Raw genomic sequence first — 111587 nt, 5'->3', positions numbered from 1 at the left:
GGACGCCGGCCAGGACCCCGAGACCCAGGCGCACCTCTACCGCACCACCGGGTACTTCCTGGAACGGCTGGGCCTGCGCGACCTGGAGGAGCTGCCCGAGCTGGCCCCCTTCCTGCCCGACGACCTGCCAGAAGAGATCATCGAGGAAAAGTGACTGAAAACGAGGGCGTACGCCTGCAGAAGGTCCTGGCCGAGGCCGGGATCGGCAGCCGGCGCCACTGCGAGGAACTGATCGGCGAGGGCCGGGTCAAGGTCAACGGCAACAAGATCTTCCGGTTCGGCGAGCGGGTCGACCCGAGCCGGGACGTGATCCATGTCGACGGCCGGCGGGTCGAGACCCGTGCCGAGATGCGCTACTACATGATCAACAAGCCGCGCGGGGTGGTGAGCACGATGTCGGACGAGCGGGGCCGCAAGTCGCTGGCCGACTACGTGGAGGTGCCCGAGCGGCTGTTCCACGTGGGCCGGCTCGACACCGACACCGAGGGCCTGATCCTGCTCACCAACGACGGCGAGCTGTCGCACCGGCTCACCCACCCCAGCTGGGGCGTGCAGAAGACGTACCTGGCCGAGATCCACGGCCCGATCCCGCGCGATCTGGGCAAGCGGCTGCGGGCCGGGGTGACGCTGGAGGACGGGCCGGCCAAGGCCGACAAGTTCCGGATCTTCGACCAGGTCGGCAAGCGGGTGCTGGTGGAGATCACCCTGCACGAGGGCCGCAAGCACATCGTCCGCCGCCTGCTGAAGGAGGTCGGGTTCCCGGTCCAGCAGCTGGCCCGAATAGAGTTCGGGCCGATCAAGCTGGGCCAGCTGAAGCCCGGCGGGCTGCGCGCGCTGACCGTGAAAGAGGTTGGCGAGCTGTACAAGGCCGTGGATCTGTAGGACGGAAAGAGCGGGGAGGACGACGAAGTGGCGGTACGCGCGGTCCGCGGGGCGACGCAGGTCGACACCGACGATCGGGACCAGATCCTGGCGGCGACCACCGAGCTGGTCAGCGAGGTGATGAGCCGCAACGCGCTCACCACCGACGACGTGATCAGCGTGCTGTTCACCGCGACACCGGACCTGGTGTCGGAGTTCCCGGCGCTGGCCGCGCGCAAGCTCGGCTTCCACGAGGTGCCGCTGCTGTGCGCGTCGGAGATCGCGGTGCCGCACGCGCTGCCGCGGGTGATCCGGCTCATGGCGCACATCGAGACCGACCGGCCGCGGGCGGACATCCAGCACGTCTACCTGCGCGGGGCCACCGCGCTGCGGCTCGACATCGCGCAGTGAGCGCGCGGCGGCGGGACGGGGCCGTACGCCCGGGCCGCTACGCTGGTGGGGTGGCTGAAGAGGGCATTCCAGCGCGCATCACCGTGATCGGGACGGGGCTGATCGGCACGTCGATCGCCCTGGCGATGCGCGAGCGCGGCACCGAGGTGCTGCTGACCGACCGGGACGCCGCGTCGCTGGCGATGGCGGTGGAGCTGGGCGCGGGCGAGGCGCTGCCGGACGGCGCCGCCGCCGAGCCCGCCGACCTCGCCGTGCTGGCGGTGCCGCCGGCGGCCGTCGCGGTGACGCTGCTGGACGCGCAGAAGCGCGGCCTGGCCACCGCCTACACCGACGTCGCCAGCGTCAAGGCGCTGCCGCTGCGGCAGGCCGCCGAGCTGGGCTGCGACCTGAGCACGTTCGTGGCGGGCCATCCGCTGGCCGGCCGCGAGCGGTCCGGGCCGGCGGCGGCCCGCGGCGACCTGTTCCTGGGCCGGCCGTGGGCGCTGTGCCCGACCGAGGCCGCGGCGCCCGAGACGCTCGCGGCCGTCACCGCGCTGGCCCGCGCCTGCGGCGCCGAGCCCGTCGTGGTGGACGCCGGGCACCACGACCAGGCCGTCGCGATGGTCTCGCACGGCCCGCACGTGGTGTCGGCGGCCGTCGCGGCCCGGCTGACCGGTGCCGACGACGTGACCCTGGGACTGGCCGGGCAGGGCGTGCGGGACGTCACCCGCATCGCGGCCAGCGACCCCCGGCTGTGGATCGGGATCCTGTCGGCCAACTCCGCGCCGATCGCCGACGTGCTGGAGGCCGTGGCCACCGACCTGGCGGTCGCGGCGTCGCTGCTGCGCGACGGCAGCGAGGAGGCCGCCACGCACGTGGCCGACCTGCTGCTGCGCGGCAACGCCGGCCGGGCCCGGATCCCGGGCAAGCACGGCGGTGAGGCGTCCGCCTACAGCGTCGTCCAGGTCGTGATCCCCGACCGTCCCGGCGAGCTGGCGATGATCTTCCAGGCGGCGGGGATCGCCGGGGTCAACATCGAGGACGTGACGATCGAGCACTCGCCCGGCCGCCCCCTCGGCGTGCTGGAGCTGTCGGTCAAGCCCGAGGCGGCCGAGACGCTGGCCGCGGAGCTGCGCGCCCGCGGCTGGTCCGTACCGGCGTGAGGCCCGCCGCGCGCGGGCCCCGGCGGTGCCGCGGCGGCGGTAGCCTGGCACGTCGGGTGCCGTTCGGCGCCCGCGTGATCTCCGGGCCGCCTGCAGCCCGCCCCCGCCGCTGAGAAAGGGAGCATCGTGCCGCTCGTCATCGCCATGGACGGCCCCTCCGGGTCGGGCAAGTCCAGCGCCTCCAAGGGAGTGGCCCGCGCGCTCGGCCTGCGCTACCTCGACACCGGCGCGATGTACCGCGCCATGACGTGGTGGATGCTGAACGAGGGCGTCCCGGTGGAGGACGCGGCGGCCGTCGCGGCCCGGGCGGCCGAGCCGGTGATCGAGTCCGGCACCGACCCGGACGGCCCGACGATCACCGTCGGTGGCGCGGACGTGTCCGCCCCGATCCGCACCCGCGGGGTGACCAACGCGGTCAGCGCGGTCAGCTCGGTCCCGGAGGTCCGGGCGCGGCTGGTGGAGCTCCAGCGCGAGATCATCGGCGCGGGGGGCATCGTGGTGGAGGGCCGCGACATCGGCACGGTCGTGGCGCCGGACGCGGCGGTCAAGGTCTACCTCACCGCGAGCGAGGAGGCGCGGGCCGCGCGGCGGGCCAGGGAGCTGGCCGCGGACCCGGGCGCGTCGGTCACGGTGACGCAGGCCGAGCAGGCCCGCCGGGACCGGCTCGACTCCACCCGGAAGGCGTCCCCGCTGGCCAGGGCCGGCGACGCCGTGGAGATCGATTCGACCGAGCTGAGCCTCGACGAGGTGATCGAGGCGGTGGTCCGCCTCGCCAAGGAGCGTGATTGAGCGGGCCGCGGAGGGAGCGGCGCCGTGCGGATCAGGAACCGGCGGAAGCCGGCGACCAGAGCGATGAGGGAAGGCGGCGCCGTGCGGCGCCCTCTCCCGTTCGCTGACGACACAGAGCGCGACTAGTACGCGGGAGGGCGCCGGCGGCGCCTGAACGCGGTCCCGCAGGACGCGGGAGTTGATCGTGCTGCGGGGTCTCCCCGCGGGTACACGGAGATGACGAGGACAGTGAGCGAGTACGAGATCGAGACGGCCACGGCGCCGGGGGCCGAGGAGGCGCCCGCGCCGGTGGTGGCCGTGGTCGGGCGCCCCAACGTCGGCAAGTCGACGCTGGTCAACCGGATCATCGGGCGGCGCGAGGCGGTCGTGGAGGACGTGCCGGGGGTGACCCGGGACCGGGTGGCCTACGACGCGACGTGGAGCGGGCGCCGCTTCACGGTGGTGGACACCGGCGGATGGCTGCCGGACGCCTCCGGGCTGGCCGCCGCGATCGCCGAGCAGGCGCGGCTGGCCGTGGACCTGGCCGACGTGGTGATGTTCGTGGTCGACGCGACCGTGGGCGCCACCGACGTCGACGAGGCCGTGGTGGAGATCCTGCGCCGGTCCGGCAAGCCGGTGGTGCTGGTGGCCAACAAGGTCGACGACGTGGCCGCCGAGGCCGACGCGGCGATGCTGTGGGGGCTGGGCATCGGCGAGCCGCACCCGGTCAGCGCGCTGCACGGGCGCGGCAGCGGCGACCTGCTGGACGCGGTGCTGGAGGCGCTGCCCGAGGAGGCGCCCGCCGAGTCGTTCGAGGAGTATGCCGGGCCGCGCCGGGTGGCGCTGCTGGGCCGTCCCAACGTCGGCAAGTCCAGCCTGCTCAACCAGCTGGCGGGGGAGAACCGCGCGGTGGTGGACGCGGTCGCGGGCACCACCCGGGACCCGGTGGACGAGATGATCGAGCTGGGCGGCAAGACCTGGCGGTTCATCGACACCGCGGGGATCCGGCGGCGGCACCGGGAGAACCAGGGCGCCGACTTCTACGCCACGCTGCGGACGCAGTCGGCGCTGGAGCGGGCCGAGGTCGCGGTGGTGCTGATCGACACCACCGAGCCGCTGGCCGAGCAGGACCTGCGGATCATCTCGATGGTGATCGACTCCGGCCGCGCGCTGGTGATCGCGTACAACAAGTGGGACCTGCTGGACGAGGAGCGCCGGCACTACCTGGAGCGCGAGATCGACCGGCAGCTGCACAACGCGCGCTGGGCGCCCCGGGTGAACATCTCCGCCCGTACCGGGCGGCACATGGAGAAGCTGGTGCCGGGCATCGAGACGGCGCTGGACGGCTGGGGCCACCGGGTGCCGACGTCCAAGCTCAACCAGTTCTTCGCCGACCTGGTGAACTCGCACCCGCACCCGATCCGGGGCGGCAAGCAGCCGCGGATCCTGTTCGCCACCCAGGCGGGGGTGCGGCCGCCGCGGTTCGTGCTGTTCACCTCCGGGTTCCTGGAGGAGGGCTACCGCCGGTACATCGAGCGGCGGCTGCGCGAGGAGTTCGGCTTCGAGGGGACCCCGCTCGACATCACGATGAAGATCCGCGAGAAGCGCGGCAAGCGCAAGTAGCGGTGATCGTTCGGCCCGCCCGGTCTTCCCCGGGCGGGCCGTCTCATGTCACCATGCAGTAATCGTCCGTGTTGTAACCTACCGCTTACTTGGTTCGGTGTGCGGGTCGCGCTGTCGAGGGGTGCCATGAAGCTGCTGCTGCTGATGACGGTCGCATTGGGGTGCCTGGCCCTCGCCTTCGTGTGGAAGGAGCCGTGGATCGGCGGCGTCGGCCTGCTCGTGGCGTTCGTCGCCATGTTCACCGACCGCGACGACGTGCGGCTGGACGACGAGCGCGGCAGCTACGAGACGCACAAGTCCGTCCGCAACATGCGCTCCAGGAACCGCTAGCGCGGCTCCCTGCGCTCCCCGGCGACGCGCTGGTCGTACGGGTCCGGCTCCTTCGGCTCGAACGGCCCCCGCTCCTCCCGGGCGTGCCGCGCGTAGCGGCCCTGGGCCGGGATCGGCTGCGTGGTGCCGCTCGTGTCCGCCGGGGCCCGTTCGCCGAACGGCTCGTGCGCGCCGCGCGTCCCGGCCTCGCGCGTCCCCGTCTCGCGCATTCCGGCCTCGCGCACGCCGACCACGGCCATCCGGCCCAGCGCGAGCGCGGCGAGGAACACCACGACCACCCCGAGCCCGGTGAAGCCGGCCAGCTGCTCGGCCAGCCGCCTGCCCTCCCCGGTGCCCATCGGGGCGCCGACGCCCTGGACGTCCCAGAGTGCGGCGACCGGGCCGCCGACCGCGAACCAGGCGCCGCCGAGCGCGGCCAGCCATGCGCCCGCCATCGCGACGGCGCGGTTGGCGACGGCCAGCACGATCAGGCCGCCCAGCACGGTGGCCGCGGCCGGGGCGACGCTGAGCTGGAGCCGGTCGATGGTGTAGACCCACGGTTCGTCGGGGGAGAAGCCGAAGTCCAGGTACGGGCCGGCGAAGGGGAGCAGCCCGCCCCATAGGCCCAGCAGCACGAGCAGAGTCCCGCTGAGGGCGCCACGGCTGCGCGGTACCCGCATGGTCCCAGTCATGACCCTTTCCTCCTGACCGGGTGGTGTATTTGGATTTGGCGGCCCTTTACCCGCCTCGTTCCGCCTCAAGCGCGCCGCCCGCCGACGCGCCCACCCCGGCGGTGGCGTCCGGCGGTATCGCTGCTGCCATATCCAGCGGGTGAATCACCCAGTAGATACGAGCCTTGTCCCGGCCTATGACTGGCGAATGCGGCAGGTTAGGGTGGCCCGGTGACGACCTTCAGGATCGGTGAGGCGGCCGCGCTGCTCGGGGTGAGCCCGGACACCGTCCGCCGCTGGGTGGACGGCGGCCGGCTGCCGGCCGCCCGCGACGCGCACGGGCACCGGATCGTCCCGGCCGCCGAGCTGGCCGCCTTCGTCCGCGCCGAGGCGGGGCAGGCGGAGCTGCGCGCGTCCTCGGCGCGCAACCGGATGCGCGGCATCGTCACCGAGGTCGTCCGGGACGGCGTCATGGCCCAGGTCGAGATGCAGGCGGGACCGTTCCGGGTGGTCTCGCTGATGAGCCGGGAGGCTGCCGACGAGCTCGGGCTGGCGCCCGGGGTGGTCGCCGAGGCCGTCGTGAAGTCCACCAATGTCGTCGTCGAGGTGGCCGAGTGAGTGGCCGAGTGGGTGGCCGAGTGGGTGGCAGAGTGAGAAGGCTTCCGTTGCGGACGGGAGTGGCCGCCGCCCTGGCCGCGGTGCTGCCACTGGCCCTGGCCGGGTGCGGGGACATCGAGGGGTCGCGCGGCGGGGGAGGGGGGACGCTGACCGTGTTCGCCGCCGCGTCGCTGACCGAGACGTTCACCTCGCTGGGCAAGGCGTTCGAGGCCGCGCACCCCGGGGTGAGGGTCCGGTTCAACTTCGGCGGCAGCTCCACGCTCGCCCGGCAGATCGCCGAGGGCGCGCCCGCCGACGTGTTCGCCGCCGCCGACACCGCGACGATGGCGAAGGTCGCCGGCGGCGGCGCGGTCGAGGCCGGGCAGGCGCGGGTCTTCGCCCGGAACCGGCTGGTGATCGCGCTGCCCCGGGACGGGTCGGCCGCCGTCCGCGGCCTGCGCGACCTGGCCAGGCCGGGGCTGAAGGTCGTGGTCTGCGCCGCTCAGGTGCCGTGCGGCGCGGCGGCGGGGAAGGCGCTCGCCGCCGCCGGGGTGCGGCTGCGTCCCGCGTCCGAGGAGCAGGACGTCAAGGCGGTCCTCACCAAGGTCCGGCTGGGGGAGGCCGACGCGGGACTGGTCTACCGGACGGACGCGCGGTCGGCCGCGGGCGAGGTCCGCGGCGTCGAGTTCCCCGAGTCCGCCCGGGCGGTGAACGACTACCCGATCGCCGCGCTGGACAAGGCGCCGCGCCGCGACCTCGCCGCCGGGTTCGTCCGGCTCGTACGGTCGGAGCAGGGCCGGAGCGCGCTCGTCCAGGCGGGGTTCGAGGCCCCGTGAGGCCATGCGCCGCCCGCTGAGGGAGGGCCCGTCCGGGCGCCCGCCGCTGATCCTGATGGTCCCGGCGCTGATCGGGCTGGCGTTCCTCGTGCTGCCGCTCGCCGGGCTGCTGTTCCGCGCGCCGTGGTCGACGCTGGGGACGCGGCTGGCCGAGCCGCACGTCCTGGAGGCGCTGCGGCTGTCGCTGGTCAGCGCGACCCTGGCCACCGCGCTGTGCCTGCTGTTCGGCGTCCCGCTGGCCTGGGTGCTGGCGCGGGTGCCGTTCCGGGGGGCCCGGCTGGTGCGGGCCCTGGTGACCGTGCCGCTGGTGCTGCCGCCGGTGGTCGGCGGCGTGGCGCTGCTGATGGTGCTCGGGCGCCGCGGGCTCGCCGGGCAGTGGCTGGACGCCGCGTTCGGGATCACGCTGCCGTTCACGACCGCCGGGGTGGTGCTGGCCGAGACGTTCGTCGCGATGCCGTTCCTGGTGATCAGCGTGGAGGGCGCGCTGCGCGCCGCCGACCCGCGGTACGAGGAGGCGGCCGCGACGCTCGGCGCCGGCCGCTGGACCACGTTCCGCCGGGTCACGCTGCCGCTGGTCGCGCCGGGCGTGGCGGCCGGGGCGGTGCTGTGCTGGGCGCGGGCGCTGGGGGAGTTCGGGGCGACGATCACGTTCGCGGGCAACTTCCCCGGCCGGACGCAGACGATGCCGCTGGCGGTCTACCTCGCGCTGGAGTCCGACCCGCAGGCCGCCATCGTGCTGAGCCTGGTGCTGCTGGCGGTCTCGGTGCTGGTCCTGGTCGCGCTGCGGGACCGGTGGACCGGCGCGGGAGGCTCGGCGTGAGCGCCGGGCCCGCGCGGGACGAGTGGCCGGGCGAGGGGCCGGGCGAGGGGCCGAACGTGGGGCGCGACGAGGGGCTGGACGCGCGGCTGGTCGTCCGGCGGGGGGCGTTCGACCTGGACATGGAGCTGGCCGCGGCGCCCGGCGAGGTCGTGGCGCTGCTCGGCCCCAACGGCGCCGGCAAGAGCACCGCGCTGCGCGCCCTCGCCGGCCTGACGCCGATGGCGGACGGGACCGGGCGCGTCCGGGTGGACGGCGCCGCGATCCACGCGCTGCCGCCCGAGAAACGGCGGATCGGCATGGTCTTCCAGGACTACCTGCTCTTCCCCCACCTGAGCGCGCTGGAGAACGTCGCGTTCGGGCTCCGCGCCCAGGGGACTGGCCGCCGCGAGGCGCGCCGGGAGGCCGCCGGATGGCTGGAGCGGGTCGGCCTCGGCGAGTACGCGGCCGCCCGCCCCCGCGCGCTGTCGGGCGGGCAGGCGCAGCGGGTGGCGCTGGCGAGGGCGCTGGCCGTGCGGCCGCGCCTGCTGCTCCTGGACGAGCCGCTGTCCGCTCTGGACGCGCACACCCGGCTGGAGATCCGCGCGGCGCTGCGCCGCCATCTGGCCGGTTTCGGCGGCGCCGCCGTCGTGGTCACGCACGATCCGCTGGACGCCATGGTGCTCGCCGACCGGCTGGTGGTGCTGGAGGGCGGCCGCGTCGTCCAGGAGGGGGAGCCCGCCGAGGTGGCCCGCCGTCCCCGCACCGGCTACGTGGCGCGCCTGGTCGGCCTGAATCTTTACCGAGGCCATGCCTCCGGAGGAACGGTCACCCTGCGTGATGGTGGTGGCCGCCTGGACACCGTGGACCGCCTGGAGGGTGAGGTTTTCCTGGCCTTCGCGCCATCGGCCGTGGCGCTCTACCGCTCCCGGCCGGACGGCAGTCCACGCAACCTGTGGCGGGCCCGGGTCGGCGCCGTGGAGCGCCAGGGCGACCGCGTACGGGTCCGTCTCGACGGCCCGCCGCTCGCCGCGGCGGCGGACGTGACGCCCGGCGCGGTCGCCGAACTCGAATTGACCGAAGGAAGCCGGGTATGGGCGGCGGTCAAGGCAACCGAAACGCATGTTTACCCCGCGTGAACTTCGTCATACCCCGGTCATGGGCAGGTCACCGCTCCAAGACCGAGCCTGGTGATATCAGTCACATAAGGCGGGTGCAAGCCCCGAAAACGGTCCCGATTGGTCCAGACCAAATGGCAAAGACGTCGCCTTTTGTTCATGATGCAAAGATCCTGCGAAGAGCTGAAGGAGTTGCCCGTGTCCAACCAGGTCACTGCGTCGTCGGCCCCCGGTCGCGACCAGGCCCCCACCAGTCACGCCGCGCTGCTTGACTGGGTGCGCGGGATCGCCGAGCTGACCCAGCCCGATCGGATCGAATGGTGCGACGGGTCCGAGGCCGAATGGGAGCGCCTGACCGGCCTCCTCGTGGAGCAGGGCACGCTCAAACGCCTCAACCCCGAGAAACGGCCCAACAGCTTCTACGCCGCGTCCGACCCGAGTGACGTCGCGCGAGTAGAGGACCGCACCTACATCTGCTCCGAAAAGGAAGCGGACGCCGGTCCCACCAACAACTGGATCGCGCCCGCCGAGATGCGCGAGACGTTCGGCGAGCTGTTCAAGGGCTGCATGAAGGGCCGCACCATGTACGTGGTGCCGTTCTGCATGGGCCCGCTGGGCGGCAAGATCTCCCAGCTCGGCGTCGAGATCACCGACTCCGCCTACGTGGCGGTCTCGATGAAGATCATGACGCGGATGGGCGCCGAGGCGCTGCGCCTCATCGAGGAGCGCGGCCAGTTCGTCAAGGCCGTCCACTCGGTCGGCGCGCCGCTGGAGCCGGGCCAGGCCGACGTGCCGTGGCCGTGCAGCTCCACCAAGTACATCTCGCACTTCCCCGAGACCCGCGAGATCTGGTCGTACGGGTCCGGCTACGGCGGCAACGCGCTGCTGGGCAAGAAGTGCTACGCGCTGCGCATCGCCTCGACCATGGCGCGGGACGAGGGCTGGATGGCCGAGCACATGCTCATCCTCAAGCTCACCCCGCCGGAGGGCGAGACCCGCTACGTCGCGGCCGCGTTCCCCTCGGCCTGCGGCAAGACCAACCTCGCCATGCTGGAGCCGACCATCCCGGGCTGGAAGGTCGAGACGATCGGCGACGACATCGCGTGGATGCGGTTCGGCGAGGACGGCCGGCTGTACGCGATCAACCCCGAGGCCGGGTTCTTCGGCGTCGCGCCGGGCACCGGCGACTCCACCAACGCCAACGCGGTCAAGACGCTGTGGGGCAACAGCATCTTCACCAACGTCGCGCTCACCGACGACGGCGACGTGTGGTGGGAGGGCCTGACCGACGAGCCCCCGGCGCACCTCACCGACTGGAAGGGCAACGACTGGACGCCGGAGTCCGGCGTCCCCGCCGCCCACCCGAACGCGCGCTTCACCACCCCGGCCGGGCAGTGCCCGATCATCGCCGACGAGTGGGAGGACCCCAAGGGCGTCCCGATCTCGGCGATCCTGTTCGGCGGCCGCCGGGCCACCGCGGTGCCGCTGGTCACCGAGTCGTTCGACTGGCAGCAGGGCGTGTTCCTGGGCGCCAACGTGGCGTCCGAGAAGACCGCCGCCGCCGAGGGCAAGGTCGGCGAGCTGCGCCGCGACCCGTTCGCGATGCTGCCGTTCTGCGGCTACAACATGGGCGACTACTTCGGCCACTGGCTGAAGATCGGCAAGTCCACCGACGCCGAGAAGCTGCCCCGCATCTACTACGTGAACTGGTTCCGCAAGGACGCCGACGGCAGGTTCATCTGGCCCGGCTTCGGCGAGAACAGCCGCGTGCTCAAGTGGATCGTGGAGCGCCTCAACGGCCAGGCCGACGCCGTCAAGACCCCGATCGGCCACCTGCCGACCAAGGCGGCGCTGGACACCGACGGCCTGGACCTCGCCGACGCCGACCTGGAGACGCTGCTCTCGGTCGACACCGAGGTCTGGAAGGAGGAGGCCGCCCTGGTCCCCGCGCACTTCGAGACCTTCGGCGACCACCTGCCCAAGGAGCTGTGGGACGAGTACAACGCCCTGGTGAACCGCCTGGGCCACTGAGTCCTTCGCAGGGGGAGCGGGCCGTGCCGGGGGCGACCGGCACGGCCCGCTCCGCGTCTTACCGTACGTAGGCCACGTTGCGGCCCGTACGGCGGAACCCCACCGACGCGTACGCCGCCCGCGCCGACGGGTACGCGTCGTCGCCCCGGGCAGCGACCCGGGCCGTCTCCATCCCCAGGCCGCGCGCCGCGCGCAGGGCCGCCAGGATCGCCGCGCTCGCCAGGCCGCGCCGCCGGTGGCCGGGATCGGTCCCGACCGGCTCGAGCACGGCCTCCCGGTTGTGCTCGTCCGCCCAGACCAGGCAGAACGCGGCGGGCGTGCCGTCGGGCGCCTCGACCAGCCAGTCCAGATCGTTCCGGTACGGCCAGACGCCCATCAGCCGCTCGTACGCGGCACCGGTGACCTTCGACGGCGCGTCCGGCCGCGAGAACGCCGCCCGGTGCACCGCCGCCCGGACCTCGGCGTCCCGCGCGTCCCGCACGTGGCGCAGCGTGTAGCCGGCGGGTACCTCCGGCTCGGGCAGCCCGGCCAGGTCGCGGCGCAGATGGACGAAGAACGGGCCCGGCGCGGTGTCCTCCCGGTAGCCGTGCCGCCGCAGCCCTTCGATGAGGCCGGTCTCGGCGTCCAGGACCGTGACGGTACGCGGCCCGCCGTCCGGGGCGATCCCGTCGAACCACGCCAGGATCTCGTCCAGCAGGTCGGGGTGGGCGGGGTCGAGGTGCAGGTCAAGCTCAGTGGGCCCGGCGGTCCAGGCCCACGCGACGACCTCCGCGTCCCGCTCCCACAGGGCCGTCGGCGGCCCCTCGCCGTGGCCGAGGTGCTGGTAGCGGTACCAGACCAGCTCGCCGATGTGCCAGCGGCCGTCCCGCGGGCCGAGGCGCTGGGTGAGGGCCTGCATCGCGCGCAGGTCGGAGGGGCCTGAATAGGGGCGCATGGCGCGGACGGTAGTAGATCATCCTGGCGACCTCAACCATAATTGAGGATGGGCTAGGCTGCCCCGCATGACGCGTCTGGAGTTCAGGGTGCACGAGCTGACCGTCGGCCAGCTCGCCGAACGCAGCGGGGTGGCGGTGTCCGCGCTGCACTTCTACGAGTCCAAGGGGCTGATCAGCAGCCGCCGCACCGCCGGCAACCAGCGCCGCTTCACCCGCGACACGCTGCGCCGGGTCTCGTTCATCAAGATCTCGCAGCGGGTCGGGATCCCGCTGGCCGACATCAAGGAGGCCCTCGCCACGCTGCCCGAGGAGCGCACCCCCACGGTGGACGACTGGGCGCGCCTCTCGGAGACCTGGCGGGCCGACCTCGACGACCGGATCGCCCAGCTGGAGCGGCTGCGCGACGACCTCACCGACTGCATCGGCTGCGGCTGCCTGTCGATCAAGAAGTGCGCGCTGGCCAACCCCTACGACCAGCTGGGCGACGAGGGCCCCGGCCCGCGCCGCCTGATGGTGGAACGCTCCCGCCCCGGCGGCGGCGCGTGCGCCGGTCCCGCCGCCGAAGACGGTGCGAAGGACGCGAACGGCCAGGGTGGCGCGGGTGGCACGGACGGCGGCCCCTGCGTGCCCGCCGACCGCTGACGGCCCGGCGGCGTCAGGCCACGGAGCCGCGCCCCGGCTCGTCCTGGGCGTCGCGCATGTGCGGGTCCGACCGGCGCGGGATCGGCTGGCGGCCGGGCGGCTGGGCGGGGCGCGGCGCCGCCGGCAGCTGCTTGATCGGCCGCTCCGCCGGCTCCCCGGCCGCCAGCGTGAACTCCTCGCCGTGGTGCCGCAGCCGCAGCCCCGGGCCCTCGCGCAGCTCGTACAGCGCGCTCTCCGGCCGGACGGTCACCCGCAGCCGGTTGCCGCGGTAGCGCATCCGGAACACCAGCCGGCTGATGCCCTCGGGCAGCCGCGGCGCGAACGACAGGCACCCGTCGGCGGCCCGCATCCCGCCGAACCCGGCCACCAGCCCGCTCCACGCCCCGGCCATCGAGGCGATGTGCAGCCCGTCGCGGGTGTTGCGGTTCAGGTCGTGCAGGTCCATCAGCGCGGTCTCGCCCAGGTAGTCGTGCGCCAGGTCCAGCTGCCCGACCTCGGCCGCCAGCACGGCCTGCGACTGCGCCGACAGCGAGGAGTCCCGCACGGTCAGCGCCTCGTAGTACTCGAAGTTGCGGCGCTTCTGCTCCGGCGTGAACGCCTCCCCGCACAGGTGCATCGCCAGCACCAGGTCCGACTGCTTGACGACCTGCTTCCGGTAGAGGTCGAAGTACGGGAAGTGCAGCAGCAGGGGGTAGTGGTCGGGGCTGGTCCCCTCGAAGTCCCATTTCGCGTGGTTGGTGAAGCCCTCGCTCTGCGGATGCACGCCGAGCCGGTCGTCGTACGGGATGAACATCGCCGCCGCCGCGTTCCGCCACGACGCCGCCTCCTCGGTGGTCACCCCGAGCCGTTCGGCCAGATCGGGGTGGCGCATCGCCATCCGCGCGGCCTCCTGGAGGTTCCGGCGTGCCATCAGGTTCGTGTACACGTTGTTGTCGACGACGGCGGTGTACTCGTCCGGGCCGGTCACGCCGTCGATCCGGAAGACGCCCTCCACGTCGTGGTGGCCGAGGCCGCGCCACAGCCGGGCCGTCTCCACCATCAGCCGCAGCCCGATCTCGCGCTCGAACCGGTCGTCCTCCGTGGCGTCCACGTACCGCACCACCGCGTCCGCGATGTCGGCGTTGATATGGAACGCGGCCGTCCCGGCGGGCCAGTAGCCGGAGCACTCCTGGCCCCGGATCGTCCGCCAGGGGAACGTCGAGCCCCGCAGGCCGAGCTGCCGGGCGCGCTCGCACGCCATCGGCAGCGTCATGTGCCGCCAGGCCAGCACGTCCGCCGCGGCCGCCGGATGGGTGTACGTCAGCACCGGCAGCACGAACGTCTCGGTGTCCCAGAACGTGTGCCCGTCGTACCCGGGGCCGGTCAGCCCCTTCGCGGGGATCATCCGCCGCTCCGCCCGGGCGCCCGCCTGAAGGACGTGGAACAGCCCGAACCGGACCGCCTGCTGGATCTCGGCGTCGCCGTCCACCTCGACGTCGGCCCCGCGCCAGAAGTCGTGCAGGTACTCGCTCTGCTGCTCCAGCAGCCCGTCCCAGCCGGTGTGCCGCGCCGCCGCCAGCGCCCCCACGACCTGGTCGTGCAGCGCGGGCCGGGACCGCCGCGAGGACCAGCCGTACGCGATGTACTTGACGATCCGCAGCTTCTGCCCGGGCTCCAGCTCCGTCGCCACCGTCACCCGGCCGACGTCCGGCGAGCTCTCGGCGTCGACCGCCATGTTCTCCGGCCCGTCGATCTGGTGGCTCATCGCGGCGGCCATCCGCAGGCCGCTTCCCCGGGTGGCGTGCACGAGGACGACCTTGGTCCCGTTGTGCACGTGCTCCTCGCCGACCAGGGGGCTTTCCAGCGCGGCCGCCACCCGCGGGTCGTCGCCGAGGTCGGGCAGCGTCTCGTTGGCCACCAGCTCCGACTGCACCACGATCCGGACGGCCTCGTTCACCGGCTCGACCTCGTAGCAGATCGCCGCGACCGCCCGCTGGGCGAGCGACACGATCCGGGTCGAGGTGATCTTGACGCGGTCGTCGGCCGGCGAGCTCCACTCCACCTCGCGGGTCAGCGTCCCCGCCCGCATGTCGAGCACCCGCTCGTGCCGGTGCAGGCGCCCGTACCGGACGTCGAACGGCTCGTCGTCCACCAGCAGCCGGATCAGCTTGCCGTTGGTGACGTTGATGACCGTCTGGCCCTCCTCCGGGTAGCCGTACCCGGCCTCGGCGTACGGCAGCGGCCGGTTCTCGAAGAACGAGTTGAGGTAGGTGCCGGGCAGCCCGTGCGGCTCGCCCTCGTCGAGGTTGCCGCGCAGCCCCAGGTGCCCGTTCGACAGGGCGAACACCGACTCGCTCTGCGGCAGCCGGTCCAGCCGCAGCTCCGGTTCCCGCACGCACCACGGGTCCACCGCGTACACGGGGCGCTCGGCGGCGGCCCGCGCCTCCGGCTCGGTCATCGGGCCTCCCTCTCCAGCAGCTCCGAAAGATCGTCCACGACCACGTCCGCGCCGCGCTCGGCCAGCGCCGCCGCGTGCCTGCCGTCCACCCGGTTGACGCCCACCACGTACCCGAAGGCGCCGGCCCGGCCGGCCTCCACGCCGGCCAGCGCGTCCTCGAACACCGCCGCCCGCGCCGGGGCCGTCCCGACCGCCTCGGCGCCCGCGACGAACATGTCCGGGGCCGGCTTGCCCGGCAGATCGCGCTCGGCGGCGATCACCCCGTCGATCCGCGCGTCGAACAGGCCGGTGATCCCCACCGCCCGCAGCACCTGGACGGTGTTGGCGCTGGACGACACCACGGCCGTCCTCAGCCCGGCCTTCCGCGCCGCGCGCACGTAGTCGATCGAGCCGTCGAACGTCTCCACGCCCTGCTCGTCGATCAACTTCAGCACCAGCGCGTTCTTGCGGCTCCCCAGCCCCCGGATCGTCTCGCGTTCCGGCGGGTCGTCGGGGTCCCCCTCCGGCAGCGTGATCCCGCGCGACTCCAGGAAGGACCGCGTCCCGTCCTCGCGCCGCTTGCCGTCCACGTACGTCGCGTAGTCGGTCACCGGGTCGAACGGCACGAAACCGGCGCCGTCCCGTTCCCTCAGGTAGCCGTCGAACATCTCCTTCCACGCCGCCGCGTGCACCGCGGCGGTGCGGGTCAGCACCCCGTCGAGGTCGAACAGGCAGGCCTCGGTGTCATCCGGCAATCCCAGCATCGCTCCCCTTTGTTCGCGATACATGTGAGGTATCCACGATCCGTGCACTTCCCTGACGGAACAAGGGCATGCACGGGCCGAACGGAGCGGTGTTGCCCCTCGTACAACCGGGGTAGGGCCCGTCCAAAGGAGGAAGCCACATGGAGAAGGCGCGCATCGGTGTCACCGGGCTGGCGGTCATGGGCCGCAACCTCGCCCGCAACCTCGCCCGGCACGGCCACCCGGTCGCGGTGCACAACCGCACCCCGGCCCGGACCAAGGCCCTGGTGGAGGAGTTCGGCGGCGAGGGCACGTTCGTCCCGGCCGAACGGCCCGAGGACTTCGTCGCGGCCCTGGAACGGCCCCGCCGGCTGGTGGTCATGGTGAAGGCGGGCGGCCCGACCGACGCGGTGATCGATGAGTTCGCGCCGCTCCTGGAACCCGGAGACATGATCGTCGACGGCGGCAACGCCCACTACCTCGACACCCGCCGCCGCGAGGCGGCCCTGCGCGAGCGCGGCCTGCACTTCGTGGGCACCGGCGTCTCCGGCGGCGAGGAGGGCGCCCTGAACGGCCCCAGCATCATGCCCGGCGGCTCGCCCGAGTCGTACGAGGCGCTCGGCCCCCTCCTGGAGGACATCTCCGCCCACGTCGACGGGACGCCGTGCTGCACCCACGTCGGCCCCGACGGCGCCGGCCACTTCGTGAAGATGGTGCACAACGGCATCGAGTACGCCGACATGCAGCTGATCGCCGAGTCGTACGACCTGCTGCGGCACGCCGCCGGGCTGTCCCCGGCCGAGATCGCCGAGGTCTTCCGCACCTGGAACACCGGCCGGCTGGAGTCGTACCTCATCGAGATCACCGCCGAGGTCCTGGCGCACACCGACGCCGCCACCGGCAAGCCGTTCGTGGACGTCGTCCTCGACCAGGCCGAGCAGAAGGGAACCGGCCGCTGGACCGTCCAGTCGGCCCTCGACCTCGGCGTCCCCGTGGGCGGCATCGCCGAGGCCGTCTTCGCCCGCTCGGTCTCCGGCCACGCCGGCCTGCGCGAGGCGTCCCGGAACCTGCCCGGCCCGTCCCGCTCGGGCGCCGCCGACACCACCGGCCTCCCGGAGGCGATCGAGCAGGCCCTCTACGCCTCCAAGATCGTCGCGTACGCGCAGGGCTTCCACCAGATCCAGGCCGGCAGCGCCGAGTACGGCTGGAACATCGACGCCGGCGCCATGGCCACCATCTGGCGCGGCGGCTGCATCATCCGCGCCCGCTTCCTCGACCGCATCCGCGCCGCCTACGAGCGCGACCCGCGGACGCCGACCCTGCTGACCGACGACGACTTCGCCGAGGCCCTCGGCGCCGCCCAGGACTCCTGGCGGAACGTCGTCGCCACCGCCGCCCGCCTCGGCGTCCCCGCCCCGGGCTTCGCCACGGCCCTGGCGTACTACGACTCGCTGCGGGCCGACCGCCTGCCCGCCGCCCTCACCCAGGGCCAGCGCGACTTCTTCGGCGCCCACACGTACCGGCGGACCGACCGCGACGGGTCGTTCCACACTTTGTGGGGAGGAGACCGGACGGAGAACCCGGCCTGAGCCATACTGATCGGGATGATCATCAGTCCGGCACCGCTGGGGCGCGCATGAGCAGGATCCTCAAGATCGCCTACCTCACCGCCCACGTCGCCGCCTCCGCGTTCACGCTCGCCCTGATCTACGTGGGGTTCGAGATGGTCCACATGCGCGACGGAAGCAACAACAACCCGGGCGCCACCATCGCCGGCTTCCTGACCCTCCTCATCAGCGCCCTGACGGCCATCCCGCTGATCGCCGCCGTGGCCACGAAATGGGTCAACCGCTGGTGGCTGGCCGCCCACTGGCTCCTCGGCGCCGCCGCCGTCGCCCTCACCGTCTACGCCCTCATCTTCGAACAACCCGGCTCCGCCGACCGCGGCTGATCCCGGCCGTTCCGGGCGAACGCCGACCTTCCCGGAGGCGGCCGGTGTAGACACGATGCCAACTGAACTGCCAACTGAACTGCCAACTGAACAGGGAGGGTGAACGTGGGGCGCGGAGAACCGATCAATCGCAAGGATTGGCCGGAGTCCGGCCCCCACCTCGCCCTCCTGCGGTTCCTGGACCGCGTCCACGCCGACAACGGGACCAAGAGCCGCCGCGAGATCGCGGCCGAGATGAATCTCGGGTCGGCGACCCGCGTGAACGAGATGCTGATGGGCACGAGCCTGCCCGCCGACGAGGAGCAACTCGTGGCGCTGGTCAGGGCCCTGGGTGGCGGACTCGACGACCAGCGCACCGCCCGCCGGCTCTTCGAGCGCGCCAGGGCCGAACCGCGGCCGCGTCCCGCCGCCCACCCGTGGGAGTCGGCGGTCCGGGACCACAGCGCCTGGACGCTGGTCGATCAGAGCCGGGACGCCTCCGCCTTCCGGGACGGCTCGGCCGCCGTGGCCGCGCACCTGGCGTCCCTGGCGGAGGACGCCCAGCGCGCCCTCGCCGACGACCCCTGGCTGGACGCGACGCTGGCGCCCCGCTTCACCAAACGCACCGACTGGCTGCTGCGCACCACGCTCAAGGACGTGCTGGAGGACCTCTCGCCCGCCGAGGCGGCCCTGCTGACACTGATCCCGCTGCTCCACTGCACGCACACGCTCCGGACCCTGGCGGCGATGCGCGCCATCGACCCGCTGGACCTGGCGGTCAGGGAGGACGCGGTGGCGGAGCGCGCCGATTACGAGCTGTTCCTGCTCAGCGAGCGCGAGCTGGTGAACCGCGCCCGCGCGCCGCGCCTGCCCGACCGGAACGCCGCCGGGACCGAGATCGGATGGTGGCTGCTCCACCGCTGGCTCGCCCGCTACCCGGAGGCGCACGGGAACGCCGCGATCCGCGCGCTGCTGGACGATCTGGTCGTCGAGGACCCCCGCCTGCGCCGCGAGGTGCTGGAGCCGCGGGCGGTCCGGCGGCTGCTGGCCGGGTTCCGGCTCAATCCGGCCGAACTGAGCGACACCGACCGGCAGAACGCGCCGCGTCCCGAGCATGTCCTCTTCGTCGGGGAACCGCACGAGCAGCGGGTGCGGGAGCTGCTGCTCGGCCACCTGCTGGCGGTCTCGCACGCGATGACGATCGACACCACCCGCCTGCCCGACATCGTCGTCCGCCACCTGGGCATCCCCGAGCCGGTGCACCTCGCTCGCCTGCACGGCACGGCCGCGCGGGCGCAGTGGGTCCCGCAGGACGACTGCCTCGTCCTGCGCGCGGACTGCCACCATCCGGCAGAGATGGAGGGGCTGCGCATGTACGCGCGCCGCGTCGACACCCTCCTGCACACCGTCCGCCGGTCGTGCAAGGCGCACGCGAGCCTGGAATGCCTGGACCGGCTGCCGCCGCGCGCCTCGTCCGACGACGTGCGCCCGGGGACCGACGAGGACGACCAGCCGCTCTTCCAGGGCGCGAGCCGCTTCCGCCTCGACGAGCGCCGTGTCCAGGACCTGCTCATGGGGGAGCAGCTCTACCAGGACCGCGGCCTGGCCATCCGCGAGCTGTACCAGAACGCCCTCGACGCCTGCCGCTACCGCCGGGCCCGCCTGGACTACCTGACCCGGCAGGGCGACTGGGCGGACGACTGGACCGGCCGCATCCACTTCAGGCAGGGCGTCGAGCGCGGCCGGGCCTTCCTGGAATGCCGGGACAACGGGGTGGGGATGACCGAGGCGGTCCTCACCGACGTGTTCTCGCAGGCGGGCGCGCGCTTCACCGACCTCAGCGACTTCCTGGCCGAGGAGTCGGAATGGCGGAAGGCCGACCCGCCTGTGCATCTGTACGCCAACAGCCGGTTCGGCATCGGCGTCCTGAGCTATTTCATGATCGCCGACGAGATCGAGGTCATCACCCGCCCGATGGGGCGCGGCCAGGTGCCGCAACCCACGCTGAAGGTCTCCATCTTCGGCCCGGGCCACCTGTTCCGGATCCAGGAACTCCACACCGACCGTTCCCCGGGGACCACCGTCAGGCTCTTCCTCCGCGAGCCGGACAAGGCGCCCTCATGCGTGGACGAACTGCGCGCGATCCTGGGGATCGCGGAATTCGCCACGCTCGCCGAGCACGACTCGCAGCGGGAGGAGTGGATTCCCGGCGTCCTGAAGCCCCGCGCCCGCCCCTCATGGGAGGACGACGCGTTCGACGCCCACGGCACGCTGGTGCCGTGGCGGGAGGACGGCGGCGGCCAGGTCATCTGGTGCCGGCACGGCGGCGGCCTCCTCGTCGACGGGCTGCACGTACGGCCCGGCGTACGGCGCGGCGTCCTCGCCGGCTTGGAGGAGACCGCTCTGCGCGGTGCGGTCGTCAACCTCACCGGGGCGCGCTCGCCCGCGCACCTGTCGGTGGACCGCCGCCAGATCCTGAGCGACGTCTCCGCGGACGTCGAGGCCCTCCTCGGCGCGGCCCTCGGAGAGCTGCTGGCCAACGGGCGGGAACTGCTCAACGTCCGCTGGATCAGTGCCGTGACGCAGGCCGCCCCGCGCCTGGGGGACATGGTCGCCGAGGCCGCCGGGGAGGCGGGACTCTCGTTCGAGACCCGGAGCGGCGCGGTCCTCCCACGGGAAGCGGGGTGCTTCCTCCAGGATTCGTTCCTCGTCCTGCGCGGGGACGAGCCGACCGAATGGGACGGAGGACCGCTGGAGCCGCACACCCTCTGGGGACAGGACTTCGCGCTCTTCGGGCCGCTTCATCAGGTCCCCGACCACGTACTGGTGTGGAGGCTGCTGGCCCACCGCGCGACGACCGAGCTCGACGCCCTGGGGGCGAAGGCCACGGGGCCGGTCGTCGCCGGGTTGCCCTCCGACGCTCTCGTGCTGGGTGATTTCGGCCGCATACCGGAAAGCCACAGCAGGTCCTTCGAGAACGGCTGGGAATGGCCCGAGGAGGATCGCTGGCGGCGCTCCGGACACATCCTGTGGGTGGCCATGCTGAGCGGCGTGCCACCCCGCGAGGTCGCCCGCAGGGCCGTGCGGCTGGGTTGGCACGAGTTCGTCCCGGAGGCCTTCTCGTCCCGTACGGAGGCCGACCACATCGATTTGGCCCTGCTCAGTGAGAAACGCACTGGGCGGCCTAGGTGGCTGGACATGGAGAAAGCCGTTCCGCCCGGGCACCTCGTCGCGGTGGCACTCCAGTTCGGGGTCACGCTGGCCTATGTCGGCGCGCGCATGCGCAATTACGGATTCCGGCTCTCGGCGGAGACCATGCCCGAGGGCCGCCCGTCGCCTGCGGATCTGCGCCTGTTGTCCTGGATGGCCGGTGACGGGAACTGGCTGGATCCGGCGTCGCCCGTACCCGCCTCCCATCTCGTGCGAGCGGCCTCCGTGCTCGGCCGCACCGTCGGCGAAGTCTGCGAGCGCCTCCGGGCCTACGGGTTCTCAGCGGACCCTGCGGGGCTGCCCGCCAGGCCGGACGGCACCGATCTCACCTTGTTCGCCTGGGACCTGTCCTTCAGGGAACGAGAGAAGTTCGACCCCGGGCGACCGCTTCCGCCCGCGCATACCGTCAAGGCCGCGCTTGCGCTGGGGTGTTCCAACCACGCCGTCGTGGACCGCCTGGAGTCGTACGGTATCCCGGTGGTTCACCAGGTGCCCCGGGATCCGGCCGGCGACGACCTGAGACTGCTCAGTGCCGACGCGGACGGCCAGCCGCCGTGGCATCCCGCGGGTAAGGCCCCGCCTCTGTGGCGGGTCCTGATTGCGAGCGACCGCGCCGAACGCTCCCCGGCGGACGTGGCGGATCGGCTCGGCGAGTACGGGCTGGGTGCCGTGCGAACCGGCCTCCCTCCGCAGCCCGTACCTCTCGCCAAGGAACTGTGCTCCCAGGACCTGGACGGGGTCTTCCCATGGCTCGACGAGACGGTTCCGGTGAAGCGCGGGCACATCCTCCGTGCCTCCGCGCAGTTCGGAATGCATGTCGCCCAGGTGGCTGACTCCTTGGCGGCCTGCGGATTCGTCCTACCTGACGATCTGCCTGAGACGCTCGACCCCAGGGACATCCGTCTCTTGGCGGCCTCTCCCAAGCTCACTTCCATTTGGCTCCGCCGGGACAGGCCGGTCCCCCTGCGGCACCTTCTCCGTAACGCTCGCGACCTGGGCATGTCGGTGGAGGAGGCCGCCGGGCGGTTGCGGTGGCTGGGGATGGACGTGCCGGACGTCGCCGAGTCCGTCGAGAAGGCGATGGCGCGGGTGCCCTGGAGCCGGTAGGCCGTGCCGCGGAGTGTGCTCCGCCGCTCGTACGGTCCGGACGTCATCGCAGGTAGCGGCCGTGCCGCGTGACGGCGGCAGCGTGCCGTCACGCCGGCGCACGCCGGAAGGCGGTGCGAGCCGCGCACGATCTCTCTTGTCCGAACAGGGCGCCGGCCGGGCCCGAACGTGCAAGCGCGACGGGAGATCGTCATGGTGGATCAGATCGTTGTCCTCGCGCCCCTCGCCGGGGGCGTGCTCAACCTTCTCGCGGCCGGGGTCGGGGTGGCCACGGCGGTGCTGTCGCGGCGCGGGCGGCGGTGCCCGTACTGCGAGTGAGAAGGAGCGGGGTCCGCCGGCCCCCGGCGGCGGACCCCGCGGCAGGTCGGGAACGGGTCAGTGGAGGGTCCAGAGGAGGGGGCGGAGGGTGCCCGTGGGGGAGGTGGCTCGGCCGATCGCCTGGCCGCGGTCGTTGATCTCGGAGGGGACGGCGTCGCGGAAGCCGGGGACGTGGAGGTCGTGCATGCGGCCCCGGTGCCAGGCGTACGGGTGGAGTTCGCCGGCGGCGGTCATGCTCTGGCCGATCACCTGGCCCCGGTTGTTGATGTCCGTGGCGGTGGCCTGGTAGAGCGCGGTGGCCTCGCCGCCGAGGGTGCCGAGGTCGGTCATCTTGCCGCGGTGCCAGATGAACGGGTGCATCGTGCCGCCGGCCGTCGCGCTGGCGCCGGCGACCTGGCCGCGGTCGTTGATGGCGCCGCTGCCGAAGGGGTGGAGGTACGTGCCGGGGCCGCCGAGCGTTCCGATGTCCTGGGAGACGCCGCGGTGGTTGACGAAGGCGCGGGTTCCGCCGTGGGTGATGCCGAGGGCCTGGCCGCGGTCATTGAAGTCGATCATCCAGTAGACGGATTCGCCGTCCGGGCCGCGGAAGAGGGTCGTGGTGCGCCCGTCCCAGCGGAAGCCGGAGCCGGTGCCCGTGGCGGTGCCCATGGCCTCGCCGCGGTCGTTGAGGTCGCCGGGGTCGACGGTGGCGCTGCCGTCCGGGCGGGTGAGTTCGGCTTGGCCGCCAGGGCTCCACAGGACGGCCGCGGCGGGGAGGCCGCTCATGTCGCCCATTCCCTTGCCGTACAGGACCTGGCGCCGGTCGTTGAAGCCGGGCGGGAGGAATCCGGAGTAGCCGCTGAGGTCTCGCAGGGACGCGACGGTCGCGACCTTGCGGCCCCGCGCGTCCCAGATCACCAGGTCGAGGGCCTCGGGTGCGAGGACGTCGCCGCGGTCGTTGATGCGGGCCAGGAGGGAGGACACGTGCGGGCCTTCGGTCAGCACCGTGGTGTCGTACCCGCCGCCGGGTTCGGGGTCCCAGCGGACGATCCGGCTCCGGCGGGTCTCGTCGGACACCGCGGCGGCGGCGATCTGGCCGCGGGCGTTGATGTCCGGCGGGCCCTGCAGCGTGTATCCCTCGGGCAGCGGCAGTTCGGTCACCTGGACGGCAGGGGCGGCGGACGCCGGCGGGGCCAGGGCCAGGGTGGTGATGAACGCGGCCGTGACGGCCAGGGGCCATGGTGCCTTCATGGCGGACTCTCCCTCGGGTGCGGTCGGCGGACCCCCGATGAATCGAGCCACTGAATACTGGCACAGTCGGGCGGGGAGGGCCAGCGGCGGTACGGGCAGTGCGCGATGGGGGGCAGGATGGAGGGGTGAACCTACTCGATCTGCTTCCCTCCGGTGCCGACGCCGATCCCGACTCGCTGTACGAGGCGTTCGAGCGATGGGTGTCCGGGCGCGGGATCACGCTGTACCCGGCCCAGGAGGAGGCGCTGATCGAGGCGGTCTCCGGCGCGAACGTGATCCTGGCGACGCCGACCGGGTCGGGCAAGAGCCTGGTGGCGGCCGGGGCGCTGTTCGCGGGGCTGGGGCGCGACGAGGTCGGGTTCTACACGGCGCCGATCAAGGCGCTGGTGTCGGAGAAGTTCTTCGACCTGTGCGAGATGTTCGGCCGCGAGAACGTCGGGATGATGACCGGCGACGCCAGCGTCAACGCGGACGCGCCGATCATCTGCTGCACCGCCGAGGTGCTGGCCAACATCGCGCTGCGGGACGGCGCCCAGGCCGACATCGGCCTGGTGGTCATGGACGAGTTCCACTTCTACGCCGAGCCCGAGCGCGGCTGGGCCTGGCAGATCCCGATCCTGGAGCTGCCGCAGGCGCGGTTCCTGCTGATGTCGGCGACGCTGGGCGACGTCACGTTCTTCCAGAAGGACCTGACGCGGCGGACCGGCCGGCCGACGGCGCTGGTGACCTCGGCGGAACGGCCCGTACCGCTGATCTACGACTACCGGGTCACGCCGCTGCACGAGACGATCGAGGAGCTGCTGCAGGAGCGGAAGGCGCCGATCTACCTGGTGCACTTCACCCAGGCGGCGGCGATCGAGCGGGCGCAGGCGCTGATGAGCATCAACGTCTGCACCAAGGAGGAGAAGGCCCGGATCGCCGAGCTGATCGGCGGCTTCCGGTTCACCACGAAGTTCGGCCGCAACCTGTCGCGGTTCGTCCGGCACGGGATCGGCGTGCACCACGCCGGGATGCTGCCCAAGTACCGGCGGCTGGTCGAGCGGCTCGCGCAGGCCGGCCTCCTCAAGGTCATCTGCGGGACGGACACGCTGGGCGTCGGGGTGAACGTCCCGATCCGCACCGTGGTGTTCACGGCGCTGAGCAAGTACGACGGGCACCGCGTGCGGCGGCTGCGGGCGCGCGAGTTCCACCAGATCGCGGGACGGGCCGGCCGGGCCGGGTTCGACACCGTCGGGTACGTGGTGGCGCAGGCCCCCGAGCACGTCGTGGAGAACGAGAAGGCCCTCGCCAAGGCGGGCGACGACCCCAAGAAGCGGCGCAAGGTGCAGCGCAAGAAGCCGCCGGAGGGCTTCGTCGGCTGGGACGAGGACACGTACACCAAGCTCCAGGCGGCCGAGCCGGAGCTGCTGAAGTCCCGGTTCCAGGTCAGCCACGCGATGCTGCTGTCGGTGATCGCCCGGCCGGGGAACGCCTACCAGGCGATGAAGCGGCTGCTCACCGACAGCCACGAGGACCGCGCGGCGCAGCGCCGGCACATCTCCCGCGCCATCGCGATCTACCGGTCGCTGCTGGCCGGGGGAGTGGTCGAGGTCCTGGACGAGCCCGACGAGCAGGGCCGGTACGCGCGGATCACCGTCGACCTCCAGGAGGACTTCGCGCTCAACCAGCCGCTGTCGACGTTCGCCCTGGCCGCGTTCGAGGTGCTGGACCCGGCGTCGCCGAGCTACGCGCTGGACGTCCTGTCGGTGATCGAGGCGACCCTGGACGACCCGCGCCAGATCGTCGCCGCGCAGCTCAACAAGGCGCGCGGCGAGGCCGTCCAGGAGATGAAGGCCGAGGGGATCGAGTACGAGGAGCGGATGGAGCTGCTCCAGGACGTCGACTACCCGAAGCCCCTCGAAGAGGAGCTGGAGGCCGCGTACGAGATCTACCGCGCGGGCCACCCGTGGGTCGGCGACCATCCGCTGCGGCCCAAGTCCGTCGTGCGGGACATGTACGAGCGGGCGATGACGTTCACCGAGTACATCGCCTACTACGAGCTGGCGCGCGGCGAGGGCCTGGTGCTGCGCTACCTGTCGGGCGCGTACAAGGCGCTGCAGCAGACCGTCCCCGAGTCGATCAAGACCGACGATCTGATCGACCTGATCGAGTGGCTGGGCGAGCTGGTCCGCCAGGTCGACTCCAGCCTGCTGGACGAGTGGGAGCAGCTCGCCAACCCGGCCGACGAGCCGGACGAGGCGATCGAGGAGCGGGTCACCAAGGTCACCGCGAACGCCCGCGCGTTCCGCGTCCTGGTCCGCAACGCGCTGTTCCGCCGCGTGGAGCTGGCCGCGATGGAGCGGTACGGCGACCTCGGCGAGCTGGACCCCGAGTTCGGCGCCGAGGGCTGGCGGGACGCGATGGAGGCCTACTGGGAGGAGCACGACGAGCTCCGGACCGGCCCGGACGCGCGCGGCCCGAAGCTGCTGCAGATCGAGGAGGTCCCCGAGGACGCGCTGTGGCGCGTCCGCCAGGTCTTCGACGACCCGGAGGGGCACCGCGACTGGGGCATCAGCGCCGAGGTCGACCTGGCGGGGTCGGACGAGGCGGGCGAGGCGGTCATCAAGGTCGTGTCGGTCGACCGCCTCTGAGCACCGGGACGGGAACGAGGAGAACGAGGGGAACGAGGGGAACATGGTGCAGATCGCCGTGGCGCAGCTCGCGCCCGGGCAGGACAAGGAACGCAACCTCGCCGACGCCGCCCGGCTGGTGGCCGGCGCCGCCGGCCGCGGCGCGCGGCTGGTGGTCCTGCCCGAGTACGCGATGTTCACCGCGCCCAAGATGGACGAGCGCTTCGCCGAGACGGCCGAGCCGCTGGACGGCCCGTTCGTGAGCGGCCTCCTGCGCCTGGCCCGCGAGCACGGCGCGTACGTGGTGGCCGGTGTCAACGAGACCGTGGACGTGCCGGGCCGCGCGTCGAACACCCTCGTCGCCGCGGCGCCGTCCGGGGAGATCGCGGCGACGTACCGGAAGCTGCACCTGTTCGACGCCTTCGGCTTCACCGAGTCGGACTTCGTCCATCCCGGCGACACCGCGGCGGCGCCGGAGACGTTCGAGGTCGACGGCGTCGTGTTCGGGTTGCAGACCTGCTACGACGTGCGCTTCCCCGAGATCACCCGGCGGCTGGTCGACGCGGGGGCCGATGTCCTCGCGCTGCCGGCCGCCTGGGTGCCCGGCCCCCTCAAGGAGGACCACTGGCGCACCCTCGTCCGCGCCCGCGCCATCGAGAACACGATCTACGTCGCCGCCGCCGGCCAGTGCGCGCCCGCCGGCGCCGGCAACAGCATGATCGTCGATCCGATGGGCGTCACCGTGGCCGCCCTCGGCGAGGGCACCGGCATCGCCTCCGGCGAGGTCTCTCCCGCCCGCATCGCCGAGGTGCGCGGGAAGAACCCGGCGCTGGCCCTGCGCCGCTTCGGGGTGTCCCCGCTCTAGGCCGTCAGATCGGGTAGCGGGTGGCCTCGTCCAGCGGGGTGATCCCCGGTTCGGCCACGGCCTGGGGCTTGGGGGGTACCTCGTGCCCGGCCACCAGGTCCTCCACGGGGGTGCGCGGCGGCAGGGCCCGCCACCGGTCCGCCGCCCGCTCCGGGCGCTGATCGTCGCTCATGCGTCCATCATGCACGGATATGTACGGCGTTGACAGGCTCAGACCATGTACTGGTCGTGGCGCCGCCAGAACTCGGTCCACTCCTCGTCCGACAGCTCCCGGCCGGACGCGGCGATCTCGGCCAGCCCCTCGAAGTACTCCTCGCGCGGGGCGCCGGGCGCGAACATCAGCAGCATCGACGCCGGCTCGCCGGACTCGTTCCGGAACGCGTGGATCCCGCCCTCGGGTATGTGGAGGAAGTCGCCGGGCGCGGCGTCCACCCAGGCCTCGCCGTCGTACAGCCGTACCGTCCCCGACAGGACGAAGAACGACTCGGTGATCGTCCGGTGGAAGTGCGGCGCCGGCCCGGACGGCCGCGGCCCCATGTCCCATCGGTAGAGCCCGAACTTCCCGTCCGTCGAGGCGCCGGTCCTGAGGTAGTGCACCTCCGTGGTCGACGTCGTCAGGTCGGGAGCGGCGTCAGCGCGCCGCAGCACCCCGCTGGTCTCACCCTTGTCGCCGAAATAGCGAGCCTCCGGATATGACATGGTCCCACCCTAGAGATCCCTTGGACCGCGGGAGAGCCGATGGTGGAGACCGAGACGACCGGCGAGCCGGGAGGGCGCGACCGGATCGGCGCGATCGAGCGGCGGTGGCCCTCCGCGCTGGCCGTCCTGCTGGCGGCGGCGATCGTGTTCGGAGGCGAGCGGAGCGCGGCGGACACCGTCGGCGGGTTCGGGGAGGCGCTGCTGCTCCTGCCCCTGGGGTACCTGGCCGTCGCCAAGCTGGAGAACCGGCGGCTCACCTGGCCGGTCATGGCCGGCGTGCTGGTGGCCATGACCCTTCTGATGACCGTTCTGGGGGTGGCGACCCCGATCCCGCCGGCCGCCGCCTTCGCCGCCGTGGCCCTGGCCGTGCTGCTCTGGGGCGCGCTCGGCGAGCGGCCGGAGGACAAGCGGATGTTCGCGGTCCAGGCGGTCGGCCTGGCCGGGTTCGCGGCGCTGGCGCTGACCGGTCTGGCCCTCGACCCGGAGTTGGGCCGCTACGTGGTGGCGGCCGGCTGGTTCCTCCACGGCGTCTGGGACTTCGTCCACTTCAGGCTCGACAAGGTGGTGGCGCGCTCCTACGCCGAATGCTGCGGGATCTTCGACATCCTGGTGGCGGCCGTCCTCGTCCTCCAGCCGCTGTGAGGACGGCCGGGAAGGCGTCTCAGAACCATCCGTCTCATAACTAGGTTTTGAGAATCCGGTAGACGGTCGCGCGGGAGACGGCGAAGCGGGCGGCGAGCTCGGCGGGGGTGCGGCCTGCGGCGTGGAGGGCGCGGGCCTCCTCTGCCTGGGCCTCGGTCAGGGCCGGCGGGCGGCCGCCGCCGGTGGTGCGGGGCGGTTCGGGCGGGGCGTTCAGGAGCGTCCACGCGCCGTCCAGGATCAGGCGCCTGAGCCTGTGCGCCGGCACGTCGTGGAACGCGACGATGGGATCGCCCAGGCCCGCCACCACCTGGGCGGCGCGCACCCGCCGCTCCAGGCGCCGGTCGGGGCCGCAGACCAGGTCGTTCGCCAGGAGCAGGACGGCCTTGAAGCGCTCGGCGACCGGGGCCTGGACGAGCAGCGTCATGTCGCGGACCAGCATGACGAGGGTCTGGCGGTGGCGGAGGCTGACATCGACGTAGCCCTCGATGGCGCGGCGCCGCACGGTCTCGGGGTCGTCGTGCCGCTCGGCCTCGCCGAGGACGGCCTCCAGCTCGTCCAGCAGCGGGAGCGTGAGGTCGCGCAGGAGCTCGTCCTTGGACCCGAAGTGGTAGTAGAGGGCGGCCTTGGTGATGCCGACCTCGTCGGCGATGGCCTGCATCGAGGTCGCGCGGTAGCCGCGCTGCGCGAACAGCGCGCTCGCCGCGTCCAGGATCCGCTGTGGCGTATCGGTCACTCACCCTCCACTTACCGGCGGTCTAGAGGAAATGCTAATGTCCTGACCGACGGTAAGTAGTGAGGAGGTCCGGTATGGCCGAGCCCATCACCTTCCACGGTCGCGCGGGGCGGCTCTTCCTCCCGGAGGGCCGTGCCACGCGGGTCCCGTGCGTGGTGCTGTGCCACGGGTTCAGCGGAACGATGGACCGGCTGTTCCCGCACGCGGAGGGGTGCGCGGCCGCCGGGATGGCGGCCCTGGTGTTCGACTACCGCAACTTCGGGGAGAGCGAGGGCGAGCCCCGGCAGCTGGCCGACATCGACGGCCAGCTGGAGGACCTGCGGGCGGCGGTCGCGTACGCGCGCGGGCGCGAGGAGATCGACCCGGACCGCATCCTGCTCTGGGGCAACTCCCTCGGCGGAGCCCACGCCATCAACGCGGGAGCGGACGACCCGCGCGTCGTCGCCGTGGTCGCGCAGATCCCGTTCAACGGGTTCCCGCGCAAGGTCGAGGGCCGGACGGCGCGGCAGACGCTGCGCCTCCAGGCCGCCATCCTCTGGGACGCCCTCCGCGGGCGGCTGGGGCTGAGCCCGTACTACATCCCGATGGTGGGTGCGCCCGGCACGCTCGCGGTGGTCGCGACCCGCGAGGCCGAGCAGCACATCAGGACGCTGTCCGGGGACGGCGGGCTGTGGCGCAACAGCGTCGCGCCGCGCGCGTTCCTGCGGATGGCGCGCTACCGGCCGGCCCCGGAGCGGCTCCGCGTCCCGCTGCTGGTCTGCGTCGCCGCCGACGACCGCGAGACGCCGGAGGAGACGACCCGCGCGCTCGCCGAGCGCGCCCCGGAAGGCGAGTTGAAGCGCTACCCCGGGACGCATTTCGGCTTCTACGACGACCCCGCGACGAGGGAGCGGGTCATGGCGGACCAGATCGCGTTCCTCACCGCCCGCCTGGACGGAGCGCGCTGAGGGCGACCACTTGCCTCGCCTATCGTTTCTCGATAGATTTCGATCGTGACTCGATCGTAGGAGAGATGATGGGAAAGCTGACCGTCCTCGCGCTGCGCGCCGTGCTCGTGATGCTGCTCGCCGGTTCGGTGTTCGTCCAGGCGGTGATGGTGCCGCTGCTGGGCCGGGACCTGGAGGGGATCGGCGAGGAGCTCGCGTACCCGCCCGCCGCGTTCCTCGTCCTCGTGATCCTCGGCGTCGGGACGGCCCAGGTCGTCCTCGTCTGCGTGTGGCGGCTGGTGACGATGGTGCGGTGCGGGACCGTGTTCTCCCACGCCGCCTTCCGGTACGTGCACATCGTGATCGGCGCGATCGTGGCGGCGGCCGTCCTGCTGTTCGTGCTCGGGGTCTTCCTGGCGCCGGGCGAGGCCGTCGCCCCCGGTATCGTCCTCTTGATCGGCGGAGGTGTCGTCGCGGTGCTGGGGGTCGCGCTCGTGGTGCTCGTACTGCGGATGCTGCTCGCCCAGGCCGCGCGGATGCGGGCCGAGCTGGACGAGGTGATCTGATGCCGATCGTCGTCGACATCGACGTCATGCTGGCCAGGCGGAAGATGTCCGTGGGAGAGCTCGCCGACCGCGTCGGGATCACGCCCGCCAACCTGGCCGTACTGAAGAACGGCCGCGCCAAGGCCGTCCGCTTCGCGACGCTCGCCGCCCTCTGCGAGGCGCTCGACTGCCAGCCGGGAGACCTGCTGCGCTGGGAGAACGGCACCGCCGCGGACGAGTGACTCCGGCGACGGGTACGGCCGTACGTGACGGGAAGGAGCCACCAGTGATGCGGTGGACTCTGCGCAACGGCTACGACAGCACCCTGGGCGAAGTCCGGTGGGACCGCCTCGGCGATCCCGGCGCCGATCCCCTCGTGCTGCTGCACGGGACGCCGTTCTCCTCGTTCATCTGGCGCGACATCGCCCCCGCCCTGGCCGCGACCCGTTCGGTGTACGTCTTCGACCTTCCCGGCTACGGCGCCTCGGCCAAGCACGAAGGCCAGGAGCTCTCCCTGGACGCGCTGGCCGGCGTCTTCACCGAGCTGATCGGGCACTGGGGGCTCTCCTCCCCGGACGTCGTCGCGCACGACTCCGGCGGCGCCGTCGCGCTCGGCGCCCACGTGGACCGCGGCGTCCCGTACCGGCGCCTGGCCCTGGTCGACGCCGTGTCACTGGCCCCCTGGGGCAGCGAGTTCTTCGCCCTGGTGGGGGAGCACCCCGACGTGTTCAGCCGCCTTCCGGAACGGCTTCACCGCCTCATGCTCCGCGAGTACGTGGCCACGGCCAGCTCGCCCGGCCTGCGCCCCGACGTCCTGGACGCCCTCACCGCTCCCTGGCTCGGCCCGGACGGCCAGGCGGCCTTCTACCGCCAGCTCGCCCAGCGCCGCGCCGACCAGTCGTACACCGACCGCATCCGGCACGGCTACGCCGCCATCGCGGTGCCCGTCCTGGTGTGCTGGGGCGCCGACGACACCTGGGTCCCGCCCGACCGCGGCCGCGAACTGGCCGCGCTCGTCCCCGGCGCCGAACTCCGCGTCCTGGACACCGCCGGCCACCTGCTCTCCGAAGACCGCCCCGCCGAACTCACGGCGGCCCTGCTCACCTTCTTCCAGGGCGCTGCCTGACTCCGCACAGCGCATGGCCAGGAGGAGACTCCCGTCATTGCCCGCGTCGTGCGGTCGCACGCTGGGCCGGATCGACGCCTAGTCAGACGGGCGGCATCAGGTCGCTCTCGCTGATGGTGTACGTCAGCGGGGGATAGATGAAGTCCGTTTCATTGTTCTCGCGGCGCCGTAGCCGGTAGAACTCCTGCCTCTGCTCATCGTCGGCCAGCGTGAGGCGCGCTCCGTGCGGGAGGTACGCATGCCCGTCGCGGAACTGAACGAAGGTCTTCGACGTTCGGAAGGTCACGCCCAGCCATCGGTTGTCCGGCGTCCGGGCGGGCGCGTCTAGGACGATCTTGTGCTTGAGGCGCCGGTTCGAGTCGACGGAAAACGCGACGATGCCGTTGTGGGAGAGGGGGATCTCGAATCTCTCGCCACCGGGCTCCTTCGGCTCGAAGATCAGCTTCCTTGGCGGGCTCGCTTCGGGATGCCGGTAGCAGGAGAACACGGCGATGAACGACCCGTCGGCCAGATCGAGGGCCTGGTCGGAATGGCCGCCCATCTTTCTGTAGGCGTTCGTGTAGGTCTCGATGAGAGCGTTGTTGAAGCCGACCGGAAGCTCCGCGCGTTCTCGGATCTGCTGCGCCAGCCGTTCGTGCACCGGCCGGAAGCGCTGCGTCGGGCTGCCGTATCGCGTGGTCGTGCGTACGAGAGGTACGCCGTCCGTCTCGTCGGCCCTGGTGAGGGTGGCGCCTCGGCGGCCTTTTCCTACGTCTTCCAGGTGAGCCGACGCGGACAGCTCCGCGAAGAGATCCTCCTCGGCCGGAAGAGTGTACGCCCGGATCTCCTCCGGGATTCTAGACTCGGGGGGCAATGTAGTCTCCCGCGTTCATGCTGAAGAGGAACTCGTCGCCGTAGTCGATGAAGGACGAGGTTCTGTTCTCCTCGGCGTACAGCCTGCGCAGCTCGTTCATGCCCGCCTGCGTGGGCGGCTCCAGCTCCACCAGATCCTCGTCCATTTTGAGGAACGTTCGACCGTCCTTGTGAACGGCCTCGGCGCTCGAACAGCGCACCACGTATCCCAAGCGGATCGGGAGCGACTCGGCGTCCAGTGCCGAGGGCCTGATCTCGTGCGTGTACAGGCGGTTGGTGGACAGCGGCATGAAGAACACGGAGCCGGGATAGAGAGTCAGGGTGAACTGCTGCGGGAACGTGCCCCCGCCGCGTTCTCCGTTCGGCTCCTTGAGACGGAAGCGGAGCCTGGTGAGCCCGCTGGTGCCCTTCACGCCGTAGTCGAAGGCGTCCTCGGCCAGGGGCCGCAGCCTGTCGAGCCGGTCGTAGAAGGTGCAGAAGGCCATGATGCCGTTGGCGGGCATGTCCTTGGTCTTGTCGGCATGGGACGAGATCTTGGCCTTGGACTGCTTGCGCTCGGCCGTGGCGGCGGTGTTGTGGTAGATCTGCGCGAGGACGTGGTTCAGCGGCGCATGGTTCCGGAAGACGGCGGCGGCCTCGCGGTTCAGCGCCTCGACGATGCGCGTGTCGGTCGGGCGGAAGGTCTCGGTCGGCCCCGAGAAGTTCGTGGAGCAGCGGAGCAGGCGGAAATGCAGTTCGTCGCCGTTTCGTGTGACGGGCGTCAGGTAGATTCCGCTGCGGTGTGCTGTTCCGGGCTTGGTGGATTCCGTCAGCGACTGGAACGCGTGCTCCGTGCGGATCCGTCCGAAGTGATCGGCGTCGAGGTCGAAAAAACGGCGGTAGTACACGCCGGCGCCGTGCACACGGATGGGGACCTGGCCGACGCCGACAAGGGGCCAGGATTTGCCGGCGTCCTCGCGGTGACCGTGCGACAACTCCCGGATGACGAAAACCCGGGCCGCCGCATGCAGGCGGCCGTCGCTGATCCCGGATACATCGCCGCACAGGTAGACGGTCTTCTGCGTGAGATCGGGAGAACCGGAAGCAAGGTCCTCCGGCGTGACCACGGACCCGAAGAAGTCTCTGATCGATTCATTGTCGTGCAATGTCGAGGGCGCGACCAGGATGTTGCCCGAATCGTCGATACAGGCTTCCATGGGATTTATTGTGTTCATCAAACTGTACCTGCCGTTCGCATCCTGAGGCGCGACCGCCCGGCCATTCAATGGAGTTCCGGACGGTTGCGGTGCAAGATTAGCATCCTGCGGGCGACCGTACCCTGGCCGTACGGTGCTCGTGGGCCTTCGGTGACGGAGTTCGAGTCGTCGGATAAAGCCTTTGCGGGCGGACGCGAAGGTCCGCGATCACCTTGATAGCGTAGGCGCCGTACCGCTCGACGATCTCGGAGAGGTGACCAGGCTGCACGGCGAGGCCCATGAGATGTGCTTCATCGCCAACTCGGTCGACTTCCCCGTCCGCAACGAGCCCGCGGTCGAAGCGGCCTGATCAGTACTCGGCGGCGACGGCCTGGTCGGTCGGGGAAACCTCCCGGGGGGTTGGCGCGTCTTCTTCTCGCAGGCCCGATCGCAATGTCCCTTTGGTGGCTCTCGGGCGGGCTGAAGGAGGCGGTGTGGAACCGTTCAGGATCCGCCGCCGGGACGTGTGGGCCGTGGGGCGGCGCGGCTGGCGCGGCCGGCTGCGGAGCTCCGGCGTGCTGGTGCCGCTGGCGATCGGGCTCGCGATGCTGACCGGCGGGGCGTTGTGGTACTGGGAGGCGCAGGCGTTCGCCCGCCGCTCGGTCGTGACCGAGGCCGTGGTCGTCAAGGTGGAGCCGCCCTACCGGCTGGAACAGGAGGACGGCCCGCCGATCGTGGTCCACAGCGGCATGGTGCGTTACCGGGTGGCGGGACGGGCGGTCACCGCCAGGCTCACGCTGGCGTCCTGCCGGCCGGGCCCATGTGCGAGCCGCGCCGCGCTCGGCGACCGGCTGACCGTCGCGTACGACCCCGGGGCCGTGGGGCGGGCGAGGCGCGCGCCACCGGGCGGGCTCTCGGGCGCGCCCGAGCCCGCGATGCTGCTGCTGGCCGGGATCGGGGTGCTGTTCGTCGCGGCGGCGGCGTACTCGCTGCTGTCGTTCACCGAAGCCTGAACGGGAGCCGGGAAAACGGGGCGGGGTCCGCGGCACGAATTCGCGGGTCGGCGTGTGCCCGAATGTGCCGTGCCGCCGGTCTCAGTGTTCGCGGCCGGCCGCGGCCTCTTCGCCCGATTTCGGGAAGACCGCGGGAACCTCGTTGTCCAGGACGACGCGGCCGAGCAGGGCCGCGAGGGTCTCCCGTTCGGCGGGGGTGAGGCCGGCGGGGAGTTCGTCGACGCGGCGGGAGGTCTCGGCGTAGAACTCCTCCGCCAGCCTGCTGCCCCGCGGGGTGAGGGCGACGCGGACGGCGCGGGTGTCGTGCGGGTCCGGCTCGCGGCGGACCAGGCCGTTGCGTTCGGTACGGTCCACCAGGCCGGTGAGGCTCGACTTGGCCAGCCTCAGGATCGCCCCCAGTTCGCTCATCCCGTAGGGCTGTGCCATCAGGACGCACAGCAATTGGCCCTGCTGTGCGGTCACGCCGTGTTCCCGGGCGGACTCGGTGTACACGGCGTTCACCATGAATGCGGAGCGGACGAGCGCGGAAACGACCCCCAGCGGTCCATCGATCTGCTTACCCACCAGGTCAGGGTAGCACCGGAAGGGCGGGCAGTTCGTGGAGCGAACTGTAGGGTTTCAGCTTTCGGTGGCGAGGGTCACGCCGAGGCCGATGAAGACGCCTCCCGTCGCGACGTCCACGCGGCGGCGGAACGTGCGGCGCTCGCGGAGCCGGCCGCCGATGCGGCCCGCCAGGACGCCGACCGTGCCGTCGGCGAGGGCCTCCAGGGCGATCATGACGGTGCCGAGGATCGCGAACTGGATCCAGACCGGGCCCAGCGCCGGGTCGACGAACTGCGGCAGGAACGCCACCGTGAACGTGATCGTCTGCGGGTTGGCCATGGTGGAGACCAGGCCGTTGGCGTAGGCGCGGCGCCCCGACATGCCGCCCGCGGGGGTCTCGTCGCCGGCGTTGCGGCGGCGGATCATTTGGACGCCCAGGTAGACCAGGTAGGCGGCGCCGGCGATCCGTACCACGGTGAACGCCACCGGCGCCGCCGTCAGGAGTGCCGACAGGCCCGCGGCGGCGACCGCGACGAAGAGCGCGTCCCCGGTGATCACTCCCGCGGTGGCCAGCAGGCCGGCGCGCGGGCCGCCCCGGACGCCGCAGCCGAGGACGAACAGCATGTCCGGCCCGGGGGTGACCATGGCGACGATCGTGGCCAGGGTGAACGCGGCGAGCAGCTGCGGGTCGATCGGCATGCGGTGATCATCGCACGGGTCAGGACCAGCCGCCGTACGGGACGGTCAGCACCTCCATCGCGTGGCCGCTGGGGTCGTCGAAGTAGACGCCGCGGCCGCCGTCGCGGGTGTTGATCTCGCCCTCGCCGCTGCCGTCCGGGTTGGCGTAGTAGCGGGTGCCCGACTCCCTGATCCGGGCGAAGATCGCGTCCCACTCCTCGGGCGGCACCAGGAACGCGCAGTGGTGCTGCCGGAAGTCGTCGGAGTCCATGAAGTCGAGCGTCACGCCGTTCCCGGTCTCGACCGGGATGAACGGGCCGAACTGCGGCTTCGGCTCCAGGCCCAGGACGCGGGCGAGGAACTCGGCCGAGACCTTCTTGTCCTTGGCCGGGACGATGATGTGGTCGAGGCGGATGGACATGCGCTCCCCCTAGGGTGGCGGGGCCCGGCCGTTCCGGGCCGCTACCTCAGAGCGTGCGCCCTCGACCGCGGTTGAGGTCAAGCGGGCGGTTCAGTCCAGGGTCGCCAGGGCCTCTTTCCAGCGGTCCTGATCGCGGGCTTCGCCGGGGGCGCGGACTTCGGTGAAACGCACCGTTCCACTCTTGTCGATCAGGAACGTGCCTCGCAGCGCCATTCCGCGGTCGCGGTCGAGGACGCCGTAGCGGGCGGCCACCTCGCCGTGGGGCCAGTAGTCCGACAGGAGCGGGAACGAGTAGCCCTCCTCCAGGGACCAGGCCTTCAGCGCGAACACGTGGTCGGCCGAGATGCCGAGTATTTGCGCGTTCCCGTTCTGGAAGGCGCCGATGTCGTCCCGTACGGCGCACAGTTCGCCGGTGCAGATTCCGGAGAAGGCGCAGGGGTAGAAGACGACGAGCACGTTCCGCCGGCCGCGGAAGGCCGAGAGCGTGACCTCCCGGTGGTCCTGGTCCGCCAGTGTGAAGTCCGGGGCCTCGGTGCCGACCTCGGGTACGGTGCGCATGCCCGGCACCCTAGCGCCCCGCGGAACGGGCACGTCCGGCAACGGGGCACGTCCGGCAACGGGGCACGTCCGGCTAGGGGCGGCGGCCGACGCCGGTGAGGAGTTCGCGGAGGCGGAACGGGCCGCTCGTCTCGGGCGCCAGCGGCGGCGTGTCCATGCCCGCGCCCTTGCGGAGGCCGTCGAGGAACTCGCGCATCGCGTCCAGGCCGGTGTGCTCGGGCGCCCAGCCGAGCTCGGCGCGGGCCCGCGAGGTGTCCATGACGGGGATGTGCAGGGCCAGGTCGAGCAGGTCGGGCGAGGCGGGGACCATGCCCAGCGTCCAGGCCGCGCGCAGGGCGGCGCGGGCGCCGCGGGCGGGCAGCGACAGCTTGCGCGCCTTGAGCAGCCCGGCCAGCTCGTCGACGCCGATCACCGGCTCGGCGGCGATGTTGTACGCGCCGCGCGCGTCCTCGTCGGTCACCGCGAGCCGGAACGCCTGGCCCGCGTCGGCGGAGTGCAGGGCCTGGAAGCGCAGGCCGGGGATGTCGGGCACGACCGGGATCACTCCGGGCCGGACGAGCTGCCCGGGGACGAACGGGCCGGCGAACAGGCGGCGCTGCTCGGCGGCGGCCTCGCGCTTGAAGATGAAGCCGGGCCGCAGGCGGGCGACGCGGCACTCGGGGTGCTCGGCCTGGAAGATGTCCAGCAGCCGCTCGACGTACGCCTTCTCGCGGCCGTACGAGGCGGCGGGCCAGCCGTGGGTGGGCCACGTCTCGGCGACCGCGCGGTCCTTGGGGCCGGGGGAGTACGCGCCGACCGACGACGCGTACACCAGCGCCGGCACGCCCGCCTCGCCGGCGGCGGCGAAGACCCGCGAGCTGCCGATCGCGTTGGCGCGCCACGTGGTCATGGGCGCGTGCGTGGGCTGGAACAGCCACGCCAGGTGGACGACCGCGTCCGCGCCGCGGAAGTGCGGCACCAGGTCGGTGTCGCGCACGTCCGCCACGGCCCACTCGGTCTTGTCGACCGAGAGTTCCGGGCGGCGGCGGGCCAGCCCCTTGATCGAGGTGACCGCGGGGTCGGCGGCCAGCGCCTGGACGGTGCTGGTGCCGACGTTGCCGGTCGCGCCGACGACCACGACGCGCATGGTGTGCCTCCCCTGGTAGGTCTGCGCGTCGCCCTACCCGGCAGGCCGCGTGCCATGCAGGGTCAGGCGGCGGGGTCGCCGAAGACCTTCCCCGGGTTGAAGATGCCGGCCGGGTCGACCGCGTTCTTGATCGCGTGGTGCAGGGCGACGGCGGCCGGGTCCAGCTCGGCGTGCAGGCCGCGCCGCTTGAGCAGGCCGACGCCGTGCTCGCCGGTGACGGTGCCGCCCAGCGCGATCGCGTCGTCCACGATCCGGTCGAACGCCTTCTGCGCGCGGAGCCGGGCGGCGTCGTCGCCCGCCGGGGTGATGATCAGCGGGTGCAGGTTGCCGTCGCCGGCGTGCGCGACGTTGGCGATGTGGACGTCGTGCTCGCGGGCGGTGGCCTCGATGCGCAGCAGCATCTCCGGGACGAGGCGGCGCGGCACGCAGACGTCCTCGGTGAGCAGGGGCCCGAGCCGTTCCAGCGCCGGGTACGCCAGCCGCCGGGCCGCGAAGAGGGCGTCGGCCTCCGCCGCGTCGGTGGAGCGGGCGCTCCAGGTCGCCCCGGCGTCCCTGAAGCACTCGGCCATCGCGTCGGCCTCGGTGTCGTCGAGCGTGTCGCTGCGGCCGAGGAGCAGCACGTTCGCGTCGGCGGACAGGCCCATGTTCTTCCACCGGTCGACGGCCTCCAGGCAGTGCCGGTCGACCAGTTCCAGGGCGCTCGGCACGATCCCGGCCGCGCTGACCGCGCTGACGGCCTCGCCGGCGGCGTGCAGGTCGTCGAAGTAGCCGACGACGGTGCGCTCGGGCGGCCGGGCGCCGCGCAGCCGCACGGTGATCTCGGTGATGACGCCGAGCGTGCCCTCCGACCCGACGAGGAGGCCGCACAGGTCGTACCCGACCACGCCCTTGGCGGTGCGGCGGCCGAGCCGGACGACGTCGCCGCACCCCATGACGGCCTCGACGGCGAGGACGTAGTCGCGGGTGACGCCGTACTTGACGCAGCAGACGCCGCCCGCGTTGGTGGACACGTTCCCGCCGATCGTCGACCAGGGCGAGCTGGCCGGGTCCGGCGGGTACCAGAGGCCCTGCCCGGCGCAGGCGGCGCGCAGGTCGTCGTTCACCACGCCGGGCTGGACGACCGCGAGCCGCTCGTGCGGGTCGATCTCCAGGATCCGGTCCATCCGCTCCAGGGACAGCAGCACGCACCCGTCGATCGCGTTGGCGCCGCCGGACAGGCCGGTCCCGGCCCCGCGCGGGACGACCGGGACGCCGCGCTCGGCGCAGACCGCCACGAGCGCCCGCACGTCCTCGGTGGAGCCGGCCCGGACGAGCGCCGCGGGCGTGCCGTAGGGGGCCCACTCGGCCTCGTCCCGGGAGTACGCGGCGATCACGTCGGGGTCGGTGACGACCCGGTCGGGGGGAATCAGGCGCCGGAGCGCGTCCACCAGTGCGGTCATACCCCTCAAGTAATCATGGAACGGTCCGTTCCGCTAAACCGGCCCCTGGGCGGCGAGCGGACGCCGACCAGGGGCCGGCCGCCGCGCGGAGGGCCGCCCGGTCCGGTTCAGGCGGCGTCGGCGTCGAGCACGCGGGTGATGTCGCCGCGCAGGCCGTCGACGTTCACGCCCATGTCCGTGAGGATCTGCGCGGGGGCGGACTCCCCGTCGTGCAGGAGGCCCAGCAGGATGTGCCCGCAGGCGATGCGCGTGTGCTTGAGTCGGACGGCGTGCCGCAGGGACAGCTCCAGCGCCTTCTTGGCCTCCTTGGTGAACGGGATGTGCCCCTTGCGGAAGCGGCCGGCGGGCGCGTCGAGGGCCCCCTCGCCGAAGGTCTCCTCGGCGGCCTCGCGGACGGCGTCCAGGTCGATGCCGAGGGTGCGGAGCGCCTCGGCGTCGAGCGGGCCGGTGCCGGAGCGGCGCGCGACGGCGGTGCGCAGCGCGACCGGCCAGACGCCGTGGTCGCGCAGGACGTGCGCCGCGGGGCCGTCGCCGTCGAGGAGGCCGAGCAGGACGTGCTCGGGCCCGATGTTCCGGTGCGCCAGGGCGCGCGCCTCGGCCTGCGCCTGGACGACCGAGTTCCTGGCCTCCTTGGTGAAACGCTCGAACATCCCCGTCACCGCTCCTTCTTCAGAATCCCACGGCCGCCGCCGTGCTTCTTGTGCACGGCCTGCCGGCTCACGCCGAGGCACACCGCGATCTCCTGCCAGGACCAGCCCTTCTCGCGCGCGCTGGCGACCTGGAGCGCCTCCAGGCGCTCGGCCAGCTCGCGGAGCGCGCGGACGGCCCGCAGCCCGATGGCGGGGTCCCGGCTGCCCGCCTCTTCGGCGAGCTTCACTCCATCAGCCATGCTGTCAATGTAGGTTGACAGGGCGGTGGTGTCAATCTGGGTTGACGATGAGGGTGCTGAGCAGGTCGTCCAGGTTGATCAGCCCGGCGATCCGGCCGCCGTCGTCGCGGACCAGCCCCAGATGGCTGTGGTGGGCGCGCAGCATCGCCACCGCATCGGCGACCGGGGTGCGGGTGGACAGCTCCGGCACCGGGTGCGCCAGCCCGCGGGCCGTGGTGGCCAGGCCCCGGGCCCGCGCCAGGTACGCGTCCCGGACGTGCACCATCAGCGGCGGCTCGCCCGCCGCGGCGCCGCGCAGCATCAGCCGCAGCCGCCCGGTACGGGCCGACGCGTCCACGATCTCCTGCGGGGTCGCCGACGGCGGCAGCGACACCACGTCGGACACCGGGACGACCAGGCCCGCCAGCGGCGCGCGCGGCGCGTCCAGTGCGGCCGTGAGCAGGTGCAGGTCGGTCTCCTCGATCAGGCCGAGCCGCCGCGACTCCACCGCCAGGTTGCGCAGCTGGTCGGGCGTGCGCGAGACGCTCAACGAGTCCCGCGGCGGCACGCCGATCATCCGCAGCAGCAGGTTCGTGGTCGCGTTCAGCGCCGCCAGCACCGGCCGCACCACCGTGGTGAACGCCCGGAACGGCGGCGCCAGGATCATCGCCGACCGCTCCGGCCGGATGATCGCCCACGACTTGGGCGCCATCTCGCCCACCACCATGTGCAGGAACGTCACCAGGCCCAGCGCCAGCACGAACGCCACCGCGTGCGCCGCCGACTCCGGCAGCCCCAGCGCGTGGAACGGCGGCGTCAGCGTCTCGGCGATCAGCGGCTCGGACACCAGGCCCAGGCCGAGCGAGCACATCGTGATGCCCAGCTGCGCCCCGGCCAGCGTCAGCGACAGCTCCGAGATCGCCCCCAACGCCGACGCCGCCGTGCGGCTGCCGCGCGCGGCGGCGCGCTCCAGCCGCGGCCGCCTGGCCGCCACCATCGCGAACTCGGCCGCGACGAAGAAGCCGTTGGCGGCCAGCAGGGCGGCGGTGAGCGGGATCCCGGTGGAGAGGTTCACGCGCCGCCCTCCTCGGGGCCGGCCGCCGGGGCGCGCCGCAGCCGGATCGTCTCCGGAACGTGGCGGTGCACCGACAGAACCTCGACCACGGCCCGGCGCGGCGGGTCGCCGGCCCGTACCGGGGCCAGGTCGACGGTCACCGTGTCACCGGGCTCGGCGACCCGGCCGAGCAGCTTCAGCAGCAGCCCCGCGACGGTCTCGTAGTCGCCCTCGGGCAGCGCGATCCCCGTCTCGTGCGCGACCTCGTCCACCCGCAGCCCGGCGTCGGTCGTCCACCAGTCGCCGTTGAGGATGGCGAGGTCCTCGTCCGGGTCGCTCTCGTCGGCGATCTCCCCGACCAGCTCCTCCGCCACGTCCTCCCAGGCGATCAGGCCGGCGAACCCGCCGTACTCGTCCACCACGCAGGCCACCGCGCTCTCCGGGCCGGGCCCGCCGCCGCCGTCCTCGCCGCGCAGCCGGGCGACCACCTCGGGCAGCGGCAGCGTCCACGGCACCAGCGGCGCGGGCCGGGCGATGTCGCGCACCCGCGTCCGGCCCGCGTCCTCGGGGCGCACCCGGACCAGCTCCTCCAGCCCCACCACGCCGATCAGGTCGTCGACGCTGGCGCCGACGACCGGGTAGCGGCTGTGCCCGTGCGCCGTGATGATCTCGCTCAGCTCGGCGGCGAGCGCCGTGTCCGGAACGGTCACCACGTCCACCCGGGGCACCATGACCTCCTCGGCGGTGCGGTCGGAGAACGCCAGCGCCCGCTCCAGCAGGTCGGCCTGGCCCTCCTGCAGCTCCTCCTCCGACTCGCCGATGATGTGGCCCAGCTCCTCCAGCGTCGCGCCGTGGTGCAGCTCCTCGACCGGCTCGATCCCGGCCGCGCGCAGCAGCCGGTCGGCGGCCGCGTCGAACAGCCGGATCACCGGCGCCGCGACGGTGAGGTAGACCAGCGCCGAACGGGCCAGCGCCCGCGCCATCGGCTCGGCCTTCGCCAGCGCCAGGTTCTTCGGGAACAGCTCGCCGAGCACCATCTGGACGATCGTCGCCAGCGCGAACCCGGCCGCGACCGCGATCCCGCCGACCGCCGCGGCCGGCACGCCCGCCGCCCGCAGCCCCGGCGCGAACAGGTCGGCGAGCGCGGGCTTGGCGATGAACCCGACGACCAGCGCGGTCACCGTGATGCCCAGCTGCGCGCCCGACAGCATGAACGACAGCCGCTCCATCACCCGCACGGCGCGGGCCGCCTTCGCGTCGCCCTCCCGCGCCCGCTGCTCCAGCTCGACGCGGTCCGCGGTGACGTAGGCGAACTCGATCGCGACGAACCAGCCGGTCGCAGCGGTCAGCACGAGGACGGCCAGCAACCCCAGCGCGACGTCCACCGGCCTCCGACGCTCCCTTCCGTGCTCGGGCGGGCCCCTCCATCCTTTCCCCAGACAAGATCCTTCTCACCCGCCCGGTGAGCCCGGAACCGGCCCGTGACCGCCCGTTCCCGGGGATTACCGGGCACGCCGGGGTGGAATGAACCCTGCGCGTGATCCGCCGTCCACGACCGCGAAAGGGGCAACGATGCCCGGACCGCCCAAGCCGTTCGCGTCGTCCGCCGATCTGGGGCGCAAGGAGCAGACGCTGGAGGTGCTCGCCGACGGCGTGTACGCCCTGACGGCCGAGGGCGACCCGAACGCCGGGGCGATCGAGGGCGAGGACTTCCTGGTCTGCTTCGAGGCGCTGGCCACGCCCGCCGCCGCCCGCGACTGGCTGGCGCTGCTGCGCGAGCACACCGACAAGCCGATCCGCTACCTGGTGCTCTCGCACTACCACGCCGTCCGCACGCTGGGCGCGAGCGCGTACGGCGACGCGGTGATCATCACGCACGACCGCACCCGGTCGCTGATCCGCGAGCGCGGGCGGCAGGACTGGGAGTCGGAGTACGGCCGGATGCCCCGGCTGTTCAAGGAGCCGGAGGGCATCCCCGGGCTCACCTGGCCGGCGGTCACGTTCTCGCAGACCCTCACGATCGACCTGGGCGGCGACCGCGGCGACCTCGACCTGGCGTACTGCGGGCGCGGCCACACCGAGGGCGACATCGTGGCGTGGCTGCCCCGCCAGCACATCCTGTTCGCCGGCGACCTCGTCGAGACGCAGGCCGCGCTCTACACCGGCGACGCGTTCCACCTCGAGTGGGCGACCGGCACGCTCGACCACGTCGACTCGTTCGGCGCCCGCACGCTGGTCGGCGGGCGCGGCGCGGTCGCGCACGGCCGGGAGGCGGTGCGCGCCGCCGTCGCGCAGACCCGCGACTTCCTCGAAGTGATGATCGCCGAGACCGCGCGGGTGCGCGACCGGGGCGGCGCGCTCAAGGACGCCTTCGCCGCCGTGCACGCCGCGCTCGCGCCCGCCTACGGCGGCTGGCCGATCTTCGAGCACTGCCTGCCGTTCGACGTCAGCCGGCTCTGGGACGAGCTGGAGGGCATCGAGCGGCCCCGGATCTGGACCGCCGAACGCGACCGCGAGGTCTGGGCCGAGCTGCAGGGCTGAGAGCGCCCATGGAGACCGTCGAGACCATGGAGACCGCGGAGACCGTCGAGACCGCGGACCCCGTCGTGGTGATCGGGGCCGGGCCGGTGGGGCTGACCGCCGCGCTGCTGCTGGCCCGCTGGGGGCTGCCGGTGACCGTCCTGGAACGGCACCCCGCCCGCGTGCCGGTCGGGTCGCGGTCGATCTGCCAGCAGCGCGACGTCCTGGACATCTGGTGCCATGCCGGCGCCGGCCGCATCGCCGAGGAGGGGCTGGCCTGGACGACGGCGCGCACGTACTACCGCGACCGCGAGCTGTTCTCCTGGCGGTTCGACGACTCCGGGACGCTGCCGCCGTGCGTCAACATCTCCCAGGCGCGCACCGAGGAGATCCTGGACGAGTGCGCCGCCGCCCGGCGCGACCTGGTCGACGTCCGGTGGGGCTGCGAGGTCGCGGGCCTGGAGCAGGACGACGACGGCGTGACGGTGCGGTGCGCGTCCGGCGATCCGATCCGCGCCTCGTACGTGGTCGCGTGCTCGGGCGGCGGCCGGGCCGGCGCCGCCGTCCGGGACGGCCTGGGCATCGGCTTCCCCGGCGAGAGCTTCGACGACGAGTTCCTGATCGTCGACCTGGAGGCCGACCTGCCCGGCTGGGAGCGCGAGCGCCGCTTCTACTTCGACCCGCCGTGGAACCCCGGCCGCCAGGTCCTCATCCACCCGTGCCCCGGCTCCCGCTACCGGATCGACTGGCAGGTGCCGCCCGGGTTCGCCCTCGAAGGGGAGGGGACCGGGGCGCTCGACGGGCGCGTGCGGCAGATCATCGGCGACCGCCCGTACGAGATCGTCTGGCATTCGGTGTACCGGTTCCAGTCCCGCGTAGCGGACCGGATGCGGGCCGGGCGGGTGCTGCTGGCCGGGGACGCCGCGCACCTGTACGCCCCGTTCGGCGCCCGCGGGCTCAACTCCGGGGTGCCCGACGCCGAGAACGCCGCCTGGAAGATCGCGTTCGTGGCGCGCGGCTGGGCGCCGCCGGAGCTGCTGGAGACCTACCACGTCGAACGGCACGCCGCCGCGCTGGAGAACCTCGACGTCACCGCCGCCACGATGCGCTTCCTCGTCCCGCAGGGGGAGGCGGCGCGGGCCCGCCGCGCGGCCGCCCTCGAACGCGCCGCCGCCGACCCGCGCGAGCTCGGCGGCATCGACTCCGGGCGGTTCGCCGAGCCGTTCTGGTACGGCGACTCGCCGCTCACCACGCCCGAGCCGTCCCGGCCGCTCACCGGCCGCCCGCCCAAGGGCGCCGTGCACCCGCCCGCGCCCGGCGTGATCGTCCCGGACGCGCCCGTCGCGCTCCCGGACCGGCCCGGCGTCACCCGCCTGCGGCAGCTGCTCCGCGACGGCCTCACGCTGCTGCTCCCGCCGGGGAACGACGGCTGCGCCGAGGCCGCCCGCGCCGCGACCGCCGCGCCCGTCCAGGTGCTGGACCCGACCGGAAACCTGGCCGGGGCGCTCGACATGCGTCCCGGCGAGGTGTGGCTGGTCCGGCCCGACGCGCACTTGGCCGCGACCCTGCCGCGTCCCGATCCTGGACCGGTGGCCGCGGCCGTCCGTACCGCGCTGGCGGGGGGTCCGGGCGGGCCGGGCGGGCCGGGCGGCGGCCGATCCGGATAGCCGTATGGAGCGCGCCCGGCCCGCGTGATAGCACGGAAGGGCGATGCCCGCGACCCCCCGAGGAGCGCGCATGAACGACGACAGCCGCCCCCGCCCCGTCTTCGACCCCGCACTCCCCGGCGCGGACCGCGCGCTGCTGGCCGCCGCGCCCGAACGGCTCGTCGCCGCGACGCTGCCCGCGCCCCCGGCGGCCCGGCCGGGCGCCGCCACGATCGCCGTCCGGGCGATCTGGATCCCGCTGTTCGCGTTCTTCTACGGCGTGCTGCCCGGCGGCTGGATCCGGGTGTTCTTCCTGGCCTCGCTCGACGAGGACGACATGCTCGACAGCGTCTTCCGGTGGGGCCGCGGCGCGGTGGTCGCCATGATGGCGACGCCGTTCCTGCAGATCGCGCTGATCCTGCTCGGCCAGGGCGAGGCCGCGGTGCTGCTGGCCGCCGCGAGCTTCACCGGCTGGGTGATCGGCGCGCTGCGGCACGTGCGCGAGCCCGCCGCCACGCGCGCCGCCCGCGAGCACCACGGCCGCTACCTGCTGCCCGCCGACCTCGACCGGCCCGCGGCCGGGCTGCTGCGCCGCGCCCAGCGGGCCGTGGACGCCGTGCTGGCCTCGGAGTCGCACGCCGCCGGGCTGCTCGACGAGGCCGGCAACGCGGTCGCGCTGCCCGAGCAGGAGTGGGCGATCGCGTGCGCGCTGGCCGAGCACACCCGGCTGCGCCGCGAGCGCGCCGCCCAGCGGCCCGAGCGGCTCTCCCCGCGGGTGCGGGCGATGCTGGAGCCGCAGGAGCGCGCCCTCGGCCTGTCGGTACGGTCGGTCACCGAGCGCGTCGAGGCCCTGGAGGCCTACGCCCGGCAGGCCCGCGAGACCGACGACGCGTACCACGAGTGGCGGGTCGTGCGGCGCATCCCCGAGCAGAACGCGCGCTACCGCGACCTGCTCGCCGCGACCGTCCGCGACGACCTGGCCCGGGAGGAGATCGACCGGCTCGCCGGCGACGCCCGCCGCGCCCGCGCCGCCCTCGGCCGCCCGCCGGAGGAGTAGCGGCGGGTTGTCACCCGCATGACAAAACCCGCCCCGAAGTGATCACACGGGTCCATGGCGCCGCGCGGGCGGCGGGTCGATAGTCGGTCGTCCAGCACTCGTCGGGGGAGACGGGAGGCGACCTGCCATGGCGGGAACGGGCGGCCGGCACGGCGGCGACCACGACCACGACTGCGACCACGACTACGACGTGATCGTGGTCGGCTCCGGGTTCGGCGGCAGCGTGGCGGCGCTGCGGCTGGCGGAGAAGGGGTACCGGGTCGCGGTCCTGGAGGCGGGCCGCCGGTTCGACGAGGACTCGCTGCCGAAGACGAACTGGCGGCTGCGCAAGTACGTGTGGATGCCGCGGCTCGGCATGCGCGGCATCCAGCGGTTCCATCTCGTCCGCGGCGAGGCGAAGGTGCTCGTGCTGGCCGGGGCGGGCGTCGGCGGCGGCTCGCTCGTGTACGCCAACACGCTGTACGTGCCGCCGCGCCCGTTCTTCACCGACCGCCAGTGGGGGCACATCACCGACTGGCAGGCGGAGCTGGAGCCGTTCTACGACCAGGCGCGGCGGATGCTCGGCGTGACGCCCAACCCGATCATCACCCCGGCCGACGAGGCGATGCGCCGCGTCGCCGAGCGGATGGGAGCCGGCGACACCTGGCACGTGACGCCGGTCGGGGTGTTCTTCGGCGGCGAGGGCACCGCTCCGGGGGAGGAGGCGGACGACCCGTACTTCGGCGGCGCCGGCCCGCGCCGCAACGCCTGCGTCGCCTGCGGCTCCTGCATGGTCGGCTGCCGCTCGAACGCCAAGAACACGCTCACCAAGAACTACCTCTACCTGGCCGAGCGCAAGGGCGTGACCGTCCTGCCCGACAGCACCGTCACGGCGGTCGCGCCGAGAGGCGGCGACAGCGGGACCAGAGGGGACGGCGGGGACGGCGGATACGAGGTGGAGGTCGTGCGGACGGGCGCGCTCCCGTTCCGGCGGCGGCGCCGGCTCACCGCCGGGCAGGTCGTCCTGGCGGCCGGCACGTACGGGACGCAGGCGCTCCTCCACGAGATGCGCCGCACGGGGCGCCTGCCGAACGTCTCCGACCGGCTCGGCGAGCTGACCCGCACCAACTCCGAGGCCCTCCTCGGCGTGGAGCGCATGACCGTGTGGCACCGCGAGAAGGACCTGGACCACAGCACCGGCCTGGCGATCACGTCCTCGTTCCACCCGGACGAGAACACCCACATCGAGCCGACCCGGTACGGCGTCAACGGCAACGCGATGGGCGCCATCCGCACGCTGCTCATCGACGGCGGCGGCCGCGCCCCGCGCTGGGTGAAATTCCTCGGGCAGAGCGCGCGGCACCCGACCGTCATCCTGCGCGGGCTGTCGCTGAAGGACTGGGCCAAGCGGACGATCATCGCGCTGGTCATGCAGACGCACGACAACTCGCTCACCGTCGGCACGAAGCGGAGCCTGCTCGGACGGCGGCTGCTGACGGCCCGGCAGGGCACCGGGGAGCCCAACCCCACCTGGATCCCGGTCGGGCACGAGGCCACCCGCAAGCTGGCCGAGGAGCTCGGCGCCACCCCGGGCGGCACCTGGTTCGACCTGTTCGACATCCCGACGACCGCGCACTTCATCGGCGGCTGCGTCATCGGCGACTCGCCGGAGAACGGCGTCATCGACCCGTACCACCGGGTGTTCGGGCACCCCGGCCTGCACATCGTGGACGGCTCCGCGGTGACCGCCAACCTCGGCGTCAACCCGTCGCTCACCATCACCGCGCAGGCCGAGCGCGCGATGGCGTTCTGGCCCAACCGCGGGGAGGACGACCCCCGGCCGGAGCCGGGGGCCGCGTACCGGCGGCTGGAATGGACCGCGCCGAAGGACCCGGCCGTGCCGGCGGGCGCGCCCGCCGCGCTGCGCCTGTCAGAAGGCGGCCTGTCAGAAGGCGCCGGCCGGCCGCAGGAGGGCCTCCTGCGCGATTGACGCGACCAGCACCCCGTCCCGGGTGTGCAGCGTCCCGCGCGCCAGGCCGCGGGCGCCGTAGTTGGCCGCGGAATCGACCGAGAACAGCAGCCACTCGTCCACCCGCGCGGGCCGGTTGAACCACAGCGCGTGGTCGAGGCTGACCGCCGCCGCCAGGTCGCGCGGCGCGCCCGGCGCACGCGCGCTGCTGACCACGGCCATGTCCGACAGGTACGTGATCAGGCACGCGTGCAGCGACAGGTCGTCGCCGACGGGCTCGCGGGACCGGATCCAGAACGGGTGCCGCATCGGGAACTCGCCCGGCCGGGCCGGGGTCACGATCCGGACGTCGAAGCCGGGCGGATGCCGGAAGAACTTCGGCATGTCCGGCGGCTTCAGCTCCTCCGGCTGCCGCACGCCCGCGGTCGGCGGGGCCGGCTGCCAGTCGTACCCGGGCTCCTCCGCGTGGAACGAGGCGATCATCTCGAAGATCGGCCGGCCGCCCTGGCTGGCCGTCACGTGCCGGGTGGTGAACGTGCGGCCGTCCCGGGTCCGCGCCACGTCGAACCGCAGCTCCTCGCCGGGCCGGCCCGGCCGGATGAAGTACGCGTGCAGCGAGTGCGGGAGCCGTTCCGGCCCCACGGTGAGGCACGCGGCGCGCAGGCTCTGCGCCGCCACCTGCCCGCCGAAGAGCCGTTCCCGGCCGATCGTCGAGGCGGCCGTGACGACGAAGGCGTCCCCCTCCCGCTCCTCCAGGTCGAACAGGCTCAGGATCCCGGGCGGCACGGCGTCGCTCATGGGGGCCTCCAGTAAGTGATCACCCGAAAGTGCGACCAACCGTACAGGTGCCGCCAGCCTGCCCAGCAGAGCGCAAGTAAGTTGAGTCGAGCAGACTCAGTTATTTGACGACCCGATCCGGCTCGTGCGATGTTGCGCGTGGTCCACTCAACAAGCCTGCGCAACGGCGGGGAGGAAGACGATGGCACGTGCGGTCGGTATCGACCTGGGGACGACCAACTCGGTCGTCGCGATTCTGGAGGGCGGCGAGCCCACCGTGATCGCCAACGCGGAGGGGTCGCGGACCACGCCGTCGGTGGTGGCGTTCGCCAAGAACGGTGAGGTGCTGGTCGGTGAGGTCGCCAAGCGGCAGGCGGTGACCAATGTCGATCGCACGATCCGGTCGGTCAAGCGGGAGATGGGCACCGACTGGAAGACCTCGATCGACGGTAAGGACTTCACGCCGCAGCAGATCAGCGCGTTCGTGCTGCAGAAGCTCAAGCGCGACGCGGAGGCCTACCTGGGGGAGAAGGTGACCGATGCGGTGATCACCGTGCCGGCGTACTTCTCCGATCATCAGCGGCAGGCGACCAAGGAGGCCGGGCAGATCGCCGGGCTGAACGTGCTGCGGATCATCAACGAGCCGACCTCGGCCGCGCTGGCCTATCACCTGGAGAAGGAGAACGAGGCCACGATCCTGGTGTTCGACCTGGGCGGCGGCACGTTCGACGTGTCGCTGCTGGAGGTCGGGGACGGGGTGGTGGAGGTCAAGTCGACCTCGGGTGACAACCACCTGGGTGGTGACGACTGGGACTCCAAGGTCGTGGACTGGCTGGTGGAGCGGTTCAAGAACGCCAACGGGGTGGATCTGGCCAAGGACAAGATGGCGCTGCAGCGGCTGCGGGAGGCGGCGGAGAAGGCCAAGATCGAGCTGTCGTCGTCGTCGGAGACGCAGATCAATCTGCCGTACATCACCGCGTCGGCGGAGGGTCCGCTGCATCTGGACGAGAAGTTGACGCGGGCGGAGTTCCAGCGGATGACGGCCGATCTGCTGGAGCGGACCAAGGCGCCGTTCCAGCAGGTGCTCAAGGACGCCAACATCAAGCTGTCGGACATCAACCAGGTGGTGCTGGTGGGCGGCTCGACCCGGATGCCCGCGGTGTCGGAGATGGTCAAGGAGCTGACCGGGGGCAAGGAGCCCAACAAGGGCGTCAACCCCGACGAGGTCGTCGCGATCGGCGCCAGCCTGCAGGCCGGTGTGCTCAAGGGCGAGGTCAAGGACGTCCTGCTGCTGGACGTCACCCCGCTCAGCCTCGGCATCGAGACCAAGGGCGGCATCTTCGCGAAAATCATCGAGCGCAACACGACCATCCCCACCAAGCGCTCGGAGTCGTTCTCGACCGCGAGCGACAACCAGCCGTCCGTCGAGGTCCAGGTCTTCCAGGGGGAACGGGAGATCGCCGCCTACAACCGGAGGCTGGGCACGTTCGTCCTGGACGGGATCGCGCCCGCGCCGCGCGGCGTCCCGCGCATCGAGGTGACGTTCGACATCGACGCCGACGGGATCGTGCACGTGTCGGCCGTCGACGAGGGGACGGGACGCCGGCAGTCGGTGACCGTCACCGGCGGCTCGGCGCTGCCGAAGGACGACATCGACAAGATGATGCGCGAGGCCGAGGAGTACGCCGAGGAGGACCGCCGGCGCAAGGAGGAGGCCGAGGTCCGCAACCAGGCCGACACCCTCGCCTACTCCACCGAGAAGTTCCTGCGCGAGAACGACGAGAAGGTCCCCGCCGAGCTCAAGACCGAGGTCGAGGAGGCCGTCGCCGAGGTCGAGAAGAACCTCGAAGGCACCGATCTCGACGCGCTGCGCGCGAGCACCGAGCGGCTCGCGCAGACCAGCCAGAAGGTGGGGAGCGCGCTCTACGCGCAGGGTCCCGCTGCCGGCGGGAAGGGCGCAGAGGGCGGGGACACGGAGGGCGGGGACACGGCGGACGAGGGCGTCGTGGACGCGGAGGTCGTCGACGAGGAGAGGTGACGGTCAGGCGCGGACGACCTCGGGCCCGGCGGCGGCGAGCTCGGCGGCCGCCTCGGTGTCCAGGCCGGTGTCGGTGATCAGCACGTCGATCTCCGGCAGCGCGGCGAACCGCACCAGGTTGTCGTTGCCGATCTTGGTGCGGTCGGCCAGCAGCACCCGCCGCCGGGACGAGGCGATCATCGCCCGCTTGACCGCCGCCTCCGCCTGGTCCGAGGTCGTCAGCCCGTGCGCCGCCGAGCAGCCGTTGGTGGCCATGAACGCCACGTCCGCCCACAGGTCGGCCAGCGGCCGCAGCACCCAGTCGTCCACCGTGGCCAGGGTGCGGGGGCGGACCCGCCCGCCCAGCATGATCACGTTCAGGTTGGGCCGGGCGGCCAGCGCCGCCGCGTGCGGCGGCGAGTTCACGATCACGGTCAGCTCGCGGTCGGCGGGCATCAGCTGCACCAGCCGGGCGGTGGTCGTCCCGGCGTCGATGATGACCGAGCCCTCGGCCGGCAGCTCGGCCAGCGCGGCCTTGGCGATCCGCTCCTTCTCCTCGGTCAGCACCGCGTCCCGGGCGGCCAGCGCCGGCTCGAAGCCCAGCCGCTCGACCGGGATCGCGCCGCCGTGCACCCGGCGGAGCGTGCCCGCCCGCTCCAGCACCGTGAGGTCGCGCCGGATCGTCTCGGTCGTCACCGAGAACTCCTCCGCCAGCGCGACCACGTCCACCCGGCCGGCGGCGCGGGCCCGGTCCAGGATCGCCTGCTGCCGTTCCTCGGCGTACATGGTCGTGGTCCCACCCGTCCTGGACGTCGTCCTGCCGCGACCATTGTCGTACACCGTCACGCGGGGTCGGGCTCGGCGTCCAGATCGCGGGCGAGCAGCCCGGCCAGCTCGTCCAGCACCCGCTCCGCCTGCTCGCCCTCGGCGCTCAGCGTCACCTCCGCGCCCTGCTTCGCGCCCAGCGCCAGCACGCCGAGGATGCTCGCGGCCGGAACGGGCGCCTTGCCGCCCGCGCTGATGAGCACCCGGACGGGCTGCCGCGCCGCCTCCTGCACGAAGATCTTCGCGGGCCGGGCGTGCAGGCCCTGCGCGGAACCGATGACGACGGTGCGTTCTGGCATGTCCACTCCTTGCGGCTCTAGGGCTCCACGGTCACCTTGATGGCCTCGCCGCGGGCGACGAGGTCGATCGCGTCGCCGATGGCGTCCAGGGCGATGTGGTGGGTGATGAGGTCGCGCACGGGCACCTCGTCCGAGGCGATCAGGTCCAGCGCGCGGGCGTTGTGCGCGGGGCTGGAGCCGTTGGCGCCGACGATCGTCAGCTCGCGGTAGTGCACGAGGTTGGAATCGCATGAGATGACCGGGTCGTCCTTGGGCAGGCCGCCGAAGAAGCTGATCCGGGCGCCCGGCGCCGCCATCCGCAGCGCCTGCTCCTGCGGGGCGTGCGCGGCGGTCGCGGTGATGACCACGTCCGGGCCCCGCCCCTCGGTCAGCTCCCGCACCGCCTCGACCACGTCGGTCTCACCGGCCAGGATCGCCGCGTCCGGCTTGACGACCTCGGCGGAACGGGCCAGCCGCTCGGGGTTCAGCTCGACCAGGAACACCCGGCCCGCGCCGCGCGCCCGCGCGACCCGCACGTGCAGGCAGCCGATCGGGCCCGAGCCGAACACCACCACGTCGTCGCCGTCCCCGACGCGGGCCAGCTCCTGCCCGTTCAGCACGCACGCCAGCGGCTCGGCCACCGACGCCTCCGCGAACGGCACGCCCTTGGGGATCCGGTTCACCCCGTCCACCGCGAGCACCTTCGCCGGGACGATCATGTACTCGGCGAAGCCGCCGTCGTAGTGGTACCCCATCGACTCCTGCGCCGAGCACACCGTCATCCGGCCGCGCCGGCACTCCGCGCACCGCCCGCACGGGATCGCCGCGATCACCTGCACCCGGTCGCCGGGCGCCCAGCCGGACACGCCCGCCCCGGCCGCGACCACCTCGCCGGCGATCTCGTGGCCCATCACCCGCGGCGGCACGATGTGGTGGTGGCCGAAGCGGGAGATCTTGACGTCCGTACCGCAGGCCGAGCAGTTGCGGACGCGGATCTTCAGCTCGCCGGGGCCGGGCTCGGGCTCCGGGGCGTCCTCCAGGCGGATGTCCCCGGGAGCGTGGAAACGGGCGACCTTCATAGGGCGGTCTCTCCTTCCTCGGCCGGCCTGAGCAGCCGGGCGATGTCCTCGGCGGTGGCGGCCTCGCGCAGCCGCCGCGCCCGCTCGGGATCGAGCAGGATCTGCGCGAGCTCGGTCAGGATCGCGATGTGCCCGTCGCCGCGGGCCGCGATCGCGATGGCGAGCGTGACCGTCTCACCGTTCCAGTCCGTCCCCTCCGGGAAGCGGACCACGGCGAGCGCGTCTCGCAGCACGGCGTCCTTGCCGGCCGCGGTGCCGTGCGGGATGGCCACGCCCTCGGCCAGGTAGGTCGAGATCGACCGCTCGCGGTCCAGCATGCTGTCCACGTACGCCTCGCGGACGGCACCGATCTCGACCAGGAGCCGGCCGCACTGCCGGACGGCGTCGTCCCGCCCGGCGGCCCGCCCGTCCAGCCGTACCGCGCCCGGGGCGAGGAGTCCGGCGGCGTCAGGCACCGACGGCACCGCCGTCCTTGATGGCCGCGACCACCCGGCCCACCGCCGGGTCGCCGATGTAGACCTCGAACGGGACGACCACGGCGCCGGGCGCGCCGCGCCGCGCCCGCTCGGCCAGCCCGGAGTGGCAGACGACCACGTCGGCGTCCGGCGGGATCGAGTCGACCGGGGTGTGCGCCACCTCGACCGGCTGCTTCTTCAGCGACTTGCGCAGCTGCCCGGCCAGCATGACACTGCTGCCCATGCCGGCGTCGCACGCGATGACGAGCTTGCGGATGTCCTTGCCGTCGATGCTGGTTCCCATCACGGGTCCTCCGTTTCTAGCGGGCGGCGGTCTGCTGTGCCGCGCCGGCGTCGTCCGTGCCGTCCGTGCCGTTCTCGCCGTCCGTACCGTCGGTGCCGTCCGTGCCGCTCCCGGTCTCCTCGGTACGGGCGTCGGCGAGCCGGCCGAAGCCGAGGAGCGCGGCGCCCACCCCGAACGAGACCGCGGCCGAGGCGAGCATGCCGGTGTAGACGCCGATCCAGTTGCCCGCGCCGCGCGGCGTCTGCGCGAGGTAGGCGAAGATGCTGCCTGGCGAGGGGGTGGCGACCAGCCCCGTACCGGCGGCCATGAAGATGGCCACGCCGGTGGCGCCGCCCGCGATCGCGGCCAGGATCATCCGGGGCTTCATGAGGATGTACGGGAAGTAGATCTCGTGGATGCCGCCGAAGAAGTGGATGATCGCGGCGGCCGGGGTGCTGGCCCGGAGCCTGCGCGGGCCGAAGAACATGTAGGCGAGCAGCACGCCGAGCCCCGGTCCGGGGTTGGACTCCAGCATGAACAGGATGGACTTGCCGGTCTCGGCGGCCTGCTGGACGCCCAGCGGCCCGAGCACGCCGTGGTTGATGGCGTTGTTGAGGAACAGCACCTTGGCGGGCTCGACCAGGACCGAGGTCAGCGGCAGCACGTCGTGCTCGATCAGCCAGTTGACCGCGTCCCCGGCGGCGTCGCTGAACGTGCTGACGACCGGCCCGATCGCGAGCTTGCCGAGCACGGCCATGACCGCGCCGAGGATGCCGGCCGAGAAGTTGTCCACCAGCATCTCGAAGCCGGGCCGCACCCGGCCCTCGATCAGGCCGTCGAACAGCTTCATCAGGTACGCGGCCAGCGGCCCGATGATCATGGCGCCGAGGAACATCGGGACGTCGGCGCCGACCACCACGCCCACGGTCGCCACGGCGCCGACCACCGCGCCGCGCTGCCCGTGCACCATCCGGCCGCCGGTGTAGCCGATCAGCAGCGGCAGCAGCACCTTGATCATCGGATCGACCAGCTCGGCCAGGCTCTCGTTCGGCAGCCAGCCGGTGGGGATGAACAGCGCGGTGATCAGGCCCCAGGCGATGAACGCGCCGATGTTGGGCATCACCATGCCGGCCAGATGCCCGCCGAGGCGCTGGACGCGCGCCCGGATCCTCCCGTCGCCGGCCGAGGGGGTGGGGGTGTACGCAGTGGCCATCGCGGCCTCCTGGGGTTCGGGTCCTGCGGGTGGGTGGCTCAGGTGACGAGGGGCCGGTCGGGGGTCAGGGGGCGGTCCAGGTCGGGGTGCGGCTGGACCCGTACGGTGTCGCGGCGGATGTCGGATCGGCGGGGCATGCGGCTGGCGGGCAGCCGCACGGCGGCGGCGGCCCAGGCGAGGGCCTCGGCGAGGGCGGCCGGGCCGCGGGCGCCGGCGGCCAGGAAGCCGGCGAGCAGTGCGTCGCCGGCGCCGACCGCGCTCCGCGGGGCGTCGACGGGGGCCTGGCCGGCGATGACGCCGTCGCCGTCGACGAGCACCGCGCCGTCGGCGCCGAGGCTGACCAGGACGCCGCGGGCGCCGCGCTCGCGCAGCTCGCGGGCGGCGCCGACGGCGTCGGCCAGCCGGTCGACGGGGCGGCCGACGGCCTCGGCCAGCTCCTCGCGGTTCGGCTTGACCAGGTCGGGGCGGGCGGGCAGCGCGGCGAGCAGCGCCGGGCCGCTGGAGTCGACCGCGACGCGGATCCCGGCGGGGGCGAGCCGCCGGCACAGGTCGGCGTAGATGCCGGCGGGCACGTCCGGCGGCAGGCTGCCGCAGGCGGCGACCCAGCCGGCGACGGCGGTGTCCGCCGTCGCGGCGGCCATCACGGCGTCCGCGACCTGGGCGAGTTCGGCGCCGGTGAGCGCGGCGCCGGGCTCGTTCAGCTTGGTGACCACCCCGCCGGGCTCGGCGATCGTGACGTTGGACCGGGTCCGGCCCGCGACCGGCACGGCCCGTACCGCGAGGCCCTCGGCGCGCAGCAGGCCGTGCAGCTGGTCGCCGTCGGGGCCGCCGACGGTGACGACGGCGGTGGACGGGACGTGCCCGGCGAGCAGCGCCCGCGAGACGTTCACGCCCTTGCCGCCCGGGTCCAGCCGGGCCGAGCGCGCGCGGATCATCTCGCCCCGGGCCAGGACGTCCACCTCGATCGTCCGGTCCAGGCTCGGGTTGAGGGTCACCGTGACGATCATGCACGCACCCGCCGCATGTTGTTTCCCTCCCGTTTGAGTGGGTTCTCCTTTGTTTACGTCCGGACGGGTGGGCGGGTCAAGGGGTGGCGGCAAAGAAAAAGCGCCCCGCCTGGTCGGCGGGGCGCTCGTGCGCGCGGATCGGCGGCCTCAGCGGGCCTTCGCGGCCTTCTTGCCGGCGGCGGCCTTCTTCTTCCCGCCGGCCTTCTTCCCGCCGTTCTTCTTGGCGGCGGCCTCCTTCTTGCCCTTCTTCGGCTTCTCGGGCCTCACGGCCTTCTCGGCCTTCGCACCCTTCTCAGCCTTCGCACCCTTCTCGGGCTTCCCGGCCTTCTTGGTCACCGGCTCGGGCGCGGCGGGCTCGGGGACCTCGGCCGCGGCCCCGTTCCCCTCGGCGGTGCCGCCCTGGGCGACGCGGTTCTTGAACGTCTGGCCGACGCGGAAGCGCGGCACCTCGGCCGCCGCCACCTCGATCGCCTGGCCGGTACGGGGGTTGCGCGCCGTACGGGCGGGCCGGGCGAACCGGTCGAAGGTCCCGAACCCGGTCACCAGCACCCGGTCGCCGGCGGCGACCGTGTCGACGATGGCCTCGAACACCGCGTCCACATGGCGGCGGGCCACCGCGCGGTCGGTGCCCGCCCGTTCCGCCACGGCGTCGACGAGCTCGCTCTTGTTCATCCGGGGTCCCTTCCGTGGCGCGGCGCCGTCAGTGCTGGTCAGGCTAGACCAGCGGAAACGCGTTGACCACGGAAGCGGGCTAATCGGCGGCCGGTTCGAGGAGCCGCTGCCAGCTGTGCAGCAGCAGGAGGAGCTCCAGATGCCGCTCCGGATCGGTCAGCTCGCCGGAGAAGAGGTCCTCCAGGCTGGACAGCCGGTAGCGGACGGTCTGGGTGTGGACGTTGAGCCGCTGCGCCGCGGCGGCGGCGTTGCGGCCGTTCTCCAGGTACGTGAGCAGCGTGGACACCAGGCGGCGGCGCTGGTTCGGGTTGAGGTCCATCAGCGGCGCCAGCCGCTGCGGGATCGCCGCCTCGATCAGGTCCAGGCCCATCGAGGCGACCAGCGTCGGCAGGTGGTCCACGCAGCGGATCACGCCGCCCACCGGGATCTTGCCGGTCTCGGCCAGCTCCAGCGCGCGCCGCGCCCACATCAGCGAGACGTTGCCGCGCGAGAGGTCGACGGTCGGCCCGACGGCGGCGGGCAGGTCGCCCAGCCCCGCGAGCAGGTGCCGGTGCCCGGGACTGTCGGGGTCGGGCAGCACCAGCGAGGGGACCTGGCTCTGCCAGTCGGCCAGCACGGGCGGCGGCAGCAGCGGCGGCGCCTGCCCGGCCAGCCCGCGCACCGCCACCACGGCGATCGAGGACGGGGTGCCCCAGCCGGTGGAGCGTGCCAGCTGGGTGATCGCCACCCGGTCGGCCAGCCCGTCGCCGGTCAGCATCGCGTGCAGCCGGGCGCGCAGGTGCTCGCGCTGGCTGCCGGGCCGGTCGTGCACCCGCGCGTACCCGTCGGCGGCCGCCTCGGAGATCGCGTCCAGGTAGGCGAACAGCGACTCGATCAGCCGGCCGAGCGTCTCGTGCGGCCAGTCCAGCCGGGCCGCGGTCTGGGTGAACAGCCGCGCGGCGACCTGGCCGCACAGCCGCATCGCGGTCTGCAGGCTCTCCAGGCTGCGCCCCTTGCGGGCCTCGTACGCGCCGATGCCCGCGTAGATCTCGCGCACCGGCTCCCAGGACGCGTCCGGGCTGGACACCACGACCAGGAAGTCGGAGACCGCGCGCCGGACCGAGCCGTACATCTTCTGCCCGTAGCTGCTGCCGAACGGCCGGGCGTACTCGGGGATGCGCTCGCGGATCCACTCGATCATCTCGTGGGCGACGTCGTCCACGTACGGGTGGAGCGGCTCGACCACCTCCACCGGGAGCGTTCCCCAGAAGGGCTCCGGCGGTTTCCTGACCCCGGTTCCCGATCGCTCGCTCAAGATCGCCTCCTGGGTGGACGGGCCTTACTGGCAAGTAACCCAATAGTGATATTAGCCGCATCAGATAACCAGGGGCTCAGGACCCAACAAAAGCAGTCAGCTCGGGGAGAGCGGGGCATCGCGGTGGCCCAGCGTCCGGGACAGGGCTCTCGCGGCGGTGTGCACGGCGGGCGAGACCTGGTCGAGCCGCATCCGGTTGCTCCAGCCCGAGATCGACAGGGCGCCCAGCACCTCGCCGTCGAAGCCGAGCACGGGGCCGGCCGCGCAGACCACGCCCAGGCCGGACTCCTCGTGGTCGTACGCGACCCCCGCCCGGCGGATCCCGGCCAGCTCGCGCGCCAGCAGGCCGGGCGCGACCGTGCTGCGCTCGCTGAGCCGCGGCAGGTCGCCCTCCAGCACGGCCCGAACCGTCTCCTGCGGGGAGAACGCCAGGATCGCCTTGCCCACCCCGGTCGCGTGCGCGGGCAGCCGGCCGCCCACCCGGGACGGCAGCGGCGGGCCGCCGGCGGAGGCGAGGATGTCCACGTACACGACCTCGCTGCCCTCCAGCACCGCCAGGTGGATCGTCTGCCGGGTCGCCTCGCGGAGGTCGTACATGTACGGGCGGGCGGCGTCGCGGAGCGCGCGCTGGCGCGGCACCCGCTGCCCGATCTCGAACAGCCGCAGCCCCAGCCGCACCTCCGAGCCGTGCCGTTCGAGCAGCCCCTCCTCGACCAGCGACAGCACGATGCGGTGCACGGTCGACTTGGGCAGCCCGGTACGGCGGGCCAGCTCGGCCGCGCCGACCGCGTTCTCCTCGCCCTTGAACGCGCCCAGCACGGCCACCACCCGGTGCAGGTAGGTCTCGTCCGTCGCCGCCGCCATGCGAACCAGCCTATGCAGGCGTTTCCGGTGCCCGTCCCATGACGTGGGACGCGTTCCTTGGCCGCCGCCGCCCGCCGGACGCAGGATCGTCCAGCGGAAACGAAACGAAAGGACGGCCATGGACCCTGCATCCGTGGAGAAGGCGGCCGGCGCGCTGCTGGGGGCGTACGCCACGGGCATCCCGGTGCGGCCGCTCACCGAGGAGGCGCCGGGCCTCTCGCTGGAGGGCGCGTACGCGATCCAGCGCGCGCAGGTCGAGCGGTGGCTCGCGGACGGCGCGCGGATCAAGGGCCACAAGGTGGGGCTCACCTCGGCGGCGATGCAGCGGCAGCTCGGCGTGGACCAGCCGGACTACGGGCACCTGCTGGACACGATGTTCCACGCGGACAGCGCCCCGATCGACACCGGCGCGTTCCTGCAGCCGCGGATCGAGCCGGAGATCGCGTTCGTGCTGGGCCGGCCGCTGGCCGGGCCGGGCGTGACGGCGGCCGACGCCGCCGCGGCGGTGGACTTCGTGCTGCCCGCGCTGGAGATCATCGACTCCCGGATCGCGGACTGGAGGATCACGCTGCCCGACACGGTCGCCGACAACGCCTCCAGCGGCGGCGTCGTGCTCGGCACCACCCCGGTGAGCCCGGCCGGGCTGGACCTGGCGCTGGCCGGCTGCCTGCTGTACCGCGACGGCGACCTGGTCGACACGGGGGCGGGCGGGGCCGTGCTCGGCTCCCCGCTCAACGCGCTGGTCTGGCTGGCGAACGTGCTCGGCCCGATGGGCGTCACGCTGGAGGCCGGGCACGTCGTGCTGCCCGGCTCGATCACCGCCGCCGTGCCGGTCGCGCCCGGCGACACCTACACCGCCGCGTTCGCCGGGATCGGGAACGTGACGGCGCGCTTCCGAGGGGAGAGCTCATGAGCAAGGCGACGGCCGCGATCGTCGGCCCCGGCAACATCGGCACCGACCTGCTGGTCAAGCTGCTGCGCAGCGACGCGATCGACGTCCACTCGATGGTGGGCGTCGACCCGGCGTCCGACGGGCTCGCCCGCGCCCGCGAGATGGGCGTCGAGGCGTCGGCGGGCGGCGTGGACTGGCTGCTGGCCCAGGACGAGCTGCCCGACCTGGTCTTCGAGGCCACCTCCGCCAAGGCGCACCTGGCCAACGCGCCCCGGTACGCGGCGGCGGGCATCCAGGCGATCGACCTGACCCCGGCCGCGGCGGGCCCGTTCGTCTGCCCGCCGGTCAACCTGGACTCCCTCGCGGACGCGCCCAACCTCAACATGATCACCTGCGGCGGCCAGGCCACCATCCCGATCGTGCACGCGGTCTCCTCGGTGGTCCCGGTCGCGTACGCCGAGATCGTCGCGTCCATCGCGTCGCGCTCGGCGGGGCCGGGCACCCGGGCGAACATCGACGAGTTCACCCAGACCACGGCCCGCGCGATCGAGCGGGTCGGCAACGCGGACCGGGGCAAGGCGATCATCATCCTGAACCCGGTGGACCCGCCGATGATCATGCGGGACACGGTGTTCTGCGCGATCCCGGCCGACGCCGACACCGCCGCCATCGCCGAGTCCGTGCACGCGATGGTGGAGAAGGTGGCCGCGTACGTCCCCGGCTACACGCTGCGCGCCGAGCCGCAGTTCGACGGCCCGCGCGACATCTGGAACGACAGCGCCCGCGTCGCGGTGTTCCTGGAGGTCAGGGGCAACGGCGACTACCTGCCGCCGTGGGCCGGCAACCTCGACATCATGACCGCGGCCGCCGCCTCCGTGGGCGAGCGGCTGGCCGCCGGAAAGAAGGTGACCGCGTGAGCGAGAAGATCAGGATCACCGACTCCACGCTGCGCGACGGCAGCCACGCCATGGCGCACCGCTTCACCGAGGGCGAGGTGCGCGGTGTCGTGCACGCCCTCGACAGCGCGGGCGTGGAGGTCATCGAGGTCGCGCACGGCGACGGCCTCGGCGGGTCCTCGTTCAACTACGGGTTCTCGCTGGAAGACGAGATCAAGCTGATCGGCGCCGCCGTCGACGAGGCGACCCGGGCGAAGATCGCGGTGCTGCTGCTGCCCGGCCTCGGCACGGTCGAGGACCTGAAGCGGGCGCGCGGCGCGGGCGCGTCCGTCGCCCGGATCGCCACCCACTGCACCGAGGCCGACGTGTCGGCGCAGCACTTCGCCGCCGCCCGCGACCTCGGCATGGAGACCGTCGGCTTCCTGATGCTGTCGCACCGCGTCGGCGCCGCCGAGCTGGCCGCGCAGGCGCGGATCATGGTGGACGCGGGCGCGCAGTGCGTGTACGTCGTCGACTCGGCCGGCGCCATGGTGCTCGGCGACGCGCAGGCCCGGGTCGCCGCCCTGGTCGAGGAGATCGGCGCGGAGGCGGAGGTCGGCTTCCACGGCCACCAGAACCTCTCCCTCGGCGTCGCCAACTCCGTCCTGGCCGTGCAGAACGGCGCCCGCCAGATCGACGGCGCGCTGTGCGCCCTCGGCGCCGGCGCCGGCAACGCCCCGACCGAGATCGTCGCCGCGACGTTCGAGCGGATGGGGATCGGCACCGGCGTGGACGTGCAGGGCGTGATGGCCGCTGCGCAGGACGTCGTCCGGCCGTTCCTGCCGCGGCTGCCGTTCGCCGACCGGTCGGCGATCACGCAGGGGTACGCGGGGGTCTACTCCAGCTTCCTGCTGCACGCCGAGCGCGCAGCCGAACGCTACGGCGTCCCGGCGCACGCGATCCTGCAGAAGGTCGGCGAGGCCGGCTACGTCGGCGGCCAGGAGGACATGATCATCGACGTGGCGCTCCAGCTGGCCGCCGAGCGGGACGGCGCCCCGGCCGGCCTGTGACCGTCACGCGGTGACCGTCACCCGGTGACCGTCGCCGCGTGGTCGGGCACGTAGTGCTGGGTGTCCCGGGACGGCCGCTCGTACCCCGTGGACGGCGGCCGTTCCGGCAGCTCCAGCGCCGGTTCGGTGACGTCCTGGTACGGCACCGTCGACAGCAGGTGCGCGATCATGTTGATCCGCGCCGTCCGCTTGTCGTCGCTGTCGACGACGTACCAGGGCGCCTCCGGGATGTCGGTGTGCACGAACATGTCGTCCTTGGCGCGGGAGTAGTCCTCCCACCGCGTGATCGACTCCAGGTCCATCGGGGACAGCTTCCAGCGCCGCATCGGGTCGTCGGCCCGGCGCTGGAACCGCCGCGCCTGCTCCTCGTCGCTGACCGAGAACCAGTACTTGCGCAGCAGGATCCCGTCCTCGACCAGCAGCCGCTCGAACACCGGGCACTGGTGCAGGAACCGCCGGTACTCGTCGTCGGTGCAGAACCCCATCACCCGCTCGACCCCGGCGCGGTTGTACCAGGACCGGTCGAACAGCACCATCTCCCCGGCCGCCGGCAGGTGCTGGACGTACCGCTGGAAGTACCACTGCGACGCCTCGCGGCCGGTCGGCGCGGGCAGTGCCGCGATCCGCGCGACCCGCGGGTTGAGGTACTGCGACACGCGGCGGATGGCGCCGCCCTTGCCCGCCGCGTCCCGCCCCTCGAACACCACCACCAGCCGGGCGCCCTCGGCGCGCACCCATTCCTGGAGCTTCACCAGCTCGCCCTGCAACCGGAACAGCTCGCGCTCGTAGACCTTCCGGGGCATCCTGCCGTCTCTGCTCATGAACGAGTTGTACCGTCCCCGGGCGCCCGGAACGCCTCCCCCGGGTAGTCCAGAACGCGCTCGCCCAGCAGCCCCTCGATCACGTCGAGGAGCGCCGGCACGGCGGCGGCGATCGTGCCGGGGTCCTCGCCGGCGGCGGTGCGGCGGCCGATCTCGCCGAGGACCTGCTCGTGGCACCAGCCGATCTGGGCCGCGACCAGGCGGGGGAGCGGGTCGTCCGGGGCGGCGCCGGCCTCCTCGGCCAGGACGCCCGCGAGCTCGGCGGTCATCCGCTCGCCGAGGTCCTCCAGCCGCGCCAGGAGCGTGGGCGCGGCCCGCATCATCCCGAAGACGCGCCCGAATCCCTCCGTCAGGCCCAGGGCGCGGTCCCGGGCCCGGATCTCGGCGCGGAGCCGCGCGAGCACGGCCCGCGCGGGGGACGTGCCGGCCGGCCGCTCGCGCACGATGTCCGCCAGCCGCCCGGCCGAGGCCCGGTCCGGCGGCAGGACCAGGTCCTCCTTGGACTCGAAGTAGTTGTAGACGGTGTTGACCGACACCTCGGCGGCCTCGGCGACCTCCGCGATCGTCACCTCGGCGAAGCCGCGCGCCACGAACAGCTCCGTGGCGGCCTCGGCGATCCGCTGCCGGGTCGCCCGCTTCTTGCGCTCGCGCAGCCCCTCCGTCATGGCCGTAGTCTAACCGCACTCCAAACTTTAAGTCGATTGCAAGTTTGGAGCGGATTATGGTTTTCTCTGCGCATGTCCACTCCAGCCATCCGGACCCGGGCGCTCGCCCGGACGTTCACCCTCAAGAGCGGCCCCGTCCACGCCGTGCGCGGCATCGACCTGACCGTGCCGCCGGGCGAGATCCTCGGCTTCCTCGGCCCGAACGGCGCCGGCAAGACCACCACCCTGCGGATGCTCACCACGCTGCTGCCGCCGACCGGCGGCACGGCCGAGGTCGCCGGGCACGACCTGCTCCGCGAGCCCGCGCGGGTGCGCGAGCGGATCGGGTACGTGGCCCAGTCCGGCGGCCTCGACCCCGCGTGCGCCGCCCGCGAGGAGCTGGTCACCCAGGCCCGGCTGCACCGGCTGCCCAAGGCCGCCGCGCGGGAGCGCGCTGCGGAGGTCGCGGCCGGCCTGGACCTCACCGGGCTGCTCGACCGCCCCACCGCCGCGCTGTCCGGCGGCCAGCGCCGCCGCCTGGAGATCGCGCTCGGCCTGGTCAACCGGCCCGCGGTCCTGTTCCTGGACGAGCCCACCACCGGACTCGACCCCGGCGCCCGCGCCGGCCTGTGGGACCTGATCCGGCGGATCCGCGCCGAGCACGGCACCACGATCTTCCTGACCACGCACTACCTGGACGAGGCCGACGCGCTCGCCGACCGGGTGGTGGTCGTGGACGCCGGCTCCGTCGTGGCCGAGGGCTCGCCCGCCGACCTCAAACGCCGGTACGCGGGCGGCCCGACCGCGAGCCTCCAGGACGCGTTCCTCGCCATCACCGGGCGCGCCGCCCCCGCCGACCCGGCGCCCGTCGCGATCTGACCCGCAACGAGAAAGCAGGACCGATGCCCCGCCTCCTCCCCGACGCCCGCCTCCTCACCGACACCGGCGTCGTCTTCGGCCGCTACATGCGCGCCACGCTCCGCTCGAAGACGAACATGTTCTTCGGCATGCTCCAGCCGCTGCTGTTCCTCGCCCTGTTCGGCCCGCTGCTGACCGGGTTCGGGCTCGGCGACGGCTCGTCCTGGCAGGTCCTGGTGCCCGGCCTGCTCGTGCAGCTCGCGCTGCTGGGCGGCTCGTTCGTGGGCCTCGGGATCATGATGGACCGGACGCTCGGCGTCATCGACCGCATGCGGGTCACCCCGGTCAGCCCCCTGGCGCTGCTGCTGGGCCGCACGCTGCGCGACGCCGTGCAGCTGCTCGTCCAGTCCGTGCTGCTGGTGCTGCTCGGGCTGGCGCTCGGCCTGCGCGCCCCGCTGCCCGGCGTCCTGCTCGGCCTCGCGTTCGTGGCCGTGCTCGCGACGGCGCTTTCGGCGCTGTCGTACGGGCTGGCGATGCACGTCCGCTCCACACCGGAGTTCGCGGCCATCACCAACACCGCGATGCTGCCGCTCATGCTGCTGTCCGGCGTGCTGCTGCCGATGAGCCTGGGGCCGGGCTGGCTGGACGCGGTGTCGCGCGCCGTCCCGTTCCGGTACACCGTCGACGCCGTCCGCGAGGCGTTCCTCGGGCACTACACGTCCGGGACGGTCGCGCTCGGCACCGCCGTCACGCTGGCGACCGCCGCCGCCTGCCTCGTCGCGGGGGCCCGCATGTTCCGGTCCGCGCGGTGACGGGCGGTGATAACTGACGGATTCGTGTCAGGAACGGCCGCCCGCACTGGCCCGCGGCGCGGCGCGGACCGTAACGTCGCGATCATCCGGCAGAAGGGGGCGAACGTGACGGCCGTCGTCGTCGAACTGGTGACCTACCCGGTCAAGGGCTGCGCGGGCGTGGCGGTGGCCGCGTCCCCGCTGGGCGCGGCCGGGCTCGCCCACGACCGCACGTTCATGGCCGTCACCGAGGAGGGGACGTTCCGCAGCCAGCGCCGCGACCCGCGGCTCGCCCTCGTCCGCCCCGAGATCACCGCGGACGGCGGGCGGCTCACGCTGCGCGCCCCCGGGATGGAGCCGCTGGACCTGGCGGTCGACCTCGGCGCCGAGCGCCGCGGCGTGGAGCTGTTCGGCGCCGCGTACCAGGGCATCGACCAGGGGCCGGACGCGGCGGGCTGGCTGTCGGAGTTCCTCGGCGCGCCGAGCCGGCTCGTCCGGGTGCCGCCCGAGCACGACCGGGTGACCGGCGGGCTGACGCGCGGCACCTCCGGGTACGCCGACGGCAGCCCGGTCCACCTCGTCTCCCGCGCGAGCCTGGACGGGCTGAACGCGCGGCTCGCCGAGGCCGGCCGCCCGCCGCTGCCGATGGACCGGTTCCGGCCCAACATCGTCGTCGACGGCCGGGACGGGCCGCACGCGGAGGACGCGGTCCGCTCGGCCCGCGCCGGGACGGCGGAGCTCGCGTTCGCCAAGCTCGCCATCCGCTGCGCCGTCACGATGGTGGACCAGCGGCGCGGCGCGAAGGACGGCCCGGAACCGCTGCGGACGCTCGCCGCGTACCGCCGGGCGGACGGCGGCGGCGTCGCGTTCGGCACCAAGTTCTCCGTCGTGCGGCCGGGCGCGCTGGCCGTGGGCGACGCGTTCCTGGTGACCGAGTGGAGCCGGGAGGCCGCTCAGGCCCGCTCGGGCGCCTGAGCGATCGCCGCGGCGACTGCGTCCCATTCGGCGGCGTTCGCGAGGAAGCGGTTCACCGGCAGCTTCTTGCGCCCGCCGTCCGCCCGGACGAGCACGATCTTCTTGCCCTCGACGGCGAAGGAGTCGCCGCCCGCCGCCTGGAACGTCCGGCGCGTCCCGATGGGGGCGATCACCTCGACCGTCCGGGTGTGGGTGGTGTACGTGAAGTACCGCCGGCTGAAGTAGAGCGAGCCGAGCACGATGAACAGCACGCCGAGCAGCAGGTTGATGATCGGCCCGCTGCCTCTCGCCAGGATCAGCAGCCCGCCGATCAGGTTGAAGATCCCGACGGCGAGGAACGTCCATGCGACGGGCCGGCTGTAGCCGACCGGCAGGGTCTTGCGGGGAGGAGTCGCCACGCGCCGATCATTCCACCGGCGGCGTCCCCCGCCCAGGTCCGGATCCGGCCGGGCGGGGGCGCGCCGGGACGTCAGCGCTTGACGCCCTGGATGAACGCGAAGCGGTCGGTGTAGGTGATCTCGTGTTCGGGGTGCAGCAGCCGGATCGTGTCCGCGCCCTCGTCGATCTCCTCGGCGGAGAACGTCGACAGCACCGACATCCACCGGTTGCGGACCAGGTCGATCCACTGCTCCCGGTCGATCGTGACGGCGTACTCCTCGGACCGGTGCTCGGTGTCCAGCCCGGCCGCCGCCATCGCCGCCGCGATGAGGCCGGGCTCGGGCTGGTTGGCGGCGAAGCGGTCCAGCGCCTCGGGGAACAGCGGATACTCGAGCCGCCGCGGGAGCGTGACGACCAGGATCCGCCCGCCGGGCGCGAGCCGCCCGGCCAGGCCGCTCAGCGTGGCGGGGATGTCCTTGACATGGTGGATCGCCTCCTTGAAGACGAACACGTCCACCTTCTCGTACGGCATCGCGACCTCGCCCGCCGCGATCTGCTCGGCGGTCGCGCGGACGGGGGAGAGGCGGGGGTCGGCGGGGAGCAGGTCGAGCATGTGCTGGGACGGGTCGACGCACAGGATGGGCGTGCCCGCCGAGGCCGTCTCCAGCAGCCTCCTCAGGAAGAGCCCGGTGCCCGAGCCGATGTCGGCGACCCGGTCACCGGGCCTGGGGTCGAGCCAGGACATGATGCGGTCGGCCATCCAGGCGACGTACTCCGGACGGTCCGCCCAGTTCCGTTCATAGGTCTTGGCGAGTCGCTGGTAGTGCTCGTCGTTGGTGAGGTCGATGACGCGATCCCTTCTGGCGCCCCGATCCGCGCATCCGGCCACGCTGCCGGGGCCGCTCGGCCGGGGGATCCGGGCGGCCGGGCCGTGATCTCTCGGCCACCTCCCTTCCCAGGGACCCGAACCGGACAAACCTTCCCCTGTTCCGGCGCCCGTCATCGCCGCCGGAGGACCCGCGGGCCGATGTCGGTGTTGGCGGCGACCCAGATCCCGCCGGTGCCGGGTACGGCGGCCAGCCCGGTGACGCTCATCGAGTTCGCCCCCCACGGCAGGGCGATCGCGATCCGCCGCCATTCGCTCCCGTCGCGGTACAGGAGGACCGGCCGGTAGCGCGTGTAGCCGTCCACCATGACGGCCTCCCGGCCGCCCGCCCAGACGGTGCCCGCGCCGTCCACGGCCAGGTGCCGCAGCTCGGTGCCGGCCGGCGCGGCGACGCGCGACCACGCCGACCCGTCCCAGCGCCAGGCGGTCTCCAGGTCGTCGTCGTCCGGGACGGCCCACACCTCGGTGGCCGACACGGGCAGCACGTCGGCGATGTGCTCCCCGGGTTCGGGGGACGCGACCCGCTGCCAGGACCGCCCGTCCCAGCGGGCGAGGGCGCTGCGCACCCCGTTGCCGACCGGTTCCGTCCCAGTGGCCCAGACGTCGGTGGGGGTACGCGCCCGCACGTTCCGCACGATGGTGAGGGACGCGGGGACGGTCCGCGCCCAGGCGTTCCCCTCGCGCCGGTAGAGCGCCTGCCCGCCCGACCGGGGGCCCGCGGCCAGCCAGGTGCCGCCCGCCCCGGAGAACACGTCGAGGTAGACGCTGTCCGGGGGAGGCTCCACCTCGGTGAACGCGGTGCCGTCGAACCGGGCGAGGTACCGCGAGGCGCCGTCCTGCCAGGCGACGGCCCAGACGTCGTCGGGCGCGGTGCCCTGGACCGTGGCGAGGGTGCCGTTGCCGGAGTAGCCGGGCAGCGCGTACTCCTGCCACCGCGCGCCCGTCCAGCGGCGTGCCACGGGGTTGCCCGCGCTGCTGACGTAGCAGCCCCAGCTGGCGATCTGCGGGATGCAGAACGCGCCCTGCCCGCCGCCGATCCAGACGTCGTCCGGGCCGAAGGCCGTGACGTCGGCGATGCCGGCGCTCGGCCACAGGAAGGGCAGGCCCACCCCCTGGAAGGCGGGCTCCTCGGCGTGCGCGGGGAGCGCGGGGAGCGCGGTGGCGGCGCCGAGCGAGCAGAGCAGCGCCGTTCCGGCGAACATGCGTCGCATGGGTCTCATGGCGCGACTTTCCCAGTGGACACTGGCGAAGTCTTGTCACTCCCCGCGCGATTTTCGGGGCGGCCTTCAGGGCAGCGTCAGCACCCGCGGCCCGTCCTCGGTGACGGCGATCGTGTGCTCGATGTGGGCGGCGCGGCTGCCGTCGTCGGTGTAGAGCGTCCAGCCGTCGCTCCCGGCGTGGTAGCCGTCGCGCCCGCCGGCGATGAACATCGGCTCGATGGCCAGCGTCAGGCCGGGCCGGAGCGGGAAGCCGCGGTTCGGGCGGCCCCGGTTGGGGACGTGCGGGTCCTCGTGCATGGTGCGGCCGATCCCGTGCCCGCCGAAGTCGGCCGGCATGCCGTACCCGCCCGCCTTCGCGGCCGAGCCGATGGCGTGCGAGATGTCGCCGAGCCGGCCGCCCGCGACGGCCGCCGCGATGCCCGCCTCCAGCGCGTTCCGGGTCGCGGCGACCAGTTCCAGGTCGCCGGGACGGGGCGTGCCCACGGTGAACGTGGTCGCGGCGTCGCCGGTCCAGCCGTCCAGCGTGGCGCCGCAGTCGATGCCCACCAGGTCCCCGTCGCGCAGCCGGTAGTCGCTCGGCACGCCGTGCACGATGGCGTCGTTCACCGACGCGCAGATCACCCCGGGGAACGGGGTGGGCGCGAACGACGGCCGGTAGCCCAGGAACGGCGAGTCCGCGCCCGCCTCCCGCAGGACGTCGCGGGCCACCCCGTCCAGCTCGCGCAGCGTCACGCCGATGGCGGCGGCCTTCTCCACGGCGGCCAGGGCGTTCGCCACCACGCGCCCGGCCTCGCGCATCCCGTCGATCGCCGCCCGGTCCTTGATCTCCACCATGCCGTGCTCCTCTCTCGCAATACTTATACCGGTATAAGTATCACGGTATTAGTATCGAGGCATGGTGAGGACTCCGTTGACCCCGTCCGAGCGCGCCCGCGGCGAGCGGCTGGGCGCGCTGCTGCGGCAGGCCCGCGGCCCCCGCAGCATGGTGGAGGTGGCCGCGGCGGCCGGGCTGTCGGCCGAGACGCTGCGCAAGATCGAGACCGGCCGCGCGCCGACCCCGGCGTTCTTTACCGTCGCGGCGCTGGCCGCGGCGCTGGACCTCTCGCTGACCGACCTGGCGGCCGCGTGCGCCGAACCGGACGGCGACCGGGCCCTGACGGCCTGACCGCCGCCGGTCCCCGCCCCGCCCGGCCGGCCCCGCCGGCCCGGCTAGGTAGATGCTCATGCCACCCTCCAGGAGATCGTCGTGCTCCCCGACACCGTCCTGGAATCCCGCCGCGATTTCCACCCTCTTGGCTCTGTGCCAATAAGCGTTCACGGGACGTGACCGGCGGCGCGTCCTCAGCCGCCGAACGCGGGGGCGGGCAGCCCCTCGCCGGCGTCCGGGACGACGAACAGCGAGCCCGCGTGCGCGGCGCCGTCCGTTCCCACCGCGGCGCTGGTGACGTACAGGTCGCGCAGGCCGGGACCGCCGAACGCGCACGCCGTCGTCTGCGCCGCCGGGAACTCCACGGCCCCCTCCGCCCGTCCGGCCGGATCGAAGCGCACCACCCGGCCGCCGCCCCACAGCGCCACCCAGACGCGGCCGGCGGCGTCCACGGTCAGCCCGTCCGGGCTTCCCGGCCCGGTCACCTCGGCGAACGGGCGCCGGCCGGACGCCAGCCCCTCATCGGGGTCGAAGTCGAAAACGTCGATCCGCCCCGTCGGCGTGTCCACGTAGTACATGAGCCGTCCGTCCGGGCTCCACGCCACGCCGTTGCTGATCGTCACGCCGTCCAGGACCGTCGAGACCCGCCCGTCCGGCCGCACCCGGCGCAGGACGCCCGCGCCCGACCGCTCGTCGTAGGCCATCGTCCCCGCCCACAGCGCGCCGTCCGGGCCCACCGCCGCGTCGTTGCCCCGGCACCCGTCCGCGGGCAGCTCCGCCAGCCAGCGGAACGACCCGTCCGGGTCGTACAGGCCCACGCCGTCGCGCAGGTTGGCCACCAGCCCGCCGCCGGCCCGCGGCTTGGCCGCCCCGACGTGCTGACCTGTCCGGCGCACGAGCGTGTCGGTGCCCGCGGCCGGGTCGTACGCGCGCACCTCGCACGCCAGGATGTCCACCCACAGCAGCCGGCCCGCCACCGGATCCCAGGTCGGGCCCTCGCCCAGCGTCGCGCCCGCGGCCGCGGCGATCTCGTACGTCAACGTCATGCTCCCAACGGGGGCCGGGGGCGGCTGGTCGCCCGGCCGCCCCCGGAAGGCGTGGTCAGCGCGCGGAGAACGCGTAGACCGTGGTCGTGTCGTACACCTGACCCGGCCGCAGCGTCGTGGACGGGAACCGCGGCTGGTTGGGGGAGTCGGGGAAGTGCTGCGTCTCCAGGCAGAACCCGTCGCCCTGCCGGTAGACCTTCCCGCTCGTCCCCTTCAGCGTGCCGGTCAGGAAGTTACCGGAATAGAACTGCAGGCCGGGCTCGGTGGTGAGCACCTCCATCGTCCGCCCGCTGGACGGCTCGGTGACCCGCGCGGCCCGCGCCAGGCCGGAGCCCGCGCGGTCCAGGACGTAGTTGTGGTCGTAGCCCTGGCCGATGAGGATCTGCGGGTGCCCGTCGCGGATCCGCTCGCCGATGGCGTGCGGGCGCGTGAAGTCGAACGGCGTGCCCCGCACGGGCGCGAGCCCGCCCGTGGGGATGAGAGTGGAGTCCACCGGCGTGTAGCGGCTCGCGTTCACCTGGAGCCGGTGGTCGTAGACGTCGCCGGACCCCTCACCGGCGAGGTTGAAGTAGGTGTGGTTGGTCAGGTTGACGACCGTGGGCCGGTCGGTGGTCGCCCGGTACGAGATCCGCAGCTCGCCGCGCGCGGTGACGGTGTAGGTGACCGCCGTCTCCAGCGTGCCGGGGTAGCCCTCCTCGCCGTCGGGGCTGGTACGGGTCATGCGCAGGGAGACGTTCCCGTCCTCCTTGGCCGGGACGGCCTTCCAGACGCGCTCGTCGAAGCCCTTGTCGCCGCCGTGCAGGCTGTTCGGCCCGTTGTTGGCGGCCAGCTCGTACGTAGTGCCGTCGAGGGTGAACTCCGCGCCGCCGATGCGGTTGCCGTACCGGCCGATGATGGCGCCGAAGTACGGGTTCGCGGTCGTGTACGCCTCGCTGGTGTAGCCGTCCAGCGAGGCGAAGCCGAGCGCGACGTTGCCGGGCCTGCCGCGCCGGTCGGGCACTTCCAGGCTCTGGACGATCCCGCCGTACGTGAGCACCCGGACGCGCATCCCGCGCCCGTTGCTCAGCGTGTACCGCTCGATCGCGGTCCCGTCGGCGAGCCGCCCGAACGGCTCCTTGGAGATCCCCGGCGCGCTTCCGGGCGCCGCGGGCGCGGCTCCCGCGGACGGAACCGGGCCGGCGGCCAGCGCCGCGGCGAGCACCGTGCCCGCCGCGGCGGCCTGGGGTCGGACGTACCTCATGAACTCTCTCCTCTCGGAACGGAGGTGGAGCTGAACGGAGGTGGAGCTAGCGGAGGACGGGCGCGCCGGAGCGGCGCTTGGTCCAGACGTCGAACGCGACCGCGGCCAGCAGGACGATGCCCTTGACGAGCATCACCCGCTCGCTGGGCGCGCCGATCAGCGACATCCCGTTGTTGATCACGCCCATGATGAGGCCGCCGGTGATCGCGCCGACCACCTTGCCGACCCCGCCCTGGACGGCCGCGCCGCCGATGAACGCCGCCGCGATCGCGTCCAGCTCGAACGCGTTGCCCGCGGTCGGGCCCGCCTGGTTGAGCCGGCCCGCGAAGATGACGCCGGCCAGCGCGGACAGCACGCCCATGTTGACGAAGATCCAGAAGACGACCGACCTGACCTTGACGCCGGACAGCGTCGCGGCCTGGAGGTTGCCGCCCACCGCGTAGATCCGGCGGCCGAACACCGCGCGGTTGGTGAGCAGCGAATAGCCGAGGACCAGCGCGGACAGCAGCACCAGCACCCACGGCAGGTTGCGGAACCGGGCGAGCTGGATCGTCACCGCCATGATCAGCACCCCGGCGGCGGCGATCTTCAGCAGGAAGACCGGCATCGGGTCGACGGTCTGCTTGTAGCCGAGCCGCGCCTTGCGGGTCCGCCACTGCGCGACCGCCAGCCCGGCCACCGCCCCGATCCCGGCCAGCAGGCTGACCAGGTCGGCGCCGCCCAGCGGGCCCAGCGCGACGTTGCCGAGGTAGCCGCCGGTGAAGCCGTTCGACAGCGTGCGGATCTCGTCCGGGAACGGGCCGATGCCCTGGTTGCCCAGCACGGTCAGCGTCAGCGCGCGGAACAGCAGCATCCCGGCCAGCGTCACGATGAACGACGGGATGCCGAAGTAGGCGATCCAGTAGCCCTGCCAGGCGCCGATCAGCGCGCCCGCGCCCAGCGTGAGCAGCAGCGCGAGCGGCCAGGCCACGTCGTGGTTCACCATCAGCACCGCCGCCACCGCGCCGGTGACCGCGACGACCGAGCCGACCGACAGGTCGATGTGCCCGGAGATGATGACCAGGATCATCCCGATCGCCAGGATCAGGATGTAGCTGTTCTGCACGATGATGTTGGAGATGTTCTGCGGCTGCAGCAGGTCGCCGCCGGTCAGCACCGTGAACAGCGCCACGATCAGGGCGAACGCGATGTAGATGCCGCTCTGCCTGATGTTGACGGTGAGCCGGACCGGGGACCGGCCGTTCGGCGGGCCCGACCCGGCGCCGTTCCCGCTCTTGGCCACGGCGGGTGCGGTACTGCTCATCCGGCCTGCTCCTGTCCTCTGGTCATGAACGTCATGAGGCGCTCCTGGGTGGCCTCGGCGCGGGGGACCTCGCCGGTGATCCGGCCCGCCGCCATCGTGTAGATCCGGTCGCACATGCCGAGCAGCTCCGGCAGCTCCGAGGAGATCAGCAGGATCGCCTTCCCCTCGGCGGCCAGCCGGTTCACGATCGCGTAGATCTCGTACTTGGCGCCGACGTCGATGCCGCGGGTGGGCTCGTCCAGGATCAGCACGTCCGGATCAGTGAAGATCCACTTGGACAGCACGACCTTCTGCTGGTTGCCGCCGCTGAGCTTGCCGACCTCGCTGAGCACGTCCGGCGCCTTGATGTTCATGCCGGCGCGGTACTCCTCGGCGACGCGGTACTCCTCGTTGCCGTTCACCCAGCCGCGCCGGGCCAGCCGGCCCAGCCCGGCGGCCGACACGTTGCGCCGGATGTCCTCGATCAGGTTGAGGCCGTACCGCTTGCGGTCCTCGGTCGCGTACGCGATGCCGTGCCCGATCGCCTCGCGCACGGTCCGCGCCTCGATCTCCTTCCCGTCCTTGAAGAGCCGGCCGGTGACGCCCGTCCCGTACGAGCGGCCGAACACGCTCATGGCCAGCTCGGTACGGCCCGCGCCCATCAGCCCGGCCAGCCCGACGATCTCGCCGCGGCGCAGCGTGAGCCCGGCGCCGGACACGACCCGGCGGGAGTGCTGGGACGGGCTGTGCACCGTCCAGTCCTCGATCCGCAGCACCTCCTCGCCGATGTCCGGCTCGCGCGGCGGGTAGCGGTGCTCCAGGTCGCGGCCCACCATCCCGGCGATGATGCGGTCCTCGGTGACGTCGGTCCCGGCCGGGTCCAGCGTCTCGATCATCCGGCCGTCGCGCAGGATGCTGATCCGGTCGGCGATCGCCAGCACCTCGTTCAGCTTGTGCGAGATGATCACCGAGGTGATGCCCTCGTCGCGCAGCCCGCGCACCAGGTCCAGCAGGTGCGCGGAGTCCTCGTCGTTGAGGGCGGCGGTGGGCTCGTCCAGGATCAGCAGCCGCACCCGCTTGGACAGCGCCTTGGCGATCTCGACGAGCTGCTGCTTGCCGACGCCGAGGTCGGCGATCGGGGTGACCGGGCTCTCCGGCAGCCCGACCCGCTCCAGCAGCCGGCCCGCCTCGTGGTTGGTGCGGTTCCAGTCGACCAGGGCGAGCCCGCGCAGGCGCCGCCGCGCCGGGCCGCCGGTGCGCTCGTTGCCGAGGAAGATGTTCTCGGCGATCGACAGTTGCGGGCACAGCGCCAGCTCCTGGTGGATGATGACGATGCCGCGCTCCTCGCTGTCGCGGATGCCGGCGAACCGGCACGGCCCGCCCGCGAAGGAGATCTCCCCCTCGTACGAGCCGTGCGGGTACACCCCGGACAGCACCTTCATCAGCGTGGACTTGCCGGCGCCGTTCTCGCCGCAGATCCCGTGGATCTCGCCGCGCCGCACGGTCAGGTCCACGCCGGACAGCGCGCGGACGCCGGGGAACGTCTTGGTGATCCCCCGCATCACGAGGATGTCCTGCCCGTTCCCGTCGTTTCCGGCGGTCTCGTTCCCGGTGGTCCGGGTGTCCTCGGCCATGGCGGATCAGCCGAGCTGCGCCTGGGTGTAGTAGCCGCTGTCCAGCAGCGCGGACTTGACCGCGGACTTCTCCACGATCACCGGCTGGAGCAGCTGCGACGGCACCACCTTGACGCCGTTGTTATAGTCCTTGGTGTTGTTGACCTGCGGCTTGCCGCCCTTCAGGACGGTGTCGGCCATCTTCACGGTCTCGGCGGCCAGCTTCCGGGTGTCCTTGAAGATCGTCGAGTACTGCTCGCCCGCCATGATCGACTTCACCGAGGCGACCTCGGCGTCCTGCCCGGTCACCACCGGGTACGGCTGGCCGCCGGTGCCGTAGCCGTTGCTCTTGAGCGCCGACAGGATGCCGATCGACAGCCCGTCGTACGGCGACAGCACGCCCTGCACCTTCGCGCCGCCGCTGTAGGTCTTGGTGAGCAGGTCCTCCATCCGCTTCTGCGCGGTCGCCGGGTCCCAGCGCAGAATCGCGATCGTCTTGAAGTCGGTCTGGCCGCTCGCGACCTTCAGCGTCCCCTTGTCGATGTACGGCTTGAGCACCGACATCGCGCCGTTGTAGAAGAACGTGGCGTTGTTGTCGTCCGGCGAGCCGCCGAACAGCTCGATGTTGAACGGGCCCTTCGCGCTGCCCGCCGAGCCGTCGGCGTTCAGCAGCTTCAGCCCGATCAGCAGCGAGGTGGCCTGCTGCACGCCGACCTTGTAGTTGTCGAACGTGGCGTAGTAGTCCACGTTCGGGCTGTTGCGGATCAGCCGGTCGTAGGCGATGACCGGGATCTTCTTGTCGCCGGCCTGCTGGAGCTGGGTGGTCAGCGCGGTGCCGTCGATCGAGGCCACCACCAGCGCCCGGGCGCCCTTGGTGATCTGGTTCTCGATCTGGCTGACCTGGGTGGGGATGTCGTTCTCGGCGTACTGGAGGTCCACCTTGTAGCCGAGCTTCTCCAGCCCGGTCTTGAGGTTGTTGCCGTCGTGGATCCAGCGTTCGGACGACTTGGTCGGCATCGTGATCCCGACCAGCGATCCCTTGCCGGCGGCGGACCTGGCCTCCTTGTCGACCGTCTTCTCGGCCGAGCCGCAGCCGGACATGGCGGCGGTCAGGGCGAGGGCGGACAGCACGGTGGTAAAGCGCCCTAGTCTCATGGGGTGCTCCTTGGGGGGTGTCCTTGGGGTGAAGGAGAAGCAGATAGAGGTGTCGGCGGAGGCTGCTAGGACATGACCGGCGCGGGCTCGTCCGGGAACCGCCGCAGCGGACCCGGATCGCGCGCGCCGATCGGGGACATCCCCTCGTCCGCCCCGAGCCGGGCGAGGGTGTCGAGGACCAGCCGGCCGCGCCGCACGCGCTCCCGGCCGGACTCGACGGCGGCGGGCAGCAGGTGCCGTCCCACCGGGTACAGGGCGGGCGCGTTCCGCAGCCCGAACTTCAGATAGATGGGGGCGCCGCAGCGGACCAGCTCGGCCGCGTCATAGATGCGGACGAAGCCGCCCAGGTCGTCGGGCGCCTCGACGTAGAAGTCGATCGGTGCCGCGCTCACCGCCCGGATCTCGGCGAGCTGCGCGACGGTCAGGTCGCTGGGCACGTTCAGCGAGTCGGCGCCGAGCCGCTCCCACACCGAGAACGAGGCGGGGTTCACCGGCCCGACCAGCGCCGACACCTTGAACGTCACGTCGGCGGGCAGCCGCCCGGCGGCGCGCATCCGGTGCAGCGTCCACAGCACGCCCTCGTCGGCGACCAGCAGCGACCGCACGCCGAGGCCGGTGGCGCGCTCGGCGTCCTCGACGCACTGGGCGAGCTGGTCGCGGCCGCGGGCGCGCGGCCCGGACGAGACGTACGCGCGGCCGCCCCCGCCCTGCTCCCACGAGCCGCGCGGCCCGAGGAACAGGGTCAGCTCGGCGCCGCGCGCCTCGCACGCCGCGACCATCTCGCCGATCTCGGCGTCGGTGAGCATCCACACGCCGCTGCCCTGGCTGATGCGGTGCAGCGGGACGGCCAGCCGCTCGCTCTCGGCGAGGACCGCGTCCAGGACGGCGGGCCCTTCGCAGGACGGCAGCTCGGTACGCCACGTACCGCCGTCGGGGAAGCGCGCCACCGACGACGGCACGAGTTCGGGCCGCGGCGGGAACCCCAGGTCGCGCAGCGCGCGCTCGCCGGGGCGCCGGGGGCGGGACGGGGGGAGGGGGTCCATCAGATCTCCTGCGGGTCGGGACGGAGCAGCACCTTGCCCGCGTCCGGGGAGGCGCTGAGCTTGAGCGCCCGCTCGTAGTCGTCCAGCGGGAGCTCATGGGTGATCAGGGCGGCCGGGCGCAGTACGCCGGAGCCGAACGCGCGCACCGCGTACGCCCAGTCGGCCGGGCCCGCGCCGAACACCGTGTGGAGCGACAGCGCGCGGGTGACCAGCAGCGTGGTCGGCACCGCGTCGGCCGGATCGGCGGGGATGCCGGTGAGCACGACCCGGCCGCCGCGCCGCGCCAGCGCCACCGCCGCGTGCGCCGTGCCGGTGGCGCCCGCGGTCTCCACGACCACGTCGAACGCGCCCTCGGCCGCCTCGCCGGGCGGGTGGACGGCCGTCGCGCCGGCCGCCAGCGCGGGCCCGGCGCGCTCGGTCCGCGGATCGACCGCGACCAGCCGGGACGGGGACGCGGCGGCCAGGTACTGGAGGGCCAGCATGCCGAGCGTCCCGGCGCCGACCACCGCCGCCGTCTCGCCCGGCCGCAGCGCCGCGAGCCGGGTCGCGGCGGCCATCACCGCGGCCGGCTCCAGCAGCGCCGCCGCGCGCAGGTCGGCGCCCTCGGGCAGCACGTGCAGCAGCCGCGCCGGGATCAGCAGGTGGTCGGCGAACGCGCCCGCCCGGGTGAAGCCGGTCTCGTCGTAGCCGCCGGAGCACAGGTTGGGGGCGCCGTTCCGGCAGTACGGGCAGCGCCCGCAGCCCCGGTAGCCCTCGCCGACCACCTTGGCGCCGACCAGGTCCGGGTCGGCGCCCGGGCCGACCGCCTCGACCGTTCCGGACCATTCGTGGCCGGGGGTGACGGGGTAGCCGGCGAACCCGGCCGGGCGGGCGCCGTCGTACAGCTCGCGGTCGCTGCCGCACAGCCCGGCGGCGGCCACCTTGACGAGCGCCTCGCCGGGCCCGGGCGCGGGCCGCTCGCCCTGGACGACCCGGAACCGGCCGGGCCGCTCCACCACGACGCGTCTGCTCACCGGCGCACCCCGGTGCCCTCGCGCTTGTGCCAGTCCTCGGCGAACAGGTCGAAGTCCGCGGTGCGGCGGGGGAACGCGGCGACCGCGTCCAGGTCCAGCTCCACGCCCAGCCCGGGGGCCTCGGGCACCGCGAAGTGGCCGTCCACGACCTCGGGCCCGCCGCGCGCGACGCTCTTGACCTCGGCGTCGGCGAAGTCGTTGAAGTGTTCCAGGATCTTGAAGTTGGGGACGCAGGCGCCGAGCTGGAGGCTGGCGGCGGTGAGCACGGGACCGCCGACGTTGTGCGGCGCGAGCTGCACGTAGTACGTCTCGGCGGTCGCGGCGAGCTTGCGCGTCTCGGCGATGCCGCCGAGATGCCCGACGTCGGGCTGGATCACGTCGGCGGCCTGGAGCTCCAGCAGCTCGCGGAACTCGATCCGGTCGTGGATGCGCTCGCCGGTCGCGATCGGCAGCCGGGTGTGCGCCGCGATCTTCGACAGCGCCTTGAGGTTCTCCGGCGGGCAGGGCTCCTCCAGCCAGGCCGGGTCGTACGGCTCCAGCAGCCCGGCCAGCCGGATCGCGGTGGCGGGGGAGAAGCGGCCGTGCATCTCCACCAGCAGCTCGCACTCCGGGCCGATCGCGTCCCGTACGGCCTCGACCAGCGAGACCGAGCGCATCGTCTCGCCGTGGTCGAGCTCCATGCGGCCCGCGCCGAACGGGTCCAGCTTGAGCGCCTTGTAGCCGCGCTCGACGACCCGCCGGGCGGCGGCGTGGAACTCCTCGGGCGTGCGGTCGACGGTGTACCAGCCGTTGGCGTACGCCTTGACGCGGTCGCGGACCTTCCCGCCCAGCAGCCGCCACACGGGCTGGCCGAGCGCCTTGCCGACGATGTCCCAGCAGGCCGTCTCCACGCACGCGATGCCGGACATCACGATCTCGCCGGCCCGGCCGTAGTCGCCGTACTTCATCCGCTGGACGAGGTCCTCGATGTCGAACGGGTCGCTGCCCGCGATGTGCCGCCGCTCCGCCTCGGCCAGGTAGCCGAGCAGCGCGTCGGTGTGGCCCAGCATGCGGGCCTCGCCCACGCCGGTGAGCCCCTCGTCGGTGTGCACGGTGACGAACGTGAGGTTCCGCCAGGGCGTCCCCACCACATGGGTGCCGATCTTGGTGATGCGCACGGATCGCTTCCTCGGGTCGGTGTGGTCTAGCGCTTGCTTGTGTTAGCGCTAACAAATCTGGGAGCGGACGGACAGGGACGGGAACGGGGGACGGGTCAGCCGGGACGGGCGGCGGTGCTCTCCCGGACCACCAGCTCGGGTTCGACGGTGCGGCGCGGCGCCCCCTGGACGCCCGCGATGCGGTCCATGAGCAGCTGGAACGCGTGCCGCCCCACCTCGCCGAACGGCTGCCGGACGCTCGTCAGCGGGGGTGCGAAGAACGGCGCCTCCGGGACGTCGTCGAAGCCGGCCACGCTCACCTCCTCGGGGACGCGGCGGCCCGCCTCGCGCAGCGCGCGCAGCAGCCCGAGCGCCATCGGGTCGTTGGCGGCGAACACCGCCGTCACTTCCGGGTCGGCGGCCAGCAGCCGCCCCTGCTCGTATCCGGAGCGCGCGCTCCAGTCGCCCGGCAGCGGCTCGGGCACCGGGCGGCCCGCGGCCTCCAGGACCGCGCGCCAGCCCGCGACGCGCTCGCTCGCGTCGATCCAGTCGCCGGGCCCGGCCACGTGGTGCACCGTCGCGTGCCCCAGGCTCAGCAGGTGCCGGGTCACCCGCGCGGCGCCCGCGCGGTGGTCGACCGCCGCGACCGGGACCGGCAGGTCGTCGCCCGCGCCGACCACCACGGCGGGGAAGTCGGGCGGCAGCCCGCGCAGCCCCTCGGCCGCCGACCGGTGCGGCACGATGACGACGATGCCCTCCACCGACTGCGCGCGCAGCCGCTCCACCCCGTCCTGGACGGAGCGGCGGGTCAGCGAGCTGAGGCTGGCGATGCTGACGGTGTGCTCGGCCCGCCGCGCGGCCCGCTCGATCCCGTAGAGCGTCGAGGCGGGGCCGTACAGCGTGGTGTCGAAGCTGACCACGCCGAGCACCCGGGAGCGGCCGGTGACCAGCACCCGGGCGGCCGAGTTGGGCCGGTAGTCGAGCTCGCGCATCGCCGCGAGCACCCGGGCGCGGGTCTCGGGGCGGACCTTCTCGGGCGAGTTGAGGACGCGGGAGACCGTCATCGCCGACACCCCGGCCCGCGCGGCCACGTCCTCCATGACCGCGGCCCGGGGACGGGCGGCCGGGGCGCCGGGGGCGTCCGGGACGGCCGCGCCCGCGCCGCCGGCGGGAGAGGGGGCCGGGGGGACGGTCATGTGATCTCCTGCACACCGGGGTGGGTGGCCTCGATGTTTGCGCTAACGCGCGGCGGTGTCAATAGCCACGGCCAGACCCGTGATAGCGCGAACATCTCTCGCCGCCGCCCGGCGCAGGTCACGCGCGGGCCGCCCGCTCCGGGACGGCCCGCGCGGCCCGGCCGTTGCCCTCACCCGCTGACCGGCATGGCCTCCCGGGCCCGCTCCCGCGACTCCATCATCTGCTCGTGCACGCCGCGCGAGCCCCACTGCTCCTCCAGGCGCATCGCGCACCCCATCGCGAAGAACGTCGGCGCCCACTGGCCCACGAAGATCCCCCACCGGTCGGCGCGGTCGATCCCGGCCGGCTCGGCGTTGCGGGACATCACCCACGTGGCCATCGAGGCGCCGATGGACGCGAGGCCCATCCCGTACATCATGTTGGACGACAGTCCCATCTTGCGCAGCATGCCGAGCATGTGTTGCTCCCTTGAACCCGTTTCAGGTCGGTCCTTGCTGGAACGTCCCTTCCCGGGCCGCGTGCCGCTATGGCAATGCGCGTGTCAAGAAATATGCGCAGGTCAGGAGCGTGTCACGCCGGTGGCCGGGACGTCGGTCCGCGCCACGAAGGCGCGCCGCCCGCCCGGTACGCCCGTGCGGATCTCGCCGTCGCTCTCGTACGGGAAGGCGAACGGGATCCCGGCCGCCACGAGCGGCCGCGGGCCGTCCATCAGATGGAAGTGCAGGTGCGGCTCGGAGCTGTTGCCCGAGTTGCCGACCTCGCCGAGCGGGTCGCCGGCCCTGACCCGGTCGCCCTTGGCGACCCGGAGCGAGCCGCGCCGCAGGTGGGCGAACACCGCGTGCACGCCGTCGCCCAGGTCCAGGATCACATGGTTGCCGAGGATGAAGCGGCAGGACGACAGCGTCAGGAACGAGCCGATCTGCCGGAACACCATGCCCTCGACCAGCAGGTAGGCCAGGCCGGGCCAGGAGTCGCGGCTCCAGTGGTCGCGCTGCCACCCGCTCGCCGCCACCACGACGCCGCCGGCGGGCGCGGAGACCGGCCGCCCGAACGCCGGGAACGTCTCCGGGCGCGCCGCGAGCCGGCCGCGCCCCAGCGGCCTCCACTCCGCCGCCGGGTCGGGCGCGTGCACCAGATCGATCGCGTACGTCTGGCCGGCCTCGTGCGTGCCGTGGCTGGGGACCCTGTCGGCGGGGCTGTTGACCGGGATCCAGCGTCCCTCCAGCGGGCTGCGCACGACGACCGGCTCCCGCTCGGACGCGCCGGCCGGGACGAAGAACAGGATCAGGCCGAGCACGACGAGGACCGTCCCGGCCCAGAAGACCGCGCGGACGTCGTGGAGGTTCATGCTCAGGCCGAGGGCGATGCCCAGCAGCAGGACCGGGGTCCTGAAACGGGCGATTCTCTTCAACACTCCGCCTCCCTGTGCGGACGGGCGCTAGCGGCGGGCCGCCGCCAGCACCGTGAGGATCGGGACCACCCGCTCGCCCGGCACGGTGTACCGGCCGCGCGCCGTGGTGCGCAGCCATCCGGCCGCGACCAGCTGGCGCAGGTGGTGGTAGAGCTGCCCGGTCGTGCCGAGCCGCTCGTGCGCGGCGAGTTCGGCGGTGGTGCGGGCGCCGTGCAGGATCTCCCTGAGCAGCAGCAGCCGGACCGGGTGCGCCAGCGCGGAGAGCGCGTCGGCGGCCAGCGACCAGTCGTCGTCCAGCAGGTCCGCCGCGGGGTGCCCCTGCTGCCACTCGTAGTGCTCCCCGGCCGGCAGCGTCACGCTGCCCGTGAACAGCACGGCGCCCTGGTCGCCCGCGCGCTCCTTCAGCCCGTTCAACGCCCAGAACGTCTCGCCGTCGGGCGCCGGGGCGGCGGACTCCCCGGCCGCGGGGGCGGCCGGGTCTTCTTCCAGCCGCGCCACGCGTTCTTCCAGCCGTGCGAGCCGCTCCGCGAGCGTGCCGTCCTTCTCCGCTGTCACGATTCCATAATTACGTAGAAGCGTAATTCCATCAAGCCGGGCCGGTGGCGGCCCGCCGCCGCAGGGTTCCGGCCGCCCCGGGCGGGAAGGCTCGCCTGAGTCCTGTCCTTGATCGGAGGTACGCGACGTGCTGGACGACGCCGAGGCCGCGCGGATCGACGCCTGGTGGAGGGCGGCCAACTACCTGTCGGCCGGGCAGATCTACCTGCGCGCCAACCCGCTGCTGCGCGAGGAGCTGCGGCCCGAGCACATCAAGCCGCGGCTGCTGGGCCACTGGGGGACCTCACCGGGGCTCAACTTCTGCTACGCCCACCTGAACCGGGCGATCCGGGACCGCGACCTCGACATGATCTACATCATGGGGCCGGGGCACGGCGGCCCGTCGGCGGTGGCCAACGCCTGGCTGGAGGGCACCTACAGCGAGGTCTACCCGGACGTGTCGCGGGACGAGGCCGGGATGGCGCGGCTGTTCCGGCAGTTCTCCTATCCGGGCGGGATACCGAGCCACGTGGCGCCGGAGACGCCGGGCTCGATCCACGAGGGCGGGGAGCTGGGCTACTCGCTCGCGCACGCGTACGGGGCCGCGTTCGACAACCCGGACCTGGTGGTCGCGTGCATCGTGGGCGACGGCGAGGCCGAGACCGGGCCGCTGGCGGCGAGCTGGCACTCCACCAAGTTCCTGGACCCGGTACGGGACGGCGCGGTGCTGCCGATCCTGCACCTCAACGGCTACAAGATCGCCAATCCGTCCGTCCTGTCCCGGATCCCGGAAGAGGAGCTGGCGATGCTCCTGGAGGGGTACGGGCACCTGCCGTACCTGGTCGGCGGCGACGACCCCGCGTCGATGCACCGCGCGATGGCGTCGGCGGTCGACCAGGCGCTGGACGAGATCCGCCGCATCCAGGCGGGCGCCCGGGAGGGCGGTGCCGCCGGGCGGCGCCGCTGGCCGATGATCATCCTGCGCACGCCGAAGGGCTGGACCGGCCCGAAGGAGGTCGACGGCGTTCCGGTCGAGGGGACCTGGCGCGCGCACCAGGTCCCGCTGCCGGGCGTGCGCGAGAAGCCCGAGCACCTCGCGCAGCTGCGGGACTGGCTGCTGTCGTACCGGCCGGAGGAGCTGTTCGACGACGCCGGCCGCCCGCGGCCGGAGCTGGCCGGGCAGGCGCCCGCGGGCACGCGGCGGATGAGCGCCAACCCGCACGCCAACGGCGGCGAGCTGCTGCGCCCGCTGGTGTTGCCGGACTTCCGCGACTTCGCCGTCGCGGTCGACAAGCCGGGCGCCGGCACGGCCGAGCCGACCCGCGTGCTGGGCCGCTACCTGCGCGAGGTCGTGACGGCCAACCCGGACAACTTCCGCGTCATGGGGCCGGACGAGACCGCGTCCAACCGGCTGGACGCGGTCTTAGAGGTCACCGACCGGGTCTTCACCGGCGAACGGCTCGGCACCGACGAGCACCAGGGCCCGCACGGCCGGGTCATGGAGGTGCTCAGCGAGCACCTGTGCCAGGGCTGGCTGGAGGGCTACCTGCTGACCGGGCGGCACGGCCTGTTCAACAGCTACGAGGCGTTCGTCCACATCGTCGACTCGATGTTCAACCAGCACGCCAAGTGGCTGAAGGTCACCCGGGACCTGCCGTGGCGGCGGCCGATCGCCTCGCTCAACTACCTGCTGTCCTCGCACGTGTGGCGGCAGGACCACAACGGCTTCACCCACCAGGACCCCGGCTTCATGGACGTGGTGCTGAACAAGAAGCCGGAGATCGTCCGGGTCTACCTGCCGCCGGACGCCAACACGCTGCTGTCGGTGGGCGACCACTGCCTCCGCTCGCGCGACTACGTCAACGTCGTCGTCGCCGGGAAGCAGCCCACGCCCGCCTGGCTGACGATGGACGAGGCCGTCGCGCACTGCACCCGCGGCATCGGCATCTGGGAATGGGCCAGTACCGAAGAGGGCGCGGACCCGGACGTCGTGCTGGCCTGCGCGGGCGACGTGCCGACGCTGGAGACGCTCGCCGCCGCCGACCTGCTCCGCCGCCACTTCCCCGAGCTGCGCGTACGCGTGGTGAACGTGGTCGACCTGATGCGGCTGCAACCCGACACCGAGCATCCGCACGGGCTCCCGGACCGCGACTTCGACGCGCTCTTCACCACCGACAAGCCCGTCATCTTCGCCTTCCACGGCTACCCGTACCTGATCCACCGGCTCACCTACCGCCGGCACGGCCACGCCAACCTGCACGTGCGCGGCTACAAGGAGGAGGGCACCACCACCACGCCGTTCGACATGGTCATGCTGAACGACCTCGACCGCTTCCACCTGGTCATGGACGTCATCGACCGCGTCCCCGGCCTGGGCGGGCGGGTCGCGCACATCCGGCAGCGGATGGCCGACCGGCGGCTGGAGCTGCGCGCGTACACCCGCGAGCACGGCGAGGACGCCCCGGAAGTGCGCGACTGGACGTGGCCGTACTGAGCCGTGCTGGGCCGTATTGAGCCGTACTGAGCCGAGAGGGGGCACCGATGCGGGTGCTGACCGTCAACCCGGGATCCAGCAGCCTCAAGCTGAGCCTGCTCGACCACGACGACACCATCCTGAACACCCTGGACCTGGACTCCGGGCCGGCGGGGCGGGAGGCCGAGCGGCTGGCCGCGGCGGTGGCGAGGATCCCGGCGCCGGACGCGATCGGGCTGCGGTTCGTGCACGGCGGCCGGGACTTCACGCACCCCGCCGTGGTGGACGACGAGGTCGCCAAGCGGCTGCACACCCTCATCGACCTGGCGCCGCTGCACCAGCCGCAGTCGCTGTACGCGCTCGGCGAGCTGCGCCGGGCGATGCCGGGGGTGCCGGTCGTGGCCTGCTTCGACACCGCGTTCCACGCGGGCCTGCCGGAGGCCGCGGCGGCGTACGCGGTCCCGGTCGAGTGGCGGGAGCGGCACGGGCTGCGGCGGTACGGGTTCCACGGCCTGTCGTACGGCTACGCCCTGCGCCGGGCCGGGGAGCTGCTCGGCACCGATCCGGCCGGGCTCCGGTTCGTGCTGTTCCACCTCGGTTCCGGCGCGTCGCTCGCGGCGGTCGCGGGCGGCCGGCCGGTCGACACCACGATGGGGTTCACGCCGCTGGAGGGCCTGGTCATGGCCACCCGCGCCGGGAACCTCGATCCCGGCATCCCGCTGTGGCTGTGCAAGCACGGCGTGCCGGAGGGGGAGATCTCCGACGCGCTGGAGCACCGGTCCGGGCTTCGCGCCCTGGCCGGGACCGGTGACATGCGGGAGATCCGGGACCGCGCCGGGAAGGGCGACGAGGTGGCCGCGTTCGCCCTGGACGTCTACCACCACCGGCTGCGCGGCAGCGCCGCCGCGATGGCCGCCGCGATGGGGGGCGTGGACGCGCTGGTGTTCACCGGCGGTGTCGGCGAGCACGACGCCGCCGTCCGCGAGCGCGCCGCCGCCGACCTCGCCTTCCTCGGCGCGGCCGTCGACACCGCCGCCAACGCCGCGGCCCGCGGCGACGCCGAGGTCACCGCCCCCGGCGCGGCCGTCCGCACGCTGGTGGTCACCGCCCGCGAGGACCTGGAGATCGCCGCCGGCGTCCGCGCCGCCCTCGCCTGAAGGGACCAAAGGGCCCTGGCGCGGTCCGGCCGCTCCGCCGATGCTGAGGGCGGATGCTCCGCCGAGCGTACGGAGGGATCGATGGCCGGACCCGCCGTGCTGCGGTGCACGGGGCTGCGCAAGAGGTTCGGGGACCTCCAGGCGGTGGACGACCTGGGCTTCCACATCGCCGAGGGCGAGACCTACGGGCTGCTCGGCCCCAACGGGGCGGGCAAGACCACCTCCATCTCCATGATCGCCGGGATCCTGGCCCGGGACGCCGGCGAGATCCTGCTCGACGGCACCCCGCTGACGGCCGCGAGCGTCGGCCCGAAGGCCGGGATCGGGTACGTGCCGCAGGAGCTGGCGATCTACCCCGACCTGTCCGGCGCCGAGAACCTCGCGTTCTTCGCCCGGCTGTACGGCATGTCGCGGGGCGAGGCGCGGCGGCGGGTGGCCGAGGTCCTGGAGACGGTCGGGCTGGCCGACCGCGCGAAGGACCGGGCCAAGCACTACTCGGGCGGCATGAAGCGCCGGCTGAACATTGCCGTCGGGATGCTGCACCGGCCGCGGCTGCTGATCCTGGACGAGCCCACGGCGGGCGTGGACCCGCAGAGCCGCAACGCCATCCTGGAGAGCGTCGGGCGGCTGGCCGGCGGCGGCATGGCCGTCCTGTACACCACGCACTACATGGAGGAGGCCGAGCGGCTTTGCGACCGCGTCGGGATCATCGACGCCGGGAGCCTCCGGGCCGAGGGCACCCAGCGGGAGCTGGTGGCGCTGGTGGAGGAGCGCGACCGGGTCGCGCTCGGCGCGGGCGGCGACCTCGCGGCGGCGGCCGCCGCGCTCGCGGAGATCCCCGGCGTCGAGCGCGCCGACCGGCGGGAGGACGGCCTGGAGCTGGCCCTCGACGACGCCCGCGACCGGCTGCCGGAGATCCTGCGGGTGGCCGCCAAGGCCGGCGCGGCCGTGCGGTCGGTGTCGGTGACCGAGCCCGACCTGGAGACGGTGTTCCTGCACCTCACCGGCAGGGCGCTGCGGGACCGCGCATGAGGGCGGCGCTGCTCATCACGGCCAAGGACCTCCGGCAGCGCACCCGCGACCTGTCCCTGCCGATGTACGCGCTGCTGCTCCCGCTCGCGCTCGCCTTCGTCTTCGACCTGACGATGGGCGCGGCCTCGGGCGGCGAGCGGTTCCGGTACGTGGTCGCCGACGCCGACGGGGGCCCGGCGGCGGCGCGGTTCGTGGACGCGGTGCTGCGGCCGGTGGAGCGGGCGGGCGTGATCGAGCTGCGCACCGCCCGTACCGCGGAGGAGGCCCGCCGGATCGTCGACGAGGGCGACGCGGCGGCCGCGTTCGTGGTCCCCGCCGGGTTCTCGGCCCAGGTGGCGGCCGGGCGGGCCGCGGAGCTGCGGGTGATCGGCAGCGCCGAGTCCACCACCGGGACGCAGGTGGCCCGCTCCCTCGCCACCTCCTACGCCGCCGAGGTGCGCGCCGTGCGGCTGGCCGTCGCGGTCGCCGCCGGCGGCCGCCCCGACCCGGCGGAGGCGCGGGACCTGGCGGCGCGGGCCGCCGCCGTACCGGCTCCGGTGGCGGTCGAGGACCGGACCGCCGCGAACCGGCAGCTGAGCGTCGGGACGTACATGGCGGCGGGCATGGCGGTGTTCTTCCTCTTCTTCACCGTGCAGTTCGGCGTGACCGGGCTGCTGGAGGAGCGCGCGCACGGCACGATGCCGCGGCTGCTGGCGGCGCCGATACGGCCGGTCGCCGTCCTCGCGGGCAAGATGCTCACGAGCGTGCTCGTCGGGCTGGCGAGCATGGCGGTGCTGGTCACCGCGACGACGCTGCTGCTGGGCGCGAGCTGGGGCGATCCGCTCGGCGTGGCGCTGCTGGTGGCCGCGGGCGTGCTCGCCGCCACCGGGATCATGGCGATCCTGGCCGCGGTGGCGCGTACCCCGGAGCAGGCGTCCGGCTGGCAGGCGGCCGTCGCGGTGTCGCTGGGCGCGCTGGGCGGCGCGTTCTTCCCCGTCGCGCAGATCGGCGGGATCGTGGCCGCGCTCGGCCTGCTGACCCCGCACCACTGGTTCATGCGGGGGCTGGCGGACCTGGCCGGCGGCGCCGGCCCGGCGGCGGCGCTGCCGGCCGCCGGCGCGATGCTGCTGTTCGCGGCGGCGACCGGCGGCCCCGCCCTGCTGCTCCTGGGAAGGACGCTGCGCGCATGAAGCCCCTCGCGATCGCCGGGACGGAGCTGCGCGTCCTGCTGCGCGACCGGAGCAGCCTGTTCTTCCTCTTCCTGCTGCCGATGGGCCTCATCCTCGTGCTCGGCGCGACGTTCGGCGGGTCGTACGAGCCCCGCCTCGGCGTGGTCGACCAGGGCCGCGGCGAGCTGTCCGGCGCGCTGGTCCGCGAGCTGGACGCGATCGACGGCGTGCGGGTCGAGCGGATCGGCGGCGCGGCGGAGCTGCGCACCGCCGTGGAGCGCGGCCGGCTCCAGGCCGGGGTGGTCGTCCCGGCCGGGTACGACGCGGCCCTGCGCGGGGACGGCCGTACCGGGGTCGAGCTGCTGGCCCGGCCGGACCAGGACGGCATGCGGCTGGGCCCCGCCGTGCGCGCAGCCGTGGCCCGCCAGGGGGAGCGGCTGCGCGCTGCGCGGTTCGCGCGGAACGAGCAGAACGTCCCGCTGCCGCGGGCGCTCGCGGCGACCGATCTCATCGCGCCCCGGGTGCCCGGCGTCGAGGTCCGTACCGTGACCGCGGGGGAGGACCCGTTCCCCGAGACGATGGGCCGGTTCACCGAGGGCGCGGCGGGCCAGCTGCTGCTGTTCGTCTTCCTGACCTCGCTCACCGGCACCGCGGTGCTGATCGAGGGCCGCCGGACGGGCGTGATCCGCCGGATGCTCGCCACCCCGACCGCGGTCCGCACGATCCTGTTCGGCGCGGCGCTCGGGCGGTTCGGGATCGCGCTGCTGCAGGGCGTGTTCATCATGGCCGGCTCGGCGCTGATTTTCGGCGTCGACTGGGGCGCCCCGCTGCCCGCCGTGCTGGTCGTGCTGATGTTCTGCCTGGTCGGCAGCGGTGCCGCGATGGTCGCCGGCGCCGTGCTGCGGACCGAGCAGCAGGCCGGGGCGATCGGGGTGCTGCTCGGCCTCGGGCTGGCCGCGCTCGGCGGCTCGATGATGCCGCTGGAGTTCTTCTCGCCGGCCATGATGGCCGTCGCCCGGCTCACCCCGCACGCCTGGGGCAACGAGGCCCTCGCCGAGCTGACCCGGCACGGCGGCGGGCTGGCCGACGTGCTGCCGGAACTGGCCGTCCTGGGCGCGTACGCCCTCGTCCTCTTCACGGCGGGCACGTACCTGCTGCGCCGCTCCCTGATGCGCGACTCGGCGCCCGGCTGACCGGGCCGGGGCGACCGCGGCCCGGCGGGCCTGCCGCTCCGCCGCGGCCGGTTCCGGCACGGCGGAGCGAACGTGGTGATCTCCCGCCGCGCACGGGGTAGGCCACTCGCGTGCAGTCGTACGTGGCGGTGCTCGCCCTGCTGGGGCTTCTCGGCGCCCTGATCTCGGCGGTCCATGCCCTCGGCGCGCTCCTCGCGGCCGGCGGGCCGGTGCGCGCGGCCCCGTACCTGTCGGGCGGCCGCCCGGCGGAGCACGCGGTGTCGCGCTACCACGTGCGCTGGTACGCGGTGACGACGGTCTTCCTGGCCTTCGACATGGAGATGATCTTCATGTACCCGTGGGCGCTGGTCGTGGCGTCGATCGGGACCAAGGCCGTCGTCGAGATGTTCCTGTTCCTCGGCCTTCTCATGGTGGGCGTGCTGTACGCCTGGCGCGAGGGGGCCTTCCGGTGGGCCTGACCGGCCGCCTGGCCGCCTACGCCGCCGCGCGCCCGCGCCCGTTCGCGGTCGCCGTTCCCGGCGGGACGCGGGCCCGGCTCCTGGTGGAGTCCGAGCTGCGCCGCCGCGCCTGGATCCCGGCGTCCGGCCCGATGGAGTCCGCCCTCCTCGTCGTCTGCGGCGATCCGGGCCCGGCGCTGGCCGGGGCAGTGGACGCGGTCTGGGCCGGTCTCCCCGCGCCCCGCGCCAGGGTCGCGGTGCCGCCGGACGCCACGGAGGCGGACGTCCGCGCCGCCCTGGACCGCCCCATCGGCTTCGACGACATCGCCGAGGATCATGCGGGCGAGCACACAGAGCACACGGAACACACAGAGAACACTGGGCACGAGCACGCGGGACACACGGGGCACGGCGGGCATGAGGGGCACATGATGGGCGCCCCAGGCGGGGTGGCGATGGCCGAGCGGGCGCCCGACCGGGACGGGCTGAAGCTCGACGTGCTGCACGTCCCGCTCGGGCCGGTGCTGGCGGACTGGCCGGCGGGGCTGCGGGTGCGGGTCGCGATGCAGGGCGACGTCGTCCAGCGGGCCGAGGCCGAGGTGATGGGCGGGGCGGGCGGCGGGCGCTTCTGGGACGCGCCGTGGCTCGCGGCCGCGGCGGGGGGGCGGGTGGCGAGGGGCGAGGCGGAGCGGCGGCGGGCGGCGTCGCTTCTCGACGGGCTCGCCCGCTTCCTGGCCGTCGCGGGGTGGCGGGGCCAGGCCGAGCGTGCCCGGCGGCTGCGCGACGGCGTGCTGGCCGGGGCGCCGGACGAGGAGCTGCGGGCGTCCTTCGCGCGCTTCGCCCGCCGTACCGGGCGCTCGCGGACGCTGCGCTGGATGATCCGCGGGCTGGGCGCCGTGGACCGCGCCGCCGTGGAGCGGTACGGGCTCGCCGGGTTCGTCGCACGGCATCCCGGTGACGCGGTGACGCGGCTGCACGCCCGCCTGGCCGAGATCGGCGAGTCCCTCGCCCTGCTCGGCGACCGTACGGCGCTCGCGGACGGCGAGGGCCCGCGCGGGCCGGTGGGAAGCGCGCCGAGCGCGGCGACGCTGGCCGCGCTGCCGGATCTGCTCGCGGGCGCGGAGCTGTCCGCGGCGCGGCTGATCGTGGCCGATCTCGATCCCGACCCCGACCAGATCGGGGCGGCGCATGAGTGAGACGCCGGTGTGGGCCGTGGTCGCGCTGCCGGTGGCGCTGGGCCTGCTCGCGTACGCGGCGGCCGTGCTGGACGCGGCGTTCCGCGTCCCCCTGCGGGCCGCCCTGGACGAGCCGCTGCGCGGCGCCGCCCGCATGCTCGTCCAGCAGCGGCGGGCGACGCTCGCCGCCGACCGGCTCCTGACGCGCGCGGGGGTGGTCGCGCTGCCCGCCGCCGCGCTGCTGGCCGCCGTGGTGGTCCCGATGGGCACGGTCGCGGTGGCGCCGATGGCCGCCGGCGTCGTGTGGTTCAACGCGATGGAGGTCGCGGTCTGGGGCGCGGTGTGGCTGGTCGGCTGGGGCACCAACTCGGCGTACGCGCTGGTCGGCGGCTACCGCTTCCTCGCGCAGGGGCTGGCGTACGAGCTGCCGCACATGTTCGCCCTCATCACCGCGGCGCTGGGCGCGGGCTCGCTGGACCTGGCGCGGATCGCCGCCGCCCAGCACGGGCTGTGGTTCGCGGTCTGGATGCCGGTCGCGTTCGCCGTCTACCTGATCTCGGCGCTGGCGATCGCGTTCCGGGGGCCGCTGGATCATCCGGTGGGGGACGACATCGCGGGAGGGGCGGCCGTGGAGCTGTCCGGCCCCGACCGGCTGGTGTGGACGGCCGGCCGGTACGCGCTGCTCGCGGCGGTCGCGGCGGCGGCCGTACCGCTGTTCCTGGGCGGCGGCGCGGGCCCGCTGCTGCCGGCGCCCGCGTGGTCGCTGGTCAAGACCGCCGCCGTGCTGGCGCTGCTGGTGTGGGCGGGGCACCGGCTGCCGGTGGTGCGCGCGGACCGGTTCATGGGGGTCGCGTGGACGGTGCTCGTCCCGGCCGCGCTGCTGCAGATGCTCGTCGTCGGAATCGTCGTCCTGGACTGAGGGGGTGGGCGGGGTGGAAGAGGCGCAGGCGGTCGCGTTCTGGGCGCTCGCGGCCGTCGCGGTCGCGAGCGGGATCGCGGTCTTCGTGGTGGACTCGATGGCGCGCGCCACGTTCGCGCTGCTGGTCTCGTTCCTGTGCGTGGGGCTGGTGCTGCTGCTGGTCGATCTCCAGTACCTCGGCGTGCTGGTGGTGCTGATGATGATCATGGAGATGCTGGTGATGGCGGTCTTCATGATCATGTACATGATGAACCCGGCCGGGCTGATGCCGATGACGATGGTGCACAACGGGCGCGGGGCGGCGGCCATCGCGGGCGGGACGTTCGCCGTCCTGGCGGCCGGGATCCTGCTCGTTCCCTGGCCGGAGCGCCGGGGCGCGCCGCCGCCCGATCCGGCCCGGGCGCTGGGCGAGGCGATCATGGGCCCGAAGATGCTGGTGATGATGGTGATCGGCGCGGCGATCCTGGCCACGATGATCGCCTCGGTGGTGCTGGCGACCCACCGCGGCCGGTACGGCGGTGACCGGTGACCCTGGAGGCGCTCCTGCTGGTGGCCGCCGCGCTGTTCGCGGTCGGGCTGTTCGGCGCGCTGTCCCAGCAGTCGGTCGTGATGGTGATGATGGGCCTGGAGCTCATGGTCAACGGCCTGCTGGTGGCGGGCGCCGCGTTCTGGCGGTTCGTGGCGCCCGGCACCGCGGACGGGCAGGTCCTCGTGCTGGTCGCGGTCACCGTGATGGCGCTGGAGATGGCGATGGGGTTCGCCGTCGTCACCGCGCTGTTCCGCGCCCGGGACGTCGACACCACCGACGACGCGCGGGACCTCAGGGGATGAGCGCGCCGGGCTGGGCGCTGCCCGGGCTGCCGCTGGCGGCCGGGGCGCTGCTCCTGCTCGCCGGGCGGCGCGCGGACCGCCTCGCCCCGGCGCTCGGCGTCGCGGCGGCACTGGCGACGCTCGCCGCCGCGATCGGCGCGGCGGCCGCGCGCCCGGCCGTACGGTTCCCGCTGTTCGAGGGCATGCCCGGCGGGCTCGCGGTGGACGGCCTGTCGGCCGCGCTCGCGGTCACGGCCGCCGCCGCGACCCTGGCCGTGCTGGTCTTCGCCGCCGGGGACATGCCGGCCACGGCGGCGCGGGCCCGCTTCTGCGGGCTGATGCTGGTGTTCGCGGGCGCGATGCTGGTCACGGTCACCGCGACCGATCTCGCCGTGCTGCTCATGGGCTGGGAGGTCATGGGCGCCATGTCGTACGCGCTGATCGGCTTCCGCTGGCGGGATCCCCGCCGGACCGGCTCGGCGGGCGTCGCGTTCCTCACCACCCGCGCCGGCGACCTCGGCCTGTACGCCGCGGCCGGCTGCGCCGTCGCGGGCACGCACGCGCTCTCCCTGGACGGGCTCGCGGCCGCCCCGGCGCCGTGGCGCGACCTGATCGCCGCCGGGATCGTCGCCGCGGCGCTCGGGAAGTCGGCGCAGCTGCCGTTCTCGTTCTGGCTGTCGCGCGCGATGGACGGCCCCAGCCCCGTCTCGGCGCTGCTGCACTCGGCGACGATGGTCGCCGCCGGCGCGTACCTCCTGCTGCGCCTCCAGCCGCTCCTCGCCGCCACCGGCTGGGCGGGCCCGCTGGTGGCCTGGGCGGGCGCCCTCACCGCGCTGCTGCTCGGCGCCGTGGCCCTCGCCCAGCGCGATCTGAAGCAGCTCCTCGCCGCCTCCACCTGCGCGCAGGTCGGGTTCATGGTGCTCGCCGCCGGCGCGGCCTCGATCGCGGGCGGCGCGGCCCACCTCGTCGCGCACGCCGCCGTGAAGAGCCTGCTGTTCCTGTGCGCGGGCGCGTGGCTGACCGCGCTCGGCACCCGGGACCTGGCCCGGCTGCGCGGCGCCGCCCGGCGCCATCGGCTGGTCGGCGCCGCGTTCACCGCGGGCGCGCTGGCCCTCGCGGGCCTGCCGCCGCTCTCGCTGTGGGCCACGAAGGGCGCGATCCTGACGGCGGTCGCGGAGGAGTCCCGGCCGCTGTACGCGGTGGGCCTGGCCGCCGCCGTTCTCGCCACCCTGTACGCGTTGCGCGCGCTGCTCGCCGTGTGGCGCCCCGCCCCCGACGCCGCCGATGGCCCTGATGCCGGTTTCCTGGAGAAGCTGCCGCTCCCGGTGCTCGCCGCGGGCGCGGCCCTCCTTGGCGTACTGGCCCTGCCCGGCCTGGACGGCCCGTGGCGGCGTCTTCTCGGCACCCCGCCGGGCGGCGGCGCCGTCCCCGCCGAACTCCTCGTCTCCGGCTCGCTCGCCGTGACGGCCGTGGCCGCGGCGCTTCTCCTCCAGCGGCACCGCCGGTCCGGAGAGGCGGGGGCGGGCGGGGTGTTCGCCAGGTGGCTCCATCTGGAACGTCTGGCCGTACGGGGCGTCGCCCGTCCCGTCGTACGGCTGGCGGCCGGGCTGGCCTGGTTCGACGACCGGGTGGTCGACGGGGCCGTGCGGGCGGCGGCCGCGGGCGGGCGCCGGGCCGGCGGGATCGCCGCCCGCCGGGGCGAGCCCGCCGTGGACGGGCTCGTGGAGGCCGCCGGCCGGGCGGGGCGGCGGCTCGGGCGGCTCGCGCGGCGGCCGCAGACCGGGCTGGTGCACACCTACTACGCGCAGGCCGCCGTGGCGTTCTTCCTGCTGGTCCTCGTCGCCGTCCTGGTCGGGTGAGCATGCTCTCGCTGCTGATCTTCTGGCCGCTCGCGGCGGCGCTCGTCCTGCTCGCCCTGCCGCGGCCCGCGGACCGTACCGTGATCGGGATCTGGATCGCCGCCGCGGCCGCCGACCTGGCGCTGGTGATCGCGCTCTGGGCCCGGTACGAGGGCGGCATGGCGTACGAGACCCGCCTGCGCTGGATCCCGTCGGTCGGGGCCGGCTACCACGTCGGCGCCGACGGGCTCTCGCTGCCGCTGCTGGCGCTGACCTGCGTGCTCTTCCTGTGCTGCGCGGTCTACTCGCTGCGGCGGACCCATCGGGTGCGGGCGTTCGCGGCGCTCTTCCTGTCCCTGCAGACCGTCTGCCTCGGCGTGTTCGCCGCGCTGGACCTGCTGCTGTTCTTCGTGTTCTTCGACCTGTCGATCGTCGGCATGTACTTCGTGATCGCGGGCTGGGGGCACGGCGACCACCTCCGGTCGGCGCTGAAGTTCTTCCTCTACACCTTCCTCGGGTCGCTGGTGCTGCTGCTCGGCTTCATCGGCCTCTACCTGGGCGCCGAACCGCACACCTTCGACCTCGCCGACCTGACCCGCACGCCGCCGCTGGAGGGCGCGGCGGCGGGCCTCGCGCTGCTGGCGATCGGGCTCGGGTTCGCGATCAAGACGCCCGCGTTCCCGTTCCACACCTGGCTGCCCCCGGCCCACACGGACGCGCCCGCCGCCGGGTCGGCGATCCTGGCGGGCGTCCTGCTGAAGATGGGCGGGTACGGCCTGCTCCGGATCGCGATGCCGGTGCTGCCCGACGCCTGGCGCCGGTACGCCTGGGTGATCATCCTGATCGGCCTCGTGGGCGTGCTGTACGGGGCGCTGGTCGCGCTCGCGCAGCGGAACCTGAAACGGCTGATCGCCTACACGTCGGTCAACCACATGGGGTACGTGGTGCTGGCCGCCGGCGCCGCGGGCCTGGCCGGCGACGCCGCCGCCCGGCGGCTCGCCGTCACCGGCGCGGTCACCCAGATGGTCAGCCACGGCCTGCTCACCGGCGCGCTGTTCCTGCTGGCCGGGGTGCTGTACGACCGCGCCCGCACCTACGACATGGGCCGCCTCGGCGGGATCGCCGGCACGGCGCCGGTGTTCGCGGCGCTGACCGCGGTCGCGGCGTTCGGCTCGCTCGGCATCCCGGGGCTGTCCGGCTTCATCGCCGAGTTCCAGATCTTCGCCGGCGTGATCGGCGGCGGCGCGCCGGTCGCGGGCGCGCTCGCGGTGCTCGGCATCCTGATCACCGCCGCGCTGTTCCTGGCCGTCCTGCACCGCGTCCTGCTCGGCCGGCCCGGCGAGCCGGAGGTCACCGAACTGCGCGGGCCCGAACGGGCCGCGATCGTCCCGCTGCTGGCGCTGTCCCTGGTCATCGGGCTGGCGCCGCGCTTCCTGCTCGACCTCGTCGAGCCGGCCTCCGCCGCCGTGCTCGCCCTGGTGGGCCGATGAGCGAGAACCCGGCCGACCTGCTGCCCGAGCTGTGCGCGCTGCTCGGTGCCGTCCTCGGCCTGGTCGCGGGACTCTTCCTGCCCCGGACGCGGCAGTGGATCGCCGTCCTCGGCTGCTGCGCCGCCCTGGCCGCCGGGCTGGTGTTCGCGGTGCTCGCGGCGTTCCGCCCGGACGCGATGACGTTCGACGCGTTCCTCCTGGACCCGGTCACGCACGTCACGCGGATCACCGTCCTGGCGGGAACGCTGGCCGTCCTGGGGCTGGCGGCCGGGCCGGTACGCGGGCACCCGCGCGAGACCGAGTTCTCCGTGCTGACCGTGCTCGCCGCCCTCGGCACCATCCTGCTGGGGGCCTCGTCCGACCTGCTCGTGCTGGTGGCGGCGTACCTGCTGGCGAGCATCCCCGCGTACGCCCTGGCGGGCTTCGGCAAGGACGCCCCGGGCACCGAGGCGGCGCTGAAGTACTACCTGCTGGGCGCCTTCTTCGGGATCTTCATGCTGACCGGCGTGACCCTCCTGTACGGCCTGGGACGCGCCACCGCGTACGAGGCGATCGCCCTTCCGGACACCCCCGCCGTCACGGTCGCCGCCGCCCTGGTGCTCGCCGGCCTGCTCTTCAAGGCGGGCGCCGTACCGGGCCACTTCTGGGTCCCCGACGTGAGCGAGGGCGCGCCGCCGGTGGTGGCGGCGTTCGTCACCACCGTGCCCAAGATCGGCGCGTTCGCCGCCCTCTACCGGCTGGGCACCGAGCTGGAGATCCCGGACCGGACGCTCCTGCTCGCCCTGATCGCGGTCGCGACCATGACGCTGGGCAACCTCGCCGCCTTCGGCCAGCGGAACGTCCGCCGGCTGCTGGCGTACTCGACCGTGAGCCAGGCCGGCTACCTGCTAATCCCGGTCGCGATGGCGGGCCGCACGGACCTGGCCGAGCCGGCGCTGCTGTTCTACCTGGGCGCCTACGCGGTCACCAACCTGGGCGCGTTCGCGGTGGTCGTCGCCGCGGGCGAGGACGACCTGCCCGCCTACGCCGGCCTGGCCCGCCGCTCACCCGCGCTCGCGCTCGCGCTCGCGGTCTGCCTGCTCGGCCTCGTCGGCACGCCGCCGACCGCCGTCTTCGTCGGGAAGCTGCTGATGTTCGGCGCCGCGGTGGACGGCGCGTACGCCTGGCTGGCGGTGGCCGCAGCCCTCAACTCGGTCGCCAGCGTCTACTACTACCTGCGCTGGATCGTCCCCGTGTTCGGCCGCGGGGAGGGGCCGCCGGCCCCCGTCCGCACGGGGGCCGCGGCGATCGCCTGCGCGGCCGCCCTCGCCTCGGTCGCCATGGGCGCGGCCGGCGGCCTCCTGCTCGGCTGAGCCCGCGGCCCGTCAGCGGGACCGGGAACGCGCGGTCTCCCGCTTGTTGGCCTTCTCGATCGCCTTGACGAGCTCGCTCTTGCTCATGGTGGAGCGGCCGGAGATGTCCAGCCGCTTGGCGACGCCGTACAGGTGCTGCTTCGAGGCGTTGGCGTCCACGCCGCCCGCGGTCTTCCGGGACGTGTTCCGGCCGCCCTTCGCCTGCGCGTCCGAGGGGCCCTTGCCGCCCCCGGCCTTCGGCTCCCAGTGGTCGCCGACCTTCTCGTGCGTGTGCTTGAGCGCGGCGTACGCGACCTGGTGCGCGCGCCGGCCCTCCCCGTACTCCTCGGCCGCCGAGTCGTGCGCCTTGGCGAAGGTGCGCTGCGCCTTGGCGTCGGAGCGCTTCAGCGTGTCGGGCAGTTCCGCCTTCTTGGCCTGCCCCTTGCGGTCGCTCTTGGGCATCTGCCAGCACCTCCTGGTTTGGCTCCTGTGTGGCTCAGGTGTGGCTCCGTGTGGCCACAGTGCCTTCCACTAGGGGTTGTGCACGCCACGGGCCGCTCGAAACACGCCGGCTACCGCTCGGGGTGGAAGCGGCCGAAGCGGCCGCGGTGGTAGAGGAGGGGCCGGTCGTCGCGCACGTCGGCGCCGGTCACCCGGCCGACGGCGAGGATGTGGTCGCCGATGGCGATGGTGTCGTACGGGACGCAGAGGAGGTGCGCGCACACGCCGTCCAGGAGCGGGGTGCCGTGGTCGTCCGGATACCAGCGGGTGGGCGGGGCGAAGCGGTCGGCGCCCCGCCGGGCGAACCGGGCGGCGAGCGCGGACTGGTCGCCCGCCAGGATGTTGACGGCGAACCGGCCGGCCTCGCGCAGCGCGGGCCAGGTGGTGGAGGAGCGGTCCACGTAGAACGAGACCAGGGGCGGGTCGAGGCTGACGGACGAGAACGACGTCGCGGTGAGCCCCGCCGGTTCCCCGCCTGCGGCCGCGGTGACGACGACGACCCCGGCGGCGTGCAGGGCGAGCGCCCGGCGGAAGCGCGCGGGGTCGAGCGCCAGGTCCGGCGCGGTCTCGGTCATGGGGGCACCTCACTTTCCAGGAATTTCCTACCTACATTATAGGAAATATGTCCCGCCGGGCCAGGACGGATCCCGGCCCGGAACGATCAGCCGCCGGGCGTGACCACGACCTTGCCCGTGACCGTGCGGTCCGCGATCGCCGCCAGCGCCTCGGCGGCCCGCTCCAGCGGGTAGCGCGCCGTCACGGTCGCCCCGATCCCGCGCTCCTGGAGGGCGGCCAGCCCGGCGGCGTCGCGGGCGGCCAGTTCGGGCTCGAGCTCGGTGAAACCGCGCAGGTCGAAGCCGAGCACCCGCACGTCCTTGAGCAGCACCAGGTTCAGCGGGATCCTCGGGATGGTGCCGGACGCGTACCCCAGCGTCACGAACCGCCCCCGCCGCCGCGTCGCCCGCAGCAGCGTCTCGGCGAGATCGCCGCCGACGACGTCCAGGACGACGTCCGCGCCGCCGCCGGTGATCTCGCGCACCCGGGACTTGACGTCCGGGGCGCCGGACAGGTCGAGCACGGCGTCGGCCCCCAGGCCCTCGCAGAACGAGGCCTTCTCCGGGCCGGAGACGACCGCCAGCGAGCGGGCCCCGAACTCCCGCGCCAGCGTCACGGCCGCCGAGCCCACCCCGCCGGCCGCACCGGTGATCACGACCCACTCGCCCGGCCGCACCTCGGCGGTCGTGCGCAGCGCCGAGTACGCGGTGGCGGACGCCACCCCGCTCGCCGCCGCGACCGCCAGGTCCGCGCCCGCCGGCAGCCGCCGCACGGCCGCGGCCGGGACCAGCACCTTCTCCGCGAACCCGCCCGCGAACGTCGACGCGACGACCGGGTCGCCCGCGCCGACCCCGGCCACGCCCGGCCCGACCTCGGCCACGACCCCGGCGACCTCGCTGCCGGGCGTGAACGGCAGCGGCATGCTCACCTGGTACCCGTCGCCGACGAACAGCACATCGGTGAAGTTGACCGCCGCCGCCGCGACGGCCACGACGACCTGCCCCTCACCGGGCACCGGATCGGGCAGCTCCTCCACCGCGAGGACGTCGGCGAGCTCGCCGGGGGAGCCGTACCGGTGGCACCGAACCGCTTTCATGCATCACCTCGGAGCGCAAGATCGTCAAGCTGGTGAGAACGAAGTCTAGACATGGCCCTCCCGCCGCCGCCGCGCGCGGACGGCCCCTACAGTCGCGCCATGACTCCCATGCCTCCCACGACCCCCATGAGCCGGGGATGCCTCACCTGCGAGCACAACGCCCGGATCGAGTCGCTGCCCCCGCGCGAGCGCGTCGCGGCCGACGGGCACTGGCGGGTGGCGCACGCGTTTGGCACGTCGCTGCCCGGCTGGCTGGTCCTGGTGCCCCGGCGGCACGTGACGGCCGTCGCCGACCTGACCGACGCCGAGGCCGCCGCCCTCGGCCCCTGGCAGGTGCGGCTGTCCCGGGCCCTGCGGGACGCCACCGGCTGCGCCAAGACCTACGTCGCGCAGTTCGCCGAGGCCGAGGGCTTCGCCCACGTGCACTTCCACATCGTCCCCCGCATGGCCGGCCTGCCGCCGGAACTGCGCGGCCCGCGGGTCTTCGGCCTGCTCGGAGCGGAAGCGGCGGACGAGGTGGCCGCCGCCGAACGGGACCGCCTGGCCACGCTGATCGCCGACCGGCTCGCCCCCGGCCGCTGACCGCGCCGATCTCGCCGTTCGGCGCTAAACTGGATCCCGGTTTCAGTTTCCGGCGGGGGAGGGCACGGCATGGGCTCGGAGCGGTCTGAGCTGCCCGCGTACCAGCAGGCCCGCAGGCGGCGCATCGTCGAGGCCGCCTCGGCGATGCTGGAGGGGCAGGAGTACGAGCGGATCCAGATCCGCGAGGTCGCCGAGCGGGCGGGCGTCGCGCTCGGGACGCTCTACCGCTACTTCTCCTCTAAGGAGCACCTGTACGCGGCGGTCATGGTCGACTGGGCCGAGCCGTTCCGCGAGGCCGGCCGCCCCGAGGACGGCGAGCGGCCGCCGCAGGAGCGGATCCGGCGGCGGCTGCACCTGACGATCCGCGCGTTCGAGAAGTACCCCAACTTCCACGCCCTCGAATCGGTCATGCAGAGCACGTCCGACGCCAACGCGGCGCGGCTGTTCGCCGAGTTCAACGACCGCAACATGGGCGCCTACCGGGCCGAGCTGGCCGGGCTGGGGGCCGACCTGGCCGCCGACATCAGCGCGGTGCTGACGGCGGTGATGGCGCGCGAGCTGATGGCGTTCATCCTCGGCTGGAAGCCGATCGGCGACGTCTACCGGCTCGTCGACCGGGCCGTCGACCTCGTCTTCTCGCCGCTGCCGGTGGAGGGCTGAGGGCCGCGCCCCGGCGGGCGCGGCCCCTTCCGTCAGCCGGTGGCCGTGCGGCCGTCGCCGAACGCGCCGTCGCGCGCGCTGAGCGCCCTGGTCAGCCCGCCCTCTCCGGCGGCCGCCATGAACGCGCGGAAGCCCTCGGTGTGCGTGGCCAGCGCGCACGCCTCGGTGCCCGCGCGCAGCGCCCCCCGCAGCCCCATGTGCTCCATCGCCCGGTGCACCGTGCGCTTGTTGAGCTGCAGGACGTCCGGCGGGATCTGCGCCACCCGCTCCGCCATCGCCAGCACGTCCTCGTCCAGGCTCGCGGCGGGGAACGCGCGATTGGCGAAGCCGCTCTCCACGGCCTCCAGCCCGGTCATGCTGTCGCCGGTGAGCACCAGCTCCATCGCCTTGCGCATGCCGAGCAGCCAGGCGTGGTACTGCATGTCCGGGACGCCGAAGCGGACCGCCGGGTACCCGATGAGGGCGTCCTCGGCGACGTACACCAGGTCGCAGCCGGTGGCCAGCTCGCTGCCGCCGGCCAGGCAGTGGCCGTGCACCTGGGCGACGACCGGCTTGGCCAGGTCCCAGATGCCCGTCCACCCGTCGACGACGTCGCGCTGGAACGCCCCGGGCCCCTGCCCGTTGCGGCCCTTGTGCTCGGCGGAGATGCCGGGCGTGAGGTCGTACCCGGCGGAGAAGCACTTCCCGGCGCCGCGCACGATCGTGACCCGCACGTCCGGGTCGGCGTCGGCCTCGCGGAGGGCGGCCAGGATGTCGGCGCGCAGCGGGGCGTGCATGGCGTTGCGCTTCTCCGGGCGGTTCAGCGTCACCCGCCGGACGTGCGGGGCGGGATCGTCGGTCAGTACGTGCTCGTATTCCATCTGCGGGCCAATCCTCGTGAGGGTCGTCAGGAGCGGGAACGGGCGAAGGCGTGGATCGCGTCCTCGATGCGCCGTACCTCGTCGTCGGCCAGGCCGTGGCTCATCCCGAGGGACATGCCGCGTTCGAAGACCTCGTCGGCGACGGGCAGCCCGCCGGCGGGCTGCCGGTACGTCACGTTCGCCATCATCGGGTGCCGGGTGACGTTGCCGCTCCACACCGTGCGGGTGTCGATCCCGGCGGCCTCCAGCGATTCCTGCAGGTCGCTCCGCGCGAAACCGGCGTCCTTCTTCACGAGCACCGGGTAGCAGAGCCATGCCGTGTGCAGGCCGTCGAGCGGGCGCGGCAGCTCGAACAGGTCCGGGTACGCGCCGAACGCCGCCGAGTACGCCTCGAAGATCTCCGCGCGGCGCCGGTAGTTGCGGTCGAGCTTGTCGAGCTGCTTGAGCCCGAACGCCGCGCCCAGCTCCGACGGCTCGAAGTTCCACGGCAGCACGTCGAAGATGAAGTCGTTGTCGTAGGCGACGCCGTCCAGGTCCTCGCGGAACACGCGGCCCGTGCCGCCCGTCCCGTACAGGTGGGGCTCGGAGCGGCGGCCCCAGCGGCGCAGCATGAGGCCCTTGTCGCGCATCAGCTCGTCGTCGAGGCACACCATGCCGCCGTTGCCGGCGCAGGTGATGATGTGCGCCATCGCGAAGCTGGTCACGCTGATGTCGGCGCGGGCGCCGGTCGGGGTGCCGCGCAGGGTGGCGCCCAGCGCGTCGCAGTTGTCCTCGATGACCTTGAGGCCGTGCCGGTCGGCGATCGCGCGGATCGCGTCCCAGTCGGGCGCGTTCCCGGCCAGGTTCGGGAACAGCAGCGCCCGGGTGCGGTCGGTGACCATCTCCTCGATCTTGGTGACGTCGACGTTGTACGTGCCGGGCTCGACGTCCACGAAGACCGGGACCAGCCCGGCCCGGACCAGCGGCGCGACGTCGGTGGAGAACGTCAGCGGCGAGGTGATGACCTCCGAGCCCGCCGGCAGGCCGAGCAGCTCGACCGCGAGGTAGAGCGCCGAGGACCCGGAGTTGCACATCAGCCCGAGCCGCTTGCCCGACAGTCCGGCGATCCGGCGCTCCATCTCGGCCACGTTCCTGCCGATGCGCAGCGCCTGGTGGTCGCCGTTCAGCACCTCCAGGACGGCGTTGATCTCGGACTCGTCGTGCACGCTGCGCGCGTACGGGATCCGCTTCTGCATGCGCTTCCTCTCCGTTCAGCCGCGGGCCGCGGCGTGCGCGACGCTGTCGGCGACCTTGGCGAGCGCGTCGTCGGCGCCCGCGGGCAGGTCGGCGGGGGACAGGGGGACGGCGACCTCGTCGACGCGGGGCCCGACCCGGGCCGCGAGCGCGTCCAGCTCGGCCAGGTCGAAGCCGAACAGCCGGGCGGGGTTCTCCCCGAGCACCTTGCGCAGGTCGGCCTCGCTCCAGCCGGCGAACGCCAGCCGCAGGTGCTCGCGGGTGAACGGGTACGTGCCCTCGTTGTGCGGGTAGTCGCTGCCCCACATGACGCGGTCGAGCCCGATCCCGTGCATCGCGGCGGTGTCGGCGGCGTCGGGGAAGCTGACGCCGAGCCAGACGTTCTGCCGGAAGTACTCGGTGGCGGTGCGCGGCAGGACCTGGTCGGGGCCGAACGACAGCTCGCCGATGCGGCCGTTCGCCCGCATCCGGGTGACCAGCGAGTCCAGCTGCGCCAGCACGTCCGGCACCCACGAGCACCCCTGCTCGGTCATCACGAACCGGAGCCCGGGGAAGCGCTCGAACACGCCCGACAGCAGCAGGAACAGCAGCGGCCTGCGGGCGTACGTCGGCCCCTCGGCCAGCTGGATCACGCCGGACGACGGCAGCTTCGCGTACCGCGGGCCGCCGGTGCCGCCGTGGTTGTGGACCGGGACCTGGAGGTCCTGGCAGACCTCCCAGAGCCGGTCGTAGTCGGGGTGGTTGAGCGGCTTCACCCAGTGCGCGTCCGGCGGGAACGGCGGGAGCAGCACGCCGCCGCGCAGCCCGTTCTCCGCGATCCACCGCACGTCCTCGATGGCGTCGTCGACGTCGTTCATGAACATCTGGCCGATGCCGGCGCGGCGTCCCGGGCGCTCGGCGCAGAAGTCGGCCAGCCAGCGGTTGTGCGCCCGGATGCCGGCCCGGCGCAGCTCGTAGTCCTCCGCCGTGGGCGGCCCGGCGAAGAACACGAAGCTCGGGAAGAACGGCGGGATCGTGTTGGGGAACAGCACCTCGCCGACGACCCCGTCGGCCTCCTGCTCGGAGTCGCGCAGCTCGTTGTCCCAGTTGCGGAGCTTGCGCGGGTTCTCCTCCTTGAGGTCGTGCCAGGGGTTCGTGTGGGCGCCGCGCCACTCGTCGAAGCGCTCGCGGTACTGGGGATCGAGGTATTCGCGGTACGCGGCGTGGCTCCCGCCCGCGTGGGTGTCCACCGAGATCACGGTGTAGCGGTCCGGCATCGTCCTGCCTCCAGGTCTGGACCCGTGCAAAAACTAGAACTAGAATTCAGTCCTACTATGCTGGACGTGGCGCGCGCAAGCGGACGGGAAGGGGCAGCGGGTTGACGATCGCGGTACCGGACGGGGTTGAACGGCCGTACGAGATCACCGAGGAGGAGGTGCTCGGCCGCCGGCTGGCGGTCTTCCGGCACCGGCGGCGCCACCTGGGCGAACTGGTGGAGGCGTCGGCGCGGTACGGCGACCGCGAGTACCTGGTCTTCCCGCGCCGCAGGCTCACCTACGCCGAGCATCACGCGGCGGTGACCGCCACCGCCCGGCTGCTGCGCGACCGGTACGGCGTCGGCCCGGGATCCCGGGTGGCGATCCTGGCCGCCAACGCGCCCGAGTGGATCGTGGCGTTCTGGGCCGCCGTCGGCCTCGGCGGCGTGGTCGTCGCCCTCAACGCCTGGTGGGCGGGGGAGGAGATCGAGTACGCGCTCGGCGACGCCGATCCCGTGCTGCTGGTGGCCGACCGCGAGCGCCTGGACCGGCTCCGCACCGCCCCGGCCTGCCCCGTACTGCCGATCGAGACCCTGCTCGACCGGGTGGAGCCGGGCCCGGCCGTCCCGCTCGGCCCGGTGCGCGAGGACGATCCGGCCGTCGTCCTCTACACCAGCGGAACCAGCGGCCGCCCCAAGGGCGCCGTGCACACGCACCGCAACATCCTCGCCCAGCTCCAGGTGCAGGCGTCGCTGGCCGCGGGGAGCCCGCCAGGCGGGCCGCCGGCCCGGATCTTCTCCTCCAGCCCGTTCTTCCACGTCTCCGGGCTGCACGGCGGCGCCCTCGCGCGGCTCGCGAGCGGCGCGGTGTTCGTCGGGTACGAGGGGCGCTTCGACGCCGTCTCCGTCATGCGCACGATCGAGCGCGAGCGCTGCACCGCCTGGTCGGCCGTCCCGACCGTCGTCTGGCGGGTCGTCCACCACCCGGACGCCGGGCGGTACGACCTGTCCTCGATCACGCGGATCAACGGCGGCGGCTCGGCCTGGTCGCCCGCCCTCCAGGAGCGGATGCGCGCCGTCTTCGGCGCCGGCCTGGTGATCGGCGTCGGGTACGGGTCGACCGAGTGCACCGCCTGGGCCACGATCGCGACCGCGCCCGGCGACCTGGCCGACCACCCCACCACCGTCGGCCGGCCGGTGCCGACCGTCGAGGTCGAGATCCGCGACCCCGACGGGAAGCCGCTGCCCGAGGGCGAGGAGGGCGAGATCCACGTGCGGAGCCCGCTGGTCATGCTCGGCTACTGGCACGACGACGAGGCGACGGCCGGCGCCCTCGACGGCGACGGCTGGCTGCGCATGGGCGACCTCGGCACGTTCCGCGACGGCCTGCTCTACCTGGCCAGCCGGCGCACCGACCTCATCCTGCGCGGCGGCGAGAACGTCTACCCCGCCGAGATCGAGAACTGCCTGGAGGCCCATCCCGGCGTCGCCGAATGCGTCGTCGTTGGCGTCCCGCACGAGGAGCTCGGCCAGGAGGTCGCCGCCGTCGTCGTGCCGCGCGCCGGATCACCGGTGGACGCCGGCGAGCTCGCGGCCCACGTCGCCGGCCGCCTCGCCCGCTTCAAGGTGCCCAGCCGATGGATCATCCGCACCGACCCGCTGCCGCGCACCGCCAGCGGCAAGGTCGTCCGCGCCGACGTGACCGCAGGGGAGTAGAGGAATGTCGATCGCCGTCACCGAAGACCAGATCGGGCTGCGCGACGCCGTGCGCGGCTGGGCGCGCAAGCGTGACCTGCGCGCCGCCGCCCGCGAGGCCGCCGACGCGCCCCGGTCCCACCCGGACATCTGGCGCGGCATCACCGAACTCGGGCTGCCCGGTCTCCACCTCCCCGAGGAGGCGGGCGGGGCGGGCGCGACGCCCGTCGAGCTGGCGGTGGCCCTGGAGGAGCTCGGGTACGCCCTCGACCCGTCCCCGTTCCTGCCGTCCGCGCTCGCGAGCCTGGTGATCTCGCGGGCCGGCGGGCACCCGGCGCTCTCCGGCCTCGCGTCCGGCGGCACCACCGCCGCCGTCGCGCTCGACCCGTTCGAGATCAGGAACGGGACGCTGCACGGCACGGCCCCCGCCGTCCTGGGCGCCCCCGCCGCCGACCTGCTCGTCGTCGGCTCCCCGGACGGCTGGCACGTGCTGGCCGCCGCCGACGCGACGATCACCCCCGTACCCGGCCTCGACCCGACCCGCCCCATCGGCGCGGTCCGGCTGGACGGCGCCGCCCCGGGGGCCGCGCTGCGCGGAATCGGCACGGAGACCGTCCGCGAACTCGCCGCCGCGCTCTTCGCCGCCGAGGCCGCCGGGCTCGCCGGCTGGTGCCTGGACGCCGCGACCGCGTACGCCAAGGTGCGCGAGCAGTTCGGCCGCCCGATCGGCGCGTTCCAGGCGGTCAAGCACGCGTGCGCCGACATGCTCGTCCAGGCCGAGCAGGCCCGCGCCGTCGCCTGGGACGCCGCCCGCGCGATCGGCCAGGGCGAGCAGGCGTCCATGGCCGCCGCCGTCGCCGCCTCGGTCGCCCTGGAGGCGGCCGTGGACTGCGCGAAGACCTGCATCCAGCTGCACGGCGGCATCGGCTACACGTGGGAGCACGACGCGCACTTCTACCTCAAGAGGGCCGCCGCCCTCCGCCAGCTGGTCGGCGGCCGCGACCGGTGGGCGCCGCGCGTCACCGCCGTCGCCGTCGCCGGCACCCGCCGCAGCCTGGACATCGACCTCCCCGAGGAGGCCCGCGCCGGGATCCGCGCCGAGCTGGCGGGGCTGAGCGACCGCCGGAGCATCGTGGACGCCGGCCTGCTGATGCCGCACTGGCCCCGCCCGTACGGCCGCGCCGCCGGCCCCGCCGAGCAGCTGGTCATCGACGAGGAGTTCCGCGCCGCCGGGATCGAGCGGCCCGACCTGGTCGTCGGCGACTGGGCGCTGGCCACGATCATCGAGCACGGGACGGACGCGCAGCGCGACCGGTTCGTCCTGCCGACCATGTACGGCGAGCTGCGCTGGTGCCAGCTGTTCTCCGAGCCCGGCGCGGGCTCCGACCTGGCCGGCCTCACCACCCGCGCCACCCGGGCGGACGGCGGCTGGCGGCTCACCGGCCAGAAGGTCTGGAACTCCTTCGCCACCACCGCCGACTGGGGCATCTGCCTCGCCCGCACCGGCCCGGACGGGTCCCGGCACCGCGGCATCACGTTCTTCCTCGTCGACATGCGCGACCCGGGCGTCGAGGCGCGCCCGCTGCGCGACATCACCGGCGACGACGGCCACTTCACCGAGGTGTTCCTCACCGATGTGCACGTCCCCGACGACTGCGTGGTCGGGGAGGTCGACGCCGGCTGGCGGCTGGCCCGCACGACCCTGACGGCCGAGCGCGTCGCCATGGGCGCCGGCTCCTCGATCGGCTACGGCGCCGAGGCCGTCATGGAGCTGCTCACCCCGGAGCGCGCCGCCGACCCCCTCGTCCGGCTGCGCGCCGGCGTCCTGCTCTGCGAGGGCCAGGCCAACGTCCTGCTCGGCTTCCGGACGACCCTGCGGCGGCTCGCCGGCGCCGACCCGGGCCCCGGCGCGAGCCTCCGCAAGCTCGCATACGGCCTGCACGTCCAGGACGCCTTCGAGTACGCGCTCGAACTCCACGGCCCCGCCGGCGCCGCCGCCACCGGCCCGGCCGCCGCGGCCGTCCAGGGCTTCCTCAGGCGCCGCCAGCTCACCATCGGCGGCGGTACCAGCGAGGTCCAGCGCAACGTCATCGCCGAACGCATCCTCGGCCTCCCCCGCGACCCGGCACCGGCCTAGAAGAGAGTGGGAGGCTCGGCCGGGGCGGGCTCGGGCAGCGGGGCGAGGGCGGGGAGCTCCGCCCCCACCTCGGCGTGGAAGCGGCGGGCCAGGTCGAGGGCCTCGGCGTTGTCGGGCGTGTGGACGAAGACGGTCGGGGAGCGGCCCTCGCGCAGCCACCCGGCGACCGTGGCCGTCCAGAAGCTCCAGCCCTCGACCGTCCGGGCGGTGTCGTCGCGGCCCAGGTAGCGGACGATCGGGTGCCCGGTGAGGGCGCGCGAGCGGCGGGGGAGGCGCGGCTTCTTCGTCCACGCCTCCCGCTCGGCGTCGGTCGTCGGCGGGCTCTGGAAGAGCGTGACGGTGTCGAACGGCACCCACTCCGCGGCGGCGGCGTCCAGGACCCGTTCGAGCGCCCGCGCCTCCCGCTCGTCCTCGAAGAACGCGCGGTGGCGGACCTCGACGGCGTACCGGTACGAGTCCGGGAGCCGCCGCAGGAAGGCGGCCAGCGTGCCGACGTCGGCCGGGCCGAACGACCCCGGAAGCTGCACCCACAGCACCCCGGCCCGCTTCCCGAGCGGCTCGATGGCGTCCAGGAACGCCCGCAGCTCCTCGCCGCCGCCCGCCAGCCGGTGGCCGTGCGTGACCGGCTTGGGGAGCTTGGCCAGGAAGCGGAAGTCGCCGGGAAGCTGCGCCGCCCACGTCTCCACCGTGCTCCTGGACGGGGTCGCGTAGAACGTCGTGTTCCCCTCGACCGCGTTGCACCAGGTCGCGTACGCCCGCAGGCGCTCCTCGGGAGGAAGCGGATGGGGCACGTAACGCCCTCGCCACGGCGCGTGCTGCCACATGGCGCATCCAACATGAAGCCGCATGAACGCGACGTTAGCCCAGTCCCGTGTCAGCCGACCTCCGCCATCACGAAGCCGCTGCGCGGACGGGCCGGGATGCGGCGCAGGGAGATGGACAGGTCCTGGTCGGGGACCTCGTAGCGCAGCCGGGCCAGGCCGGTCGCGAACTCCTTGAGGAGCGCGACGGTGATCAGCTCGCCGGGGCAGCGGTGGCCGGTACGGGGGTCGCCGCCGCCCTGCGGGACCAGCAGGTCGGGGTCGATCTCGCGGCCGAGGAAGCGGCCGGGGTCGAACGCGTACGGGCGGGGCCACAGCGAGCCGTCGTGGTCCTGCCCGTACAGGTCGAGGAGGACCGTCGCCCCGGCCGGGATCGGCTCGCCGCGCCAGGTCAGGTCCCGGACGGCCTGGCCGCCGGTGAACGGGGCGAACGGGTAGAAGCGGCGTACCTCCTGCGCGAACGCCTCCGCGTACGCCGCGTCGCCCGCCGCGAGCGGGCCGCGGTGCTCGGGCCACAGGTGCAGGGCGTGCGCGGCGAACGCGGCGAACCACGCGACGGCCGCGGCCGGGCGGATGACGTTCAGCACCTCCACCGCCGCCACCCGCGGATCGAGGGTCCGGCCGTCGGCGTCCCGGTGCCGCGCCACCGCCGCGAGCGCCGAGTCCGGCGAGACGCCGGGCGCGCCGTCGCGGACGGCCTCGACGACGCCCGCCAGCCGGTCCTCGCGGCGGCGCCGGGCCGCACGGGCCCGCCAGTGCCGCGGGCCCGCGGTCGCGAAACCGTCCACCATCGCGATCAGGTCGCGGGCGAGCGGGCCGCCGCCGGCATCGTCCAGCGGCACGCCGGCCCACCGGCACACCGCCCGGGTGATCACCTCGGCGGCCTCGTCGAACAGCACGACCGAGGGCCGCTTCCCCCAGGAGGCGGCCGCCTCGTCCCAGGCCGTGCGGAAGTGCCCGACGAGCCGGTCGATCCCGTCGGGGTCCATCAGCAGCGCGACGAACAGCCGCTTGCGGGCGCGGTGCGCGTCGCCGTCCAGGGTGTGCACGGCGCCGTGGCCGAACAGCGTGCTCAGTACGGGCTCGGGGAGGGCGGGGCCGCGGCGGATGTGGTCCTCGTCGTAGAAGAACCGCACCGCGTCCGGGCCGCGCAGCGCCACCGCGTGCCGTCCCAGCAGGCGGACGCGGACGAGCGGCTCGCCGGTGCGCCGCCAGAGATCGGGCAGCCACGCATAACCCCTGGCCAGCAGGGCAGGCGAACTCTCGACGATCGGGCGGTTTCGTAGCAGCATGTGGCGCCGCATGCCCCGAGGCCCGCCGGGCAAACGTGCCCGGCCGCCGCTGTGGGCGGGCGCACGGCGGGGAGGTCGCGGTGCGGGTGCTCGTCACAGGGTGGCCGAGTTTCGTGCACGGGGAGGCCACGGCGGGGGACGTCCTGGCGATGGAGGCCGTGCGCGGCGCGCTGGCCGGGGCCGGGGCCGAGTGCGACGTGGCGTGGAGCCCGGTGCTGCGCCCGGACGGGCTCACCCTCGACCGCGCCGATCCCGGCCGCTACACCCATCTGGTCTTCGCGTGCGGTCCCGCGCACGGCGACCAGGTGGAGTCCCTGCACCGCCGGTACGCGCGCTGCCGCCGCATCGCGGTCGGCGTCTCGGTGATCGACCCGGACTCGGCCGCCGTGACGGGCTTCGACGTGGTGCTGCCCCGCGACGCGCCCGGCGCCGAGCCGCGCCGCGACCTGTCGGCGGCAGTCCGCGTCCCGGCGGGCGAGCTGCCGGTCGTGGGCGTCGTGCTCGCGCCGGGGCAGGGCGAGTACGGCGGGCGCGGCCGGCACGGCCGGATCGAGGAGGAGCTGACCGGCGGGCTCGCCGCCCGCGGCTGCGCGCGGGTGCCGCTCGACACCCGCGTCGACCCGCGCGACTGGCGGCACCCGGCCGCGCCCGGGGAACTGGAGGCCGTCATCCGGCGGCTGGACCTCGTCGTCACCACCCGGCTGCACGGCCTCGTCCTCGCCCTCCGGAACGGGGTGCCCGCGCTTGCCGTCGACCCGGTCGGCGGCGGCGCCAAGGTCACCGCGCAGGCGCGCGCCTGGGACTGGCCCGCGGTCATCACCACGGGCGAGCGCGACGAGCCGCCCTACCTGGACCCCGCCGAGGTCGGCCGCTGGTGGGACTGGTGCCTGTCGCCCGAGGGCGGCCGGCGCGCGGCCGGGGACGGGGCGCCGCCGCCGTCCCTGCTCGCCGATCTCGTCGCGGCCGTTCGCGCCGGAGGTTGAACTCTCCCCCTCCAGGCTCCGTACCACCCCCACGTAACGCACGTGGATCGGATGTCGGAGCCGGGAGGGCTCATGAGAAGAAGCCGTCTGCGCACCACGGTACGGGTCGCCGCCGCGGCCGCCGGAGCCGTAGGCGTCGGCGTAGCGCAGCCAGCCGTCGACCTCGGCGCCCACGGCGATCCGGGTGTAGTCGCCGGGGATGTCGGC

Annotated in this window: 111 protein-coding genes and 1 pseudogene (1 of these 112 running past the window's edge); 55 read left to right on the top strand and 57 right to left on the bottom strand. The window is 73.6% G+C overall.

The annotated features are described in order from the left end of the window. From scpB to AB0881_RS15015, 7 genes are all read left to right on the top strand, one after another. Nucleotides 1-154, top strand: the 3' portion of a protein-coding gene (gene scpB, locus AB0881_RS15045; protein ID WP_366617369.1) for an SMC-Scp complex subunit ScpB. Its footprint begins 524 nt before the window's first position; 154 of the gene's 678 nt are visible here — the last part of the coding sequence; its start codon lies off the left edge, out of view; its stop codon occupies nt 152-154. Continuing rightward, nucleotides 151-882, top strand: a complete 732-nt coding sequence (locus tag AB0881_RS15040) for a pseudouridine synthase (protein WP_366617368.1) — start codon at nt 151-153, stop codon at nt 880-882. Before scpB ends, AB0881_RS15040 begins: the two co-directional genes overlap by 4 nt. A gap of 27 nt (nt 883-909) precedes the next feature. Beyond that, on the top strand, nt 910-1272 hold the full coding sequence (aroH, locus tag AB0881_RS15035; protein WP_366617367.1) for a chorismate mutase: 363 nt from the start codon (nt 910-912) through the stop codon (nt 1270-1272). 50 nt (nt 1273-1322) lie between these two features. After that, on the top strand, nt 1323-2414 hold the full coding sequence (locus AB0881_RS15030) for a prephenate dehydrogenase (protein WP_366617366.1): 1092 nt from the start codon (nt 1323-1325) through the stop codon (nt 2412-2414). 126 nt (nt 2415-2540) lie between these two features. Beyond that, nucleotides 2541-3203: a (d)CMP kinase gene (gene cmk / locus AB0881_RS15025; RefSeq protein ID WP_366617364.1), complete on the top strand. Its 663-nt coding sequence runs from the start codon at nt 2541-2543 to the stop codon at nt 3201-3203. A gap of 216 nt (nt 3204-3419) precedes the next feature. Further along, on the top strand, nt 3420-4805 hold the full coding sequence (gene der, locus AB0881_RS15020; protein WP_366617363.1) for a ribosome biogenesis GTPase Der: 1386 nt from the start codon (nt 3420-3422) through the stop codon (nt 4803-4805). Between the two features lie 126 nt (nt 4806-4931). Further along, the gene (locus AB0881_RS15015) at nt 4932-5135 is read left to right on the top strand and encodes a hypothetical protein (RefSeq protein WP_366617361.1); all 204 of its coding nucleotides are present in this window, start codon (nt 4932-4934) and stop codon (nt 5133-5135) included. Here the strand turns inward: AB0881_RS15015 and AB0881_RS15010 are convergent. Then, nucleotides 5132-5806 carry a hypothetical protein gene (locus AB0881_RS15010; RefSeq protein ID WP_366617359.1) on the bottom strand — a complete coding sequence of 225 codons (675 nt, stop codon included), beginning with the start codon at nt 5804-5806 and terminating at the stop codon, nt 5132-5134. The genes AB0881_RS15015 and AB0881_RS15010 overlap by 4 nt on opposite strands. 210 nt (nt 5807-6016) lie before the next feature. Between AB0881_RS15010 and AB0881_RS15005 the strand changes: the two genes are divergently transcribed. From AB0881_RS15005 to AB0881_RS14985, 5 genes are all read left to right on the top strand, one after another. Beyond that, entirely contained in the window at nt 6017-6403 is a 387-nt protein-coding gene (locus tag AB0881_RS15005) for a helix-turn-helix transcriptional regulator (protein WP_366617357.1), read from the top strand. A gap of 47 nt (nt 6404-6450) precedes the next feature. Beyond that, the gene (modA, locus tag AB0881_RS15000; protein WP_366617356.1) at nt 6451-7218 is read left to right on the top strand and encodes a molybdate ABC transporter substrate-binding protein; all 768 of its coding nucleotides are present in this window, start codon (nt 6451-6453) and stop codon (nt 7216-7218) included. Nucleotides 7219-7222: 4 nt separating this feature from the next. Then, nucleotides 7223-8038 carry an ABC transporter permease gene (locus AB0881_RS14995; protein WP_366617354.1) on the top strand — a complete coding sequence of 272 codons (816 nt, stop codon included), beginning with the start codon at nt 7223-7225 and terminating at the stop codon, nt 8036-8038. 119 nt (nt 8039-8157) lie between these two features. Beyond that, a complete protein-coding gene (locus AB0881_RS14990) occupies nt 8158-9153 on the top strand; it encodes an ABC transporter ATP-binding protein (RefSeq protein WP_366617432.1) in 996 nt (331 codons plus the stop codon). A 177-nt stretch (nt 9154-9330) separates the two neighbouring features. After that, the gene (locus AB0881_RS14985; RefSeq protein WP_366617353.1) at nt 9331-11163 is read left to right on the top strand and encodes a phosphoenolpyruvate carboxykinase (GTP); all 1833 of its coding nucleotides are present in this window, start codon (nt 9331-9333) and stop codon (nt 11161-11163) included. 58 nt (nt 11164-11221) lie between these two features. On the opposite strand, the gene AB0881_RS14980 is transcribed toward AB0881_RS14985, so the two are convergent. Then, nucleotides 11222-12097: a GNAT family N-acetyltransferase gene (locus tag AB0881_RS14980; protein ID WP_366617352.1), complete on the bottom strand. Its 876-nt coding sequence runs from the start codon at nt 12095-12097 to the stop codon at nt 11222-11224. A gap of 67 nt (nt 12098-12164) precedes the next feature. Between AB0881_RS14980 and soxR the strand changes: the two genes are divergently transcribed. After that, entirely contained in the window at nt 12165-12740 is a 576-nt protein-coding gene (gene soxR / locus AB0881_RS14975; protein WP_366617350.1) for a redox-sensitive transcriptional activator SoxR, read from the top strand. 13 nt (nt 12741-12753) lie between these two features. Here the strand turns inward: soxR and AB0881_RS14970 are convergent, their stop codons facing one another. Both AB0881_RS14970 and AB0881_RS14965 read right to left on the bottom strand, forming a co-directional pair. Next, complete coding sequence (locus AB0881_RS14970) at nt 12754-15177, bottom strand: glycoside hydrolase family 65 protein (RefSeq protein WP_366617349.1); 2424 nt, start codon at nt 15175-15177, stop codon at nt 12754-12756. Next, entirely contained in the window at nt 15174-15920 is a 747-nt protein-coding gene (locus AB0881_RS14965; RefSeq protein WP_366617348.1) for a beta-phosphoglucomutase family hydrolase, read from the bottom strand. The genes AB0881_RS14970 and AB0881_RS14965 overlap by 4 nt, the downstream gene beginning before the upstream one ends. 140 nt (nt 15921-16060) lie before the next feature. Here AB0881_RS14965 and gndA point away from each other — a divergent pair, with 140 nt between their 5' ends. The 4 genes from gndA (at nt 16061) to AB0881_RS14945 (ending at nt 22464) form a co-directional block, all read left to right on the top strand. Then, nucleotides 16061-17488, top strand: coding sequence for an NADP-dependent phosphogluconate dehydrogenase (gndA, locus tag AB0881_RS14960; RefSeq protein ID WP_366617346.1), 1428 nt, complete (start codon nt 16061-16063; stop codon nt 17486-17488). Between the two features lie 47 nt (nt 17489-17535). After that, nucleotides 17536-17850 carry a hypothetical protein gene (locus AB0881_RS14955; protein WP_366617345.1) on the top strand — a complete coding sequence of 105 codons (315 nt, stop codon included), beginning with the start codon at nt 17536-17538 and terminating at the stop codon, nt 17848-17850. A gap of 105 nt (nt 17851-17955) precedes the next feature. Continuing rightward, complete coding sequence (locus AB0881_RS14950; protein WP_366617343.1) at nt 17956-22146, top strand: hypothetical protein; 4191 nt, start codon at nt 17956-17958, stop codon at nt 22144-22146. A gap of 192 nt (nt 22147-22338) precedes the next feature. Beyond that, complete coding sequence (locus AB0881_RS14945; protein ID WP_366617341.1) at nt 22339-22464, top strand: hypothetical protein; 126 nt, start codon at nt 22339-22341, stop codon at nt 22462-22464. Between the two features lie 57 nt (nt 22465-22521). Here AB0881_RS14945 and AB0881_RS14940 read toward each other — a convergent pair whose 3' ends face one another. Then, a complete protein-coding gene (locus AB0881_RS14940) occupies nt 22522-23694 on the bottom strand; it encodes a hypothetical protein (protein WP_366617340.1) in 1173 nt (390 codons plus the stop codon). Between the two features lie 125 nt (nt 23695-23819). Between AB0881_RS14940 and AB0881_RS14935 the strand changes: the two genes are divergently transcribed. Continuing rightward, entirely contained in the window at nt 23820-26324 is a 2505-nt protein-coding gene (locus AB0881_RS14935; RefSeq protein ID WP_366617339.1) for a DUF3516 domain-containing protein, read from the top strand. 43 nt (nt 26325-26367) lie between these two features. Beyond that, nucleotides 26368-27168 carry a carbon-nitrogen hydrolase family protein gene (locus AB0881_RS14930; protein ID WP_366617338.1) on the top strand — a complete coding sequence of 267 codons (801 nt, stop codon included), beginning with the start codon at nt 26368-26370 and terminating at the stop codon, nt 27166-27168. A 4-nt stretch (nt 27169-27172) separates the two neighbouring features. Here AB0881_RS14930 and AB0881_RS14925 read toward each other — a convergent pair whose 3' ends face one another. Then, nucleotides 27173-27340 carry a hypothetical protein gene (locus tag AB0881_RS14925; RefSeq protein ID WP_366617336.1) on the bottom strand — a complete coding sequence of 56 codons (168 nt, stop codon included), beginning with the start codon at nt 27338-27340 and terminating at the stop codon, nt 27173-27175. Nucleotides 27341-27378: 38 nt separating this feature from the next. Then, entirely contained in the window at nt 27379-27867 is a 489-nt protein-coding gene (locus tag AB0881_RS14920) for a cupin domain-containing protein (protein ID WP_366617335.1), read from the bottom strand. Nucleotides 27868-27906: 39 nt separating this feature from the next. On the opposite strand from AB0881_RS14920, the gene AB0881_RS14915 reads away from it, so the two are divergent. Then, entirely contained in the window at nt 27907-28509 is a 603-nt protein-coding gene (locus AB0881_RS14915) for a hypothetical protein (protein WP_366617333.1), read from the top strand. Between the two features lie 40 nt (nt 28510-28549). On the opposite strand, the gene AB0881_RS14910 is transcribed toward AB0881_RS14915, so the two are convergent. After that, nucleotides 28550-29242, bottom strand: coding sequence for a TetR family transcriptional regulator (locus tag AB0881_RS14910; RefSeq protein ID WP_366617331.1), 693 nt, complete (start codon nt 29240-29242; stop codon nt 28550-28552). 74 nt (nt 29243-29316) lie between these two features. Here AB0881_RS14910 and AB0881_RS14905 point away from each other — a divergent pair, with 74 nt between their 5' ends. From AB0881_RS14905 to AB0881_RS14890, 4 genes are all read left to right on the top strand, one after another. After that, complete coding sequence (locus tag AB0881_RS14905; protein WP_366617329.1) at nt 29317-30189, top strand: alpha/beta fold hydrolase; 873 nt, start codon at nt 29317-29319, stop codon at nt 30187-30189. Between the two features lie 65 nt (nt 30190-30254). Further along, nucleotides 30255-30734, top strand: coding sequence for a DUF2975 domain-containing protein (locus AB0881_RS14900; RefSeq protein WP_366617327.1), 480 nt, complete (start codon nt 30255-30257; stop codon nt 30732-30734). Then, on the top strand, nt 30734-30955 hold the full coding sequence (locus AB0881_RS14895) for a helix-turn-helix transcriptional regulator (RefSeq protein ID WP_366617326.1): 222 nt from the start codon (nt 30734-30736) through the stop codon (nt 30953-30955). The genes AB0881_RS14900 and AB0881_RS14895 overlap by 1 nt, the downstream gene beginning before the upstream one ends. A gap of 47 nt (nt 30956-31002) precedes the next feature. After that, nucleotides 31003-31839: an alpha/beta hydrolase gene (locus AB0881_RS14890; RefSeq protein WP_366617324.1), complete on the top strand. Its 837-nt coding sequence runs from the start codon at nt 31003-31005 to the stop codon at nt 31837-31839. 82 nt (nt 31840-31921) lie between these two features. Here the strand turns inward: AB0881_RS14890 and AB0881_RS14885 are convergent, their stop codons facing one another. Both AB0881_RS14885 and AB0881_RS14880 read right to left on the bottom strand, forming a co-directional pair. Then, nucleotides 31922-32692 (bottom strand): hypothetical protein, encoded by a 771-nt coding sequence (locus tag AB0881_RS14885; protein ID WP_366617323.1) that lies wholly within the window; start codon nt 32690-32692, stop codon nt 31922-31924. Continuing rightward, nucleotides 32676-33887, bottom strand: a complete 1212-nt coding sequence (locus tag AB0881_RS14880) for a hypothetical protein (RefSeq protein WP_366617321.1) — start codon at nt 33885-33887, stop codon at nt 32676-32678. Before AB0881_RS14880 ends, AB0881_RS14885 begins: the two co-directional genes overlap by 17 nt. 473 nt (nt 33888-34360) lie before the next feature. Between AB0881_RS14880 and AB0881_RS14875 the strand changes: the two genes are divergently transcribed. Continuing rightward, on the top strand, nt 34361-34879 hold the full coding sequence (locus AB0881_RS14875) for a DUF3592 domain-containing protein (protein ID WP_366617319.1): 519 nt from the start codon (nt 34361-34363) through the stop codon (nt 34877-34879). 81 nt (nt 34880-34960) lie between these two features. Here AB0881_RS14875 and AB0881_RS14870 read toward each other — a convergent pair whose 3' ends face one another. From AB0881_RS14870 to AB0881_RS14825, 10 genes are all read right to left on the bottom strand, one after another. Continuing rightward, a complete protein-coding gene (locus AB0881_RS14870; protein WP_366617318.1) occupies nt 34961-35443 on the bottom strand; it encodes a MarR family transcriptional regulator in 483 nt (160 codons plus the stop codon). A gap of 54 nt (nt 35444-35497) precedes the next feature. Further along, nucleotides 35498-36121, bottom strand: coding sequence for a LysE family translocator (locus AB0881_RS14865; protein WP_366617317.1), 624 nt, complete (start codon nt 36119-36121; stop codon nt 35498-35500). Between the two features lie 19 nt (nt 36122-36140). Then, a complete protein-coding gene (locus tag AB0881_RS14860) occupies nt 36141-36521 on the bottom strand; it encodes a VOC family protein (RefSeq protein ID WP_366617315.1) in 381 nt (126 codons plus the stop codon). 90 nt (nt 36522-36611) lie between these two features. After that, a complete protein-coding gene (locus AB0881_RS14855) occupies nt 36612-37079 on the bottom strand; it encodes a peroxiredoxin (RefSeq protein ID WP_366617314.1) in 468 nt (155 codons plus the stop codon). A gap of 73 nt (nt 37080-37152) precedes the next feature. Continuing rightward, nucleotides 37153-38205 carry an NAD-dependent epimerase/dehydratase family protein gene (locus AB0881_RS14850; RefSeq protein WP_366617312.1) on the bottom strand — a complete coding sequence of 351 codons (1053 nt, stop codon included), beginning with the start codon at nt 38203-38205 and terminating at the stop codon, nt 37153-37155. A 62-nt stretch (nt 38206-38267) separates the two neighbouring features. Then, the gene (locus AB0881_RS14845) at nt 38268-39644 is read right to left on the bottom strand and encodes an FAD-linked oxidase C-terminal domain-containing protein (protein ID WP_366617310.1); all 1377 of its coding nucleotides are present in this window, start codon (nt 39642-39644) and stop codon (nt 38268-38270) included. 107 nt (nt 39645-39751) lie between these two features. Further along, complete coding sequence (locus AB0881_RS14840) at nt 39752-40294, bottom strand: Clp protease N-terminal domain-containing protein (RefSeq protein ID WP_366617309.1); 543 nt, start codon at nt 40292-40294, stop codon at nt 39752-39754. 5 nt (nt 40295-40299) lie between these two features. Beyond that, complete coding sequence (locus tag AB0881_RS14835; RefSeq protein ID WP_366617308.1) at nt 40300-40533, bottom strand: helix-turn-helix domain-containing protein; 234 nt, start codon at nt 40531-40533, stop codon at nt 40300-40302. Between the two features lie 31 nt (nt 40534-40564). Further along, a complete protein-coding gene (locus AB0881_RS14830) occupies nt 40565-41587 on the bottom strand; it encodes a hemolysin family protein (protein WP_366617306.1) in 1023 nt (340 codons plus the stop codon). Beyond that, nucleotides 41584-42951 carry a hemolysin family protein gene (locus AB0881_RS14825; RefSeq protein ID WP_366617305.1) on the bottom strand — a complete coding sequence of 456 codons (1368 nt, stop codon included), beginning with the start codon at nt 42949-42951 and terminating at the stop codon, nt 41584-41586. Before AB0881_RS14825 ends, AB0881_RS14830 begins: the two co-directional genes overlap by 4 nt. 187 nt (nt 42952-43138) lie before the next feature. Between AB0881_RS14825 and AB0881_RS14820 the strand changes: the two genes are divergently transcribed. The 4 genes from AB0881_RS14820 (at nt 43139) to AB0881_RS14805 (ending at nt 48758) form a co-directional block, all read left to right on the top strand. Continuing rightward, nucleotides 43139-44107 (top strand): MBL fold metallo-hydrolase, encoded by a 969-nt coding sequence (locus tag AB0881_RS14820; RefSeq protein WP_366617303.1) that lies wholly within the window; start codon nt 43139-43141, stop codon nt 44105-44107. Between the two features lie 8 nt (nt 44108-44115). Continuing rightward, nucleotides 44116-45753, top strand: a complete 1638-nt coding sequence (locus AB0881_RS14815) for an FAD-dependent oxidoreductase (protein WP_366617302.1) — start codon at nt 44116-44118, stop codon at nt 45751-45753. Between the two features lie 70 nt (nt 45754-45823). Beyond that, a complete protein-coding gene (locus AB0881_RS14810; RefSeq protein ID WP_366617300.1) occupies nt 45824-46789 on the top strand; it encodes a hypothetical protein in 966 nt (321 codons plus the stop codon). Between the two features lie 127 nt (nt 46790-46916). Then, complete coding sequence (locus AB0881_RS14805; RefSeq protein WP_366617298.1) at nt 46917-48758, top strand: GMC family oxidoreductase; 1842 nt, start codon at nt 46917-46919, stop codon at nt 48756-48758. On the opposite strand, the gene AB0881_RS14800 is transcribed toward AB0881_RS14805, so the two are convergent. Beyond that, nucleotides 48714-49535, bottom strand: a complete 822-nt coding sequence (locus AB0881_RS14800; RefSeq protein ID WP_366617296.1) for an acyl-CoA thioesterase domain-containing protein — start codon at nt 49533-49535, stop codon at nt 48714-48716. The two genes, AB0881_RS14805 and AB0881_RS14800, sit on opposite strands and share 45 nt — an antisense overlap. Before the next feature lie 181 nt (nt 49536-49716). On the opposite strand from AB0881_RS14800, the gene dnaK reads away from it, so the two are divergent. Continuing rightward, nucleotides 49717-51552: a molecular chaperone DnaK gene (gene dnaK / locus AB0881_RS14795; RefSeq protein WP_366617295.1), complete on the top strand. Its 1836-nt coding sequence runs from the start codon at nt 49717-49719 to the stop codon at nt 51550-51552. A 3-nt stretch (nt 51553-51555) separates the two neighbouring features. On the opposite strand, the gene AB0881_RS14790 is transcribed toward dnaK, so the two are convergent. From AB0881_RS14790 to AB0881_RS14745, 10 genes and pseudogenes are all read right to left on the bottom strand, one after another. After that, the gene (locus tag AB0881_RS14790; RefSeq protein WP_366617293.1) at nt 51556-52317 is read right to left on the bottom strand and encodes a DeoR/GlpR family DNA-binding transcription regulator; all 762 of its coding nucleotides are present in this window, start codon (nt 52315-52317) and stop codon (nt 51556-51558) included. 56 nt (nt 52318-52373) lie between these two features. Then, a complete protein-coding gene (locus AB0881_RS14785) occupies nt 52374-52655 on the bottom strand; it encodes an HPr family phosphocarrier protein (protein WP_366617291.1) in 282 nt (93 codons plus the stop codon). Nucleotides 52656-52672: 17 nt separating this feature from the next. Further along, the gene (locus AB0881_RS14780) at nt 52673-53713 is read right to left on the bottom strand and encodes a zinc-dependent dehydrogenase (RefSeq protein WP_366617289.1); all 1041 of its coding nucleotides are present in this window, start codon (nt 53711-53713) and stop codon (nt 52673-52675) included. Continuing rightward, nucleotides 53710-54177, bottom strand: a complete 468-nt coding sequence (locus AB0881_RS14775; protein WP_366617288.1) for a PTS sugar transporter subunit IIA — start codon at nt 54175-54177, stop codon at nt 53710-53712. Before AB0881_RS14775 ends, AB0881_RS14780 begins: the two co-directional genes overlap by 4 nt. Beyond that, nucleotides 54161-54472, bottom strand: a complete 312-nt coding sequence (locus tag AB0881_RS14770; protein ID WP_366617286.1) for a PTS lactose transporter subunit IIB — start codon at nt 54470-54472, stop codon at nt 54161-54163. The genes AB0881_RS14775 and AB0881_RS14770 overlap by 17 nt, the downstream gene beginning before the upstream one ends. A gap of 16 nt (nt 54473-54488) precedes the next feature. Then, nucleotides 54489-55664 (bottom strand): PTS mannitol transporter subunit IICB, encoded by a 1176-nt coding sequence (locus AB0881_RS14765; protein WP_366617285.1) that lies wholly within the window; start codon nt 55662-55664, stop codon nt 54489-54491. Between the two features lie 38 nt (nt 55665-55702). Beyond that, nucleotides 55703-56671, bottom strand: coding sequence for a 1-phosphofructokinase (gene pfkB, locus AB0881_RS14760; RefSeq protein WP_366617283.1), 969 nt, complete (start codon nt 56669-56671; stop codon nt 55703-55705). Nucleotides 56672-57085: 414 nt separating this feature from the next. Then, nucleotides 57086-57343, bottom strand: a pseudogene (locus AB0881_RS14755) (HU family DNA-binding protein); the annotation flags it as partial. Between the two features lie 79 nt (nt 57344-57422). Continuing rightward, nucleotides 57423-58637, bottom strand: coding sequence for a helix-turn-helix domain-containing protein (locus AB0881_RS14750; RefSeq protein ID WP_366617281.1), 1215 nt, complete (start codon nt 58635-58637; stop codon nt 57423-57425). 96 nt (nt 58638-58733) lie between these two features. Continuing rightward, entirely contained in the window at nt 58734-59501 is a 768-nt protein-coding gene (locus AB0881_RS14745) for an IclR family transcriptional regulator (protein ID WP_366617279.1), read from the bottom strand. 118 nt (nt 59502-59619) lie between these two features. On the opposite strand from AB0881_RS14745, the gene AB0881_RS14740 reads away from it, so the two are divergent. From AB0881_RS14740 to dmpG, 3 genes are read left to right on the top strand one after another with little or no spacing between them, the layout of a single operon-like run. Then, nucleotides 59620-60414, top strand: coding sequence for a 2-keto-4-pentenoate hydratase (locus AB0881_RS14740; RefSeq protein WP_366617278.1), 795 nt, complete (start codon nt 59620-59622; stop codon nt 60412-60414). After that, nucleotides 60411-61310, top strand: a complete 900-nt coding sequence (locus tag AB0881_RS14735; protein WP_366617276.1) for an acetaldehyde dehydrogenase (acetylating) — start codon at nt 60411-60413, stop codon at nt 61308-61310. The genes AB0881_RS14740 and AB0881_RS14735 overlap by 4 nt, the downstream gene beginning before the upstream one ends. After that, nucleotides 61307-62338 carry a 4-hydroxy-2-oxovalerate aldolase gene (gene dmpG, locus AB0881_RS14730; protein ID WP_366617275.1) on the top strand — a complete coding sequence of 344 codons (1032 nt, stop codon included), beginning with the start codon at nt 61307-61309 and terminating at the stop codon, nt 62336-62338. The genes AB0881_RS14735 and dmpG overlap by 4 nt, the downstream gene beginning before the upstream one ends. Nucleotides 62339-62355: 17 nt before the next feature. Here dmpG and ppk2 read toward each other — a convergent pair whose 3' ends face one another. Beyond that, entirely contained in the window at nt 62356-63159 is an 804-nt protein-coding gene (ppk2, locus tag AB0881_RS14725; RefSeq protein WP_366617273.1) for a polyphosphate kinase 2, read from the bottom strand. Then, the gene (locus AB0881_RS14720; RefSeq protein WP_366617272.1) at nt 63156-63824 is read right to left on the bottom strand and encodes a TetR/AcrR family transcriptional regulator; all 669 of its coding nucleotides are present in this window, start codon (nt 63822-63824) and stop codon (nt 63156-63158) included. Before AB0881_RS14720 ends, ppk2 begins: the two co-directional genes overlap by 4 nt. A gap of 72 nt (nt 63825-63896) precedes the next feature. Between AB0881_RS14720 and AB0881_RS14715 the strand changes: the two genes are divergently transcribed. The 3 genes from AB0881_RS14715 (at nt 63897) to AB0881_RS14705 (ending at nt 66427) form a co-directional block, all read left to right on the top strand. Further along, nucleotides 63897-64682, top strand: a complete 786-nt coding sequence (locus tag AB0881_RS14715; RefSeq protein ID WP_366617271.1) for an ATP-binding cassette domain-containing protein — start codon at nt 63897-63899, stop codon at nt 64680-64682. Between the two features lie 23 nt (nt 64683-64705). Next, nucleotides 64706-65473, top strand: a complete 768-nt coding sequence (locus AB0881_RS14710; RefSeq protein ID WP_366617270.1) for an ABC transporter permease — start codon at nt 64706-64708, stop codon at nt 65471-65473. Between the two features lie 105 nt (nt 65474-65578). Further along, nucleotides 65579-66427 carry an MOSC N-terminal beta barrel domain-containing protein gene (locus tag AB0881_RS14705; protein WP_366617268.1) on the top strand — a complete coding sequence of 283 codons (849 nt, stop codon included), beginning with the start codon at nt 65579-65581 and terminating at the stop codon, nt 66425-66427. On the opposite strand, the gene AB0881_RS14700 is transcribed toward AB0881_RS14705, so the two are convergent. The 4 genes from AB0881_RS14700 to map form a co-directional block, all read right to left on the bottom strand. Continuing rightward, a complete protein-coding gene (locus tag AB0881_RS14700) occupies nt 66406-66825 on the bottom strand; it encodes a hypothetical protein (protein WP_366617266.1) in 420 nt (139 codons plus the stop codon). The two genes, AB0881_RS14705 and AB0881_RS14700, sit on opposite strands and share 22 nt — an antisense overlap. Nucleotides 66826-66896: 71 nt before the next feature. Next, on the bottom strand, nt 66897-67694 hold the full coding sequence (locus AB0881_RS14695; RefSeq protein WP_366617264.1) for a methyltransferase: 798 nt from the start codon (nt 67692-67694) through the stop codon (nt 66897-66899). Nucleotides 67695-67804: 110 nt separating this feature from the next. Further along, nucleotides 67805-68911, bottom strand: a complete 1107-nt coding sequence (locus AB0881_RS14690) for a hypothetical protein (RefSeq protein ID WP_366617262.1) — start codon at nt 68909-68911, stop codon at nt 67805-67807. A 66-nt stretch (nt 68912-68977) separates the two neighbouring features. Next, nucleotides 68978-69745, bottom strand: coding sequence for a type I methionyl aminopeptidase (gene map / locus AB0881_RS14685; RefSeq protein ID WP_366617260.1), 768 nt, complete (start codon nt 69743-69745; stop codon nt 68978-68980). Nucleotides 69746-69806: 61 nt separating this feature from the next. Here map and AB0881_RS14680 point away from each other — a divergent pair, with 61 nt between their 5' ends. Further along, nucleotides 69807-70076, top strand: a complete 270-nt coding sequence (locus AB0881_RS14680; protein WP_366617258.1) for a helix-turn-helix transcriptional regulator — start codon at nt 69807-69809, stop codon at nt 70074-70076. Between the two features lie 176 nt (nt 70077-70252). On the opposite strand, the gene AB0881_RS14675 is transcribed toward AB0881_RS14680, so the two are convergent. From AB0881_RS14675 to AB0881_RS14620, 12 genes are all read right to left on the bottom strand, one after another. Then, nucleotides 70253-71104 carry an SMP-30/gluconolactonase/LRE family protein gene (locus tag AB0881_RS14675; RefSeq protein WP_366617256.1) on the bottom strand — a complete coding sequence of 284 codons (852 nt, stop codon included), beginning with the start codon at nt 71102-71104 and terminating at the stop codon, nt 70253-70255. Nucleotides 71105-71159: 55 nt separating this feature from the next. Continuing rightward, nucleotides 71160-72344, bottom strand: a complete 1185-nt coding sequence (locus AB0881_RS14670; protein ID WP_366617254.1) for an aldose epimerase family protein — start codon at nt 72342-72344, stop codon at nt 71160-71162. 46 nt (nt 72345-72390) lie between these two features. Beyond that, a complete protein-coding gene (mmsB, locus tag AB0881_RS14665) occupies nt 72391-73647 on the bottom strand; it encodes a multiple monosaccharide ABC transporter permease (protein WP_366617253.1) in 1257 nt (418 codons plus the stop codon). Next, a complete protein-coding gene (gene mmsA / locus AB0881_RS14660) occupies nt 73644-75188 on the bottom strand; it encodes a multiple monosaccharide ABC transporter ATP-binding protein (protein WP_366617430.1) in 1545 nt (514 codons plus the stop codon). Before mmsA ends, mmsB begins: the two co-directional genes overlap by 4 nt. Nucleotides 75189-75266: 78 nt before the next feature. After that, nucleotides 75267-76394, bottom strand: a complete 1128-nt coding sequence (gene chvE, locus AB0881_RS14655; RefSeq protein ID WP_366617252.1) for a multiple monosaccharide ABC transporter substrate-binding protein — start codon at nt 76392-76394, stop codon at nt 75267-75269. 65 nt (nt 76395-76459) lie between these two features. Further along, nucleotides 76460-77437 (bottom strand): hypothetical protein, encoded by a 978-nt coding sequence (locus tag AB0881_RS14650; RefSeq protein WP_366617250.1) that lies wholly within the window; start codon nt 77435-77437, stop codon nt 76460-76462. Further along, the gene (locus AB0881_RS14645) at nt 77437-78450 is read right to left on the bottom strand and encodes an alcohol dehydrogenase catalytic domain-containing protein (RefSeq protein WP_366617248.1); all 1014 of its coding nucleotides are present in this window, start codon (nt 78448-78450) and stop codon (nt 77437-77439) included. The genes AB0881_RS14650 and AB0881_RS14645 overlap by 1 nt, the downstream gene beginning before the upstream one ends. After that, a complete protein-coding gene (locus AB0881_RS14640) occupies nt 78447-79607 on the bottom strand; it encodes a mandelate racemase/muconate lactonizing enzyme family protein (RefSeq protein ID WP_366617246.1) in 1161 nt (386 codons plus the stop codon). Before AB0881_RS14640 ends, AB0881_RS14645 begins: the two co-directional genes overlap by 4 nt. A gap of 95 nt (nt 79608-79702) precedes the next feature. Next, complete coding sequence (locus AB0881_RS14635; RefSeq protein WP_366617244.1) at nt 79703-80782, bottom strand: LacI family DNA-binding transcriptional regulator; 1080 nt, start codon at nt 80780-80782, stop codon at nt 79703-79705. A gap of 170 nt (nt 80783-80952) precedes the next feature. Next, complete coding sequence (locus tag AB0881_RS14630; protein ID WP_366617242.1) at nt 80953-81240, bottom strand: hypothetical protein; 288 nt, start codon at nt 81238-81240, stop codon at nt 80953-80955. Between the two features lie 102 nt (nt 81241-81342). Then, complete coding sequence (locus tag AB0881_RS14625; RefSeq protein ID WP_366617240.1) at nt 81343-82197, bottom strand: M23 family metallopeptidase; 855 nt, start codon at nt 82195-82197, stop codon at nt 81343-81345. A gap of 24 nt (nt 82198-82221) precedes the next feature. Further along, a complete protein-coding gene (locus AB0881_RS14620) occupies nt 82222-82749 on the bottom strand; it encodes a winged helix-turn-helix domain-containing protein (protein WP_366617238.1) in 528 nt (175 codons plus the stop codon). A 127-nt stretch (nt 82750-82876) separates the two neighbouring features. Between AB0881_RS14620 and AB0881_RS14615 the strand changes: the two genes are divergently transcribed. The 13 genes from AB0881_RS14615 (at nt 82877) to AB0881_RS14555 (ending at nt 97752) form a co-directional block, all read left to right on the top strand. Continuing rightward, nucleotides 82877-85222 (top strand): phosphoketolase family protein, encoded by a 2346-nt coding sequence (locus AB0881_RS14615; protein WP_366617237.1) that lies wholly within the window; start codon nt 82877-82879, stop codon nt 85220-85222. A gap of 47 nt (nt 85223-85269) precedes the next feature. Further along, on the top strand, nt 85270-86358 hold the full coding sequence (locus tag AB0881_RS14610) for an acetate/propionate family kinase (protein WP_366617236.1): 1089 nt from the start codon (nt 85270-85272) through the stop codon (nt 86356-86358). Between the two features lie 81 nt (nt 86359-86439). Continuing rightward, nucleotides 86440-87390, top strand: a complete 951-nt coding sequence (locus tag AB0881_RS14605) for an ABC transporter ATP-binding protein (RefSeq protein ID WP_366617235.1) — start codon at nt 86440-86442, stop codon at nt 87388-87390. After that, a complete protein-coding gene (locus tag AB0881_RS14600) occupies nt 87387-88559 on the top strand; it encodes an ABC transporter permease (RefSeq protein WP_366617234.1) in 1173 nt (390 codons plus the stop codon). Before AB0881_RS14605 ends, AB0881_RS14600 begins: the two co-directional genes overlap by 4 nt. After that, on the top strand, nt 88556-89731 hold the full coding sequence (locus AB0881_RS14595; protein ID WP_366617233.1) for an ABC transporter permease: 1176 nt from the start codon (nt 88556-88558) through the stop codon (nt 89729-89731). The genes AB0881_RS14600 and AB0881_RS14595 overlap by 4 nt, the downstream gene beginning before the upstream one ends. Before the next feature lie 110 nt (nt 89732-89841). Beyond that, nucleotides 89842-90189 (top strand): NADH-quinone oxidoreductase subunit A, encoded by a 348-nt coding sequence (locus tag AB0881_RS14590; RefSeq protein WP_366617232.1) that lies wholly within the window; start codon nt 89842-89844, stop codon nt 90187-90189. Continuing rightward, nucleotides 90180-91364 carry a hypothetical protein gene (locus AB0881_RS14585; protein ID WP_366617230.1) on the top strand — a complete coding sequence of 395 codons (1185 nt, stop codon included), beginning with the start codon at nt 90180-90182 and terminating at the stop codon, nt 91362-91364. Before AB0881_RS14590 ends, AB0881_RS14585 begins: the two co-directional genes overlap by 10 nt. After that, entirely contained in the window at nt 91357-92262 is a 906-nt protein-coding gene (locus AB0881_RS14580; RefSeq protein WP_366617229.1) for a complex I subunit 1 family protein, read from the top strand. The genes AB0881_RS14585 and AB0881_RS14580 overlap by 8 nt, the downstream gene beginning before the upstream one ends. A gap of 13 nt (nt 92263-92275) precedes the next feature. Beyond that, on the top strand, nt 92276-92791 hold the full coding sequence (locus AB0881_RS14575; RefSeq protein WP_366617228.1) for an NADH-quinone oxidoreductase subunit J: 516 nt from the start codon (nt 92276-92278) through the stop codon (nt 92789-92791). Continuing rightward, a complete protein-coding gene (gene nuoK, locus AB0881_RS14570) occupies nt 92788-93093 on the top strand; it encodes an NADH-quinone oxidoreductase subunit NuoK (RefSeq protein ID WP_366617227.1) in 306 nt (101 codons plus the stop codon). Before AB0881_RS14575 ends, nuoK begins: the two co-directional genes overlap by 4 nt. Then, nucleotides 93090-94931, top strand: coding sequence for a proton-conducting transporter membrane subunit (locus tag AB0881_RS14565; RefSeq protein ID WP_366617225.1), 1842 nt, complete (start codon nt 93090-93092; stop codon nt 94929-94931). Before nuoK ends, AB0881_RS14565 begins: the two co-directional genes overlap by 4 nt. 2 nt (nt 94932-94933) lie before the next feature. Continuing rightward, nucleotides 94934-96400 carry an NADH-quinone oxidoreductase subunit M gene (locus AB0881_RS14560; RefSeq protein ID WP_366617428.1) on the top strand — a complete coding sequence of 489 codons (1467 nt, stop codon included), beginning with the start codon at nt 94934-94936 and terminating at the stop codon, nt 96398-96400. Further along, nucleotides 96397-97752: an NADH-quinone oxidoreductase subunit N gene (locus AB0881_RS14555; RefSeq protein ID WP_366617223.1), complete on the top strand. Its 1356-nt coding sequence runs from the start codon at nt 96397-96399 to the stop codon at nt 97750-97752. The genes AB0881_RS14560 and AB0881_RS14555 overlap by 4 nt, the downstream gene beginning before the upstream one ends. Nucleotides 97753-97764: 12 nt before the next feature. Here the strand turns inward: AB0881_RS14555 and AB0881_RS14550 are convergent, their stop codons facing one another. The 3 genes from AB0881_RS14550 to AB0881_RS14540 all read right to left on the bottom strand — a co-directional run bounded on the left by AB0881_RS14550 (nt 97765) and on the right by AB0881_RS14540 (nt 99883). Next, entirely contained in the window at nt 97765-98193 is a 429-nt protein-coding gene (locus tag AB0881_RS14550; protein WP_366617221.1) for a ChaB family protein, read from the bottom strand. Nucleotides 98194-98303: 110 nt separating this feature from the next. Continuing rightward, nucleotides 98304-98807, bottom strand: a complete 504-nt coding sequence (locus AB0881_RS14545) for a flavin reductase family protein (RefSeq protein ID WP_366617220.1) — start codon at nt 98805-98807, stop codon at nt 98304-98306. Between the two features lie 86 nt (nt 98808-98893). Beyond that, nucleotides 98894-99883 (bottom strand): zinc-binding dehydrogenase, encoded by a 990-nt coding sequence (locus AB0881_RS14540; RefSeq protein ID WP_366617218.1) that lies wholly within the window; start codon nt 99881-99883, stop codon nt 98894-98896. Nucleotides 99884-99982: 99 nt separating this feature from the next. On the opposite strand from AB0881_RS14540, the gene AB0881_RS14535 reads away from it, so the two are divergent. Both AB0881_RS14535 and AB0881_RS14530 read left to right on the top strand, forming a co-directional pair. Continuing rightward, entirely contained in the window at nt 99983-100465 is a 483-nt protein-coding gene (locus AB0881_RS14535; RefSeq protein ID WP_366617217.1) for an HIT family protein, read from the top strand. Between the two features lie 69 nt (nt 100466-100534). Then, nucleotides 100535-101125: a TetR/AcrR family transcriptional regulator gene (locus AB0881_RS14530; RefSeq protein ID WP_366617215.1), complete on the top strand. Its 591-nt coding sequence runs from the start codon at nt 100535-100537 to the stop codon at nt 101123-101125. Nucleotides 101126-101157: 32 nt separating this feature from the next. Here the strand turns inward: AB0881_RS14530 and AB0881_RS14525 are convergent, their stop codons facing one another. Genes AB0881_RS14525 through AB0881_RS14515 form a run of 3 tightly spaced genes read right to left on the bottom strand, consistent with a single transcriptional unit; the run spans nt 101158 to nt 104474 of the window. After that, nucleotides 101158-101985, bottom strand: coding sequence for an enoyl-CoA hydratase-related protein (locus AB0881_RS14525; protein WP_366617213.1), 828 nt, complete (start codon nt 101983-101985; stop codon nt 101158-101160). 26 nt (nt 101986-102011) lie between these two features. Continuing rightward, nucleotides 102012-103220, bottom strand: coding sequence for a DegT/DnrJ/EryC1/StrS family aminotransferase (locus AB0881_RS14520; RefSeq protein WP_366617212.1), 1209 nt, complete (start codon nt 103218-103220; stop codon nt 102012-102014). Nucleotides 103221-103235: 15 nt separating this feature from the next. Continuing rightward, nucleotides 103236-104474 carry an amidohydrolase family protein gene (locus AB0881_RS14515; RefSeq protein ID WP_366617211.1) on the bottom strand — a complete coding sequence of 413 codons (1239 nt, stop codon included), beginning with the start codon at nt 104472-104474 and terminating at the stop codon, nt 103236-103238. Nucleotides 104475-104575: 101 nt separating this feature from the next. On the opposite strand from AB0881_RS14515, the gene AB0881_RS14510 reads away from it, so the two are divergent. Further along, nucleotides 104576-106168: a class I adenylate-forming enzyme family protein gene (locus AB0881_RS14510; protein ID WP_366617210.1), complete on the top strand. Its 1593-nt coding sequence runs from the start codon at nt 104576-104578 to the stop codon at nt 106166-106168. Between the two features lie 4 nt (nt 106169-106172). After that, a complete protein-coding gene (locus AB0881_RS14505; RefSeq protein WP_366617208.1) occupies nt 106173-108284 on the top strand; it encodes an acyl-CoA dehydrogenase in 2112 nt (703 codons plus the stop codon). Here the strand turns inward: AB0881_RS14505 and AB0881_RS14500 are convergent. Next, nucleotides 108281-109075, bottom strand: coding sequence for a DUF72 domain-containing protein (locus tag AB0881_RS14500; RefSeq protein WP_366617207.1), 795 nt, complete (start codon nt 109073-109075; stop codon nt 108281-108283). The genes AB0881_RS14505 and AB0881_RS14500 overlap by 4 nt on opposite strands. An 83-nt stretch (nt 109076-109158) precedes the next feature. Beyond that, on the bottom strand, nt 109159-110397 hold the full coding sequence (locus tag AB0881_RS14495) for a cytochrome P450 (protein WP_366617206.1): 1239 nt from the start codon (nt 110395-110397) through the stop codon (nt 109159-109161). Nucleotides 110398-110477: 80 nt separating this feature from the next. On the opposite strand from AB0881_RS14495, the gene AB0881_RS14490 reads away from it, so the two are divergent. Next, a complete protein-coding gene (locus tag AB0881_RS14490) occupies nt 110478-111380 on the top strand; it encodes a polysaccharide pyruvyl transferase family protein (protein ID WP_366617204.1) in 903 nt (300 codons plus the stop codon). Nucleotides 111381-111587: the final 207 nt, after the last annotated feature.

The sequence above is a fragment of the Spirillospora sp. NPDC029432 genome, assembly GCF_040703975.1.
Lineage (GTDB): Bacteria > Actinomycetota > Actinomycetes > Streptosporangiales > Streptosporangiaceae > Spirillospora.
The sequence above is the reverse complement of the archived record's forward strand: the minus strand, read 5'-3'. Positions and strand labels throughout refer to the sequence as shown.

Excerpts from the sequence above, each read along its gene's own strand:
- mmsB (WP_366617253.1), bottom strand. The coding sequence starts at position 73,647 with ATGAGCAGTACCGCACCCGCCGTGGCCAAGAGCGGGAACGGCGCCGGG.
- AB0881_RS14965 (WP_366617348.1), bottom strand. The coding sequence starts at position 15,920 with ATGCTGGGATTGCCGGATGACACCGAGGCCTGCCTGTTCGACCTCGAC.
- AB0881_RS14840 (WP_366617309.1), bottom strand. The coding sequence starts at position 40,294 with ATGTTCGAGCGTTTCACCAAGGAGGCCAGGAACTCGGTCGTCCAGGCG.
- AB0881_RS14515 (WP_366617211.1), bottom strand. The coding sequence starts at position 104,474 with ATGCCGGACCGCTACACCGTGATCTCGGTGGACACCCACGCGGGCGGG.
- AB0881_RS14920 (WP_366617335.1), bottom strand. The coding sequence starts at position 27,867 with ATGTCATATCCGGAGGCTCGCTATTTCGGCGACAAGGGTGAGACCAGC.
- AB0881_RS14980 (WP_366617352.1), bottom strand. The coding sequence starts at position 12,097 with ATGCGCCCCTATTCAGGCCCCTCCGACCTGCGCGCGATGCAGGCCCTC.
- AB0881_RS14890 (WP_366617324.1), top strand. The coding sequence starts at position 31,003 with ATGCGGTGGACTCTGCGCAACGGCTACGACAGCACCCTGGGCGAAGTC.
- AB0881_RS14900 (WP_366617327.1), top strand. The coding sequence starts at position 30,255 with ATGATGGGAAAGCTGACCGTCCTCGCGCTGCGCGCCGTGCTCGTGATG.
- AB0881_RS14925 (WP_366617336.1), bottom strand. The coding sequence starts at position 27,340 with ATGAGCGACGATCAGCGCCCGGAGCGGGCGGCGGACCGGTGGCGGGCC.
- soxR (WP_366617350.1), top strand. The coding sequence starts at position 12,165 with ATGACGCGTCTGGAGTTCAGGGTGCACGAGCTGACCGTCGGCCAGCTC.
- AB0881_RS14915 (WP_366617333.1), top strand. The coding sequence starts at position 27,907 with ATGGTGGAGACCGAGACGACCGGCGAGCCGGGAGGGCGCGACCGGATC.
- mmsA (WP_366617430.1), bottom strand. The coding sequence starts at position 75,188 with ATGCGGGGGATCACCAAGACGTTCCCCGGCGTCCGCGCGCTGTCCGGC.
- AB0881_RS14905 (WP_366617329.1), top strand. The coding sequence starts at position 29,317 with ATGGCCGAGCCCATCACCTTCCACGGTCGCGCGGGGCGGCTCTTCCTC.
- AB0881_RS14610 (WP_366617236.1), top strand. The coding sequence starts at position 85,270 with ATGCGGGTGCTGACCGTCAACCCGGGATCCAGCAGCCTCAAGCTGAGC.
- AB0881_RS14970 (WP_366617349.1), bottom strand. The coding sequence starts at position 15,177 with ATGACCGAGCCGGAGGCGCGGGCCGCCGCCGAGCGCCCCGTGTACGCG.
- AB0881_RS14580 (WP_366617229.1), top strand. The coding sequence starts at position 91,357 with ATGAGTGAGACGCCGGTGTGGGCCGTGGTCGCGCTGCCGGTGGCGCTG.
- AB0881_RS14810 (WP_366617300.1), top strand. The coding sequence starts at position 45,824 with ATGAACGACGACAGCCGCCCCCGCCCCGTCTTCGACCCCGCACTCCCC.
- AB0881_RS14555 (WP_366617223.1), top strand. The coding sequence starts at position 96,397 with ATGAGCGAGAACCCGGCCGACCTGCTGCCCGAGCTGTGCGCGCTGCTC.
- der (WP_366617363.1), top strand. The coding sequence starts at position 3,420 with ATGACGAGGACAGTGAGCGAGTACGAGATCGAGACGGCCACGGCGCCG.
- AB0881_RS14540 (WP_366617218.1), bottom strand. The coding sequence starts at position 99,883 with ATGAAAGCGGTTCGGTGCCACCGGTACGGCTCCCCCGGCGAGCTCGCC.
- AB0881_RS14805 (WP_366617298.1), top strand. The coding sequence starts at position 46,917 with ATGGCGGGAACGGGCGGCCGGCACGGCGGCGACCACGACCACGACTGC.
- AB0881_RS14565 (WP_366617225.1), top strand. The coding sequence starts at position 93,090 with ATGAGCGCGCCGGGCTGGGCGCTGCCCGGGCTGCCGCTGGCGGCCGGG.
- AB0881_RS14560 (WP_366617428.1), top strand. The coding sequence starts at position 94,934 with ATGCTCTCGCTGCTGATCTTCTGGCCGCTCGCGGCGGCGCTCGTCCTG.
- AB0881_RS14895 (WP_366617326.1), top strand. The coding sequence starts at position 30,734 with ATGCCGATCGTCGTCGACATCGACGTCATGCTGGCCAGGCGGAAGATG.
- AB0881_RS14820 (WP_366617303.1), top strand. The coding sequence starts at position 43,139 with ATGCCCGGACCGCCCAAGCCGTTCGCGTCGTCCGCCGATCTGGGGCGC.
- AB0881_RS14710 (WP_366617270.1), top strand. The coding sequence starts at position 64,706 with ATGCCCCGCCTCCTCCCCGACGCCCGCCTCCTCACCGACACCGGCGTC.
- AB0881_RS14800 (WP_366617296.1), bottom strand. The coding sequence starts at position 49,535 with ATGAGCGACGCCGTGCCGCCCGGGATCCTGAGCCTGTTCGACCTGGAG.
- AB0881_RS14650 (WP_366617250.1), bottom strand. The coding sequence starts at position 77,437 with ATGGACCCCCTCCCCCCGTCCCGCCCCCGGCGCCCCGGCGAGCGCGCG.
- AB0881_RS14505 (WP_366617208.1), top strand. The coding sequence starts at position 106,173 with ATGTCGATCGCCGTCACCGAAGACCAGATCGGGCTGCGCGACGCCGTG.
- AB0881_RS14735 (WP_366617276.1), top strand. The coding sequence starts at position 60,411 with ATGAGCAAGGCGACGGCCGCGATCGTCGGCCCCGGCAACATCGGCACC.
- AB0881_RS14495 (WP_366617206.1), bottom strand. The coding sequence starts at position 110,397 with ATGCTGCTACGAAACCGCCCGATCGTCGAGAGTTCGCCTGCCCTGCTG.
- pfkB (WP_366617283.1), bottom strand. The coding sequence starts at position 56,671 with ATGATCGTCACGGTGACCCTCAACCCGAGCCTGGACCGGACGATCGAG.
- ppk2 (WP_366617273.1), bottom strand. The coding sequence starts at position 63,159 with ATGAGCAGAGACGGCAGGATGCCCCGGAAGGTCTACGAGCGCGAGCTG.
- AB0881_RS14835 (WP_366617308.1), bottom strand. The coding sequence starts at position 40,533 with ATGGCTGATGGAGTGAAGCTCGCCGAAGAGGCGGGCAGCCGGGACCCC.
- AB0881_RS15015 (WP_366617361.1), top strand. The coding sequence starts at position 4,932 with ATGAAGCTGCTGCTGCTGATGACGGTCGCATTGGGGTGCCTGGCCCTC.
- AB0881_RS14995 (WP_366617354.1), top strand. The coding sequence starts at position 7,223 with ATGCGCCGCCCGCTGAGGGAGGGCCCGTCCGGGCGCCCGCCGCTGATC.
- AB0881_RS14930 (WP_366617338.1), top strand. The coding sequence starts at position 26,368 with ATGGTGCAGATCGCCGTGGCGCAGCTCGCGCCCGGGCAGGACAAGGAA.
- AB0881_RS14635 (WP_366617244.1), bottom strand. The coding sequence starts at position 80,782 with ATGACCGTCCCCCCGGCCCCCTCTCCCGCCGGCGGCGCGGGCGCGGCC.
- AB0881_RS14535 (WP_366617217.1), top strand. The coding sequence starts at position 99,983 with ATGACTCCCATGCCTCCCACGACCCCCATGAGCCGGGGATGCCTCACC.
- AB0881_RS14865 (WP_366617317.1), bottom strand. The coding sequence starts at position 36,121 with ATGCCGATCGACCCGCAGCTGCTCGCCGCGTTCACCCTGGCCACGATC.
- AB0881_RS14765 (WP_366617285.1), bottom strand. The coding sequence starts at position 55,664 with ATGGCCACTGCGTACACCCCCACCCCCTCGGCCGGCGACGGGAGGATC.
- AB0881_RS14675 (WP_366617256.1), bottom strand. The coding sequence starts at position 71,104 with ATGACGTTGACGTACGAGATCGCCGCGGCCGCGGGCGCGACGCTGGGC.
- AB0881_RS14525 (WP_366617213.1), bottom strand. The coding sequence starts at position 101,985 with ATGGAATACGAGCACGTACTGACCGACGATCCCGCCCCGCACGTCCGG.
- AB0881_RS14595 (WP_366617233.1), top strand. The coding sequence starts at position 88,556 with ATGAAGCCCCTCGCGATCGCCGGGACGGAGCTGCGCGTCCTGCTGCGC.
- AB0881_RS14785 (WP_366617291.1), bottom strand. The coding sequence starts at position 52,655 with ATGCCAGAACGCACCGTCGTCATCGGTTCCGCGCAGGGCCTGCACGCC.
- AB0881_RS14850 (WP_366617312.1), bottom strand. The coding sequence starts at position 38,205 with ATGCGCGTCGTGGTCGTCGGCGCGACCGGCAACGTCGGCACCAGCACC.
- AB0881_RS14690 (WP_366617262.1), bottom strand. The coding sequence starts at position 68,911 with ATGAGACCCATGCGACGCATGTTCGCCGGAACGGCGCTGCTCTGCTCG.
- AB0881_RS14955 (WP_366617345.1), top strand. The coding sequence starts at position 17,536 with ATGAGCAGGATCCTCAAGATCGCCTACCTCACCGCCCACGTCGCCGCC.
- AB0881_RS14845 (WP_366617310.1), bottom strand. The coding sequence starts at position 39,644 with ATGACCGCACTGGTGGACGCGCTCCGGCGCCTGATTCCCCCCGACCGG.
- AB0881_RS14945 (WP_366617341.1), top strand. The coding sequence starts at position 22,339 with ATGGTGGATCAGATCGTTGTCCTCGCGCCCCTCGCCGGGGGCGTGCTC.
- AB0881_RS14520 (WP_366617212.1), bottom strand. The coding sequence starts at position 103,220 with ATGCAGAAGCGGATCCCGTACGCGCGCAGCGTGCACGACGAGTCCGAG.
- AB0881_RS14670 (WP_366617254.1), bottom strand. The coding sequence starts at position 72,344 with ATGAGGTACGTCCGACCCCAGGCCGCCGCGGCGGGCACGGTGCTCGCC.
- AB0881_RS14545 (WP_366617220.1), bottom strand. The coding sequence starts at position 98,807 with ATGACCGAGACCGCGCCGGACCTGGCGCTCGACCCCGCGCGCTTCCGC.
- AB0881_RS14860 (WP_366617315.1), bottom strand. The coding sequence starts at position 36,521 with ATGTCCATCCGCCTCGACCACATCATCGTCCCGGCCAAGGACAAGAAG.
- AB0881_RS14790 (WP_366617293.1), bottom strand. The coding sequence starts at position 52,317 with ATGTACGCCGAGGAACGGCAGCAGGCGATCCTGGACCGGGCCCGCGCC.
- AB0881_RS14550 (WP_366617221.1), bottom strand. The coding sequence starts at position 98,193 with ATGCCCAAGAGCGACCGCAAGGGGCAGGCCAAGAAGGCGGAACTGCCC.
- AB0881_RS14815 (WP_366617302.1), top strand. The coding sequence starts at position 44,116 with ATGGAGACCGTCGAGACCATGGAGACCGCGGAGACCGTCGAGACCGCG.
- AB0881_RS14680 (WP_366617258.1), top strand. The coding sequence starts at position 69,807 with ATGGTGAGGACTCCGTTGACCCCGTCCGAGCGCGCCCGCGGCGAGCGG.
- AB0881_RS15010 (WP_366617359.1), bottom strand. The coding sequence starts at position 5,806 with ATGACTGGGACCATGCGGGTACCGCGCAGCCGTGGCGCCCTCAGCGGG.
- AB0881_RS14855 (WP_366617314.1), bottom strand. The coding sequence starts at position 37,079 with ATGCGCACCGTACCCGAGGTCGGCACCGAGGCCCCGGACTTCACACTG.
- AB0881_RS14715 (WP_366617271.1), top strand. The coding sequence starts at position 63,897 with ATGTCCACTCCAGCCATCCGGACCCGGGCGCTCGCCCGGACGTTCACC.
- gndA (WP_366617346.1), top strand. The coding sequence starts at position 16,061 with ATGGAGAAGGCGCGCATCGGTGTCACCGGGCTGGCGGTCATGGGCCGC.
- AB0881_RS14530 (WP_366617215.1), top strand. The coding sequence starts at position 100,535 with ATGGGCTCGGAGCGGTCTGAGCTGCCCGCGTACCAGCAGGCCCGCAGG.
- map (WP_366617260.1), bottom strand. The coding sequence starts at position 69,745 with ATGGTGGAGATCAAGGACCGGGCGGCGATCGACGGGATGCGCGAGGCC.
- AB0881_RS14990 (WP_366617432.1), top strand. The coding sequence starts at position 8,158 with ATGGAGCTGGCCGCGGCGCCCGGCGAGGTCGTGGCGCTGCTCGGCCCC.
- dnaK (WP_366617295.1), top strand. The coding sequence starts at position 49,717 with ATGGCACGTGCGGTCGGTATCGACCTGGGGACGACCAACTCGGTCGTC.
- chvE (WP_366617252.1), bottom strand. The coding sequence starts at position 76,394 with ATGAGACTAGGGCGCTTTACCACCGTGCTGTCCGCCCTCGCCCTGACC.
- AB0881_RS14605 (WP_366617235.1), top strand. The coding sequence starts at position 86,440 with ATGGCCGGACCCGCCGTGCTGCGGTGCACGGGGCTGCGCAAGAGGTTC.
- AB0881_RS14880 (WP_366617321.1), bottom strand. The coding sequence starts at position 33,887 with ATGGAAGCCTGTATCGACGATTCGGGCAACATCCTGGTCGCGCCCTCG.
- AB0881_RS14745 (WP_366617279.1), bottom strand. The coding sequence starts at position 59,501 with ATGGCGGCGGCGACGGACGAGACCTACCTGCACCGGGTGGTGGCCGTG.
- AB0881_RS14720 (WP_366617272.1), bottom strand. The coding sequence starts at position 63,824 with ATGACGGAGGGGCTGCGCGAGCGCAAGAAGCGGGCGACCCGGCAGCGG.
- AB0881_RS14630 (WP_366617242.1), bottom strand. The coding sequence starts at position 81,240 with ATGCTCGGCATGCTGCGCAAGATGGGACTGTCGTCCAACATGATGTAC.
- AB0881_RS14600 (WP_366617234.1), top strand. The coding sequence starts at position 87,387 with ATGAGGGCGGCGCTGCTCATCACGGCCAAGGACCTCCGGCAGCGCACC.
- AB0881_RS14940 (WP_366617340.1), bottom strand. The coding sequence starts at position 23,694 with ATGAAGGCACCATGGCCCCTGGCCGTCACGGCCGCGTTCATCACCACC.
- AB0881_RS14770 (WP_366617286.1), bottom strand. The coding sequence starts at position 54,472 with ATGGGAACCAGCATCGACGGCAAGGACATCCGCAAGCTCGTCATCGCG.
- AB0881_RS14780 (WP_366617289.1), bottom strand. The coding sequence starts at position 53,713 with ATGAAGGTCGCCCGTTTCCACGCTCCCGGGGACATCCGCCTGGAGGAC.
- AB0881_RS14740 (WP_366617278.1), top strand. The coding sequence starts at position 59,620 with ATGGACCCTGCATCCGTGGAGAAGGCGGCCGGCGCGCTGCTGGGGGCG.